Origin of the sequence: Microbispora sp. NPDC049125 (assembly GCF_040802045.1) — a bacterium.
Lineage (GTDB): Bacteria > Actinomycetota > Actinomycetes > Streptosporangiales > Streptosporangiaceae > Microbispora.
Genome location: NZ_JBEZDW010000003.1, coordinates 1 through 114123 on the forward strand (window position 1 = coordinate 1; position 114123 = coordinate 114123).

General features: G+C 71.8%; 96 protein-coding genes, 2 tRNA genes and 2 pseudogenes (1 of these 100 only partly in view). 62 read left to right on the forward strand and 38 right to left on the reverse strand.

Features of this window, described 5'->3' with window-relative positions; translation table 11 throughout:
- Positions 1-315 precede the first annotated feature (315 nt).
- Positions 316-828 carry a hypothetical protein gene (locus tag AB0B72_RS04255; RefSeq protein ID WP_367736852.1) on the forward strand — a complete coding sequence of 171 codons (513 nt, stop codon included), beginning with the start codon at positions 316-318 and terminating at the stop codon, positions 826-828.
- A gap of 125 nt (positions 829-953) precedes the next feature.
- Here AB0B72_RS04255 and AB0B72_RS04260 read toward each other — a convergent pair whose 3' ends face one another.
- Entirely contained in the window at positions 954-1259 is a 306-nt protein-coding gene (locus AB0B72_RS04260) for a YtxH domain-containing protein (protein WP_367736853.1), read from the reverse strand.
- 152 nt (positions 1260-1411) lie between these two features.
- Here AB0B72_RS04260 and AB0B72_RS04265 point away from each other — a divergent pair.
- The 4 genes from AB0B72_RS04265 to AB0B72_RS04280 all read left to right on the forward strand — a co-directional run bounded on the left by AB0B72_RS04265 (position 1412) and on the right by AB0B72_RS04280 (position 4552).
- Positions 1412-1484 (forward strand) — tRNA-Asn (locus AB0B72_RS04265).
- Positions 1485-1696: 212 nt separating this feature from the next.
- Complete coding sequence (locus AB0B72_RS04270; RefSeq protein ID WP_367736854.1) at positions 1697-2140, forward strand: ester cyclase; 444 nt, start codon at positions 1697-1699, stop codon at positions 2138-2140.
- Between the two features lie 468 nt (positions 2141-2608).
- A complete protein-coding gene (locus tag AB0B72_RS04275; protein ID WP_367736855.1) occupies positions 2609-3727 on the forward strand; it encodes a nitric oxide synthase oxygenase in 1119 nt (372 codons plus the stop codon).
- Positions 3728-3754: 27 nt separating this feature from the next.
- The gene (locus AB0B72_RS04280; protein ID WP_367736856.1) at positions 3755-4552 is read left to right on the forward strand and encodes an enoyl-CoA hydratase-related protein; all 798 of its coding nucleotides are present in this window, start codon (positions 3755-3757) and stop codon (positions 4550-4552) included.
- Here AB0B72_RS04280 and galK read toward each other — a convergent pair.
- The 6 genes from galK to AB0B72_RS04310 form a co-directional block, all read right to left on the reverse strand.
- Entirely contained in the window at positions 4545-5666 is a 1122-nt protein-coding gene (gene galK, locus AB0B72_RS04285) for a galactokinase (protein WP_367736857.1), read from the reverse strand. The genes AB0B72_RS04280 and galK overlap by 8 nt on opposite strands.
- A 73-nt stretch (positions 5667-5739) precedes the next feature.
- Entirely contained in the window at positions 5740-6156 is a 417-nt protein-coding gene (locus AB0B72_RS04290; RefSeq protein WP_367736858.1) for a hypothetical protein, read from the reverse strand.
- An 80-nt stretch (positions 6157-6236) separates the two neighbouring features.
- Positions 6237-8060: an alpha/beta hydrolase gene (locus AB0B72_RS04295; protein WP_367736859.1), complete on the reverse strand. Its 1824-nt coding sequence runs from the start codon at positions 8058-8060 to the stop codon at positions 6237-6239.
- Positions 8061-8256: 196 nt separating this feature from the next.
- Entirely contained in the window at positions 8257-9918 is a 1662-nt protein-coding gene (locus AB0B72_RS04300) for a catalase (RefSeq protein ID WP_367736860.1), read from the reverse strand.
- Positions 9919-10105: 187 nt separating this feature from the next.
- The gene (locus tag AB0B72_RS04305; protein WP_367736861.1) at positions 10106-10516 is read right to left on the reverse strand and encodes a VOC family protein; all 411 of its coding nucleotides are present in this window, start codon (positions 10514-10516) and stop codon (positions 10106-10108) included.
- Complete coding sequence (locus AB0B72_RS04310; RefSeq protein WP_367736862.1) at positions 10513-11400, reverse strand: helix-turn-helix domain-containing protein; 888 nt, start codon at positions 11398-11400, stop codon at positions 10513-10515. The genes AB0B72_RS04305 and AB0B72_RS04310 overlap by 4 nt, the downstream gene beginning before the upstream one ends.
- Before the next feature lie 195 nt (positions 11401-11595).
- Here AB0B72_RS04310 and AB0B72_RS04315 point away from each other — a divergent pair, with 195 nt between their 5' ends.
- From AB0B72_RS04315 to AB0B72_RS04335, 5 genes are all read left to right on the forward strand, one after another.
- On the forward strand, positions 11596-13170 hold the full coding sequence (locus tag AB0B72_RS04315) for an FAD-dependent oxidoreductase (protein ID WP_367736863.1): 1575 nt from the start codon (positions 11596-11598) through the stop codon (positions 13168-13170).
- A gap of 156 nt (positions 13171-13326) precedes the next feature.
- Entirely contained in the window at positions 13327-14739 is a 1413-nt protein-coding gene (locus tag AB0B72_RS04320) for a WGR domain-containing protein (protein WP_367736864.1), read from the forward strand.
- Positions 14740-14891: 152 nt separating this feature from the next.
- Positions 14892-16319: a hypothetical protein gene (locus AB0B72_RS04325; protein WP_367736865.1), complete on the forward strand. Its 1428-nt coding sequence runs from the start codon at positions 14892-14894 to the stop codon at positions 16317-16319.
- Positions 16320-16340: 21 nt separating this feature from the next.
- Positions 16341-17138 (forward strand): trans-aconitate 2-methyltransferase, encoded by a 798-nt coding sequence (locus AB0B72_RS04330; RefSeq protein ID WP_367736866.1) that lies wholly within the window; start codon positions 16341-16343, stop codon positions 17136-17138.
- A gap of 203 nt (positions 17139-17341) precedes the next feature.
- Positions 17342-17917: a dihydrofolate reductase family protein gene (locus AB0B72_RS04335; RefSeq protein ID WP_367736867.1), complete on the forward strand. Its 576-nt coding sequence runs from the start codon at positions 17342-17344 to the stop codon at positions 17915-17917.
- A gap of 175 nt (positions 17918-18092) precedes the next feature.
- Here AB0B72_RS04335 and AB0B72_RS04340 read toward each other — a convergent pair whose 3' ends face one another.
- Entirely contained in the window at positions 18093-20807 is a 2715-nt protein-coding gene (locus AB0B72_RS04340) for an RICIN domain-containing protein (RefSeq protein ID WP_367736868.1), read from the reverse strand.
- A gap of 835 nt (positions 20808-21642) precedes the next feature.
- Complete coding sequence (locus tag AB0B72_RS04345) at positions 21643-21978, reverse strand: hypothetical protein (RefSeq protein WP_367736869.1); 336 nt, start codon at positions 21976-21978, stop codon at positions 21643-21645.
- A 146-nt stretch (positions 21979-22124) separates the two neighbouring features.
- Here AB0B72_RS04345 and AB0B72_RS04350 point away from each other — a divergent pair, with 146 nt between their 5' ends.
- Both AB0B72_RS04350 and AB0B72_RS04355 read left to right on the forward strand, forming a co-directional pair.
- The gene (locus tag AB0B72_RS04350) at positions 22125-22727 is read left to right on the forward strand and encodes a UTRA domain-containing protein (RefSeq protein WP_367736870.1); all 603 of its coding nucleotides are present in this window, start codon (positions 22125-22127) and stop codon (positions 22725-22727) included.
- A 20-nt stretch (positions 22728-22747) separates the two neighbouring features.
- Positions 22748-23230 (forward strand): hypothetical protein, encoded by a 483-nt coding sequence (locus tag AB0B72_RS04355; protein ID WP_367736871.1) that lies wholly within the window; start codon positions 22748-22750, stop codon positions 23228-23230.
- 205 nt (positions 23231-23435) lie between these two features.
- Here AB0B72_RS04355 and AB0B72_RS04360 read toward each other — a convergent pair.
- The 3 genes and pseudogenes from AB0B72_RS04360 to AB0B72_RS04370 all read right to left on the reverse strand — a co-directional run.
- A pseudogene (locus tag AB0B72_RS04360) lies at positions 23436-23678 on the reverse strand (leucine zipper domain-containing protein); the annotation flags it as partial.
- Between the two features lie 118 nt (positions 23679-23796).
- Complete coding sequence (locus tag AB0B72_RS04365) at positions 23797-25890, reverse strand: HEAT repeat domain-containing protein (protein WP_367736872.1); 2094 nt, start codon at positions 25888-25890, stop codon at positions 23797-23799.
- A 761-nt stretch (positions 25891-26651) separates the two neighbouring features.
- Positions 26652-26725, reverse strand: a tRNA-Ile gene (locus AB0B72_RS04370).
- 233 nt (positions 26726-26958) lie between these two features.
- On the opposite strand from AB0B72_RS04370, the gene AB0B72_RS04375 reads away from it, so the two are divergent.
- Positions 26959-28254: a substrate-binding domain-containing protein gene (locus AB0B72_RS04375; protein ID WP_367736873.1), complete on the forward strand. Its 1296-nt coding sequence runs from the start codon at positions 26959-26961 to the stop codon at positions 28252-28254.
- A 132-nt stretch (positions 28255-28386) separates the two neighbouring features.
- Here the strand turns inward: AB0B72_RS04375 and AB0B72_RS04380 are convergent, their stop codons facing one another.
- Together AB0B72_RS04380 and AB0B72_RS04385 are read right to left on the reverse strand one after the other, a co-directional pair.
- On the reverse strand, positions 28387-28629 hold the full coding sequence (locus AB0B72_RS04380) for a hypothetical protein (protein WP_367736874.1): 243 nt from the start codon (positions 28627-28629) through the stop codon (positions 28387-28389).
- A 21-nt stretch (positions 28630-28650) separates the two neighbouring features.
- Positions 28651-30324, reverse strand: a complete 1674-nt coding sequence (locus tag AB0B72_RS04385) for a sodium:solute symporter family protein (RefSeq protein WP_367736875.1) — start codon at positions 30322-30324, stop codon at positions 28651-28653.
- Positions 30325-30481: 157 nt separating this feature from the next.
- On the opposite strand from AB0B72_RS04385, the gene AB0B72_RS04390 reads away from it, so the two are divergent.
- Genes AB0B72_RS04390 through AB0B72_RS04420 form a run of 7 tightly spaced genes read left to right on the forward strand, consistent with a single transcriptional unit; the run spans position 30482 to position 37818 of the window.
- Positions 30482-31225, forward strand: coding sequence for a GntR family transcriptional regulator (locus AB0B72_RS04390; RefSeq protein WP_367736876.1), 744 nt, complete (start codon positions 30482-30484; stop codon positions 31223-31225).
- A gap of 7 nt (positions 31226-31232) precedes the next feature.
- Positions 31233-31460: a ferredoxin family protein gene (locus tag AB0B72_RS04395; protein ID WP_367736877.1), complete on the forward strand. Its 228-nt coding sequence runs from the start codon at positions 31233-31235 to the stop codon at positions 31458-31460.
- A 13-nt stretch (positions 31461-31473) separates the two neighbouring features.
- Positions 31474-32910 (forward strand): ABC transporter substrate-binding protein, encoded by a 1437-nt coding sequence (locus AB0B72_RS04400; protein WP_367736878.1) that lies wholly within the window; start codon positions 31474-31476, stop codon positions 32908-32910.
- Entirely contained in the window at positions 32907-33842 is a 936-nt protein-coding gene (locus AB0B72_RS04405) for an ABC transporter permease (RefSeq protein ID WP_367736879.1), read from the forward strand. Before AB0B72_RS04400 ends, AB0B72_RS04405 begins: the two co-directional genes overlap by 4 nt.
- Positions 33839-34843: an ABC transporter ATP-binding protein gene (locus AB0B72_RS04410; RefSeq protein WP_367736880.1), complete on the forward strand. Its 1005-nt coding sequence runs from the start codon at positions 33839-33841 to the stop codon at positions 34841-34843. The genes AB0B72_RS04405 and AB0B72_RS04410 overlap by 4 nt, the downstream gene beginning before the upstream one ends.
- Complete coding sequence (locus AB0B72_RS04415; RefSeq protein ID WP_367736881.1) at positions 34840-37578, forward strand: fumarate reductase/succinate dehydrogenase flavoprotein subunit; 2739 nt, start codon at positions 34840-34842, stop codon at positions 37576-37578. Before AB0B72_RS04410 ends, AB0B72_RS04415 begins: the two co-directional genes overlap by 4 nt.
- Before the next feature lie 42 nt (positions 37579-37620).
- Entirely contained in the window at positions 37621-37818 is a 198-nt protein-coding gene (locus tag AB0B72_RS04420; RefSeq protein WP_367736882.1) for a DUF2795 domain-containing protein, read from the forward strand.
- 184 nt (positions 37819-38002) lie between these two features.
- Here the strand turns inward: AB0B72_RS04420 and AB0B72_RS04425 are convergent, their stop codons facing one another.
- Complete coding sequence (locus AB0B72_RS04425; protein WP_367736883.1) at positions 38003-38827, reverse strand: patatin-like phospholipase family protein; 825 nt, start codon at positions 38825-38827, stop codon at positions 38003-38005.
- A gap of 305 nt (positions 38828-39132) precedes the next feature.
- Here AB0B72_RS04425 and AB0B72_RS04430 point away from each other — a divergent pair, with 305 nt between their 5' ends.
- The 4 genes from AB0B72_RS04430 (at position 39133) to AB0B72_RS04445 (ending at position 45777) form a co-directional block, all read left to right on the forward strand.
- Positions 39133-41901 carry a cellulose binding domain-containing protein gene (locus AB0B72_RS04430; protein WP_367736885.1) on the forward strand — a complete coding sequence of 923 codons (2769 nt, stop codon included), beginning with the start codon at positions 39133-39135 and terminating at the stop codon, positions 41899-41901.
- A gap of 127 nt (positions 41902-42028) precedes the next feature.
- A complete protein-coding gene (gene pta, locus AB0B72_RS04435; protein WP_367736886.1) occupies positions 42029-44086 on the forward strand; it encodes a phosphate acetyltransferase in 2058 nt (685 codons plus the stop codon).
- On the forward strand, positions 44083-45312 hold the full coding sequence (locus AB0B72_RS04440) for an acetate/propionate family kinase (protein WP_367736887.1): 1230 nt from the start codon (positions 44083-44085) through the stop codon (positions 45310-45312). Before pta ends, AB0B72_RS04440 begins: the two co-directional genes overlap by 4 nt.
- Before the next feature lie 48 nt (positions 45313-45360).
- Positions 45361-45777 (forward strand): TIGR02611 family protein, encoded by a 417-nt coding sequence (locus AB0B72_RS04445; protein ID WP_367736888.1) that lies wholly within the window; start codon positions 45361-45363, stop codon positions 45775-45777.
- Between the two features lie 58 nt (positions 45778-45835).
- Here the strand turns inward: AB0B72_RS04445 and AB0B72_RS04450 are convergent, their stop codons facing one another.
- The 3 genes from AB0B72_RS04450 to AB0B72_RS04460 form a co-directional block, all read right to left on the reverse strand.
- Positions 45836-47008 carry a M20 family metallopeptidase gene (locus tag AB0B72_RS04450; protein ID WP_367736889.1) on the reverse strand — a complete coding sequence of 391 codons (1173 nt, stop codon included), beginning with the start codon at positions 47006-47008 and terminating at the stop codon, positions 45836-45838.
- Between the two features lie 106 nt (positions 47009-47114).
- A complete protein-coding gene (locus tag AB0B72_RS04455) occupies positions 47115-47435 on the reverse strand; it encodes a co-chaperone GroES (RefSeq protein WP_367736890.1) in 321 nt (106 codons plus the stop codon).
- A 46-nt stretch (positions 47436-47481) separates the two neighbouring features.
- Positions 47482-48072 carry a hypothetical protein gene (locus tag AB0B72_RS04460; RefSeq protein WP_367736891.1) on the reverse strand — a complete coding sequence of 197 codons (591 nt, stop codon included), beginning with the start codon at positions 48070-48072 and terminating at the stop codon, positions 47482-47484.
- Positions 48073-48474: 402 nt separating this feature from the next.
- On the opposite strand from AB0B72_RS04460, the gene AB0B72_RS04465 reads away from it, so the two are divergent.
- The gene (locus tag AB0B72_RS04465) at positions 48475-49023 is read left to right on the forward strand and encodes a DUF1349 domain-containing protein (RefSeq protein ID WP_367736892.1); all 549 of its coding nucleotides are present in this window, start codon (positions 48475-48477) and stop codon (positions 49021-49023) included.
- 25 nt (positions 49024-49048) lie between these two features.
- On the opposite strand, the gene AB0B72_RS04470 is transcribed toward AB0B72_RS04465, so the two are convergent.
- The gene (locus AB0B72_RS04470) at positions 49049-50077 is read right to left on the reverse strand and encodes an endonuclease/exonuclease/phosphatase family protein (RefSeq protein WP_367736893.1); all 1029 of its coding nucleotides are present in this window, start codon (positions 50075-50077) and stop codon (positions 49049-49051) included.
- A gap of 88 nt (positions 50078-50165) precedes the next feature.
- On the opposite strand from AB0B72_RS04470, the gene AB0B72_RS04475 reads away from it, so the two are divergent.
- Positions 50166-51425: an ArgE/DapE family deacylase gene (locus tag AB0B72_RS04475; RefSeq protein ID WP_367736894.1), complete on the forward strand. Its 1260-nt coding sequence runs from the start codon at positions 50166-50168 to the stop codon at positions 51423-51425.
- 60 nt (positions 51426-51485) lie between these two features.
- Here AB0B72_RS04475 and AB0B72_RS04480 read toward each other — a convergent pair whose 3' ends face one another.
- Both AB0B72_RS04480 and AB0B72_RS04485 read right to left on the reverse strand, forming a co-directional pair.
- A complete protein-coding gene (locus tag AB0B72_RS04480) occupies positions 51486-53864 on the reverse strand; it encodes a helicase-associated domain-containing protein (protein WP_367736895.1) in 2379 nt (792 codons plus the stop codon).
- 336 nt (positions 53865-54200) lie between these two features.
- Positions 54201-54710 (reverse strand): ATP-binding protein, encoded by a 510-nt coding sequence (locus tag AB0B72_RS04485; protein WP_367736896.1) that lies wholly within the window; start codon positions 54708-54710, stop codon positions 54201-54203.
- A 200-nt stretch (positions 54711-54910) separates the two neighbouring features.
- Here AB0B72_RS04485 and AB0B72_RS04490 point away from each other — a divergent pair, with 200 nt between their 5' ends.
- The 3 genes from AB0B72_RS04490 to AB0B72_RS04500 all read left to right on the forward strand — a co-directional run bounded on the left by AB0B72_RS04490 (position 54911) and on the right by AB0B72_RS04500 (position 56344).
- Positions 54911-55732 (forward strand): helix-turn-helix domain-containing protein, encoded by an 822-nt coding sequence (locus AB0B72_RS04490; RefSeq protein ID WP_367736898.1) that lies wholly within the window; start codon positions 54911-54913, stop codon positions 55730-55732.
- Positions 55733-55966: a DUF397 domain-containing protein gene (locus AB0B72_RS04495; RefSeq protein ID WP_367736899.1), complete on the forward strand. Its 234-nt coding sequence runs from the start codon at positions 55733-55735 to the stop codon at positions 55964-55966.
- Between the two features lie 102 nt (positions 55967-56068).
- Complete coding sequence (locus AB0B72_RS04500) at positions 56069-56344, forward strand: hypothetical protein (protein ID WP_367736900.1); 276 nt, start codon at positions 56069-56071, stop codon at positions 56342-56344.
- Positions 56345-56357: 13 nt separating this feature from the next.
- Here the strand turns inward: AB0B72_RS04500 and AB0B72_RS04505 are convergent, their stop codons facing one another.
- Positions 56358-56957: a histidine phosphatase family protein gene (locus AB0B72_RS04505; protein ID WP_367736901.1), complete on the reverse strand. Its 600-nt coding sequence runs from the start codon at positions 56955-56957 to the stop codon at positions 56358-56360.
- A 110-nt stretch (positions 56958-57067) separates the two neighbouring features.
- On the opposite strand from AB0B72_RS04505, the gene AB0B72_RS04510 reads away from it, so the two are divergent.
- The 5 genes from AB0B72_RS04510 to AB0B72_RS04530 all read left to right on the forward strand — a co-directional run bounded on the left by AB0B72_RS04510 (position 57068) and on the right by AB0B72_RS04530 (position 61900).
- Positions 57068-57949 carry a Gfo/Idh/MocA family protein gene (locus AB0B72_RS04510; RefSeq protein WP_367736902.1) on the forward strand — a complete coding sequence of 294 codons (882 nt, stop codon included), beginning with the start codon at positions 57068-57070 and terminating at the stop codon, positions 57947-57949.
- Positions 57950-58271: 322 nt separating this feature from the next.
- The gene (locus AB0B72_RS04515; protein ID WP_367736903.1) at positions 58272-59225 is read left to right on the forward strand and encodes an ABC transporter substrate-binding protein; all 954 of its coding nucleotides are present in this window, start codon (positions 58272-58274) and stop codon (positions 59223-59225) included.
- 199 nt (positions 59226-59424) lie between these two features.
- Positions 59425-60420 (forward strand): FecCD family ABC transporter permease, encoded by a 996-nt coding sequence (locus AB0B72_RS04520; RefSeq protein ID WP_367737170.1) that lies wholly within the window; start codon positions 59425-59427, stop codon positions 60418-60420.
- On the forward strand, positions 60417-61205 hold the full coding sequence (locus AB0B72_RS04525; RefSeq protein WP_367736904.1) for an ABC transporter ATP-binding protein: 789 nt from the start codon (positions 60417-60419) through the stop codon (positions 61203-61205). The genes AB0B72_RS04520 and AB0B72_RS04525 overlap by 4 nt, the downstream gene beginning before the upstream one ends.
- A 59-nt stretch (positions 61206-61264) precedes the next feature.
- Positions 61265-61900 (forward strand): adenosylcobinamide amidohydrolase, encoded by a 636-nt coding sequence (locus tag AB0B72_RS04530; protein ID WP_367737171.1) that lies wholly within the window; start codon positions 61265-61267, stop codon positions 61898-61900.
- 12 nt (positions 61901-61912) lie between these two features.
- On the opposite strand, the gene AB0B72_RS04535 is transcribed toward AB0B72_RS04530, so the two are convergent.
- Positions 61913-63646 carry a protein kinase gene (locus AB0B72_RS04535; RefSeq protein WP_367736905.1) on the reverse strand — a complete coding sequence of 578 codons (1734 nt, stop codon included), beginning with the start codon at positions 63644-63646 and terminating at the stop codon, positions 61913-61915.
- A 58-nt stretch (positions 63647-63704) separates the two neighbouring features.
- Positions 63705-65297, reverse strand: a complete 1593-nt coding sequence (locus AB0B72_RS04540; protein ID WP_367736906.1) for a zinc ribbon domain-containing protein — start codon at positions 65295-65297, stop codon at positions 63705-63707.
- Positions 65298-65627: 330 nt separating this feature from the next.
- Here AB0B72_RS04540 and AB0B72_RS04545 point away from each other — a divergent pair, with 330 nt between their 5' ends.
- Both AB0B72_RS04545 and AB0B72_RS04550 read left to right on the forward strand, forming a co-directional pair.
- Positions 65628-66803: a sensor histidine kinase gene (locus AB0B72_RS04545; protein ID WP_367736907.1), complete on the forward strand. Its 1176-nt coding sequence runs from the start codon at positions 65628-65630 to the stop codon at positions 66801-66803.
- Positions 66800-67462: a response regulator gene (locus tag AB0B72_RS04550; RefSeq protein ID WP_367736908.1), complete on the forward strand. Its 663-nt coding sequence runs from the start codon at positions 66800-66802 to the stop codon at positions 67460-67462. The genes AB0B72_RS04545 and AB0B72_RS04550 overlap by 4 nt, the downstream gene beginning before the upstream one ends.
- Here the strand turns inward: AB0B72_RS04550 and AB0B72_RS04555 are convergent.
- The gene (locus AB0B72_RS04555; RefSeq protein WP_367736909.1) at positions 67402-68112 is read right to left on the reverse strand and encodes a hypothetical protein; all 711 of its coding nucleotides are present in this window, start codon (positions 68110-68112) and stop codon (positions 67402-67404) included. The two genes, AB0B72_RS04550 and AB0B72_RS04555, sit on opposite strands and share 61 nt — an antisense overlap.
- A 174-nt stretch (positions 68113-68286) precedes the next feature.
- Between AB0B72_RS04555 and AB0B72_RS04560 the strand changes: the two genes are divergently transcribed.
- The 3 genes from AB0B72_RS04560 to AB0B72_RS04570 are packed head-to-tail and all read left to right on the forward strand — an operon-like array spanning position 68287 to position 72206.
- Entirely contained in the window at positions 68287-70404 is a 2118-nt protein-coding gene (locus tag AB0B72_RS04560; RefSeq protein ID WP_367736910.1) for a DUF6421 family protein, read from the forward strand.
- Between the two features lie 20 nt (positions 70405-70424).
- Positions 70425-71078: an SDR family NAD(P)-dependent oxidoreductase gene (locus tag AB0B72_RS04565; RefSeq protein ID WP_367736911.1), complete on the forward strand. Its 654-nt coding sequence runs from the start codon at positions 70425-70427 to the stop codon at positions 71076-71078.
- 51 nt (positions 71079-71129) lie between these two features.
- Positions 71130-72206, forward strand: a complete 1077-nt coding sequence (locus AB0B72_RS04570) for a low specificity L-threonine aldolase (protein ID WP_367736912.1) — start codon at positions 71130-71132, stop codon at positions 72204-72206.
- A gap of 24 nt (positions 72207-72230) precedes the next feature.
- Here the strand turns inward: AB0B72_RS04570 and AB0B72_RS04575 are convergent, their stop codons facing one another.
- Positions 72231-72914, reverse strand: coding sequence for a DUF305 domain-containing protein (locus AB0B72_RS04575; protein WP_367736913.1), 684 nt, complete (start codon positions 72912-72914; stop codon positions 72231-72233).
- A gap of 110 nt (positions 72915-73024) precedes the next feature.
- Here AB0B72_RS04575 and AB0B72_RS04580 point away from each other — a divergent pair, with 110 nt between their 5' ends.
- Positions 73025-73714, forward strand: coding sequence for a DUF3105 domain-containing protein (locus tag AB0B72_RS04580; RefSeq protein WP_367736914.1), 690 nt, complete (start codon positions 73025-73027; stop codon positions 73712-73714).
- 9 nt (positions 73715-73723) lie between these two features.
- Here the strand turns inward: AB0B72_RS04580 and ald are convergent, their stop codons facing one another.
- Positions 73724-74860, reverse strand: coding sequence for an alanine dehydrogenase (gene ald / locus AB0B72_RS04585; protein WP_367736915.1), 1137 nt, complete (start codon positions 74858-74860; stop codon positions 73724-73726).
- Between the two features lie 156 nt (positions 74861-75016).
- On the opposite strand from ald, the gene AB0B72_RS04590 reads away from it, so the two are divergent.
- Together AB0B72_RS04590 and AB0B72_RS04595 are read left to right on the forward strand one after the other, a co-directional pair.
- Complete coding sequence (locus AB0B72_RS04590) at positions 75017-76177, forward strand: excalibur calcium-binding domain-containing protein (protein WP_367736916.1); 1161 nt, start codon at positions 75017-75019, stop codon at positions 76175-76177.
- Between the two features lie 68 nt (positions 76178-76245).
- Positions 76246-76887, forward strand: coding sequence for a hypothetical protein (locus tag AB0B72_RS04595; RefSeq protein ID WP_367736917.1), 642 nt, complete (start codon positions 76246-76248; stop codon positions 76885-76887).
- 42 nt (positions 76888-76929) lie between these two features.
- On the opposite strand, the gene AB0B72_RS04600 is transcribed toward AB0B72_RS04595, so the two are convergent.
- A complete protein-coding gene (locus AB0B72_RS04600) occupies positions 76930-79218 on the reverse strand; it encodes a xanthine dehydrogenase family protein molybdopterin-binding subunit (protein ID WP_367736918.1) in 2289 nt (762 codons plus the stop codon).
- Positions 79219-79368: 150 nt separating this feature from the next.
- Between AB0B72_RS04600 and AB0B72_RS04605 the strand changes: the two genes are divergently transcribed.
- The gene (locus tag AB0B72_RS04605) at positions 79369-80886 is read left to right on the forward strand and encodes a PucR family transcriptional regulator (RefSeq protein WP_367736919.1); all 1518 of its coding nucleotides are present in this window, start codon (positions 79369-79371) and stop codon (positions 80884-80886) included.
- Here AB0B72_RS04605 and AB0B72_RS04610 read toward each other — a convergent pair.
- Positions 80836-83880 carry a BTAD domain-containing putative transcriptional regulator gene (locus tag AB0B72_RS04610; protein WP_367736920.1) on the reverse strand — a complete coding sequence of 1015 codons (3045 nt, stop codon included), beginning with the start codon at positions 83878-83880 and terminating at the stop codon, positions 80836-80838. The genes AB0B72_RS04605 and AB0B72_RS04610 overlap by 51 nt on opposite strands.
- Before the next feature lie 24 nt (positions 83881-83904).
- Positions 83905-84117 carry a hypothetical protein gene (locus AB0B72_RS04615; protein WP_367736921.1) on the reverse strand — a complete coding sequence of 71 codons (213 nt, stop codon included), beginning with the start codon at positions 84115-84117 and terminating at the stop codon, positions 83905-83907.
- On the opposite strand from AB0B72_RS04615, the pseudogene AB0B72_RS04620 reads away from it, so the two are divergent.
- Positions 84106-84201 (forward strand): annotated as a pseudogene (locus AB0B72_RS04620) (helix-turn-helix domain-containing protein); the annotation flags it as partial. The gene AB0B72_RS04615 and the pseudogene AB0B72_RS04620 sit on opposite strands and share 12 nt — an antisense overlap.
- Here AB0B72_RS04620 and AB0B72_RS04625 read toward each other — a convergent pair.
- Positions 84160-87156: a BTAD domain-containing putative transcriptional regulator gene (locus tag AB0B72_RS04625; RefSeq protein ID WP_367736922.1), complete on the reverse strand. Its 2997-nt coding sequence runs from the start codon at positions 87154-87156 to the stop codon at positions 84160-84162. The pseudogene AB0B72_RS04620 and the gene AB0B72_RS04625 sit on opposite strands and share 42 nt — an antisense overlap.
- Before the next feature lie 1230 nt (positions 87157-88386).
- Here AB0B72_RS04625 and AB0B72_RS04630 point away from each other — a divergent pair.
- The 4 genes from AB0B72_RS04630 to AB0B72_RS04645 all read left to right on the forward strand — a co-directional run bounded on the left by AB0B72_RS04630 (position 88387) and on the right by AB0B72_RS04645 (position 92959).
- Entirely contained in the window at positions 88387-89685 is a 1299-nt protein-coding gene (locus AB0B72_RS04630; protein ID WP_367736923.1) for a helix-turn-helix domain-containing protein, read from the forward strand.
- 92 nt (positions 89686-89777) lie between these two features.
- Complete coding sequence (locus tag AB0B72_RS04635; protein ID WP_367736924.1) at positions 89778-90332, forward strand: copper resistance protein CopC; 555 nt, start codon at positions 89778-89780, stop codon at positions 90330-90332.
- The gene (locus tag AB0B72_RS04640; RefSeq protein WP_367736925.1) at positions 90329-92323 is read left to right on the forward strand and encodes a cytochrome c oxidase assembly protein; all 1995 of its coding nucleotides are present in this window, start codon (positions 90329-90331) and stop codon (positions 92321-92323) included. Before AB0B72_RS04635 ends, AB0B72_RS04640 begins: the two co-directional genes overlap by 4 nt.
- A gap of 222 nt (positions 92324-92545) precedes the next feature.
- On the forward strand, positions 92546-92959 hold the full coding sequence (locus tag AB0B72_RS04645) for a sensor histidine kinase (protein WP_367736926.1): 414 nt from the start codon (positions 92546-92548) through the stop codon (positions 92957-92959).
- 22 nt (positions 92960-92981) lie between these two features.
- Here the strand turns inward: AB0B72_RS04645 and map are convergent, their stop codons facing one another.
- Positions 92982-93830 carry a type I methionyl aminopeptidase gene (map, locus tag AB0B72_RS04650; protein WP_367736927.1) on the reverse strand — a complete coding sequence of 283 codons (849 nt, stop codon included), beginning with the start codon at positions 93828-93830 and terminating at the stop codon, positions 92982-92984.
- 43 nt (positions 93831-93873) lie between these two features.
- On the opposite strand from map, the gene AB0B72_RS04655 reads away from it, so the two are divergent.
- On the forward strand, positions 93874-94050 hold the full coding sequence (locus AB0B72_RS04655) for a hypothetical protein (RefSeq protein WP_367736928.1): 177 nt from the start codon (positions 93874-93876) through the stop codon (positions 94048-94050).
- Positions 94051-94118: 68 nt separating this feature from the next.
- Here AB0B72_RS04655 and AB0B72_RS04660 read toward each other — a convergent pair whose 3' ends face one another.
- Complete coding sequence (locus AB0B72_RS04660) at positions 94119-94436, reverse strand: hypothetical protein (RefSeq protein WP_367736929.1); 318 nt, start codon at positions 94434-94436, stop codon at positions 94119-94121.
- Positions 94437-94540: 104 nt separating this feature from the next.
- On the opposite strand from AB0B72_RS04660, the gene AB0B72_RS04665 reads away from it, so the two are divergent.
- On the forward strand, positions 94541-95503 hold the full coding sequence (locus AB0B72_RS04665) for a LysR family transcriptional regulator (RefSeq protein WP_367736930.1): 963 nt from the start codon (positions 94541-94543) through the stop codon (positions 95501-95503).
- A 161-nt stretch (positions 95504-95664) separates the two neighbouring features.
- Here the strand turns inward: AB0B72_RS04665 and AB0B72_RS04670 are convergent, their stop codons facing one another.
- Complete coding sequence (locus AB0B72_RS04670; protein WP_367736931.1) at positions 95665-96243, reverse strand: hypothetical protein; 579 nt, start codon at positions 96241-96243, stop codon at positions 95665-95667.
- A 130-nt stretch (positions 96244-96373) separates the two neighbouring features.
- On the opposite strand from AB0B72_RS04670, the gene AB0B72_RS04675 reads away from it, so the two are divergent.
- The 5 genes from AB0B72_RS04675 to AB0B72_RS04695 all read left to right on the forward strand — a co-directional run bounded on the left by AB0B72_RS04675 (position 96374) and on the right by AB0B72_RS04695 (position 102618).
- On the forward strand, positions 96374-97522 hold the full coding sequence (locus AB0B72_RS04675; RefSeq protein ID WP_367736932.1) for a lipase family protein: 1149 nt from the start codon (positions 96374-96376) through the stop codon (positions 97520-97522).
- Positions 97523-97582: 60 nt separating this feature from the next.
- Positions 97583-98254 carry an NADPH-dependent F420 reductase gene (gene npdG / locus AB0B72_RS04680; RefSeq protein WP_367736933.1) on the forward strand — a complete coding sequence of 224 codons (672 nt, stop codon included), beginning with the start codon at positions 97583-97585 and terminating at the stop codon, positions 98252-98254.
- A gap of 123 nt (positions 98255-98377) precedes the next feature.
- Positions 98378-99355, forward strand: coding sequence for a PaaX family transcriptional regulator C-terminal domain-containing protein (locus tag AB0B72_RS04685; RefSeq protein ID WP_367736934.1), 978 nt, complete (start codon positions 98378-98380; stop codon positions 99353-99355).
- 516 nt (positions 99356-99871) lie between these two features.
- The gene (locus AB0B72_RS04690) at positions 99872-101140 is read left to right on the forward strand and encodes a cellulose binding domain-containing protein (protein ID WP_367736935.1); all 1269 of its coding nucleotides are present in this window, start codon (positions 99872-99874) and stop codon (positions 101138-101140) included.
- A gap of 161 nt (positions 101141-101301) precedes the next feature.
- Positions 101302-102618: an esterase-like activity of phytase family protein gene (locus AB0B72_RS04695; RefSeq protein ID WP_367736936.1), complete on the forward strand. Its 1317-nt coding sequence runs from the start codon at positions 101302-101304 to the stop codon at positions 102616-102618.
- Positions 102619-102631: 13 nt separating this feature from the next.
- Here AB0B72_RS04695 and AB0B72_RS04700 read toward each other — a convergent pair whose 3' ends face one another.
- Positions 102632-103312, reverse strand: a complete 681-nt coding sequence (locus AB0B72_RS04700; RefSeq protein ID WP_367736938.1) for an alpha/beta hydrolase — start codon at positions 103310-103312, stop codon at positions 102632-102634.
- 115 nt (positions 103313-103427) lie between these two features.
- Here AB0B72_RS04700 and AB0B72_RS04705 point away from each other — a divergent pair, with 115 nt between their 5' ends.
- The 3 genes from AB0B72_RS04705 (at position 103428) to AB0B72_RS04715 (ending at position 105955) form a co-directional block, all read left to right on the forward strand.
- Positions 103428-104609, forward strand: a complete 1182-nt coding sequence (locus AB0B72_RS04705; protein ID WP_367736939.1) for a PLP-dependent aspartate aminotransferase family protein — start codon at positions 103428-103430, stop codon at positions 104607-104609.
- 57 nt (positions 104610-104666) lie between these two features.
- Entirely contained in the window at positions 104667-104969 is a 303-nt protein-coding gene (locus AB0B72_RS04710) for an ArsR/SmtB family transcription factor (protein ID WP_367736940.1), read from the forward strand.
- A 62-nt stretch (positions 104970-105031) separates the two neighbouring features.
- On the forward strand, positions 105032-105955 hold the full coding sequence (locus AB0B72_RS04715; RefSeq protein WP_367736941.1) for a threonine/serine dehydratase: 924 nt from the start codon (positions 105032-105034) through the stop codon (positions 105953-105955).
- Positions 105956-105968: 13 nt separating this feature from the next.
- On the opposite strand, the gene panB is transcribed toward AB0B72_RS04715, so the two are convergent.
- Entirely contained in the window at positions 105969-106841 is an 873-nt protein-coding gene (gene panB / locus AB0B72_RS04720; RefSeq protein ID WP_367736942.1) for a 3-methyl-2-oxobutanoate hydroxymethyltransferase, read from the reverse strand.
- A gap of 157 nt (positions 106842-106998) precedes the next feature.
- On the opposite strand from panB, the gene AB0B72_RS04725 reads away from it, so the two are divergent.
- The 3 genes from AB0B72_RS04725 to AB0B72_RS04735 all read left to right on the forward strand — a co-directional run bounded on the left by AB0B72_RS04725 (position 106999) and on the right by AB0B72_RS04735 (position 110640).
- Entirely contained in the window at positions 106999-108261 is a 1263-nt protein-coding gene (locus AB0B72_RS04725; RefSeq protein WP_367736943.1) for an MFS transporter, read from the forward strand.
- Between the two features lie 176 nt (positions 108262-108437).
- Positions 108438-110012, forward strand: a complete 1575-nt coding sequence (locus tag AB0B72_RS04730) for an MFS transporter (RefSeq protein ID WP_367736944.1) — start codon at positions 108438-108440, stop codon at positions 110010-110012.
- A 7-nt stretch (positions 110013-110019) separates the two neighbouring features.
- Entirely contained in the window at positions 110020-110640 is a 621-nt protein-coding gene (locus tag AB0B72_RS04735; RefSeq protein ID WP_367736945.1) for a TetR/AcrR family transcriptional regulator, read from the forward strand.
- Between the two features lie 23 nt (positions 110641-110663).
- Here the strand turns inward: AB0B72_RS04735 and AB0B72_RS04740 are convergent, their stop codons facing one another.
- Both AB0B72_RS04740 and AB0B72_RS04745 read right to left on the reverse strand, forming a co-directional pair.
- The gene (locus AB0B72_RS04740; protein ID WP_367736946.1) at positions 110664-112415 is read right to left on the reverse strand and encodes an NAD+ synthase; all 1752 of its coding nucleotides are present in this window, start codon (positions 112413-112415) and stop codon (positions 110664-110666) included.
- Between the two features lie 154 nt (positions 112416-112569).
- Positions 112570-113772: an MDR family MFS transporter gene (locus AB0B72_RS04745; protein ID WP_367736947.1), complete on the reverse strand. Its 1203-nt coding sequence runs from the start codon at positions 113770-113772 to the stop codon at positions 112570-112572.
- Between the two features lie 71 nt (positions 113773-113843).
- Between AB0B72_RS04745 and AB0B72_RS04750 the strand changes: the two genes are divergently transcribed.
- On the forward strand, positions 113844-114123 hold the beginning of the coding sequence (locus AB0B72_RS04750) for a DUF5937 family protein (RefSeq protein ID WP_367736948.1). Its footprint extends 686 nt past the window's final position; the window shows 280 of its 966 coding nt (coding positions 1-280); it begins with the start codon at positions 113844-113846; its stop codon lies beyond the right edge, outside the window.

Sequence of the window (114123 nt, forward strand, 5' to 3'; positions counted from 1 at the left end):
AAAAAAACAAACCCAAACCCATAATTTTATTGGGGGGGGCCGACGGGGGGCCCCGCGGGGGGGGGGCCCCGGGCCCCCGCCCCCGCCCCCCCCGCACGTCTTTCAGCGGTCCCGCCAGTGCCATCCGTTCGGTGCCCTGCGTTTTGAAGGGCATTCGCTTTCCGCGGCCCCGTGTCCGGGAACGTCCGCGAGAGCCTGAGCGACGCCCCGCGCGAGGGTGTGCCGTTCACCGCTCATGCCCGCCGTCCGGCCTCTCCGGCTCGCGGAGTAGCCTGCCGGTTGTCCGCGGTCGTCCGTGCCCACTGGCGGTGCTCATTGGCTGGTTCCAAGCCCTCTCTGTTCGGCCGTTCCCTGTTCGGCTCCCGCCGTCTCCCGGCGGACGTCCGCGGCGCCCTGGCCCTCGCCCCCGGGGAGCGGGTCATCAGCCACGTCCCGGACGGCGCCGGCGGGCACGTCGTCGCCACCACTCAGGCCCTCCACCTGCCCGGCGGCCGCCGTCTGCCGTGGCACCTGATGGACAAGGCCGTGTGGGACGAGGAGGGCGTGACGGTGACCATGACGGACGGCACCGTCGACCGGGCGCCGCTGCCCGAGCCGGGCGCGCTGCCGGAGACCATCCGGGAACGGGTCACCGCGTCGATCGTGGTGAGCCGCCACGTCCGGCTCGACGCGCGCGGGGGAGTGCGTCTGGTGGCCAGGCGCGTCCCCGGATACGAGTCGCCGCGCTGGGAGTTCATCTTCGACCCGGGGCTCGACGCGGCCGACCCCGGCCTGCGGGCCCTGGCGGAGCAGGCCCTCGAAGAGGCCCGGCGCAGCTTCGGCGTATGACGGCGGAGAACGGCCGTCGATATCGTGCGATTCTGGATATTTCGTATTCGGTGGGCGATTCTCGGACATGCAGGCAGCAGAAAGCCCCCAGCGTGAGCCGGGGGCCTGCTGTCCGGGGGATCGGTTCAGGTGATCCGGTCAGCCTCGGAGCTCGGCCAGCCGGTCGAGGCCCCCACGCTGTCGGCCTCCCACGGCTCCTGCCGCCTCAGGAACGGCACCTTGTCGCCCAGCCTGTCGCCCGCGAGGTCCTTGGCCTTGCCCGCCACCTTGGAGGCCTGGGCCCCTACGAGCCCCGCCGCCTCCTGGACGGTGGGACTGTCCGCCACCCGCTGGGTGAAGCGCTTGATCTGCTCGTAGCGCTCGCGACCCGCCCGGGTGCCCAGGACGTAACCGATTGCCAGCCCGGTGGCGAACATCGCCTTGTACCGCATCTTCCACCTCCGCGCTCGTGTTCCCCCGGCCCCTACCCCGAGGGCCTGCAACTATCCAACAGCAATGGACGTGACAGACACCCCCCCGAGTGCGCTAATCTAGTTCCGCGCCGCAAGGAAGGCCGAAGGGCCTGATCAGCAGCGCAGCGCAATCCCGTGTAGCTCAATCGGCAGAGCAGCCGGCTGTTAACCGGCAGGTTATAGGTTCGAGTCCTATCGCGGGAGCTTTGGTAGTACTGAGGAACGCAGAGCTCAGGCCCCCTTCCTGGATCAAGGACAGGGGGCCTGAGTCGTTCCGGGGAGCTGTCGCGACCTTCCAGCGGCTTCCGATGCCGCCTTCCGTGTGATCACGACGCGCAGGCCGGGTCGCACCCCCGCGGTCAAGCGGCTGTGCTCGACGCGAGTAGCGTTGACTGGAGCTGCGGAGGGGGCATCCCATGCGGAACGTGATGGCGGCGAGTGTGGCGGACCGCTTGTTCGCGGCGTTCAATGCCCACGATCCGGAGCTGCTGACGCGGTGTCTCGCCCCGCACGTCGCCGCGGTGGGGCCAGACGGCGAGGCGGAGGGCCGTGAGGAGGTGCTCTCCTATTACACGCTCATCTGGACGGCCGCCCCCGATCTGGGCCTCATGGTCTGGCAGACGATCACGGAGGGCAACGAGGTCGCGGCGACGGCATTGGCCGCCGGCACGCACACCGGCCCGCTCCTGATGCCGGGCGGCGAGTCGGTCGACGGCACCGGCCGGCGGCTCAGCGTCCGATGCTGCTGGTTCCTCACCGTGGAGGAAGGCCTGATCGTCAGCCAGCACGTCTTCTTCGATCAACTGGAGCTGTACGCCCAGCTCGGGCTGTCGCTGCCGGCGTCTGGCACGCCCTCGTGACCCCCGCGCCAAGAAGCGCCAGACCATCAGGTGCCGATATCGCTCTTAATCGGGCGCGTCTGTAGTCCTTCCGGGCGAGGTCGTGGGTCGGTGGCGATGTCGGGCCGTTGCCGTTCGGCGCGGATGGGTGGCGTTCGTGTCCCGTCGAGCCGCTTCGTTGCCGCCGTCCAGCAGGCCCGGTCCCAGTCCCACCCGCCTTCACCGCTCGCGGCGGCGCCTCGGCGAGCCCCCCGAGTTGCCGCCTTCCCAGGCTGTCCCCCACGCCACAGGTGTACTGATTCGGCGGACAAATCACGCGACTTCGCGGAAAATGTGAGCGCCGTGCCCTTCTGTGAAGGTCATGGCGAGCCGCGGACCACAAACAACGCAGTGGGGTGAGGGCCACTGCGGCTAAGGACGTCACCGCCACCCCGGAACCGGCGGCCGATGTCCGCGAGTGCGAAGTGTGTGGCGGTCGTGCTGACGTGGTTGAGATCCAGGAAGACGGCGAGAGCCGTACAGGAGGCAGACCAGCGGGGGGAGATCGACAGAGAGGCGGAGGACTTCATCCGGCTCCATCATGCGGAGAACCCGGCCGCCGGGCCGGTGCGGCCCCGGCTCCGGGAGGTCCTCGCGGAGATCGCGCAGACGGGGACCTACACCCACACGCCGGACGAGCTGACCTTCGGCGCGAGGGTGGCGTGGCGGAACAGCGGCAGGTGCATCGGCCGCCTGTACTGGCGGTCCCTGCGTGTGCGGGACCGCCGGCACGTGGACACGGCGGACGGGGTGGCCGATGAGTGCGTCGAGCACCTCCGGGCGGCCACCAACGGGGGCAGGATCCGTCCCACGATCACCGTCCTCGCGCCTGAGCGGCCCGGCGAGCCGGCGCCGAGGATCTGGAACGGCCAGCTCATCCGGTACGCGGGCTACGTCCTGCCGGAGGGCGGTGTGGCCGGGGACCCGGCGCACACCGAGCTCACGGAGTGGGCACGGCGCCTGGGCTGGCGGGGTGAGGGGACCAGGTTCGACGTCCTCCCGCTGATCATCGAGGTGAAGGGCGGCCTGACCCTGCACGAGGTGCCCCCCGAGGTGATCCTCGAGGTGCCTCTGCGGCATCCCAGGCACGCGTGGTTCGCCGACCTCGGCCTCAAATGGCACGCGGTGCCGGCCATCTCCAACATGTCGCTGGAGATCGGCGGGGTGACCTACCCGTGCGCCCCCTTCAACGGCTGGTACATGGGATCGGAGATCGGCGCCCGCAACCTCGCCGACCTGGACCGCTACAACCAGCTCCCCGTCGTCGCCGAGCGGATGGGGCTCGACACCTCGCACGACCGCACGCTCTGGCGCGACCAGGCGCTGGTGGAGCTCAACATCGCGGTGCTCCACTCCTTCGCGGAGGACGGAGTCACCATGACCGACCACCACACCGAGGCCGGAAGGTTCATGGCCCACCTGGAGCGGGAGGAGCGCAACGGGCGGATCTGCCCCGCCGACTGGTCGTGGATCGTGCCACCCCTGTCCGGCGCCACCACCCCGGTCTTCCACCGCTACTACGACGACGTACGTCTCACCCCCGCCTTCAACCACCGCCCCACCGCGTAGCCCGTCGCCGTCGCTCTGGGGTAGAACATGGTTCGGGTGAAGGAGGAGGCGGCGATGGTGGTGCTGTCCGAGGACGACGGCGGCGTGCGGATCCTGACGTTCAACCGCCCCGAGCGGCTCAACGCCTGGACGGCCGAGATGGGACGGCGCTACTTCGACCTGCTGGAGGAGGCAGACCTCGACCCGTCCGTCAGGGCGGTCGTCGTGACCGGCGCGGGCAGGGGCTTCTGCGCCGGGGCCGACTTCGACGCGCTGTCGGCCATCCGGTCCGGCGGCTACGCCGGGAAGCCGGGCGATCGCCCGTACACGTTCCCGACGACGATGCGCAAGCCCGTCGTCGCGGCCGTGAACGGCGCCTGCGCCGGGCTCGGCGTGGTGCACGCCCTCGTCTGCGACGTCGTCCTCACGGCCGAGGACGCCAAGTGGACGACCGCGTTCTCCCGGCGGGGGCTCATCGCGGAGTACGGCCTGGCATGGATACTGCCGAAGCTGACCGGGCAGGCGCGGGCGATGGACCTGCTCCTGTCCGGCCGGGTCTTCACCGGCGCCGAGGCGTACGGCATGGGCCTGGCCAGCCGTGCCGTACCGGGGGAGCGGCTGCTGGACGAGGCCCTCGCGTACGCGAGAGAGCTGGCCGGGCAGTGCTCCCCGGCCTCGATGGCGGTGATCAAGCGGCAGGTGTGGGGGGCCTGGGAGGAGGGGCTCGACGAGTCCAGGCGGGCCGCCGAACGGCTCATGGCGGAGTCGTTCCAGTGGCCCGACTTCGCCGAGGGCGTGGCGAGCTTCCTGGAGCGCCGCTCGCCGCGCTTCCCTCCGCTCAGCTGATCCGGCGGGCGCCCGGGGCGGCGGTGGCCGGGTAGAACGTCGGCGGGGCCCAGCCCCGCTCCTCGTAGGCCTCCAGGGCCTTGGCCTTGACCCGCTCCACCCTGTCGTCGGCGACCAGCGCGATGGCCGAGCCGCCGAAGCCGCCGCCGGTCATCCGTGCGCCCCGGGCCCCTCCCTTGATCGCCGACTCCACGGCCACGTCGAGCTCGTCGCAGGAGATCTGGAACTGGTCGCGCATGGACAGGTGTGAGGCGTTCAGGACCGCGCCGATCTCGGTGACGGCCCCGGCGCGCAGCAGCCCGACGACGGCCTCGACCCGGTGGTTCTCGGTCACGATGTGCTGGGTGCGGTCCCGCTCCGCGCCGCTGAGCTTCTTCAGTGCCGCGGCGAGGTCGGTGACGTCCCTCAGCGACGGCACGCCCAGGTGCCTGGCCGCGCTCTCGCACTCCTGGCGGCGCTTGGCGTACTGGCCGTCCGCCAGCTCATGGTGGACCCCCGTGTTGATGATGAGGATCTGCAGGCCGTGCGAGGCCAGGTCGAACGGGATCGTCCGGCTGGCCAGGGAGCGGCAGTCGAGGAAGAAGGCGTGGCCCTCCTTGCCGGACGCCGAGGCCGCCTGGTCCATGATGCCGCAGGGCATGCCGACGAAGTCGTTCTCCGCCCTCTGCCCGATCTTGGCGAGCTCCATGCGCTCCAGCCCGAGGTCGTACAGGTCGTTCAGGGCGAGGGCGACGGAGATCTCCAGGGCCGCGCTGGAGGAGAGCCCGGCGCCCTTCGGCACGTCGCCGTCGAGCACGATGTCGGCGCCCCTCACCGGCAGGCCCCGGTCGCGCATCGCCCATACGACTCCGACCGCGTACCGGGCCCATCCCCGGGCCTCGTCGAGGTCCTCGACGACCTGGGTGTCGTCCGGAGCCTGGAGGGAGGCGAGCCGGATCGTGCCGTCCTCGCGCGGGGCCACCGCCGCCGTGACGCCCCACGGCACCGCGAACGGCAGCACGAAGCCGTCGTTGTAGTCCGTGTGCTCGCCGATCAGGTTGACTCTGCCGGGTGCGTGCCAGATCCCGGCGGGTTCGGCGCCGTACATCTCGCGGAAAGCGTCATCGACGCGCATAATCACACACTCCCGAACAGTCGCGGCCTCCCCGTAGGGTAGCGACTCGCTGGTGTTTTCCCCACTCAGCGAGTCAGGGGGACCGGTCACGGTCCGGGCGGACGCAGGGCGAGGTGGCCGCCAGGTAGAGCCGGTCTCCCTCCGCCCACACCAGAGCCAGCACGAACCCATCCGGCCGGGTCTGCCCGGCGAGGTCCGGGTGGCCCGCCGCCAGGTCACCTGTGGCGGTCAGCACATGTCCCTGCCGTTCCCAGGAGGCTCTCACCTGCTGTGCGACGGCCATCATGTGACCCGCGTCGATGCCGTTCAGCCAGTAGGCCCGGGTGACGACCAGCTCGGCGTCGTATCCCGCCGGGTGGTCCGGGCACCGGGAAGGGGTGGCCATGAAGGGGATCAGCTCCAGCGTGGGCACCGGGCGGAGATCGGCCGCCGTGTCCCTGATGAGCTGCTCGACCCGGACGAGGGCTCGGCTCTCGGTGATAGTCGGCATGTGATGTTCCTCGGGGGAGCACGCTGTGGCGAGGAGCGCCGACCACATCGCCAGCCAGGCCACGGCGTGTCGCACGTCCTTCACCGGTCGAGCTCTTCGACGAGGTCGGGTGCGAGCTCCGGCATCAGGAGCTGTGGCCGATCGAGGGGCTTGCGCTGGACCAGCCTGTCGTACTGGCCGTTGACGATGCGGCCGAGATTGCGGAGGGACGCCGACTGCGGGAGCCAGTAGCTGGAATGGGCTTCGGTGATGAGGGCGCGCTGGACGAAGAAGCGGCGGGCGCCGAAGGCGGCGTCGCCGGGGTCGGCGGCGAACCGGCCGAGGTAGGCAACCGGGTCGTTGCCGGCCTCACCCACCCAGACATGCCCGGGGCCGACGCCCAGCTCGCTCGCGTGCTCCACCCCGACGCCGGGGCTGCCCACGAAGACGAGGTCGTCCGCCAGGCGTCCGGGCCGCATGACGGCGGCCTTCCCGGCGACCAGGGAGCCGTAGCTGTGCCCGAGGACGACGCTGCGGGCCGCCCCGGAGGGCTGGTGCGCGGCGCGCAGCCCGTCGGCGAAGGCGGCGAGAGCCCCGGCGCCCGTGGTCGCGGCGGCGTCCATCGCCACCGACGTGCCCGGCGTGACGAGGGCCGAGCCGAGCTGGGGAGCGTCGTAGCCCAGCCAGGCGATGGAGGCGACCCGCCGGCCGGCCGCCGTGGCCGCGCACTGCTGCCACAGCTGCCGGGCCCGCTCGATGTCGCCGTCGAAGCCGGTCAGCCGGCTGCCGAGCCCGGGCACGTACGTCACGGTCGTGTCCGCCGTGTCCGGGTCACCCCAGGAGACGACCAGCCGGCCGGGCCCGGAATGGGCGAATGACAGCAGGTAGACCGGCGGGTGGCCGGCCGTACCGCCCGGAGCGAGCGCCTTCTCCACCATCGCGATCTTCCTCAGCGTCCGGTCGGCCGCGTCGATGGCGAGGGCCGTCTCCGGCCGGCCGGTGCGCCGCAGGCACGCCATGAGCCGGGCGGTCTCGGCGGTGAGACGCGCCTTCTCGGTGGCGAGGAAGAGCCGGTTGGCGTGGTCGCGTACGGCCGCCGGGAGCCCGTCGAGGGAGCCGATCGCCTGCGGCGCGTCCTCGGCCAGCTCCTCCTGGACGGCTGTGGGCAGGCCGCGCCACCACGCGTGGACTCGGGCGGCGAGCGTGGCGTCCCGCCCCTGCTGCTGCAGGACGGCCACGGCCGCGAGCGCCGCCCGGTCGCCGGCGGCGGCCCGCCGGAGCAGCGACCCCGCGCCGGAGTAGTCGGCGGCGAAGGCCTCGAACAGGCCGAACCCGATCAGGGCGGACGGCGTCGTGCCGCCATCGGACGCCGGGAGCCCGGCGACGGTCCGCCGCATCAGCTCCAGGCGGCGGCGCAGGTCGAGGGACTGCTCCCCGGCCCAGGCGGCGACGGCGGAGACCGCGCCGGCGGCGCCGCCGGGCAGGCAGAGGGCCGCCAGCTCGGCGTGGAGCCGGGCGGCGACCGCGGGCAGGTCCTCGGCGGCCCGCCCGAGGGCGTTCACCAGCCCCTCCATCGCCGGGACGGCCACCCCTCGGAACGTCCCGGGCGTCGCGACCATGACCGTCACCGACGTCCGCACGGAGGGCACGGAGGGCACGGAGGGCACGGACGTGACGGAGGTGACGGGGAGCGGCGGGCGGCCCTGCCGTACGGCGAGCCCGTGGATCGCCCCGAGGGCCGCCTCCAGCGCGGACTGCAGCGCCGTACGACGCCGGGCCAGTTCGGCCGCGAACCCGGGAGCGCCGCCGCCGACCCAGGCGTGAGCGGCCATGAGGCGGGCGGCGGGGTCCAGATCGGCGCAGTGGCCCGAGGCGATCAGGGCGACCCGGCGGAACGCCTCCTGCGCGGCGGCCGACTCCGACATGGCGGCCAGCATGCCAGCCGGGGAGGCCCGCTCTCAGAGAATCGGCAGTTCACGGGGGTTCACGCCGATGCTGGGGAAACGCCCCGGTTCGGGGAGACCTTCGCGCCGTACGGGAACGGCGTGACCGCGGACGGGCTTCCACAAGGGAGAAGCGGAGAGCCCGGCCCATGACGGGGCCGGGCTCATCGGCCTCGCGTCACTGGGCGGCGACGGTCGCCCGCTCGTTCGGGACGCAGTGCGTCATCTTGAGGCCCGAGACGTCGCGCGAGCCGTTCTTGCCGAGGTTGGCGAGCCGTGCGCGGTCCTCCTCGGTGAGGTCCTGGCTCGCGAGCGGCTCCAGGTGCTTGACGTCGTCCGGCGTGATGCCCAGGCCGTCGCCGACCCGCAGCCCGAGGTCGTCCTCGACCAGCAGGAGGTGCCAGACCATCCGCTCCTGGATGGGCCGGTCGCAGCCCGACAGCATGGTGACGAAGTTCTCCACCAGGTCGTCGCGCTCCCACTGCTCCATCAGCAGGTACCGCTGGCCCGCCTGCAGGTAGTCGTTGGTCCGCGGGATCCGCTTGCGGGTCACGCGGCCGGAGACGACCGGGCCCTGCTCGTCGTGGGCCGGGTACCGCGCCTCACGCAGCCCTCCGTTGATCGAGGGCTCGTAGTTGATGTGCGGGTTCTCGCCCGCCCCATCGACGAAGTAGGTCATCTGCCCGTCGCGCTGGTTGGTCCGCACGTCGGTGTTCCTGGCCTGGTTGACCGGCAGCTGCAGGTAGTTCGGCCCGACCCGGTAGCGCTGGGTGTCGCTGTAGGAGAACGTGCGCCCCACCAGCATCTTGTCGTCGGAGAAGTCCAGGCCGTCGACGAGCACGCCGGTGCCGAACGAGATCTGCTCGTTCTCCGCGAACTGGTTGCCCACGTTGCGGTCGAGGACCATCCGGCCGACCGGCTTGGCCGGGAATATCTCCTCCGGCCAGACCTTGGTGTCGTCCAGCGGGTCGAAGTCCAGCTCGGGGTGCTCGTCGTCGCTCATCATCTGGACGAGCAGCTCCCACTCCGGGTAGTCGCCCCTGTCGATCGCGTCCCGCAGGTCCTTGGTGGCGTGGCCCAGCTCGTACGCCTGGACGCGGGCGGCGTCCTCGGCCGTCATGCTCCTGACGCCCTGCTTGGGCATCCAGTGGTACTTCACCAGGACGGTGTCGCCCTGCGCGTTCACCCACTTGTAGGTGTTGACGCCGAACCCCTGCATGTGACGGTAGTCCGCCGGGATGCCCCGGGGGCTGAACAGGTTGACCAGCATGTGCATGCTCTCCGGAGTCTGCGACATGAAGTCGAAGATCCGGTTGGGCTCCTGGTGGAACGTCACAGGGTCCGGCTTGAGAGAGTGGATCACGTCGGGGAACTTGATCGCGTCGCGGATGAAGAACACCGCGAGGTTGTTGCCGACCAGGTCCCAGTTGCCGTCCTCGGTGTAGAACTTCACGGCGAAACCGCGCGGGTCGCGGGCCGCCTCCGAGGAGTCCCTGCCGCCGATCACGGTGGAGAACCGGACGGCGACATCGGTCCGTTTCCCCGCCTCCTGGAACAGCTTGGCGCGGGTGAACCGGGCGATCGGCTCGTCCCCCCATGAGCCGTAGGCCTCGAAGAAGCCGTACGACGTTGTGCCGCGGGCGTGGACCACACGTTCCGGAATGCGCTCCCGGTCGAAGTGGCTGATCTTCTCCAGGAACTGGTAGTTCTCCAGAGTGGCGGGACCACGCGCGCCGACAGTGCGTTGGTCCTGGTTGTCGTAGACCGGGTGCCCCTGGCGGTTGGTCAGCACCGGACGCTCGTCCCCGGGCTCCGGCCCCTTGCTCGACACGTCCGTCATCCGGACGGCTCCTCTCGATCTCGTCGGCCGTCTGATAGCCGCGTTGCCGCATCTCAACGGACCCCTATCCGCTTTGGGCCGGGCTATTCATCGGATTGCGACGGGAAAACCGCGGACCGCCGGCGGGCGATCCGGAGGTCAGGGGAGCCGAAAGGAGGCCCGCGGAGCGCGGGCCTCCGGCGCCGGGTCAGCCCTTGCGAGGCTCGCCCCGGTAGGTGCCGAACGACCAGAGGTTGCCCTCCGGGTCCCGCACGGCGAAGTCGCGGGAGCCGTAGTCGGTGTCACGGGGCTCCTGGACGACCTGCGCCCCCGCGGCGGTCGCCCGGGCGTGCAGCGCGTCGGCGTCGTCGGTGACCACGTAGGCGCCGAAGGTGCCCGGGGTCAGGTTCCACTTGTCGTCAGGGACGTCGCGGACGGAGCCCAGCATGATCCCGCCGCCGGGCGGCCAGGAGAGCTGGGCGTGGTCCACGCGGTCGCCTTCGCCGTACACGGCGGTCGCCTCGAAGCCGAACGCCTCGACGAGGAAGGCGATCAGGGCCCGGGCGTCCCGGGCGCGGAGCGTCGGCCAGACCTGGGGTGGTGGTGTGGTGTCCGTCATGGTGGCGAGTCTGCCGGGAGGGCCCCGGCCGCGGCTTGGACGTTTCGGAACGCGACCGGCTCCTCGTTCAGCCACCGGCTCGGAGGGCAGCCGGCCAGGGCGCCGAACTCGCGGGCGAGATGGGCCTGGTCGTAGTACCCGCAGGCCGCGGCGAGCTCGGCCAGTGTGCGGCGGGAGCCCTCGGCTGATTGCAGCACGCGCCTGGCCAGGTCGAACCGCGCCACCCGCGCCGCCTCCTTCGGGCCCAGCCCGATCTCCGCCCGGAATCGCGCGCCCAGATGCCGGGTGCTCCAACCCACCTCGCCGGCCACGTCCGCCACGCTGACGCCGCCCCTGGTGGATGTGATGAGATTCCAGGCGCGCATCACCTCCCGAGACGGCCCCGCGCCGGTCCGCCCGGGCCGTCCGGCGCTCACGCGGCGCAGCAGGACGGCGTCGAGGACGTCGAACCGCTCCGGCCACCCGTCCGCGAGCAGGAGGCGCTCCCGCAGCTCGTGCGCCAGGGGCCCGAGGAGGTCGGCGCCGTCGACGTCGAGGCCGGCCAGCTCCCCGGCGGGCAGGCCGAGCAGGGCCCGGGCGCCGGGCGGCGTGAGGGCGAGCTGCACCCCCGACTGACGGCCGTCGTGGACGATCATCGCCGGCCTGGTGTGCAGCCCGCCCACCAGCGTGTCGTACGCCCCGGGCGGCGTGCGCGGGTCCGGATGGGCCGCGACGACGAGCGGATCGTCGAGTGTGACGATCACCGTGAGGTACGGCGAGGGCAGGCCGCGGTGCCGCGCGGGCGGGACGCCGGCCTCCCGGTAGCCGCTGTAGGCGGCGACCAGCGGCCGCAGCGCGGGCGCCGGGAGCCGCCGCGTGTACTCCTCGATCACCGGCCCGCTCATCTCCGCCACCTCCGGCTTCAGTCTCCCCTTCCCGATGACGTACGGCCAGCGCCCGGCCGCCGGGTCGGCGGGAGAACGTCACGCCGTTGCGGACGATGGGGCGGCGTCGTCTTTTGCCGTTTTGACAACTTTGATTGTTGATTCGCCGGTTGACGCTGCACCGTGGGCGCACACGACGACGGAGGGAAGAACACAGTGGACGCGACGTACGACGTGGTGGTGGTGGGCGGTGGCGCCGCCGGGCTCAGCGGGGCCCTGGCGCTCACGCGGGCGCGGCGATCGGTCCTGGTGGTGGACGCGGGGGAGCCGCGCAACGCGCCGGCCGGGCAGGTGCACAACTACCTGGCCCGGGAAGGCACGCCACCCGCCGAGCTGGTGGCGGCCGGGCGCGACGAGGTGACCCGATACGGCGGTGAGATCGTCGCCGGGCGCGTCGAGGCCGCCGCGCGGGAGGGCGACGGCTTCCTCGTGACGCTGGGCGGAGGGCGGAGCGTGCGGGCGCGGCGGATGCTGGTGACGACCGGCCTCGTCGACGAGTTGCCCGACGTGCCGGGGGTGGCCGAGCGGTGGGGCCGTGACGTGCTGCACTGCCCGTACTGCCACGGATGGGAGGTACGCGACCGCCGGATCGGCGTCCTGGCCGCCGGGCCACTGGCCGTGGAGAAGGCGAACCTGTGGCGGCAGTGGAGCTCCCACGTGGTGCTCCTGACGCACGACACCCCGGCGCCGGACGTCGAGGCGGCCGAGCGGCTCGCGGCGCGCGGGATCACGGTCGTGGAGGGTCCGGTGGCGGGGCTCGAGGTGGACGGCGACGCGCTCACCGGTGCACGGCTGGCCTCGGGCGAGTTCGTCGCGCTCGACGCGGTCGTCGTCGCGCCGCGCTTCACGGCCCGCGCGGACGTGCTGGAGTCGCTCGGGCTGAAGCCGGTCGACGTGGAGATGGGCGGTCACGTCGTCGGCAGCCGGATTCCGGCGGATCCCACAGGGGCCACCACCGTGCCCGGCGTGTGGGTGGCGGGCAACGTGGCCGACGTGCTCGCCCAGGTGATCACGGCCGCCGCGGCGGGCCTGAACGCCGGTGCGGCGATCAACATGGATCTCGTCGCCGAGGACACCCGCGACGCCGTCGACGCCTACCGGCACATGGTGCGCACGATGTTCGAGGAGGCCGCGTGGGAGGAGCGCTACCGTGCCAAGCAGGCGATCTGGAGTGGAGATCCCAACCCCCAGCTCGTCACGGAGGCCGCCGGGCTGCCGCCCGGCCGGGCGCTCGACGTCGGCAGCGGTGAGGGCGCCGACGCCGTCTGGCTGGCCGAGCGCGGCTGGAAGGTGACGGCGGTCGACATCTCCACCACCGCGCTGGAGCGCGCCGCCGCGGCCGCCGGTGCCCAGCTCGCCGGCCGCATCGAGTGGACACACGCCGATCTGCGCGACCGGCCCCCGGCGGAGGGCGCGTACGACCTGGTGTCGTCGCAGTTCATGCACCTGCCGGGGAAGGCGCGGCGGGAGCTGTTCGACCGGCTGGCCGCCGCGGTGGCCCCGGGCGGCACCCTGCTGATCGTCGGGCATCACCCGTCCGACCTGCGGACCACGACCCATCGGATGAACTTCCCGGACATGATGTTCACCGGCGAGGAGGTCGCGTCCTCGCTCGACCCCGCCGCCTGGGAGGTGCTGGCCGCCGAGGCCCGGCCGCGCGACGTCGTGGACCCGGAAGGACGCGACGTCACCGTCCACGACGCCGTCCTGGTCGCACGCCGCCGCGCCTGAGAGGCGTGGCGGTCGCGCACGAGGCCGAGGCGATGGGCGGGCGGAGCGCCGCGTGCCTCATCTCGTGCGAACCGGTCGTTCACCCGTGATTTGTCGGCGCCGTCCTCTAGCCTCCCGATCAACGATCAAGCCGGTCTTATCTTGAGAAGGCGGGACATGACCTACCTTGAGCTGTCTGAGGATGGCGGCGGAGCGCACAAGTTCTACGAGACCGATGTCTCCGGGACGCGGGTGACCATCACGTACGGGCGCATCGGCGAGGCGGGCCAGACCAAGGTCGCCGACTTCCCCACGGAGGAGAAGGCGCGGGCCGCGGCGGCCAAGAAGGTCGGCGAGAAGCTGCGCAAGGGCTACGCCCCGGCGGTCCGCGGCGTGCGCACGCGCAGGCCGGTCACCCGGAGGACCATCGCGAGCACCCGCTCCACGGCCCAGCAGGCGCCGGTCCTGTGGCGCTTCGACAGCGGCGCCTCCGCCTTCGGCGTCTTCGTGGACGAGGAGGGCTGCTGGGTCGGCAACCAGCGCGGCGACGTGTACACCGTCACCCACTCAGGCACCGTGACCGGCCGCTTCCGCCTGCCGGACGGCGTCAAGTGCATCGTGGCCGACGACTTCTGGATCTACGCGGGCTGCGACGACGGCAAGGTGTACGACCTGAGCGGCAAGGTGCCGAGGGCGGCCTACGAGATCGCCTCCGAGGTCGACATCTACTGGCTCGACATCCACGACGGCGTCCTCGGCGTCTCCGACCGCGCCGGGGGGATCACGACGATCGACTACGAGGACGAGTTCCAGTGGGCGCGCAAGGGCCGGGGCGACTTCGCCTGGATGGTCCGGTGCGACGAGGACGCGGTCTACCACGGCCACTGCGGCGGCGTCGCCCGCCACGACGCCTCCGACGGCACCCTCGTCTGGCAGAGCTCGGAGGCCGACCAGGTGCTCTTCGGCTGGCAGGAGGAGGACGCGGTCTACGCCGCGACCGCTCGCCGTACCGTCCACCGCCTGGCCAAGAGCGACGGCCACGTGGAGGCCGTGTACAGATGCGACGGGCCCGTCTACTCCTGCGCGACGTCGCCCGGGGGCCGCTACGTCTTCGCGGGCGACAGCCACTCCTCGGTGTACTGCTTCGCGGCGTCGGGGGAGCGGCTGTGGAAGCTCGGCACCGGCTGCGGGTCGGCCTTCTCCATGCAGTTCCTCGACGACCGTCTCTACATCGTCACCACGGATGGCACTTTGGCCTGCGTCGACGCGAGCGAGACGGCGATCGCCGCCGCGCGTGAGGGCACGGTGCCCGATCCCGTCGACGTCAAAGCCGCCGCGTCGCTGCCGGTGGTGGAGCCGTCGGTCGTGCTGGAGACCGTCAGCCACGCCGGCGACGGCGTGGTGGTGGAGTGCGTACGCCACGGCGAGCGGCTGCGCGTCCGCGTGGTCAGCCCCGGCTACGAGGCGTGGCACGTGCAGTTCCCCAAGGACATCCGCGAGCCCGGTGCCCGCTATCTGGTCGAGGGCCTGCGCCCGTCCGGCCGGGGCGGCTTCTACCGCGCCTACGGCGAGATCAGGCGGCTCCTCTGAGTCCCGCGGGCGAGGGAGTGGCTGTTTCCGGTAGTCGTTGCTTTGTGACTCAAGCGGCGACTGACAGCCGTTCATCACCGTGGGCGGACCGGTTACCTTGACAAGGCGCCGATACGAATGCGGAGCGGATGATCGACGATTCACCTCACCCCATGTCTCCAGGCGGCAGCAGGTCGGCCCTGGCGTGGATCGGTCATCCCCTGACCCTCGCCGCCGTGGTGCTCCTGCTGCTCAACGACCACCTTTTCAAGCCGCTGTGGCCGGGGCCGGTCACCGGAAAGCTCAGCGACGTCGCCGGGTTGATCGTCGCCCCACCACTGCTCAACCTGGTCGTCCGCCGTCCCCGTGTATCCGTCCTGCTCACCGGCGCGGCCTTCACCCTGGTCAAGACCACCACCATCGGCGCCGCCCTGGCCACGGAAGTTTGGACCCTCGTCTGGGGGCCCTCCCGGATCCTGGCCGACCCCACCGATCTCATCGCCCTCCCCGCCCTGTGCGCCGCCTGGTGGGCCTGGGAGCATGCCGGCGCGCGAGCCGTACGGCTGGCACGGGTCGCGATCGTGGTTCCCGCCACCGTGCTGGCCGTGGCGGCGACCGGCCAATCGGAGACCTTCAGGCCGTACAGCGCCTACGCGGTCGACGTGGTCGACAGCGCGATCGTCGTGGCGATCCGCGGGGGCTCGTCGATGAAACCCGCCCCGACCGGCTGGGCCTCCAGCGACGGCGGGAAGTCGTGGGTGACGTGGGTCGTACGAGTGCCGCCCCGTCCGAGGACGTCGGCCTGCGTGCCCGGCCGGCCAGATCGCTGTTACCGGATCGTCCCCACCAGGCTCAAGGTGGAGGAGCTCAGCGATGGCCACTGGGTGACCGCGTGGGAGATCTCTCCCGCAGGGCAGGACCGGCTTGCGAGAGCCCACCGACCTAAGATCGTCGAGGACGCCGAGGTCGTCGAGTCGTTGGGGATCGCGGTCCAGAGGCTTCCCACCGGATACGTGGTGGTCGTGGCCGACGGCGCGGACGGGATCGTCCTGCGGGACGTCTCGGGGGCCTGGCGCCGGCTGGGCTGGGCGGACAGCGGCTTCGACTCCTCCAGCGCGGTGTCACTGACAGCACCGGGGAGATACGACGACTCTGTCCCCATGGTGGCGCTGCTGGCGGGCCTTGCGGCGGGACTGGTAGCGCTCGGATGCGGTGTGCGGAGACTCGGCTTCGCGTTGGGCGCGCCGACTGTGTGGATGGGAGTCTGGTCGTTCTACTCGGGACTGCACACGCCGATCCTGTTCGACCCGCGCACCGTGCTCCTTGGCGTGCTGCTGGTGCCGGCCGGCGCGGCCGCCGTGGTCGTGAGCGCCGTGCGGGGCGGCACGCGGCTGTGGGCCTGGGGGATCGGCACGGTCACCACGGTCGCCACTCATTACGCGGTCATGATGCCGTTCCGCGCGTGGAGCGCGGGGCGGCTGGAGCACTACTCGGAGGCGTCCGGTCTGTCGATCGCCCTGGGGATCGCGGCAGGCGTCGCGGGCGCCCTCGCGGTGATCACACTTGAGATCCGCTCAAGGTCAGTCCTGGGACGCGCGTGATCGGCCTGTCAGGATCGAAGCATGTCCCGCGATTTCCGGTTGCGTGCAACCTTCAACAGAGCGGCCGCCATCTATCAAGACGCGCGTCCCGACTACCCGGCCGAGCTGTATTCCGACCTGCTGGCGATGACGGGGGTCACGCCACCCGCGCACCTGCTCGAAGTCGGATGCGGCCCGGGGAAAGCCACGCTGCCTCTGGCGCGGATGGGTTTCCGGATCACCGCGATCGAACTCGGCGACGCCCTGGCGGCGGAGGCGCGGCGCCGGCTCGCCGGATTCGCCGGCGTCTCCGTGATCACGTCGTCGTTCGAAGACTGGGAGCCGCAGGCGGGGGCCCGCTTCGATCTCGTCTACGCGGCCACGGCATGGAAGTGGGTGGACCCAGAGGTCAAGTACGGGAAAGCAGCCGCCCTCCTCGCCCAGGGCGGTCACCTGGCCGTATGGAACGCCGACCACGCGATGCCGGCGGATTTCGACCCGTTCTTCACCCAGATCCAGAAGGTGTATGAGGAGATCGGTGAGAGGCATGACGGCCCGTGGCCAGGGCCGCCGCCCGAGGAGCGGACCGACCCCATGGCCGCCGAGTTCGATGCCTCAGGACATTTCGCGGTGGTCGGGACGAAGCTCTACGTATGGGCCCTGCGCTACACGGCGGACGAATACATCGCACTTCTCGACACGTTCTCCGGCCACATCGCGATGGAGCCGGCCAAGCGCGAGCACCTTTATCAGGAGATACGCCGCCGCCTCGCCGAACGCCCGGACGGACGCCTCACCCGTCACTGGTGGGCCGTTCTCACCGTCGGCCGGCGCCTGTGACGGTGGGGGAGAGCGGCTGCAGGGGAGTGGATCGGGCGAGGAGAGTTTGGGCCGGTGAACATCACACCACCACACACTCGGATCGGATGAGCCCGGAAAGTTCTGAAAGAAATCCGGGAGGCGTGTCGGATCGGGGCGGTGGTGTTCGTAGCAAGGGTGAGGCCACCGCGAGACGCGCGGCCGACTTCCCCCAAGGAGACACCATGACCGCCACGTACACCTTCGACATCTTCTCCACGCTCGACGGCTTCGCCAACCACAACGGCGACTGGGGCGGCTACTGGGGCAAGCAGGGCCCCGAATTCCTCGCCTATCGCGCCGCCGCCTACCGCGACCCGCTGCGCATGGTGCTCGGGGCCAAGACCTACTCGTCGAACGCGCCGTTCCTTGACGCGGGCTTCGACCGCAGCCTGTTCGACGGGTGGATCACGCGCATGTTCGACTCCCCGGTCACGGTGCTCTCCAGCCGGCTGACCGAGCCGCTCGCGTGGCCGGACACGACCATCGAGACCGGCGATCCTGTCGAGGTGGTCACGCGCCTCAAGGCCGAGTCCGATGTGCCGCTGCGCTCCCACGGCAGCCTGACGCTCAACCGGGCGCTGCTGAACGCCGGCCTGATCGACGTCATCGAGGTGACGGTCTTCCCAGTGATCTCCGGGGCGACCGGCGTGGACCGGATCTTCGACGGTGCGGACGACTTCGACCTTGAGCTGCTCGAGGCCCGGACCTTCGACGGCCACACGCAGGTGCTGACCTATCGGCCGACCCGGCACGGTTGATCGGCGACGGGGCGGCGTTGAGCCATGCCGGGATCGTCATCCTCGCCGCGTGCGTGGTACGTGGCGCAGACCTCGGCTCCGTGAGCTCACGCGTGGCGGCACGCTACCGGCTACCTCATCCGGTACGGCGGCAGGGCACGGCCCGGCCGCTGTGGCCGGGCCGTACCAGGTGGTATCAGGCAGGGATCAACTGCCATTGCTGGTTGACGCCGCCGTTGGCGGCCCACTGTACGACCTGGGCACCGTCGGAGGTCGACGCGCCGTACACGTCCGCCAGCAGCCCGCTGCTGTAGCTGACGATCGTGTAGTAGCCGTCGCCGGTGGACCTCAGGTACCACAGCTGGTTGGTGCCGCCGTTGGCGGTCCACTGCTGCAGTTGCAGCCCCTGGGTCGTACTGCTGCCGTTGACGTCGAGGACCTTGCCGGTGGGGACGTAGCGCAGGGTGTACGCACCGCCCTGACCGCTGGTGACGGTCCACGCGCCGGAACCGGACTGCTGCACGGCCTTGGCGCCGTCGGCGGAAGACCCGCCGGCCACGCCGAGCGGCTTGCCGCTGTTGCGGTTGACGATGCGGTAGGACGCGCCGGACACCGGGCCGCTCGAACCGGACCCGAGATTGAAGTACTCGACCGCGTCACTGAACGTCGTGGCACCCGACTTGGTGGTCGTCAGCACCAGGTACACCCGTGAGCCGCTCGCCGGTGTGGTGAAGGTGACCGGCTGGGTGACCCGCGTGCCGAGCGGGATGTTCAGTGTGGTGTTCCCCGACGCGACAACGGTGCCGTCGGGCCGGTCGAGCCGTGCCGACCAGGAGAATCCGACCGAGGTGCCGCGCAGGTCGTCGTTGAAAACGGTGATGTTGCGCGTCACGGAGGTGTTGGCGGCGTAGGTGGTCACGGCCTGCGGCAGCGGGAAGGTGCCATTGGAGTCGGAGGCCCCGGACGCCGACCAGTAGGGCAGGTCGATCGCCGTGACCGGGTTGAACGCGGCCTGGACACGCTGGACCTGGGGGTTGCTCCAGGGATCGGACAGGTTGTCCGCGCCGTAGAGCGGATGACCGCCCTCCTCCGGGGTGAAGTCCGTGGTGCGCACGCCGGGCACGAAACCGGCCCACGCGGACAGCAGTGTGTACGGGCGCAGGTCGGCCGCGTCCTTGCCACGCTTGGCGGCCGTCGCCGTGGCGAACCACATGAAGCCCTGCTTGGTGTTGCACTTGTTCCAGACGTACTCGCCCTCACCGTCGGGCCGGCCGGTCACGGTGGCCACCCGCTCCCCGTACGTCCCGACGCCGTCGATGTAGTGCGCGAAGACCGCGAAGTTGCCGTACCTCATGTTCGGGTACCGGCTGGGTGCGTCGGCACCGGGCGCCGCGTCGAGGCTGATCGGGCGGGTGCCGTCGTTGCCGTTCATCGCCGCGTAGAGATCCTGCTCGAACTGCTCGGAGTCATTGCCGAAGGTCGGCTCGTTGGCCTGGCTCCAGCGGATGACGGCGGGATGATTGCGGTCCCGCAACGTGAGTGCGCGGGCGTGGTTGACCATGTTGTCGTGCCCGGCGGCGAAGTCCTGCGCGCTGCCGCGGATGCCGGTCTCGTCAATGATCATCATGCCCATCTCGTCGGCCACGTCGAGCATGTACGGGCTGGCCGGCTCCTGGTGGATGCGCACCACGTTGTAGTTGAGCCGCTGGTAGTTGTCCACGGCCTGCGGCCAGCCGCCGTTGCCCGACGAAGGCGGAAGGAAGCCGGGCAGCGTGTCGTAGGCGTCGCCCTTGCCGCCGTTGTTGACCCGGTCGTAGTCGGCACCCTGCAGGTTGTCGCCGCGGAAGTTCACCCGGACGCCGTTGATGGAGTAGTACTCGCCGTTCTGGGTGGTCTCGCGGAACCCGAACCGGTACGTCGCGTCACTGGTGCGGCCGTCGTCGGTCGCCGCGTGAACCTTCAGACGGTGGAGCTGGGCTCGATATCCCGGCTGGTACGGGACGTTCGGCCACCAGTACGAGGTGCTGCCGAGGCTCCACGGGACGGAATCGACCGTGACCTTGGCCGTCGACCGCGCCGCCACGGTCACGGTGCGAGCCGGCGGCGCGGGGTAGGTGAACGTCCCGCCGCCGTCCGATGAAAGCTCGCCGGTCACCGTCACCGATCGAGCGCTGCCCGAGGTGTTGGTCACCCACACGTCGTAGCCGAGGGTCTGGTTCGCCACCGACGTGCGGATGAACGTGTCACTAACGTACACGGCCGGATACACCCGCAGGAACGCGGAGCGGTAGATACCCTGCGGGACCGCCTCGGACCAGTCGGCGGCCACGGGCACGATGTACTTGCCGTTCGCCGAGTTCTTCAGCGCGCCGCGGCCCTTCACGTCGACGCTGATCGTATGAGTGGTGCCCGGGGCGGCGTAGGCGCTGATGTCGAACTTCGAGGGAGTGAAGGCCGTGGTCTGCGTCGCGACCACCCGGCCGTCCACCGACAGGGTCGCCTGGTGGTTCACGGCGCCGAACTCGATCCAGGTCGACTGCGGCTGCCCCGAGTCCGGCACCGTCACCGTACGCGAGTACACGGCCTGGGACACATCGGTGAACCCCTGCTTGTACCAGCCGCCTCCGGGCACCTTTATCGAGGTCGTCGACCGGCCCGCCGGGGTGAAGCTCCACGTCCCGGCGAGATCGACCGAGGCGACCGCGGCATTGCCCGCGGTGAAGCCGTCGATGTCCCCAGCGGCGGCGGCGACCGAGGCGGCGGACTTCGACACGGTGGACTCCGACGATGCGGACCGCTGTGCCGCCACAGCCGGCTGAGCCCCGATCGTCGCGACCAGCAAGGCCGCCACCACAGTCGGCCACTTGCTCATCGGCCGCCGGGCGCGATGAGGAAGATCGCTCCGATTCATGCGTGATCCTTCCGGGTGCATCCCCTGTGCGATGTGTGTCTCATCCGGCCGCCGTCCGCGATGCCATCCAACGGCGGCGCCCCGGCGTCCGTCCGTCACGCCCGCAGTGATCGTGCCGCCCCTCTGCAGACGTCACTGCCCGGCTGTTCAGGCCGTCGCGGTTCCTCCGCGGGAACCGACGGCTTGATGGGGGCACGCTGTCTCCTGGTGATGGGGGTGTCGTATCGGTTCGACGGTATGGCCGGACATCACACATAAGGCCCGGGCTCCCACCTGTCAACGCTCAGGGTTCCCGCAAAGATGGGATCACTTCGGCTCTCCGGTTCCCATCACGTGGATTGACAGCGGGAAATCCTGGGTCTTATGTAACTTTCAGGCGTGCTGGACACATCATCCGTAGGATGTATCGGCGGCTCCGAGATCGAGAGCCGGAAGCGCCTGCTCCGGGACCATCCAGGCCTGTGTCGAACTTCTCGCGGTTGAACGGATCATTCGATGCCGTCGAGCACCTGATAGAGGAGATGGGGCCTGTCCGAGGCCCCGCGCCGGCAACGACGAACGCACCGTGCCCTGCAAGACCCTGTACCGCTAAAACTGGAGCGACAGCGGTTTCCGTCTTCACCGGCGAACTCGGGCGACCGTTGCATCCACCGCCAACCGGTTCGCCTACCAGGCGAGTTCCCGCCGGTCCGCCTGCGCGACCCGCGCCACGGGCCGCCTCGCTCATGCTCGCCGCCGGTGTCGACGTGATGCTCAGGGTCTACGCCAAGTGCATCGAGGGGCAACGCGAGATGGCCAACCGCCGCATCCTGGAAGCGCTCACGGGGTGAGGGCTTCAGTCGCCGTCGAGGTGCAGTTCTGTCGCTGGGTCGGCGGCGCATCTGCGGGCGAGATCTTCGAGTCTTCGGATCGCCTCCACGTCCTGAGCGGCCGATGTGGGGAGGCGGGCAAGCTCGGCGAGGAACTGCGGCATCTCGGCCGGCGAAAGGATCAGGCTGCCATACGGGTCGACGCGTTCCAGCATCGGATGGGTGCCGCGCCCGCGCACCTGGCCGACGAGACGCACGAAGACATCCTTGGGGTCTGGTGCGACGGCGATGGGAGCGAGTTTCCTTCGCTTCGGGCTGGTCCCATGCTGCTCGACCCTCACCAGCACCGCGTCAACGCCCATGATCACACCCTACGAAGGACCCCGGGAGATCCCTCGGGGTCCTTCGCCGTATGGGCCTCGAACCATTCCGCGAGGCGCTGAAACGGCGGGGCTCACCTGGGGAGAGGGGGCGGTGAGCATTCCGCGTATGTTCCGCGACCAGTGGCATGGGGCTGCTTCCGGTGGCTGTCGGCTGCGTTGTGCGGGCGCGTCAGACCCTTGCCATGCAGGGCCGGATCGAGCGCGAACACGGCCGCGGCTCCGTCGTGAAGAGCCGCCCGGAAAGCCCCGCCGAGCGGGTACGGCCCGGCCTGTCGACGGCCGAGCAGCCCGAGAGCGCCGAACACATCGTCAGCGTTGCCCGGGTGCCGGCCCCCCGGCACGTCGCCAAGCTTATGGGTGTCGACGAGCGAACCCCCGTGATCTCCCGTCAACGCGTGACCAGACAGAGCGACCGGGTCTCGGCGGCTGAGACTCTGTGGTTTCCCCTGGAAGTCGCCCTCGGCACCGATCTGGACACGCCCGACCCGCTGCGGCATGGGGTCCGTCAGCACCTCCAGGCGGTCAAGCATCTGCGGTTCGACCACGTCGGCGAACGCCTGACCGCACGGAAGCCGACGAAGGAGGAAGCCGAACTTCTCGGCTCCTCGTCCCCGGTTCTCGGCGTGCCGGCCACTGTGCACGACCCGGGCGGAACGGTGCTCCTCGTGATGAGTGTGGCCTTGCCTCGTGATCTTCACGAGGTGGAAGATGTGTACCCCGTGACCTAACCCGCGCCGGAGCAGGTGCCATGCAGACCAATCCCCTCATCGACCCGCAGGACCTGGTTCGGCGGCCGTCCTTGTTCGGGAAACTGTCCATGGGATGCCTGATCGCGCTGGCAGTACCGATCCTCTGCGTGTTCCTCCTCATCAAGATTCCGATGTGGGTCAATGACGGGAGACTGGACGACTTCGCGGAGCGCTTCTACAACCTTCCACTTCCCCCCTCCACAGAGTTCGCGGACCACGACGCGCAGGGTTCAGTCCAACTCCGATCGAACGGGAACCACTGTGACTACCTGGTCAGGTTCTCACTCAGGACCCGGCTCTCCGACCAGGAGATCACGCGCTACTACGAAAAGCTCAACGTCGCCGGTGTCGATGGCGGCCGCGCCTACGTGACGGTCTACTCTCCGAAGCACTCAAGCCGGTTCGAGGCCGGCCGGCCTGAGCCGTTCATCGTCGAGATCTTCGACAGTACCGATCCCGGATGGGACATCCGTTGCCACTGATCACCACCTAACCGCACGGCAAGCCAAGTCTTACCCCGCTCGTCTCGCTCGGTTACTTGTGGCGCTCGATCCCAAACGCATGGAGTTGTCCTTCGGCCGGGCACTGTCCGGCACCCGCTACGCCGTCACCCCCGCCGAGTGCGCCGACCTGCTTGAGGCCGCCGTCCCAGTGAAAATCAGAGTCTCCACGAGACCCTGCACGGTTCACCTTGATGATGCGGCGTTCGGTACGGGTGGCGGTACGGCGGGGACTGTGGTGCGGGCGGCTGGACCGGTCGGCCATCCCGGCCGGGCCGTGGATGCGGTAGCGCTCGGCCCAGCGGCGGGCGGTGGTCACCGCCACCTGGAAGCGTTCAGCGGCACGACGCAGCGGCCAGCCGTCCTCAACGACACATCGGGCCAGGCGAAGACGTCCCAGTTCGGTCAGCGGCGCATTACGGTGGGGCATGAGGGCCTCTCGGGTCTTGGTGCAGATGTCGCAATCCACACCGAACCCGAAGGCCCTCACCCATTACAAGAACATCTGGTACGTGTCGCCCCGTACTCAACCTCTGTGGTCAGTACAGCTAGCCCACGGCTTCGAGCGCTTCCCGGCAGCGGCGGAGCAGCTTTTCGTCGTCGACGATCTGCGCACTGCCGTATCCGTCGTCGCTGGCATTGTGCCTGCGCACCCGACTCAGCTCGGCTTCCAGGAGCGGCCGGGTGCCCGCGGCGGCCCGCCCGAGCTCCGCGCAGAGCTCGGCCGCCTCCGTCCGGGTGTGCCTGTTGAGCTCCCACACCTGCGGCACCACCGTCAGCGGCACCTCAGGGTCGCCGGTCAGCCGGTACAGGGCGCGGGCGGCCGCCAGCGGGACCCAGCCGTGCGGGTCCTTGCGCCTGACCAGCCGCCGCAGCAGGGTGAGCCTGGCCCGTGCGGCCCGGTCCCGCTCCGTCAGCGCCGGGGCCAGGTCGGCGAGGATGTCCACCGCTGGCCGTAGGGCGTACTTGTCGTCCCCGCCGAGGTAGCGGTCCGCGACGGCGAGGGCTGCACCCACGTCCGCCGTGACCAGCCACAACGCCTTCGCCGCCGGAATGGCCATGGCCCGATCGGGCGAGGCCGCGGCGTCCCGCAGGATCGGGGCGCACGCGGAAGCCTCCGGCCCGATCGCGGCGAACGCCGCCAGCAGGCCCGTGGTGACCGGCTGGTCGAGCAGGTCGGGCAGGGCCTCGGCGGCCCCCGGCCCGATCCTGGACAACGCCCAGGCGATGCTCTCGTGGCGGAGGTCGCGTGGGTCAGCCGTGGGCAGGTCGCGCAGGCGGCGGCGCAGCAGGGGCAGCAGCGGCGCGGCCCGCGGCCCGAACCCGCCCACGAGCTGTGCCACGTCACTCGGCATCCGCTCGCGCTCCAGCGCCCAGGCCAGCATCGGCAGCGCGCGGGCGTCCCGCGTGCCGCTGAACGCCTGCAAGGCCGGGCTCACTGTCGGCTGGTCGCCCGGCCATTCGATCACCCACGGCAGCTCCGTGTCCTCCAGCATCGTGTGGGACGCCGCGCGCCTCTCCGTGGCGGCCAGGACCTCAGCCAGGGCGTCCGCGGCGGGCGCCGCCAGCTCGTCCAGATCCTCCAGTACGCCGGCCGCCCTCGACATCGCGACCGCGCCCGGCCGCCCCCTCCCGCGCCCGTCGCGTACGCAGTCGCCGACCGCGGAGACGAGCCCGGCGTAGTCGCCGCGCCAGTTGGCGAGAAGGACGTGCGCGGGGCCCATGGCGTCCACGCGGCATTCCCCGTCGGGTGAGCGCAGCAGGGCCGTCAGCAGGCGTACCCGGTCGTCCACGCGGTCGCCCAAGCCTTTGGACAGGGTGCGCACGATCTCGCCCGCCTGGGGAGCGCGCCGGCCCACGTCGCTCGCCTCGCGTTCCCGCCGCAGCGCGCCGATCAGGGTGGGGGTCTCAAAGGCCGCGGGCGGGGCGACCGGGGGCGTACCGGTCTCGTAGAGGGTGGTGAGCAGGTCGAGCGCGTCGCCGACCTCGACCGCCGGGCCGTCGCCCAGCGAGGCCAGCTCCGCCAGCGCCACCAGCTTGACCTGCGGCTCCACCTCCATCGCCAGGACGCGACCCAGCCAGTCGCGTGCGTCTTCCGCGCCGCTCTCGCAGCGGGCCAGCGCGCCCACGGTCCGCACGACGGCCTCCCGCACGCTCGGGTCGTCCTCGTTACGCAGGCGACCGGTCAGGGTCGTCGTCACGGCCCGCGCCCGGTCCACGCAGGCGGCCAGGAGCCCGGTCACGGCCTTGCGCAGCTTCGGGTCGGGGTCGTCGAGCAGGCGCTCCCACAGCGGGTACGCGGCGGTCACGGCCCCATTGGCCTTCTTGTACGGCCCGCTCAGCTCGGCGGGGTCCTCGGCTGAGGCGATGCTCGCCAGCAGCTCCACCACCTCCGCTCGGCCGGGCAGGTGCGGGGCGCCGGCGATGCGGAGGAGGAAGGGGATCGCGGCCAGGGTGCACGGGTAGACGTCGCCTTGGTGGTGCACGGCGCCGTACATGCCGTCCAGGGCCGTCTCGCGTACGGCGGGATCGGGGTCGGCGAGGCCGCGCAGCAACTCGGGGACCTCGGTGGCGGCGCCGTAGGCGTGACGCATGCGGCTCCACCGGACGTCGCTCAGCCCGGCGAACGGATCGTTTGCCATGCGGAGATCCTGCCGGACCACACCGACAATTCAGCCAGTGGGTCACCGCACGAGCGCGCCGCCCAACATCCAGAACGTCCGCGCCAAGCTCAAACGCCTGGCCAGCAGTGGCATCCTCGTCGAAACCGAGCCGGGATTGTTCACTCAACCGTGTCCCGCGCCCATAGCCCGAACGGCGAGCCTCCGATCGGCCGACTTATCCCAACCCCACCGACGAAAGGGACATCATCTCGCGGAACGCACTCTGAAGTACCTTGCCCATGTGGCGGCCGGGGGCTGGATCGACGTGGGTGAGCACGTCCAGGCCGAGCACCTCCTCCGACTGGAAGCCGCCGCCTACGACTGGCACCAGGACTACCGATCCGAATGGCTTCCCTGAGCCGTAAGTAACAAGTGGGTCACGCCGCATGCCCGAGGCTCGGATGTCCACCGAAGAGGCACAGGGGCATAAGCGGCCGAGCGGTCGAACCAGCCAGCGGATTGTCTGTCTTCCGGTGCGGTGGAGACGATTTTCGCCGAGCGGGCACAGACAGCTCTTGGTCATGTATATGCCGACGTAAGAAGATCGAGGCCGGATGGGCGCCAGGGATGGTCTTCTCTTGACCGTGTTCTCGGTCTGAGCCAGCGAAGGCCGCCTGAATGATCTATGGGTTGCCCGCCGCGTGCCCAAGAGCAACCGGCGAGCGGCCAACGGCCGTCTGCTGCTCGCCCCGAGATCGCGATTCACCGAGAAATCGCAGCTCAGGGGCTATATTCATGAGTAGGGCGGGTGGGACTTGAACCCACGACCCACGGATTATGAGTCCGATGCTCTGACCGGCTGAGCTACCGCCCCGCAATGCTGGAGTCTCTCACAACTCGCGCCGAGTGGATCGCTCAGGTACGCGACTCGCGCCTTCGCTCGGAGCGAACTCGCGAGGGTCGGGTACCGGTAGCGATGCGGGCGAGGTTCGGGTGATCACCGCCAAGAACGACCCTTCTGATCCCCTCTGCGAAGTATGCCCGCGCGTTGTGTACTAAATGTCCGGGTACGGCTGGGCGGGGTGACAACGCAAAAGGGGGCTGTCTGTGGCGGGACGACGAGGCAGGCGGAAACGGCGGACAGGGCGGGTACGGCCCCCCGGGCGGCTGCCGGCGGCAGGGGCGTGCCTCGTTCTTCTGGGCGCGCTCGCGGGCTGCGGCACAAGCAAGGAGGACGACGGGCTCGGCGCGGTCGGGACCCTCCACGAAGGCTTCCGGATCGGCCTGCTGCTCCCCGGAGACGCGACCGATCGAGACGCGACCGATCGAGACGCGACCGATCGGGGCATGACCCACCGAGACGCGGCCGATCGGGACATGACCAATCGCGACCGTGCCGGCCGCGGATCCCGGACCGGCCAGACGGATGAGAGGGCTGGGGCGGCCCCGGTGGACCGCTATGAGACGTACGACAGGCCCCTCATCACAAGGGCCGTCGCCTCGCTGTGCCCGCGTTGCGAGATCGTCGCCGCCAACGCGCACGGCGACCGCGCCGCTCAGGAGCGGCAGATGCGCGCGATGCTCGACGACGGCGTCCGGGTCGTCATCCTCGACCCCGTCGACCCCCGTACGACGGCCCAGATCGTGGCCAGGGCCAAGCTCATGGGGGCCAAGGTGGTCGCGTACGACCGGATGGCGAACGGCCCGGTGGACGCGTACGCGGGGTTCGACCGCGTCCAGGTCGGCCAGGCGCAGGGCCGGGCGCTGCTTCGCGCGATCGGCGGCCGGCGGGGGCCGGTCCTGCTGCTGAACGGCCCGCCGGGGGACTCGGACGCCGCGGAGCTGAAAAAGGGCCTGCATCAGGCGCTGGACGGACGGGTGACCATCGGCGCCGAGCGCGACATCGCGGGCTGGAGCCCGCGGGGTGCGGCTGACGGGGCCCGGCAGGCGCTCGCGACGCTCGGCACGGTCGCCGGGGTCTGCTGCGCGAGCGACGTCATGGCCGCCGAGGTGGCCGCCGTCATGGCGGTCTCCGGGATCCCGGAGGGGACGCCGCTGGTCGGCCAGGGCCCCGGGCCCGGCGCCACCCGCCGGTTGCTCGACGGCGCTCAGGCGGCGACCGTCTACACGTCCATCGCGGCCGAGGCGGGGAGCGCGGCCCGGCTCGCCGTCGACCTGGCCTGCGGCAGGACCGTGTACGGCACGGCGATGGTGTCCAACGGGACGACGGCGTCGATCCCCGCGGTGATCGTCCCTCCGGTGGTCGTCACCCGAGGTATGGCCGCCGGTGAGCCGTCCGTACGGCGGCGCGGGGAGCACCCCGCACCGGAAGCCGCCAGGGAGAACGCGGCCGGGGAGCGGAGCCCCGTGCCGTCACCGACCCCCGCGCCCCCCGCCGGCTGACCAGAAAAGCCGCCCGCCGACCGACCGCAAAAGCTGCGCTGACCGCAAAAGCTGCGCTGACCGCAAAAGCTGCGCTGACCACGAAAGAAGAGCCCGGCCGGGCGGCATGCCGAGCCGGGCCCCTCAGGGCGGCTACTCGGCGTCGTCGGACGAAGGGGCGGGGGCGTCGAGCGGCCGCAGGCGCTCCCAGAGCAGGAAGACGCCGCCGACCACCAGCATGGCGATCCCGGCCCACAGGTTGATGCGCACGCCCTCCGCCTTCTGGACGGCCTGCGCGCCGTCGAGCAGGCCGACGACGGTGAGGATCACTCCGTACACGAGGAACAGACCGCCGATCACCCGGCGGATGTCGAAGAGCCCTTTCGGGGCGGCCATGGCGAACCTCCTGGGTGACGGCTAGATGAAGGGCAGGTAGAACGCGGCGGCGAGCACGACGGCGCCGACACCGAGGACGACGGGGGAGCGGTACCAGGCGGCGTCCCCGCTCATGGCGTCGTCCTGGATGGAGGCGTCGGTGAGGCCGTAGACCAGCCCGCGCAGTTCGCTTTCCGGCTTCGGCGCCGTGAACCGGGTGACCACGACCGAGACGATCGCGTTGACGACGAAGGCGATGCCCGCGCCCCAGAAGCTCGCGTTCAGCTCGGTGCGGAAGTCGATCACGCCTGCCTTGTAGAGGATGTACGACGCGAACGCGGCGGCCGTGCCGGTCACCAGGCCCCAGAAGCCCGCCCACGCCGTCATCCGGCGCCAGAACAGGCCGATGATGAACGTGGCGAACAGCGGTGCGTTGAAGAAGGAGAACAGCGACTGCAGGTAGTTCATGATGTTGTTGAAACTCGCCGCGATGAAGGCCGTGCCGATGCCCCCGACGACGCCGCCGACGGTCGCGATGCGGCCGAGCCTGACGTACCACTCGTCGGGATGGTCGCCGTTGACGTGGGACTTCCAGATGTCGTACGTGAAGACGGTGTTGAAGCCGCTGATGTTGGCGGCCATGCCCGCCATGAACGACGCGAGCAGGCCGGTCACCGCGATGCCGAGCACGCCGTTCGGCAGGAACTTGTCCATCAGCAGCGGGATGGCCTCGTTGTACACCGGGCCACCCGGCTTGCCGAGGTCGCTGAACAGCACGAGGGCGATGAGGCCGGGGATGACCGTGACGACGGGGATCAGGAGCTTGGGGTAGGCCGCGATGATCGGGGTGAGCCGGGCGGCGTTGGTGTTGCGGGCCGACAGCGCCCGCTGCACCTCGGCGAAGTTGGTCGTCCAGTAGCCGAACGACAGCACGAAGCCGAGACCGAGGACGATGCCGACCCAGTTCGCGCTCAGCGGGTTGTCGGTGCCCGCCGTCTGGGCCCAGGTGTGCATGCCGCCGTCGCCGAGGGCGCTCTGCCGCACCTTCTCGCCGAGCCCGGAGAAGCCGCCGACCCGGATCAGGCCGATCACCACGATCGGGACGAGCCCCGCGATGATCACGAAGAACTGCAAGACCTCGTTGTAGATCGCCGAGGACAGGCCGCCCAGCGTGATGTATCCCAGCACGATCGCGGCCGACACGATGACCGACAACCACAGCGGCCAGCCGAGCAGCGCCTCCATGACCAGGGCCAGGGCGTACAGGTTGATCCCGGCGATCAGGATCTGCGCGACGGCGAACGTCGAGGCGTTGAACAGCTGCGTGGCGCCGTTGAAGCGGCGGCGCATGAACTCGGGGACGCTGTGCACCTTCGAGCGGTAGTAGAACGGCATCATCACGATGCCGAGGAACGCCATCGCGGGGACCGCGCCGATCCAGTAGTAGTGCACGGTCATCAGGCCGTACTGGGCGCCGTTCGCCGCCATCCCCAGGATCTCGATCGCGGCGAGGTTGGCGGAGACGAACGCGAGGCCGGTGATCCAGGCGGGAAGAGCCCGGCCGGAGAGGAAGAAGTCCAGGCTCGTCTTGACGGCCCGCTTGGCGGCGAAGCCGATGCCCAGTACGACGAGGAAGTACAGGGCGAGGATCGCGTAGTCCAGGACGTTGACATCGAGCCGCAGATCCTGTGCGGCCAGCACGTGGGCATGAGGCACGCAGCGCCAGCTACCCTCACAACCCCACGTTGCACGGAACTGGCACTTCTATACGGAATCGTAATAAAAGTGCAGGTGGTGGCCCCGTAAAACCGTCCGGAAGTGGCGCAATCTCCGCGTTATCCAACTTTCCCTACCTGCTAGCTAGGGTAAAGGCATGGAGCTGGCGGACACACGGCGCCCGAGGGCCGACCGCGCCCGGCAGGTGGCGGACCTGCTGCGGCGGGAGATCGTGCACGGGCGGTTCGGCGACGGGAACCTGCCGCTGGAGGCGGCCCTCGCCAGGGAGTTCGGCGCGTCCCGTAACACGATCAGGGCCGCGCTCGACCTGCTGCGCGACGAGGGCCTGATCGAGCGCTGTCCCGGGGTGGGAACGACGGTCGCCGCGGAGAAGTACCCCCACGGCCTGCACCGGCTGCTGGGGCTGGCGGAGACGCTGAGCGAGCACGGCCGGGTCGTCAACCAGGTCCGCGCCATGGGGTTCGTCGAGCCCCCGGCGGCGGTGCTGGACCGGCTCGGCCTGCCGCCGGGGGAGTCCGTCGTCTACGTGGAGCGGCTGCGCCGGCTGAACGGCCTGCCGCTCTCGCTCGACCTCACCTACCTGGTGCGGGACGTGGGCGAGCCGCTCTTCGACGCCGACCTGGTGCACAACGACCTGTTCGTGCTGCTCGAAGGCATCGCGGGCCAGCCGCTCGGCATGGCCGAGCTCACCGTCGAGGCCGTCAACGCCGACGCCCACACCGCCGCCGTCCTGGAGGCGCCCCGGGGAGCCGCGCTGCTCATGGTCGAGCGGCTCGCCCACCTCGCCGACGGCCGGCCCGTCGACCTGGAGTTCATCCGTTTCCGCGGCGACCGCCTGACCATGCGCGGCCACCTCCGCAGAAGCCCCGAAGGAGAGTGAGCCCGCCATGAGCCTGGTCAGCAACCGCGCCGACGTTCCGGTGACGATCGACGAGTCGCTGTGCATCGAGGGGTGCACGCTCTGCGTCGACGTCTGCCCCCTCGACTCGCTGGCCATCAGCGACGAGACCGGCAAGGCGTACATGCACGTGGACGAGTGCTGGTACTGCGGCCCGTGCGCGGACCGCTGCCCCGCCGACGCCGTCACCGTCAACATCCCCTACCTGCTGCGATAGAAGGGCCACCTCGATGCGCAAGACGTTCGCCGCCATCGTGGCGCTCCTCGCCGCCGCGTCGGCCGGGTGCTCGCTCAGCGCCGCCTCGGGCGCCGGAGCGGACGGCTCCGGCGACGGCGCCGTCGTCATCGGCTACCAGTCCAAGACCATCAACACGGTGACCGCCGGCACCCTGCTCCGCTCGCTCGGGTTCTTCGAGAAGCGGCTCGGCGCCGGCCACCGGGTCGAGTGGCAGGACTACGACACCGGCGCGCCGATCACCGCCAAGATGGTCGCCGGGAAGATCGACATCGGGTCGATGGGCGACTACCCCCTGCTGATCAACGCCTCGCGCACCCAGGGGATCGCCGCCGCGCGCACCGAGCTTGTCTCGGTGACCGGCTACAACCTGCGCGGCGGGCTCAACATGGTGGTGGTCCCGCAGTCGTCGCACGCGAAGACGCTCATCGACCTCAAGGGGCGCAAGGTCTCGGCCAGCGCGGGCTCGGCGGGGCACGGAACGCTCGTGCAGGCGCTGGAGCGAGCCGGTCTCGACCCGGCCGCCGACGTGGAGACCGTCAACCAGCTCCCGCCCGTCGGCGCCTCGGCGCTCCAGTCGGGCGCCGTCCAGGGCTACGCGCAGTTCGTCGCCTGGCCCGGGCTGCTCGTGTTCAAGGACCAGGCGCGCCTCCTCTACGACGGCTCCGCGCTCGACGTGCCGACGTTCCACGGCGTCGTCGTACGGCACGACTACGCGGCCAAGCACCCCGACGTGGTCAAGGCGTTCCTCCAGGCGCAGATCGACGCCACGAACTACCTCCACGCGCACCCGGTGGAGGCCGCCGAGTCGGTGGCGAAGGCGACCGGGCTGCCCGCCGAGGTCGTCTACCTCTACAACGGCCGGGGCGGCATCTCGACCTTCGACGTGACCCTCAAGCCGCGGCTCACCGCCGCGCTCGAACACGACGCGCCGTACCTGAAGAAGATCGGCACCGACTTCCAGGACGTGGACGTGAAGCGTTTCGTCAACGACGCCTACCTGAGGACGGCGTACGGACCGGCCTACGACGCCGACACCGCCTCGACCGCCAACGCGGCGGCCGTCACGGGCCGCGACGACACCTGCGGCGTCGCCGTGTCCGGCCCGGGCAAGGCGGGGGAGGTCTGGCTCGCGGGAGAGACCGCCACTCACCCGGCCGCCACGCCGGCCTGCCTCCTGCGGCAGGTCGCCGCCGCCGAGCGGGCGGGCAGGACGGTCCGCGCCGCGTACGTCCCGGACGCGTCGACCGGGACGCACTGGTTCGCCGACAAGGCCGTCTGGGTGAAGGACCCTTCGGCGCCCGAGGACGACAGGTTCCTGCCGTTCACCACCGATGACGGCGCACGCGCCTTCCTCGACGGCCATCCGGACACGGAGCAGGTCACGTACGCCGAGGCGCTCAAGGCCGCCGCCGGGGGTGCCGCCCGATGACCAGCGTCATCCGCGCCACCGGCACGACGTCCGGCGACACCGGAACGACGTCCGGCGCTTCCGGTGATGTGGCGTCCGGCGTCACCGCCGCGGCCCCCATGCGGGCCGCCGCCGACGGCGAGAGGCGTGCGGCCCGTACGACGGGGGGCGGGCCCGGCCGTTCGAGCTGGGTGATCAGGGCGGCGTCGCTGCTGACCGTCCTCGGGGTGTGGCAGGTCCTCACGGCAACCGACGCGAGGATCGGGCTGCGCTTCGACCGGCTGCCCTCGCCCGCCGAGGTGGCCGCCGAGCTCACCCGGCAGCTCGGGACCGGCGTGTACTACCTCGACCTGGCCCAGAGCGTGATCCGCATCCTCTCCGGCTTCGCCCTCGCGGCCCTGCTGGGCGTGGCGTGCGGCGTGCTCGTCGCCCGTTCACGGAGGTTCGCGGACGTGCTGCTCCCGCCCATCGAGGTGGTGCGGCCGATCCCGGCGATCGCCATGGTCCCGATCGCGATCCTGCTGTTCCCCACCGACGAGCAGGGCATCGTCTTCATCACGTTCGCAGCGGCGTTCTTCCCGATCATGGTGAGCACGCGTCACGCCGTGCGGGCCCTTCCCACCTTGTGGGAGGACGCCGTGCGCACCCTCGGCGGCAGACGGCGGCACGTGCTGGCGAACGTGGTCCTGCCCGGCGCGCTGCCCGGGATCTTCGGCGGGCTGTCGGTCGGCATGGGCGTCGCCTGGATCTGCGTCATCTCCGCCGAGATGATCTCCGGCGAGCTGGGAGTGGGCTACCGCACCTGGCGGGCGTACACGGTCGTCGACTACCCCGGCGTGATCGTCGGGATGGCGACCATAGGCGTGCTCGGCTGGCTCACCTCCGCGGCGGTCGAGCGGCTGGGACGGCGGCTCACCCGCTGGCTGCCCCGGGCAGAAGGGAGCGGAGCATGACGACGCTCGGCACCGGAGACGTCGGCACACCCGGCGTCGGCACCGGCCGTGTCCGCGACGACGGCCACCACGGCATCGGCCACCACGGCGCCGGCGACCCCGTCACAGGGCCCGCCGCCCCGGCTGACACCCTTTCCGGCACGCGAATCGACGCCCGGACCGGCGCCCCGGCCGACTCCCCGGCCGCTACGGCGGACGCTCGTACCGGCGGGCGGACCGGCGGGCGGACCGGCGGGCGGACCGGCATGGCGTTCACGCTCGACCGGCTCGCCCTGGGCTACGGCCGCGAACCGGTGCTGCGCGACATCGGGCTCGATGTCGCCCCGGGCGAGGTTCTCGTCGTCGTGGGCTCGTCCGGGTCGGGCAAGTCGACCCTGCTGCGCGGGCTGGCGGGCCTGCTGCCGCCGCACGCCGGGCGGATCGTGGCCGACGGCGCCGAGGTGGCCGGGCCGTCCGCGGACCGGGCCATGGTGTTCCAGGACGACGGCCTGCTGCCGTGGCGCACGGTGCGCGGCAACGTGGAGTTGCCGCTCGCCGTACGCGGGGTGCCCAGGCGGGAGCGCGCGGCCGCCGCCGGGGAGTGGATCGAGCGCGTCGGGCTGGCGGGCTTCGAACGGCGGCTCCCCCGGGAGCTGTCCGGCGGGATGCGCCAGCGGGTGCAGCTCGCCCGTGCCCTCGTGGGCGCTCCCCGGGCCGTGCTGATGGACGAGCCGTTCGGCGCGCTCGACGCGCAGACACGAGCCGGCATGCAACGGCTGCTCGTGGGGGTCCTGCGCGACACTCCCGCCACCGTCGTCTTCGTCACCCACGACGTGGACGAGGCGCTGCTGCTCGGCGACCGCGTCGTCGTCCTGGGCCGCACAGGAGTCAGGGCCGTACTGGACGTGCCCGCGCCGAGAGGAGACGGCGTGAAGACCGGCCCGAAGACCGGCCCGAAGACCGGCGCTGATCTGGCTGCTGATCGGGCCGCGCTGCGTGCCCGGATTCTGGAGGAGCTGTGACCCCGCAGACGACGATGGACATCCCGTCCCTCGCCGACCGTCTCCACCTGGAGTGCGAGGTGCTCGTCGTGGGCGGCGGCACGGCCGGCACGATGGCGGCGATCACCGCGGCCGAGCACGGGGCCGACGTGATCCTGCTGGAGAAGGCACACGTACGGCACAGCGGGGCCCTCGCCATGGGCATGGACGGCGTGAACAACGCGGTCATCCCCGGCAAGGCCACCCCGGAGGACTACGTCGCCGAGATCACCCGCGCCAACGACGGCGTGGTGGACCAGCGCACCGTCCACCAGACGGCCACCCGCGGTTACGACATGGTCAGGCGGCTGGAGCGCTACGGCGTGAAGTTCGAGAAGGACGAGTACGGCGAGTACAACGTCCGCCGGGTCCACCGCTCCGGGAGCTACGTCCTGCCGATGCCGGAGGGCAAGGACGTCAAGAAGGTGCTCTACCGGGTGCTGCGCCGCCGGGACATCCGGGAGCGGGTGCGGATCGAGAACCGGGTCATGCCGGTCCGCGTGCTGACCCGGGACGGCCGGGCCGTCGGTGTCGCCGGGTTCGACACCCGGTCCGGCCGGTTCGTCACCGTCTCCGCCCGCGCGGTGATCCTCGCCACCGGCGCCTGCGGCCGGCTCGGGCTGCCCGCGAGCGGCTATCTCTACGGCACCTACGAGAACCCGACCAACGCCGGGGACGGCTACGCCATGGCCTACCACGCGGGGGCGGAGCTGAGCGGGATCGAGTGCTTCCAGATCAACCCGCTGATCAAGGACTACAACGGCCCCGCCTGCGCGTACGTGGCCAATCCCTTCGGCGGCTACCAGGTCAACAGCCAGGGGGAGCGGTTCGTCGACTGCGACTACTGGTCGGGCCAGATGATGGCGGAGGTGGCCAGGGAGATCGCCTCCGCCCGGGGGCCGATCTACCTGAAGCTCTCCCACCTGCCGGACGAGACGCTGACCGCTCTTGAGGGCATCCTCCACACCACCGAACGGCCCACCCGGGGCACCTTCCACGCCGGGCGCGGCCACGACTACCGCACCCACGACGTCGAGATGCACATCTCGGAGATCGGGCTCTGCGGCGGCCACTCCGCCTCCGGGGTCTGGGTGGACGAGAACGCCGCCACCACCGTCCCCGGCCTGTACGCCGCCGGAGACCTGGCCTGCGTCCCGCACAACTACATGATCGGCGCGTTCGTCTTCGGCGACCTGGCCGGCGCGCACGCCACCGGCTACGCCGCCGGGCTCGCCGGTGACACGGCGCGGGCCGCCCTGCCGGAGGACCAGATCGCCGAGGCGCACGAGCTGGTCTACCGGCCGCTGCGCAACCCGGACGGGCCACCCCAGCCGCAGGTCGAGTACAAGCTGCGGCGCTTCGTCAACGACTACGTCGCGCCGCCGAAGACCGGCGCGAAGCTGGAGATCGCGCTGGAGACCTTCGAGCGGATGCGCGAGGAGATCGCCGGCATGGGCGCGCGCACACCCCACGAGCTGATGCGCTGCGCCGAGGTGACGTTCATCCGCGACTGCGCTGAGATGGCCGCCCGATCCTCGCTGGTGCGCACCGAGAGCCGGTGGGGCCTCTACCACGACCGCGCCGACCTGCCGCGGCGCGACGACGACGAGTGGCTCTTCCACCTCAACCTCCGCAGGAACGCCGACGGCGCGATGGAGTTCGTCAAGCGGCCCGTCGCGCCGTACCTGGTGCCCGTGGAGGGCTTCGTCCCCCGCCCGGCCGAGCCGGTCGTCCTCGGGGCGTACGGCGCGCCGGTCACGGAGCGGCGCGGGCCGGGCGGCCGGCTCGCCGTGAAGGCCGTCGGCCGGTCCCCGCGGATCCTGGAGCTGCTGCGCCTGGCCGACGACCAGCCCACGCTCGGCCAGATCACGCCCTACTTGGCCGACCCCGACCCGAAGGTGCGGCGGGCCGCGATCGCCACGCTGACCGAGACCGCCCCCGCGGGGGTGGGCGAGGTGCTTGCGGAGGCGCTCGACGACCCCCACGGCACCGTACGGCGGGCCGCGGTCACCGGGCTGCGTGAGCTGGTGGAGGTGCTGCCCGCCACCCCGCGGCTCGGCGCCCTCCTGCGCGGCGCCGTACGCCAGGGCTCCGATAGACACGGCGAGCGGCAGGGGGACCCCGCCGTGCGGGCGGCGGCGCTGGACACGTTGCGCGCCCTGCGCCTCGGCGACGCCGAGGTGTTCGAGCGCGCGCTGGCCGACGAGGACGCCCGGGTCAGGATCGAGGCCGTGCGCGGGCTCGTCTCGCTCGACGACGACGCCCGGGTGGCGCTCGCCGCCGCCGACGCGAGCCGCGAGGTGCGGGTGTGGGTCGCCAGGGGCCTGGGGACGATCGGCAAGCCGTCGGGCACGCTGGTGCGGCTCGCCGGCGACCCCGACCCGCTGGTCCGCGCCGCCGCGCTTGAGGCGGCGGGGGAGGCGGGACAGGCGCTCGACGCGGGAGCCGTCCGGGCGCTGGCCGACCCGGCGTGGCAGGTACGGGTGGGCGCGGCGCGGGGCCTGGCCGCCGCGGAGCCCTCGGTGGCCGCCGGGCCGCTCGCCGCCGCGCTCGGCGACCCCCACCTCGACGTACGCAAGGCGGCGGTGCTGTCCCTTTCCGGATGGGCGCGGCGGCCCGAGGTGGCCGACGCCCTCGCGGGGGCGCTGCGCGACTCCGACGCCGACGTGCGAGCATACGCGCGCCGTGCCCTGAGTGGCGTGGGAGCTGAGGGGTAATCGGGAAGTAGGAGCACTACCGTCGATAACGGGAGGAATGTCATGGCCGACGTCCCGAATCCGATCCAGCTGCAGAAGCACCTCAAGGGCGTGGACTACCCGGCGGGCAAGAGCGACCTGATCGAGACGGCCCGCGACCAGGGCGCGGACGACACCGTGCTCGACGCCCTGCGGAAGATCCCGGACAGGGAGTACGACGGCCCCAACGCCGTCAGCAAGGCGGTGGCCGACGCGGGCTGATCCGCTCGGTTCACTCTGGCGCACCGCTCCGCCCTGGCACACCGCTCCACACAGGGCCCGCCGCTCCACGCGTCCGCGCCACCGCTCAACTGTGCCGCTTAAATGTGGCGCTCAACTGTGCGTTTCACCGGGCCCGCCGCGGCCGGAGACCCGCCGGTCCCGGCCGCGGCGGCGCGTCCGGGGGTCAGCTCCAGACCTGGCTGAGCGGCCCGGCCAGGGCGGCGGCCTGCGCTACACCGGCCTGGAAGGCGGGTCCCCACAGTGCCGGATCGAGGACGTTGCCGCCGAACGCCGCGACCGACGCCTGATCGGGGTGGATGACGTGGGTCCGCGCCGCACGCGCCTTCAGAAGCTCCGCCTCCAGGATCGCGCGGGGCGTCACCTCGCCCATCGGCTCCAGGACCACGACGGTGTCCGCCCCCGCGGCGAGGTCGGCGTTGGTGCCCGAGCGGACCCCGCCGTCCACGTAGCGCCTGCCGCCGATCTCCACGGGCGGGAACACCATGGGCACCGCGCAGCTCGACGCGACCGCGAGCACCAGCGGCACGCCGGCGGCCCTGTCCCAGACGACGAACTCGCCCGTCATCGCGTCCACGGCGGTGATCAGCAGCTCCCGGTCCGGCCACTCCTTGATCGGGAGCCGTTCGCCGATGGTGAGGAGGCGCCGTTCGGCGTGGTCGATCCTGGCCTCCAGGGCCATCCGGCCGACCCTGCGCCGCGCCTCCTGACGTTCGAGGGCCGGGTCGGCCAGGATGGCGAACACCTGCGTCAGCGCTTCGGCGTCGAACGCCGGGGCGGGGTCCCTGTCGACGGCCACCTGATGGGCGACGGCCTTGTCCAGATCGGCGCCGGTGGCGATCAGCGTGCCGGTGACCGACCCGGCCGAGGTTCCGATGATCTTGTCGGCCGTCCCGAGGTCGAGGCCCCGGTCGCGCAGGCCCACGATGATCCCGGCCTCCCACGCGATCCCCGCCACGCCGCCGCCGCCGAGCACCAGAGCAGTAGTCATGGCCAGAATTATGTTCGATGGAACCTCCGGACGCACGCCCCCGGATCTCTCCGGCGGCGGTCCCGGGGGCGTGCGCGGCCGGCCCTGCGAGGCGTCTGGGTTTGTCTCGACACGCCATGCCGCCCGGCCGGTCCACGCTCTACCAGGCGTCATGGAGGCCGCTATTAGTTCACGTTCCAAACTATTGACGCCGGTTCCGTGGATGTGTGAATCTTCGATCAGTCCCATGCACGTCGGCGGTCGACGGTCAGGGTCCCTCCCTGTCGTGCGTGGGCGGTTATCCATGCTCGAAAGGGAAACCGTCCATGCGAAGAAGACTCGTCAGCATGCTCGTGATCGCGGCCGTGGCGCTGCTCACGGCCGTGGTCAGAATGGCGCCGGTCGCGGCCGTGGCCTCCGATCCGTACACGTTCAAGAACGTGCAGATCGCCGGGGGAGGGTTCGTCCCGGGGATCGTCTACAGCCAGGCGCAGAAGGACCTGATCTACGCCCGCACCGACATCGGCGGTGCGTACCGGTGGAACCAGGCCACCCAGAGCTGGGTCCCGCTGCTCGACTGGGTGGGCCAGTCCAACTGGGGCTACAACGGCGTGGCCAGCATCGCGGCCGACCCGGTGGACGCCAACCGCGTCTACGCGGCCGTCGGCATGTACACCAACAGCTGGGACCCGAACAACGGCGCGATCCTGCGCTCGTCGAACAAGGGCGACACCTGGCAGGTGTCCCCCCTGCCGTTCAAGCTGGGCGGGAACATGCCCGGCCGCGGCATGGGCGAGCGCCTCGCGGTCGACCCGAACAAGAACAGCGTGCTGTACTTCGGCGCGCCGAGCGGGCAGGGGCTGTGGCGGAGCACCGACTCCGGCGCGACCTGGGCGAAGGTGACGAACTTCCCCAACGCGGGCAACTACCGGGCCGGCACCGACGAATACTCCGGTGACATCCAGGGCGTCGTCTGGGTGACGTTCGACAAGCGGACCGGCACCTCCGGCAACGCCACCCAGACGATCTACGTAGGCGTGGCCGACAAGCAGAACACGGTCTACCGCACCACCAACGGCGGCACCTCCTGGGAGCGCGTCGCCGGGCAGCCGACCGGCTACATCGCCCACAAGGGCGTGCTCGACACGGTCAACGGCTACCTTTACATCGCCACCAGCGACACCGGCGGCCCGTACGACGGCGGCAAGGGCGACGTGTGGCGGTACGCCACCGCCACCGGCGCCTGGACCCAGGTCAGCCCGATCCCGTCCAGCAGCGGCGACGACTACTTCGGCTACAGCGGCCTGACCGTCGACCGCCAGCACCCGGGCACGCTGATGGTCGCCACCCAGGTCTCCTGGTGGCCCGATGTGATCTTCTTCCGCAGCACCGACAGCGGCGCGACGTGGACGAGAGTCTGGGACTTCACCTCCTACCCCAACCGCAGCTTCCGCTACAAGATGGACATCTCGGCGGCCCCCTGGCTGACCTTCGGCACCAATCCGCAGCCCCCCGAGATCACGCCCAAGCTGGGCTGGATGACCGAGTCCATGGAGATCGACCCGTTCGACTCCGACCGCATGATGTACGGCACCGGCGCCACGATCTACGGCACCACCGACCTCACCAAGTGGGACACCGCCGGCGGCCAGTTCACGCTCAAGCCGATGGTGAAGGGCCTTGAGGAGACCGCCGTGATGGACCTGATCAGCCCGCCGTCCGGCGCCCCGCTGATCAGCGGCCTGGGGGACATCGGCGGCTTCCGCCACACCAACCTCGACGCCGTGCCGTCCATGATGTTCACCCAGCCCGTCTTCACCTCGACGACCTCGCTCGACTACGCGGAGACCAACCCGAGCGTGCTCGTGCGGGCGGGCAGCTTCACCGACTCCGACCGGCCCAACGACAGCCACGTCGCCTTCTCCACCGACGGAGGGGCCACCTGGTTCCAGGGCACCGAGCCCGGCGGCGTCAACACCGGCGGCACGGTCGCCGCCTCGGCCGACGGCAGCCGGTTCGTCTGGGCGCCGGGCGACCCCGGCATCCAGGTCGTCTACTCGGTCGGCTTCGGCAACACCTGGAGCGCCTCCAGCGGCGTCCCGTCCGGCGCGGCCGTCGAGTCCGACCGCGTCAACTCGCAGAAGTTCTACGCGTTCTCGGCCGGCAAGTTCTACGTCAGCACCAACGGCGGCGCGAGCTTCACGGCCACCGCGGCGACCGGGTTGCCGACCACCGGGCGGTTCAAGGCCGTACCGGGGCACGAGGGCGACATATGGCTCGCCGGCGGCACCGGAGGCCTGTGGCACTCCACCAACTCGGGCGCGTCCTTCACCAAGGTCGCGAGCGTCACCGCGGCGATCAGCATCGGCTTCGGCAAGGCGGCCCCCGGCAAGTCGTACCAGGCGCTCTACATGGTCGGGACCGTCGACGGGGTCGACGGCGCCTTCCGCTCCGACGACTCGGGCGCGAGCTGGGTCCGGATCAACGACGACCAGCACCAGTACGGCAACTGGGGCGAGGCGATCACCGGAGACCCCCGGACCTACGGCCGGGTCTACATCGGCACCAACGGCCGGGGTGTCATCTACGGCGACCGGAACGGCGGGACTCCGTCCCCTTCGCCGTCTCCCTCCCCGTCGCCGAGCCCGTCCCCGTCCCCGTCCCCGTCCCCGTCGCCGTCGCCTTCTCCGAGTCCCTCGCCGAGCCCGTCGCCCAGTCCTTCCCCCAGCCCGTCACCCAGTCCTTCCCCGAGCCCGTCGCCCAGCCCGTCGCCCAGCCCCTCACCGGGCGGCAAGACGTGCACGGCGACCTACACGGTGGCCAACCAGTGGCCGACCGGCTTCCAGGCTTCGATCACGGTGAAGGCCGGAAGCACGGCGATCAACGGCTGGACCGTCAAGTGGACGTTCCCCAACGGCCAGACGATCAGCCAGCTCTGGAGCGGCGTCCACACCCAGACAGGGGCGGCCGTCACGGTTACCAACGTCAACTACAACGGAGCCCTCGCCGCGGGCGCGAGCACCGTGTTCGGGTTCAACGCGAGCTGGAACGGCACGAACGGCGTGCCGTCACCGGTGAGCTGCACCGCCTCCTGACGGAGCCGGACCGGCTCGGGGCACCCTCCCCGCCTCGGGCCGGTCCTCCCGGCGCTCCAGCCCGGGCTTTCGCGTAGCCTGGCTCCCGGCGGCCGCCCGGCCGTACGGAACGTGAGGTGACAGCGCGATGGCGACCGGGGTGTACGTCGCGGCCGGCGACGCCAGGAGCAACAAGGGCACGATCGCCCTCGGCATGATCGAGGTGCTCACCAGGCAGGTCGGGACCGTGGGGGTGTTCCGCCCCGTCGTCCGGTCCGGCCGGGAGGACAACCTGATCAACACGGCGCGCAGCCGGTTCCGCATCGGCGTGCCGTACGAGATGTGCGCGGGTGTGACCTACGAGGACCTGCACGCCGACGAGGAGCGGGCGATCGGCGAGATCGTCGCCCGCTACCGGGCGCTCGCCGCGCAGTCGGACGCGGTCGTCGTGATCGGCACCGACTACACCGACGTGGGGGCGCCGACCGAGTTCGCCTTCAACGCCGGTCTCGCCGCCGACCTCGGCACTCCGGTGATCGGGGTGGTGACGGGGCTCGGGCGGACGCCCGAGGAGATCGCGGCGGCCGTCGAGGTGAGCCGCAAGGAGCTGGCCGAGCGCCACGCGACCGAGCTGGCCACCGTCGTCACCCGGGTCGCCCCCGGGCTGGTGGACGAGGTCGCCTCCCGGGTCCCCGCGTACGTCCTGCCGGAGGTGCCGCGGCTGTCGGCGCCGACCGTGAGCGACCTGATGGCGGCGTGCGGCGGCACGCTGTACCGCGGCGACCCGGGTCAGCTGGGCCGGGAGGCCGGCGCGCTGATGGTCGGGGCGATGTCCCTGCCGAACATCCTCGAACGGCTCAGCGAGGGCGTCGCCGTCGTCGTCCCCGCCGACCGCGCCGCCGCGCTGGTGCCTGGCCTGCTCGCCGCGCACCGCGCCCCCACGTTCCCCGCCCTGTCGGCGATCATCCTGAACGGCGGCATGGAGCTTCCCGAGCCCGTCGAACGGCTGCTGGACGGCATGGACATCCAGCTCCCGATGATCACCACCGAGGGTGACACCTTCCCCACGGCGACCAGGCTCTCGGCGGCCGAGGGCCAGTTCAGCCCCGAGGCGAAAGGCAAGATCGACACTGCGCTGGGGCTGTTCGCCGAGCACGTCGACACCGCCGCGCTGGTCCGGAGCCTGCGGATCACCAGGGCCGCCGCCACGACGCCGCTGATGTTCGAAAACGACCTGCTGGAGCGGGCCAGGGCCGGCCGCCGCCACATCGTCCTGCCCGAGGGGGCCGAGCCGCGGATCCTGCGCGCGGCCGACAGCCTCCTGCGGCGGGGCGTCGCCGACCTGACCCTGCTCGGCGACGAACGGGAGATCCGCCTGGCCGCCGCCGAGATGGGCCTGGCCATCGACGAGGCCCGCGTGGTGAGCCCGTTCGACGAGGAGCTGCGCGAGAGGTTCGCCCAGGAGTACGCCCGGCTGCGGGCGCACAAGGGCGTCACGGTCGAGCCGGCCCGCGACATCGTCACCGACGTCTCCTACTTCGGCACGATGATGGTCCACCTCGGGCTGGCCGATGGCATGGTCTCCGGCTCCACCCACACGACGGCGCACACCATCCGGCCCGCCTTCGAGATCATCAAGACGTCGCCCGGGGTCGGGATCGTGTCCAGCGTCTTCTTCATGTGCCTGGCCGACCGCGTCCTCGTCTACGGGGACTGCGCCATCGTCCCCGAGCCCACGGCCGGGCAGCTCGCCGACATCGCCGTCTCCTCGGCCGTCACCGCGGCGCGCTTCGGCGTGGAGCCGCGCGTCGCCATGCTGTCGTACTCCACCGGGGAGTCGGGCTCCGGCCCGGAGGTGGAGAAGGTCCGCGAGGCCACCGCCCGCGTCCGGGCCCTGCGGCCGGACCTGCCGGTGGAGGGGCCGATCCAGTACGACGCGGCGGCCGAGCCCAGCGTGGCCAGGACGAAGATGCCCGGCAGCCCGGTCGCGGGCCGGGCCACCGTGTTCGTCGTGCCCGACCTCAACACCGGCAACAACCTCTACAAGGCCGTGCAGCGCAGCGCGGGGGCCGTCGCCGTCGGGCCGGTCCTCCAGGGGCTGCGCAAACCGGTGAACGACCTCTCCCGCGGAGCGACGGTCCACGACATCGTCAACACCGTGGCGATCACGGCCATCCAGGCGCAGTCGCCCGAGGTGACCCCGTGATCGGCCCTGGGATCGGCCCTGGGATCGGCTCTGGGATCGGCTCTGAGATCGGACAGGTCCTCGTGCTCAACACGGGGTCGTCGTCCATCAAGTACCGGCTCATCGACATGGCCTCGCGGCGCGGCGTGGCCGGGGGGCTCGTCGAGCGGATCGGCGAGGACCACGGCGTGATCACCCACGACGGCGTGCGGGCCGAACGCCGGTTCGCCGGCCACGAGGAGGGGCTCGCCGCCGTGCTGGCCGCCTTCGCCGAGCACGGCCCGTCCCTCGACGGGGTCGCCGCCGTGGGCCACCGCGTGGTGCACGGCGGCAGCCGGTTCGTCACGCCGGTGGTCATCGACGACGCCGTCGAGCGGGCCATCGAGGAGCTGGCGCCGCTCGCCCCGCTGCACAACCCCGCCAACCTGGAGGGCCTGAGGGTGGCGAGGCGGGCGTTCCCCGGGCTGCCCCACGTCGCCGTCTTCGACACCGCCTTCCACGGCACCATCCCGCCGGAGGCGCACACCTACGCCGTGCCCCGCGACTGGACCCGCAAGCTCGGCGTCCGCCGCTACGGCTTCCACGGCACCTCGGCCGCGTACGTCTCCCGCCGCGCCGCCGAGCTGCTCGGCCGGCCGTACGGCGAGGTGAACACGATCGTGCTGCACCTCGGCAACGGCGCCAGCGCGACGGCTGTCCGGGGCGGGCGCAGCGTGGACACGTCCATGGGCATCACCCCTCTCGCCGGCCTGGTCATGGGCACCCGCTCAGGCGACGTCGACCCGGCGCTGCCCGCCTACCTCAACAGGGTCGCCGGGATGGACCTGCCCGGCATCGACGCGGCCCTGAACAGGGAGAGCGGCCTGCTCGGCATGTGCGGCGCCCGCGACATGCGAGAGGTCTGGAAACTGGTCGACGGCGGCGACGCCGACGCGCGGCTCGCCGTGGACGTGTACGGCTACCGCGTGCGCGGCTACATCGGGGCCTACTACGCGGCCCTCGGGCACGTGGACGCGATCGCCTTCACCGCCGGGGTGGGGGAGAACGATCCCCGCACCCGCGCGCTCGCGGTCACCGGCCTGACCCGGCTGGGCGTCGAGGTCGACCCGGTGCGCAACGCGTCCGCCTCAAGGGAGCCGAGGGTGATCTCGCCCGAAGGGGCGGAGGTCGCCGTGCTCGTCGTCCCCACCGACGAGGAGCTGGAGATCGCCGACCAGGCCGCCGGGTGCCTCACCCGCCAGACGTGATCGCGGCCGGTCAGTGGCTATCCTGACAGTCAACGGGGGGTGATCGTCATGGCGACGGCCGGGGACAGCCGGACCGGCAGCGAGTCCGCTGAGGAGCCGGGGTGGCGCGACCGCATCCGGGCCCGTCCGGGCGGCCGGCTCACGCTGCGCGTCGTCGTCGGCGTGCTCGGCGGAGCGATGATCATCGGCGGCCTCATCCTGGTGCCGTTCCCCGGGCCGGGGTGGCTCATCGTGTTCGCCGGCCTCGCCGTGCTGGCCACCGAGTTCACCTGGGCCTCCCGGCTGCTGGACTTCGCCAAGCGGCGTGTCAGGGCGGCCACCGACTGGCTGCAGCGGCAGAACTGGTTCGTCCGGGTCGTCGCGGGCCTGCTGACCCTGGCCTGCGCGGCCGTCATCGTGTGGCTGGCGCTCAAGCTGACCACGGGGTTCGACCTGCTGGCGCAGGCCCGCGACCTGCTCGGCTGAGCCGCACGGCGCCCTCCGGTCAGATCGCCCGGTCAGGTCGCCCGGTCAGGTCGCCCGGTCAGGTCGCGGCCAGCCGGCGCACCGCCAGCTCGGCGAACAGCGTCGCTCCGTCGGAGAGGATCGCGTCGTCGAACTCCGCCTCCGCGGAGTGGTTCGCGGCGGCGGAGGCGGGGTCGCGGTCCGGCGGGCAGGCGCCGACGACGAGGAACGCGCCGGGCACCTGCTCCAGCACGTAGGAGAAGTCCTCCGAGCCGGTCACCGGGTTGGGCAGCGGGAAGAACCGGTCGTCCCCCAGGGTCTCCCGCACGGTCGCGGCGGCGAAGTCGGCCTCGGTGCCGTCGTTCACCGTCACCGGGTAGCCGATGCCGAACTCGCAGTCCACCGACAGCCCGTGAGCCTCCCCGATGCCGCGCGCCAGCCGTACGAGGCCGTCCCTGACCTTGGCGCGGGACGTGCCGGAGAAGGTGCGGATGGTCGTCTCGAAACGGGCCTGGTCCGGGATCACGTTGTCGGCCGTCCCGGCGTGGAAGCTCCCCACGGTGACGACCACCGGGTCGAACACGTCGAAGGTCCGCGTGACGTGCGTCTGCATGGCGGTGACGATCTCGCACGCCGCCGGGATCGGGTCGAGCGCGCGGTGCGGGGACGACCCGTGGCCGCCCCGCCCCCGGACGGTCACCAGCAGGGTGTCGGCCGCCGCCAGCACCGGCCCGCCCCGGGTCAGGAACAGCCCGCGGGGGATCGTCGTGGAGAACACGTGCATGCCGTACGCCGCGACGGGGCGGGAGCCCGACGCGTCGAGCACACCCTCCTCGATCATGATTTTGGCGCCCTCGTCGCCCTCCTCGCCGGGCTGGAACATGAAGACCACGTCGCCGGCCAGCTCCTCGCGCCGCCCGGCGAGCAGGCGCGCGGCACCGGCGAGCATCGCCGTGTGCAGGTCGTGACCGCAGGCGTGCATCCGGCCGTCCACCTTCGAGCGGTACGGCACGCCGGTCTTCTCGTGGACCGGCAGGGCGTCCATGTCGGCACGCAGGAGCACGGCCGGGCCGGGACGGGAGCCGCGCAGGACGGCGGTTACCGACGACAGCCGGTCACCTGTGGTGATCTCCAGGGGGAGCCCGTCGAGTGCCGCCAGCACCTTCTCCTGCGTCAGCGGGAGATGCAGGCCCACCTCGGGCTCGCGGTGCAGGGAACGCCGGAGCTCCACCAACTCGTCGTGAAAAGTCATGTCTTTCCCATCCAGGCGGGGCGGTGATGAGTCGCCACCCTAGCCGGGGGTGCTCCGGCCGTCCCTGCCGGTGGCGTGCCGGGAACCGGACCGGACGCGGCGGGCCTCAGAGGTAGAGACCGGTGCCGTGGTCGGTCTGCTGGGTGGCCACGGCGTGCAGGTCGCGCTCGCGCATCACGAGGTAGATCTGGCCGTGGACCTCCACCTCGTACTGGTCCTCGGCGTTGAACAGCACCTTGTCGCCGGTCTTGACCGTCCTGACGTTGGAGCCGGCACCGCACACCTCGCCCCACACGAGCCGGTTGGCCATCTTGACGGTGGCAGGGATGACGATGCCCGCGCTGCTGCGCCGCTCCTCGGCGTCTGCCTCCACCTTGACCATCACGCGGTCGTGGAGCATCTGGATCTCGAACTTGGGGTCCGTCACGCCCGCAGTTTACGCGGTGGCCCCGCGCCGTCATCGCGGACGGAGGTCAGCCGCGGCCCATCGCGAGGCCGTAGCCCGTGCCCGAGTGGCGGTACACCGGGCCCGAGCCCCATTTGATCACCTGGAACCTGACGTGGACGGTGTTGGAGCGCACGCCGCTGAGGTCGGCCATCATCTCCTCGCTCAGGTCGACGATCGCGGGGATGTCGTGCTGGGCGACGGCCCATTCGGCGGGGCCGAAGTCCTGCACGACGCCGTTCGCGCTCTTCCCCCGATAGGTGATCTTGACCTTGGTGCCCAGGGGCCAGTAGGGGCTGGCGATCGTCGCGTAGCTCATCGCGTGGCCGGACGCGGTCTGGGCGTCCCAGAAGGAGGTGGCGGTGGCCGTGCCTGAGGGCAGGGAGGGGGTCTTGGGGGCGGGGGCTTCGGGGGCGGGGGTCTTCTCGCTGGGCGCGGGCGCCGGCGTCGCGTCCGGGGGCAGCCCGATGACCTGCCGGCCGGGGGACGCCGGGAGCCGGGCGGAGAGCTCCGCCAGGGACTGGCCGAGCGGGGTGGCCTGCGCCGGGGCCGGCACGCCGGCGACGAGTGCCGCGCCGGTCAGGGTGGTGGCGATCACCAGATGGGCTCGTGGGTGCATGGACGTCCTTTCGTGTCGATCGCCGCAAGGGCCCCCAAGGGAGGCGTGGGCCCGCCGTCGTCATGTGGGGGCGCCCGGCCGGATGCGGGGCGCCGCCGCGTCCGGGGCACGTCCGGTAGGCCCGCCTGCGGCATGGCTGGGCCTGACGTGGCACGAGGACTGAGGCGTCCCGCGGGGGGCGGGAGGAGACGACGGCTTTGCGATTGAGGGGGATTTCTACCGAAAAGGGTTATGTGAGGCACGAGTATAAGGAAAGAGTGAGTAAAGAGGACAAATCGGTACAAAGCGAAAGTAGATCGTCCTTTACCGTGGAGCGCCACTCGGCGAGCCGGTCGTGGGTCGCCGCCGGCTATGGGCGAGAGAGCGCTCTCATGGCATGATCGGCCGGAAAGGAGGGCGCGTATGGCATTCGAGGGCTGGGCCTGGACCAACGAGCCGGCCGACTGGTCGGAGGCGGGAGAGGGCCTGCGGGCCGTCGCGGGCGCCGAGACCGATCTGTGGCAGAAGACCCACTACGGGTACTCGTTCGACACCGCCCACATGTTCGGCCGGACGGTCGAGGGCGACACCCGGGTGACGGTGACCTTCGACGGCGACTACGCCGAGCAGTACGACCAGGCCGGAGGCGTGCTCCGGATCGACGAGGAGAACTGGATCAAGGCGGGGACCGAGTTCGTCGACGGCGCCCTGCAGCTCAGCGTCGTGGTGACCCGCGGCTTCTCCGACTGGTCGGTCGTCCCCGCTCCCGGCTCCCCGGCGTCGGTCACCATCGACCTGGAGCGGACCGGGGACACGGTGATCGTGCGTTACGGCCTGGACGGCGCGGAGCCGGTCCACATGCTGCGGCTCGCCTACTTCCCGCCGGCGACCCCCGCGTTGGCCGGCGCCATGTGCGCCGCGCCCGCGGGAAAGGGCTTCGAGACCCGCTTCCGCCGGATCACCGTGACCTGAGGCGCACTCCCCGGGTCAGCCCCGGTCAGCCCCGGGGCAGGGTCAGCTCGGCGCTGATCGCCCGGTGGTCGGTCAGGGGGAGCGGGTGCACCTCGTACGAGCGGACGGCCACCCGGGGGTCCGCCATGATGTGGTCGATCGTCACCGGTGGCACGGCGAGGCCGTCGAACCGCCATGGACGGTACGGCCAGGTCCCGGCGAGCCCCTCGCCCGCCGCGTCGGCCGCGTCGCGATAGCCGCCCCCGAGCAGGCGGCGGATCCGGGCGTGGTCGAGGGTGGCGTTGAAGTCCCCGGCGAGGATCCGCACGTCTCCGCCGGGCAGCGGCAGCGCCGCCAGGCCGTCGGCCCAGCACCCGAGCCTGGCCTGGTAGCGCGGGGCGCAGGGATGCACGGACATCACGCGGATCGTCCCGGCCCCGGGCACCGCCATCGTGGCAGCGATCTGCCGGAAGCCGCCGAACTCGATGGCCTTGTCTGCTTCGAGCGGGTATCTGGCGTACAGGGCCGACCCTCCCACCCCCTTCATCGCCCGTTCCATCGCGTACGGCAGGAGCGCGGGCAGCCCGGCCTCGCGGAGGCTCTTCACCGCCGCCGGAGTCACCTCCTGCAGAGCCAGCACATCCGGGTGGACCTTCCGGACGAGCTCGGCGAGGGCGTCCCCCGGCACCGAGCCCATCAGCAGGTTGGCCGACAGCACCCGCAGCGCCGGGCCCCCGGCCTCCGGGCCGCTCTCCGGCAGCACCCGGGGCGCGACGCACGTGGCGAGCGTCGCGGTGACGGCGAGGCCGGCGGCCAGCGCCACCCGCCGCCGGGCGGCCAGTGCGACCAGCGGCGCGACGGCCGAGGCGAGGGCCACGTACGGCGTGAAGGCGATGAGCTGCACCCACCGGAGGTGCACGTCGGCCGGCAGCAGCCGCAGCAGCGTCCACAGCGCGAACGGCGTCACGGCCGTCCAGGCGAGCACGCCCGCCAGGCGGCGCCGGCGCCCGGCTCCCCGCGTCGTGTCTTCCGCGGTCCCGGCGGTGTCCGCCGCCCTCGCCGAGCCGGTTGTCACGGCGTCGCCCTCCTCGTGGATGCCGGGTGATCGTACTGTTTCCGGACCGTGCTCGGGGGGCAATACAGGCAAGCCGTACAGTCTCGGCATGAATGTGGAAGCGAGAGTCCTGGACGCGCTTGACGAGGCGGAGACCGTGCGCCTGCTGGCCGAGCTGGTCAGGGTGCCGAGCGTCACCGGCAGCGACGCCGAGTCGGACCTGCAAGATCGGTGCGCCCGGATGCTGGCGGAGTGGGATCTCGACGTCGACGTGTGGAAGCTCGACCTCGACGACCTGCGCTCTCGTGAGGACTTCCCGGGCTCCGAGGCCGAGCGGGCGGAGGGCTACGGCGTCGTCGGCACCACCGAGGGCGAGGGGCCGCCCGCGCTGATCCTCCAGGGGCACGTCGACGTGGTGCCGACCGGCGACCTCGCCAAGTGGGAGGGGCAGGACCCGTTCGGCGCCCGCCTCACGGCCACCACGCTGCACGGCAGGGGAGCGTGCGACATGAAGGCGGGGCTCGCCGCGAACCTCGCCGTCGTGCGGGCGCTTCGCCTGGCCGGCGTGCGGCTCGCGCGCCCGCTGGCCGTCCACTGCGTGGTCAGCGAGGAGGACGGCGGCCTCGGCGCCTTCGGCACGCTGGCCCGCGGGCACACCGGCGAAGCGGCCGTGATCACCGAGCCGACCAGCGGAAAGATCATCACGGCCAACGCCGGCGCGCTCACCTTCCGCCTGGAGGTCGCGGGCCGGGCGGCCCATGGAGCCACGCGCTACGAAGGGGTCAACGCCGTCGAGGCGTTCTGGCCCGTGTTCCAGGCCGTACGGCGGCTTGAGGGGGAGCGCAACCGCGACCCGGGGGCGTTGTTCGCGGGCAACCCTCTGCCGTACCCCATCGAGATCGGCACGGTCCGCGCCGGTGACTGGGCGAGCAGCGTCCCCGACCTGCTGGTCGCGGAGGGGCGGCTCGGCGTGCGGCTGGACGAGGACCCGGCGGCGGCCAGGGCCGCCTTCGAGGAGGCGCTGGCCGGGATCGACGACCCCTGGCTGCGCGACCATCCGGTCGCCGTCACCTGGCCCGGCGGGCAGTTCGCCGGCGGACGGCTGCCGGAGGGCCATCCACTGCTCGCCGAGACCTTCCGGGCGGTCGCCGACGTGACCGGGGCGGAGCCGGGCACCACGGCCGCGCCGTACGGGAGCGACCTGCGTCTGTACGCCGCCGCCGGAGTGCCCACGCTGCACTTCGGACCGGGGGACGTCCGCTTCGCGCACGCGCCACGCGAGCAGGTCGACCTGCGGGAGCTGCGCGACGTCACTCGTGCCCTCGCGCTCCTCGTCCTGCGCCGCTGCGGGGTGGGCGGGAGCCGCTGAGCGGGGAGCCGCCGGTGGATGGCTGACAGGCGCCGCGGGCCACGGGTGCGTGGGAAGCGCTCAGTGGGTGCTGGTGACGGACGCGATCTCGTTCAGGGGGAACTCCAGGTAGTCCCCGGCCTCCTCGCACCAGGCGTCGAGCACGCCGCTGCGCAGCTCGCCGTGGCTGATCGTCGCGGTCACCCCGTCCGCGAGGGTGATGTGCGCGCGGACGTCGCGGTCGACGACGAAGCCGAGCAGCGACTGCTGGGCGGCCGGAAGCCGGGAGGCCATCCGGCCGATCACGGCCCATGTCTGGCCGCCGGGCCCGGACCGCCCGGCGCTGACGAGCAGCCTCCTGGCGTGCTCGCGCGGATCGGGCGGCGGCTCCAGCAGCGTGGCCGGGGGGTCGAGCTCGGCGACCCGTCCACCGGGGAGGACGATGAGCCGCCCCCCCGCGGGCTCGCGGCGGACGGTGATCTCGCCCGTGTCGTCCACCGGCACGGGCGCGTACCCGGCCTCGCGGAGCGCGGCCAGCGTCGGCGCGGCGGGCGCGGTCCCGGCCAGCACGGTCGGGGCCAGCAGGCGCAGCCCCAGCCTGGCGAGCTTGCGATGCGCGGCGATCTCGGCGAGCAGCGCCGGATCCGAGCCCTGGATGATGCACCCCACGGACGAGACCGTCACCTCGCCGTGCCTGCGTGCGACGTCCCGGATCAGGTACGCCAGGGGCTGGGGGATGGTCCCGACCTCGGCGAGCTCGCCGAGCAGCGACTCGGCGCCGTCCCCTGCGTCCAGGGCACGCCGTACGCTGCCGGGGCTGAACCGCCAGACGGAGGCCGAGCCCTGCGTCTCCCGGTCGGCGGCCCGGTCGAGGAGCGAGGCCAGCTCGACCGACGGGGGGCCCGTGACCACGGCCGTGAGGTCGGCGCCGAACAGCGCCGTGCGCTGCGCGCTCGCCAGCGCGTGGGTCGAGCATTTCGCCAGCGCCGGGTCGTGCTCCACCTCGGGCACCGAGTCGTGGCTCTCGTCCCCGGCCACCGAGGCCAGCGCGGCCAGGGCCCGCCCGAGGTCGGTGAGCGCGTCGCAGGCGGCGAGACCCAGCAGGCGGGCCTCCTCCAGGACCGCCGGAGCGCAGTCCGCCGCGAGCTCCTTGTCGAGCAGCGGCGCCCGCCAGTGGACTCGCTGCACCAGCTCCTGAAGGGTGGCGAAGCCCCTGCCCTCGGGGATCTCGGCGAGCGCGGCGAACACGGCCCACCTGATCCGCGCGACGGTCTCCCCGGCGGGGTCGTCGCCCAGCAGGGTCGGGTAGCGTCCCTCGTTCCGGCGCAGCGACGAGCGCTCCATCCGCCACCAGGCGGCGAGCAGGATCCGCAGCCGGGCCGGGGTCTCCTCCAGCCGCCAGGCGTCGAACCTGTCGGTCGCGGCCAGGCCGCCCGCCTCGTCGTCCAGCGCGATCAGCCGGGCGACCGCGGCCACCTCCAGCAGCAGCCGGGTCTCCTCCTCCGAGGAGCCGGTCTCCTTGGCGACCCGCTTGATCTCGCGTACGCCGACCCCGCCGCTCTTCAGCAGCGGCAGCGGTGTCTTGTCCACGTTCTCCAGCAGCGCCGTGGCGCGGTCGAGCACGTGCGGGGCGGCCAGGCACATCTCGAACTCCACCGTGGCAGGGTCGGCCGGTGTCGTCGCGAGATCGGGAGGGTAGGGCGTGAACGGGCCGTGATAGTCGGGGCCGCGCAGCGCCAGCGCGACCTCCCGGGGCATCTCCGCCAGGTCCCACTGGGTGTGGAAGACGAGCCCCCGGTCGAGCGCCCACTTCTCCGGCGTGCCGGGGGTGACGAAACGGTCGCCGTGCACACTGCGTACGGGGCCGTCCCAGGCGAAGTCGTCGAGCATCTCCATCGTGCCGTCGGGGGCCTCGTCGAGCAGCGGGCCCAGCCGTTCGGCATCGCTGAGCAGGCCGGTGATCCGGGCGACGAGCTGGCGCCTGCCGCCGGGCGTGGCCACCCCGATGGCGCGGCACATGCGGCGCAGCGCCTCGGTGCCGAGCTTCCAGGAGTCGAGGTACGCGCCGAGCGGCTCGCCCAGGCCGCAGGGGGCCGTCCACCAGCGGGCGACGGCCCCGGCCAGCGTTATCCGGCCGTCGCGGCCCGGCCAGGCGAGCGCGTGGTCGTAGAGGCGGTCGAGCCAGGGGATCACCTCGGAGGTGCTCACGCCGAGGAAGCGGGCGAGCTCGTCCTCCGTGGGACGGCCGCCGATGACCAGGCAGGCCTGGAGGAGCTCGAGCGGGGGGAGGGGCAGGCCGCGCATGACCTCCATGACGGCGAAGTTGTCCGTCAGCCGCTGCGCGAGGGCGTCCAGCCTGCGAGGCCAGGGCGCGGCGATGGCGTCCGGGCGGTTGGCCAGGAGCCGGGCGAGCCTGTCTTCGTCGAGAGTGGCCAGCCAGCCGGTCAGGTGATCGTCCATCGTAGATCTCTCGGGAGTCCCAGGAAGCCACCGCAGTGCTGATCGCACTCTTGACGAGGTACGCGAGCCAGGATATAGCGCGCCGTCACGAAACCCGAGATCACGATATGTCTCCGCCGATCGCTACGAAAACGGGCATGCCGTTCGGCCGTTACGGTCCGATCTCAGCACATCATCGCCCGTCGCGCCCTCGGTTCGCGCGATGTCGGGCGATACGGGCCGCCGACCGGAGGGCGCTCCCGTGCATTCCGGGCTGCACGGGAGCGCTCTTCGGCGGGCGGACCGAGGTTCTTGTGAGAAAGATCTAACGGTTGGGTTAGGTTCGGCGACGTGATCTCAGGCGGACAGGACCGCCCAGACCGCCTTGCCGTGCGGGACGAGCGGGCACCAGCCCCAGCGCAGGCTCAGCGACTCCACGATGTGCAGCCCGAGGCCGCCGGGCTCGAACGGCGAGGGGTCGCGCAGCACCGGCGCGGCGGATCCCGGGTCGGTGAGCGCGCAGGCCACCAGTGCCCCGCGGCGGATCAGGCAGAGCCGGATCACCTGCCGGGGCCGGCCGGGGGTGAGCGTCAGCCCGTGACGCAGGGCGTTGGTGGCCAGCTCCGAGACCACCAGCTCCATGCCGTCGAGCAGCTCGGCCATCCGCCATCCCATGAGCGTGCCGGCGGCGAAGCTGCGGGCCGAGTGCACCGACTCCGCCTGGGGAAGCAGGACGAAGGTGGCGCTGGCGGTGGACGTCCCGGGCTGGACGAGGTCGCGTGCCGGCTCCGGCCACCATCCGGCCGGCGGCCACAGGTCGAGCGCGGACCACTGGTTCCGGCCACGAGTCAGGTTCGTGGACTGCACGAGATCATGATGAGGGACACTCCTGTGCATGTGCAAGGGCGAATGCACGTGCACCGGTGTCAGACAGGCGCTACCGTTACCACAAGGCAACTGTGGGACGAAGGGGGCGATCTTTGACAGACTGTGAACCAGTCCACAAAGCGGAGGAATAGCACGTGTCCCTAGATCCGCCCGGATCCGGTTCCACCGTTCGGCGAATCATGCTCGGAGCGAGCCTTCGCCGGCTGCGCGAGGAACGCGGGCTCACCCGAGAGGTCGCCGGATTCCACATCCGCGCGTCCGAGTCCAAAATCAGCCGGATGGAGCTCGGCAGGGTCGGGTTCAAGACACGTGACGTCGAAGACCTGCTCACGCTGTACGGCGTCCACGACGACGCCGAGCGGCGTGGCCTGCTGGAGATGGTCCGCGAGGCGAACACGCCGGGATGGTGGCACAAGTACGGCGAGGTCCTGCCGAACTGGTTCATCACCTACGTCGGGCTGGAGGAGGCCGCCAGCGTGATCCGCACCTACGAGGTGCAGTTCGTGCCCGGCCTGCTGCAGACCGCGCGGTACGCGCGCTCGGTCATCCGGCTCGGATTTCCGGACGCACCGGACGAGGAGCTGGACAAGCGGGTCCATCTGCGCATGCAGCGGCAGGACAGGCTGACGCACAAGGACGGTCCCAGACTGTGGGCCGTCATCGACGAGGCCGCGCTCAAGCGGCCCATCGGAGGGGGAACGATCATGCGAGAGCAGCTCCAGCATCTGCTGGAGGTGTCCACGCTGCCCAACATCACCCTTCAGGTGATGCCCTTCCGCTTCGGGATGCACGCGGCCGAGGGGGGCGCGTTCACCATTCTGCGCTTCCCGGAGTCCGACCTTTCGGACGTGGTCTACGTCGAGCAGCTCTGGGGTGCCCTTTACCTCGACAAGCGTGAGGACATCGATCCCTACCTCACGGCCATGGAGCAGTTGTGCGTGGAGAGCACCACCCCCGGGGGCACCGCCGAGATTCTCGGCGATCTTCTCAGAGAGATATGAATGCAGACATATAACGGGATGCCCGCAACTGACCTTGCCGGGGTCACCTGGCGGAAGAGCGCCCACAGCAACTCGACCGGCAACTGCGTGGAGCTCGCCGAGCTTCCCGACGGCGGCGTGGCCGTACGCAACTCCCGGTATCCCGAGGGCCCGGCCCTCATCTACACCCGCGACGAGATCCGAGCCCTCGTGCTCGGGGTCAAGGACGGCGAGTTCGACGGCCTTCTGGTGTAACGCCGTGTTTACCGCCCACGCACGCGCGTAACAGGATGACGCAGGCGGTGTAACAACGATCCGGCACATTGGTCCCAGGAAGACGCAAGAGGGGGACCTGCCGTGCTGGACCAGATGACTCTTTACCCGGTGGCCGACGACGTGCTGTTCGCGCCCGGAGGCCGCGTGGTGATCCGCACCTACGGCGTCGCTTCGGCGGCGGACCCGCAGGACGGGCGGCCCAGGCCGGTGGCGTACCGGACATGGGTGACCGGGGTCCGCGAGCAGCCCAGGTACTGGCGGTGGGGGCACTTCGAGGACGCCCGCCATGGCCACCGCAAGGTCCTGGAGTGGCTGACCGGCCGCGGCCCGCAGCCCCAGCCCGTCGGCGGGAACTGACCGCGGCCGAGGATCATCCAGCCGGGGCGTCGCAGTCGAGAGGGGCGTTCCAGCGCAGCAGCACCGGCTCCTCGTGCTCGTGCCCGAGCACGGAATAGGTGCCGGTGTCCAGCCGGAAGTATCTGCCGTCGTCCGGGGGCAGGCCCAGCCACCGGGCGGCGAGCACACGCAGGATGTGACCGTGGGCGACCACGAGCACGTCGCCGCCGGCGGAGCGCAGCCTGGCGACGACCTTGTCCGCCCGCGCGCCGACCTGCTCGACGCTCTCGCCGGGATGGCCGGCGTCCCCGGGGACGACGCCGTCCCGCCACAGGTACCAGCCGGGGCGGGACTCGCGGATCTCGGGGGTGGTGACGCCCTCGTAGCCGCCGTAGTCCCACTCCCACAGGTCCGGCTCCACCTCGTAGGACGTGATGCCGGCGAGCTCCGCCGTACGGCGGGCGCGCAGCGCGGGGCCGACCAGGATCAGCGAGAACGACCGGCCCGTGAGCACACGGGCCAGGGCGCGGGCCTGCTCCTCCCCGCGCGCGGTCAGCGGCAGGTCGGTGCGGCCGGTGTGCCGTCCCGCCCTGCTCCATTCGGTCTCGCCGTGTCTCAGCAGCATGACGTCCATGACTGGACAATTTTGCCAGTACGACCCGGGCTAACCGTTTCCGGGGCGGAAACCGGGGCTTGACCAGGCTCCGGAGGGTGGGAGTAAGGTCCCCGCGGAGGGGGGCGCTGATGGCGACGCCGTTGGAACCGCTGCGCGTGGGACTGGTGGGCGCCGGCCCGTGGGCGGAGATGGTGCATGCGCCGATCCTCGCCGCCGGCCCGGACACGCTGCTCGCGGGGGTGTGGGCCCGCAGGCCCGAGGCCGCGCGGGCCCTGGCGCACCCTCACGGCGCGCCGTCGTTCGAACGGCTGGAGGAGCTGTTCGACGTCTGCGACGCGGTGGCCTTCTGTGTGCCGCCCGCCGTGCAGGCGGAGCTGGGCGTCCTCGCCGCGAAGGCGGGCAAGGCGCTGCTGCTGGAGAAGCCGCTGGCGGCCGACCTCGACGGCGCGCGGCGGCTCGCCGGGGCGATCGGCGAGGCCGGGGTCGCCTCCCAGATGGTCTTCACCTTCCGCTACTCTCCCGCGACCACGGCCTTCCTCGACAGGGCCAGGGAGCTGCGCCCGTTCGGCGGGTACGCCGCGAACATCTCGGGCGGCCTGCTCGGCGGGCCGTTCTCCACCCCCTGGCGGCTGGAGCGCGGCGCGCTGCTCGACGTGGGGCCGCACATGATCGACCTGCTCGACGCCGCCCTCGGGCCGGTGACCGGCGTCCGGGCACACGGCGACCCGCTCGGCTGGGTCGGACTGCTGCTGGAACACGAGGGCGGCGCGGTCAGCGAGGCGTCGCTCAGCATGGCGGCGGGCGGCGAGCCCTCGCCCTCCCGGGTCGAGGTGTACGGGGCGGGGGGAAGCGCCACGCTGCTCGGCTCCGATCTCGGCGACGACGTCTTCCCCGAGGTGGCCAGGCAGTTCGCCGCGACCGTGCGGCAGGGCGGCGGCCATCCGCTCGACGCCCGTCACGGCCTGCGCCTGCAGGAGATCATCGAAGAGGCGGAGCGCCAGCTCGGCTGAGCCTCCCGCCGGCGGCGGAGGCCGGCGACCCGGCTGATCCACGCTCGCCGGCCGGCAGGGCGCGCGGCCGCCGACCGGCCCCACCTCGGGTCTCCGCGAGAGCGCGAGCCGGTGGTTGGTACCGTTCTGTCCGACGCGCGTCGTGCAGCGAAGTCCGGTGAGAACCCGGCGCTGTCCCGCAACTGTGGTTCCCCCGGGCCTCCGGGGGCCGAGCCAGGTCGCCTGCACTGCGCGCCGACGCCGTCAACCCTCGAGGAAAAGGGTGATCCGTCGCTTCCCGCGGGTCGTCCTCCTCTCCCCGCTTCCCCCTTGGAGGACATTCGTGAGGCGTGTACGCACGGCCATCGCGGGCATGGTGCTCGGCACGCTCGGACTGGCCGGCTGCGGCCAGTCGTCCGGCTCCGGCTCCGGCACCAGCGCCACTCCCGTCGCCTCCGGCTCCGCCCCGGCGGTGGGCGCCTTTCCCGTCACCGTCCAGGCTGGGAACGGCTCGGTGACCCTCACGAGCAGGCCCGGGCGCATCGTGTCCCTGTCCCCGACGGCCACCGAGATCCTGTACGCCATCGGCGCGGGCGGCCAGGTGGCCGCCGTCGACGACCAGTCGGACTATCCCGCCGAGGCGCCGAAGACCTCGTTGTCGGGCTTCAAGCCCAACGTGGAGGCCATCGTCGCGGCCAAGCCCGACCTCGTCGTCCTCGCCAACGACCTGGAAGGGGTCGTCAAGGGGCTGGGCAAGGTCGGGGTGCCGGTGCTCGTGGAGCCCGCCGCCACCAAGCTCGACGAGACCTACGACCAGATCAGGGACCTCGGCGCCGCCACGGGCAACGCGGACAAGGCCGGTCAGGTCGCCGACGGCATCAAGGGGGAGCTCGACCGGCTCGCCGCCGCCGCGCCCAAGGGCAAGGAGCTGACGTATTACCACGAGCTCGACACCACGCCGTACGCGGCCACGTCGGGCACCTTCATCGGCCAGATCTACGGCCTGTTCGGCCTGAAGAACATCGCCGACGCCGCGCCCGGAGCCGCGGGCGGCTACCCGAAGCTGTCGGCCGAGTTCATCGTGAAGGCCGACCCGGATCTGATCTTCCTGGCGGACACCAAGTGCTGCGGGCAGAACGCCGCCGCGCTCGCCGGGCGTCCGGGGTGGTCGGGACTGTCCGCGATCAAGGACGGCCACGTGGTCGAGCTGGACGACGACGTCGCCTCCCGATGGGGCCCGCGCGTCGTCGACCTGGCCGAGGCCGTGAGCGCCGCCGTCCAGAAGGCCGCGGGCTGAGGCGCGCCGTGACATCCGCGGGCGGAGTGCCGTGACGCCGCCGCCACCCGAGCGCCCCGCCACCCCGGACGGCCCGGACACTCTGGACGGCCCGGAGTCTTTGGACGGCCCGGCCACCCCGGGGGGCCCGGACGCCGCCGACACCCCGGTCGCCTCCCGCACCGCCGCACCTGTGCGGTCGCGCGGCCGGTCGCTCGCCGTGGCGGTGGCCGTGCTGGCGATCAGCCTCACCCTCGGCGTGATGGCCGGGGCGGCGGGCCTGTCGCCGCGCGCCGTCGCGCTGGCGCTGGCAGACAGGCTGCCGTTCGTGTCGGCGGACTCGGGGCTGTCGCCGCCCGACCTGGCGCTGATCTTCCAGCTGAGGGTGCCGCGGGTGCTGCTGGCGGCCCTCGTCGGCGGCCTGCTCGCCATCGCCGGAGCCGGCTACCAGGGGGTCTTCCGCAACCCGCTGGCCGATCCGTACCTGCTGGGGGCGGCGGCGGGCGCGGGCCTGACCGTGACGCTGGTCGTGGTGTTCCTCGGCGGGAACGCGGGGGTCGCCGCCGTCCCGGTCGCCGCCTTCGCCGGCGCCGTCGGCGGGGTGTTCCTCGCGTACGCCCTGGGCAACACGGCGGGGCGCGGCGGCGGCACCGCCACCCTCGTGCTCGCCGGCGTGGCGGTCACGTCGTTCCTCACCGCCATCCAGACCTTCGTGCAGCAGCTCAAGGTGGAGGAGCTCCAGCGGATCTACTCCTGGATCCTGGGAGACGTCGGCGGGGGCGGCTGGGAGGGGCTCGCCATGATCGCGCCGTACGCCGCGGTCTCCACGGTCGTGATGCTCCTGCACGGGCGGCTGCTGGACGTGCTGTCGGTGGGCGACGAGGAGGCGGTCAGCCTCGGCCTGCGGGCCGCGCGCGTGCGCTTCACCGTGCTGCTCGCCGCGTCGCTCGCCACCGCGTCGGCCGTCGCCGTCAGCGGGCTGATCGCCTTCGTCGGCATCGTGGTCCCGCACGTGGTGCGGCGGCTGGCCGGCTGGTCGTACCGCGTCGTGCTGCCACTGTCGTTCCTCGGCGGAGCGGCCTTCCTCGTGCTGGCCGACCTGGTCGCCCGGCTGGTGCTCGCCCCGGCGGAGCTGCCCATCGGGGTGGTCACCGCGTTCGTCGGGGCGCCGTTCTTCGTCGCGGTCCTGCGCATGACGAAGCGGGTGGAGACGTGAGTGCGGCGGCGGTCGAGGCGCGCGGCCTCGGCGTGACGCTCGGCGGGCGGCCGGTCCTCACCGGCGTCCACCTGTCGGCCGGCGCCGGCGAGTGGATCGCGGTCATCGGGCCGAACGGCGCGGGCAAGTCGACGCTGCTGCGGGCGCTGGCCGGGCTGGTCGAGCGGGAGGGCGAAGTGCTCGTCGGCGGCGTCCGCGTGCGTGAGCTGCGGCCCCGCCAGCGGGCCAGGCTGATGGCGTACGCGCCGCAGAGCCCCGCGCTGCCGGGGGACATGACGGTGTACGACTACGCGCTGCTGGGCCGCACGCCGTACATCGCCTATCTGGGCCGGGAGAACGCACGGGACCGCGAGGTCACCAGGTCGGTGCTGGAGCGGCTCGACCTGGCGGGCCTGGCGTCGCGGCCGCTCGGCCACCTGTCGGGAGGGGAGCGCCAGCGGGTGGTGCTGGCCCGCGCGCTGGCGCAGCAGGCCAGGGTGCTGCTGCTCGACGAGCCCACCACGGCGCTGGACCTCGGTCACCAGCAGCAGGTGCTGGAGCTGCTCGACCGCCTGCGTATCGCCGACGGGCTCACGGTCGTGACGACGCTGCACGACCTCAGCCTGGCCGGGCAGTACGCCGACTCGCTGGTGCTGCTGTCAGCGGGGCGGGCGGTGGCGGCCGGGCCGCCGGCGGAGGTGCTGACCGAGCCGCTGGTAGGCGGCCACTTCGGCGCACGGGTGCGGGTGGAGCCGGGCGCGGACGGCCGGCCGTTGGTGCGCCTGGTCCGCCCGGGGGAGCGGTGACGGCCTCCGCGGGCCTCCCGGCGCCCTCGCTCGTCCACCGGGTGGAGGACGGCGCGCGGATGGCGACGCTGCTGTGGCGGTTCGGCCCCGGCTGGCGGATGATCTCCTCCGCCGTCCTCGGCGGCGGGATCGGGCCCCGCGAGTGGGTGCTGAACGCCCAGGTCGGCAGCGGCTACGCCCGGATGGACCCGGTGGACCACCTGCTGTCGATGGGGCCGCCCGGTCCGGGGGTGGGCATGCTGACGGCCGCGCTGGTGGAGCGGCGTGTCACCGCGGCGGACGGGGGAGTGGAGGCCGTGGCCACGGTCGGCCTGGGGGTGCCCACCTGGGCCGCGTCCCCCGAGGGCGTCCCCGACACGGCCCCGCCGCTCGCCGGTGCGAGCCATCCCGGCGTCATGAAGCCTGGCACGATCAACATCGTGGTGGCCGTGCCCGTGGCGTTCTGCGACGCCGCGATGGTCAACGCGGTGATGACGGTGACCGAGGCGAAGGCCCAGGCGCTGGCGGAGGCGGGCTTCCCCTGCACCGGCACCGCGTCGGACGCCGTCTGCGTCGCCGTACGGGAGGAGGGGCCGCGCGAGCTGTTCGGCGGCCCGCGCTCTCCCTGGGGTGCGCGGATCGCGCGGGCCGCGCACCGCGCCGTCCTGGACGGCGCCCTCGACTGGCGGCGCCACACGACAGGCCGGCCCGGCTGATCAGCCGGGTGATCAGGACGTGAACGTGATGGAGTCCACCATGTGCTGGATGTTCTCCGTGTCGCACTTCGCCGGCGGGCAGAAGAACGTGATCAGCACGGTGGAGCCGGCGGCCTCCTGGCGCACGAGGTACGTGGTGAACTTGAGGCTGGTGGTCTGCTGGGGATCGGTGAGCACACCACTGATCTTGAACCCCGGTCGCGCGCCGATCGTCGCGGCCAGCGGGGCGCCGCCGTAACCCACGTTCCCCGGCAGTGAGGACTGCAGGCTCTGCTGGATGTCCACCGGCGAGTCCGACGTGCTCAGCGTGTTGCTGACCTGGGCGAACACCCCGGTGGCCCGCTCCGGGTGGCCGCTGATGATCGGATCGACCTTCGACCAGTCGGTGTTGCCCGGCACCGCGAACAGCGCCTCGAAGTCGTCGCGCGCCGGCGAGGCGATCATCCACTGGTCGCTGTTGGTCTTCGCGTCGCCCCAGGCCGCCAGGTAGTTCATCTTGAACGGCGCCGCCGTCGTCCCCGGATAGGTCTTCCAGGTGGCGGCCGTGTCGCCGCCCCTGGTGAGCAGGAGGGTGGCCGCGACCGCCACCGACACCAGCACCGCCAGGCCTCCGATCACCGGCCCGTAGGGGAACCGGCGCCTCGTCCCCGCGCCCGGGGCGGTGTGCGGCCCACCGGCGACGGAAGCCCCGGAGGTCTCGGTGGACGTACCGGCCCCCGGGGGGTAGGACGTGTGATGGTAGGACCCGTGGGAGTAGCCGGCGTCCGTCTGGGACGGATGGGACAGCGGCGGCTGCGACACCGGCGGCCGGGAGACCTGCGGCCGCGACACCGGCGGGTACGACTGCGGCGCGGGGGATCGGAAGGTGTACTCCTGCGGGTATCCCGAGGGGTCGTCCACGACGCCGCTGATCGCGTCGCGCAGGGCCGAGACGAACGCCTGGCAGGTCATGAACCGGTCGACCGGCGTCTTGGCCAGGGCCCGTGCCATCACCGCGTTGACCGCGTGCGGCAGGTCCGGCCGGTACGGCGTGAGCGGCGGCGGGTCGTGGGAGACGTGCGCGTAGAGCAGGGCGAGCTCGGTGTCGCGCTGGAACGGCGGCTGCCCGGCCAGCGCCTCGTAGACGACGCAGGCGAACGCGTACAGATCGCTGCGCCCGTCCACCTGCAGCCCGCGGATCTGCTCGGGGGCCACGTAGCGCGGGGTGCCCATGAAGTGCCCGTGGCTGGTCAGCCCGGCCTCGGCCGACGAGCTCTTGGTCAGCCCGAAGTCGGTCAGGTAGACGTGGTCCGCCTCGGTCACCAGGATGTTGGCCGGCTTGACGTCGCGGTGCACCAGCCCGTTGGCGTGGGCGGCGTCGAGCGCGGACGCGATCTGCGCGAACAGCGGGTTGGCCCGTCCGACCGGCATCGGCCCGGCGGACTGGATGAGCTTGCGCATGTCGCTGCCCTCGACGTAGCGCATGGCGATGAACAGCAGCTCGTCGCGTTCACCGGCCTCGTAGATCGGGATGATGTTCGGGTGGTCGATGCTCGCGACGAGCCGCGACTCACGGACGAACCTGTCCCTGAAGCGGTCGTCGTGGGCGAGCTGCGGGGCGAGGACCTTCAGCGCCACCGCCCGGCCCAGCCGCTGGTCGCGTGCCCGGTACACGGTGGCCATGCCGCCCCGCCCGACCACCGCCTCGATCGTGTAGTCGCCGAGCCGCCGCCCGAGCAGCGGCGGCATCGCCGGTCCCTCCGTCATGTCGTCTCCCCCTCCGGCGTCGCCCCGCCGGCTGGAAGGGGAAGGGCGCGCCGGTTCGTCACGAGTCCGCCGGGTTGCCGCAGAAGCCGCAGAAGCGGTGCCCCTGGCCCAGCCGCATGCCGCATTGCGTGCAGAACTTCACCTGTGCCTGCCCCCGCGGCGGCGAAGAATCGGCCGGGAACGGCCGGCCCCCGGGCGGTGAGGGGTCGGCCGGGAAGGACCGGCCTCCGGGCGGTGACAGGTCGGCCGGGAAGGACCGGCCTCCGGGCGGTGAGGGGTCGGCGACCCGGCCGCCCGCGGAGGGGTGCGAGCTGTCGGACGTCTCCCCGCCCGCCGGGAAGACCTGGGTGGAGGCGTGCGGCGGCCAGGACGCCACCGGCACCGGCTCCCGGTCAGGGACGCCGCCTCCCGGCTCGCCCGGGGCTCCGCCGGCCGCCTGGGCGCGCCTGCGGCGCAGGAGCAGCGGAACGGTCACCGCGGCCACCAGCGCCAGCACGACGAGCCCGCCCGTCGTCCACAGGACCGGTGACATCGCCGACGCCTTCTTGACGGGCGCGGCGCTCGGCCTGGGCCGGGAGCCCGCGTCCTCGGCGGTGCCCGCCTTGGCCCGGGCGACGCGCAGGTGGTCGAGCGCCACCGCGTGGTCCGGGCGCAAGTTGAGCACCTGCTGGAGCACCGGCACCGCGGTGGTGTAGAGCTTGTTGTGGTAGGACGCCAGCGCGTTCTCGTACACGACGTCCACGGGGCCCCGCCTCGCGGTCACCCCCGCCGCGACCAGCGCGGTGCGGATGTCGTCCGCCGGCGTGATCGTCGCCGGCGCGCCGCCGCCCCCGGCGAGCAGCCCGACGACCTCGCTCCTGCCGTCGTCGATGAGGGCGGCGCCCGGCCCGCCGTTCTTGAGGGCCGTGGCGATCTTCTCGTCCTCCGTGGACTTGAACGTCCGGCTTCCCGGCGGGTCGAGGTGGGCCGTGTCCAGCTTGGGGGGCAGCTTGGCCGACGGCCGTCCGGGCAGCGACATCACGTCGAGCGACTGGACGGAGCTGCCGATGCCGGTCCCGAGCGGCACGGTGGGCAGCGTCTGCTTCTCGCCGCCCTTGGTGACCTTCAGCACCGCGGGCGCCGCGGGGGACGTCCCCGTGGTGAGGATCTGCGCGGGCAGCCCCTCGGCCGGCGGCGGGTCGAGGTAGGGGAAGACGGTCACCTTCGTGGTGACGCTGGCGATGCAGGTGGAGTCGGACTGCTGGGGCGGGTAACACGCCTTGAGCCGGCGGTCGAGGTCGGCGCTCTTGAGCGAGTGCCGCTCGAAGTCGGCCGGGATCTTGACCTTGAAGTACTCGGCGAAGATGCGGTTGGCCGCGTAGATGCGGGGGTCCTCGCCGGCCTGGACGACCTGGGTCGCGGTGACGACCACCCCGTCGGGGGTGACCGTGAAGCCGCTGCCCTCGGCCAGGTCGGTGTCGTACTCGCGGACCACCTGCTGGATCACGCTCCGGTCGTCGAGGAGCGTGATGGAGACGTGCGACGAGGACTCCACGCGGACGGCGCCGGGGGTGACGCGGTCGGTGGACCCGCTCGGATGGGGATGGAGCATGGGCACAGCCAGCACGCCAAGGGCGCCCAGCCCCGCGAATAAGGAGTGCAGGCGGGGCATCTCTACTCCTATTTTCCTGATCGGAACAGTCCAAGGGTGGCAGCGCCGGCAGTGCCGTACAAGGTCTGGCGGTGTGACCGACACCCACTTGATACAGGCCATTGATCTTGCGGGCGCTTGACAACCGCTTGCAACCCGATTGCGAGACCCGGCTTGCCCTTCTCCCCGGCGGCGAGTTCCGCCACGGCCGCGATTCCGGCACCACCCGTCCCGCGCCCGCGCGACCCTCGGCGCGCCGGTGAAGGCGCCGCGGCGCCCGAGCCGTAAACACCCGGCTCGGCTCCTGCCCTCTGATGCGCCTTATGGCGGGATCGGGTTACTCTGCGCGTCATGCGCTTGTCCCCCCTCCGCGCGGTCCCACGCGTGGACCTCCTGATCGGTCTCGCGATCATCGGGCTGGGCACCCTCGAGGCGTTCACCGTGGCCCCGGCCTACGGCGAGCCCGGGCCCGAGCTGTGGTGGGTGGCGCAGGCGCTGGTCACCGGAGCTCTGGTCTGGTACCGCCGCACGGCCCCGGTGGCGGTGTTCATCCTCATGATCCTCGCCCAGTACGCGTGGCACCGGCAGGGCAACCCGGGCTGCCCGGTGTGGCAGCTCGCCGCGCTGCTCATCGTCTTCCACACCATCGGCGCCCACCTGCCGGTGAAGCCGGGCGGGGCCTGGGCGCTGGTGGGCATCCTCGTCTTCGACTCCGGGGCCGTCGACCACCGCTTCCTGCCGTTCGACGAGGTCATCTTCCTCACCGTGATTTTCGGCTCCGCGTACGTCACGGGCCTGGCCCTGCGCGTTTACCTGCTGCGGGTCCACCGGATGGCCGAACGGGCGGCGCGGCTGGAGATGGAGCGGGAGCGCCGGGCCGCCGAGGCCATCGCCGCCGAGCGCAACCGGATCGCCAGGGAGCTGCACGACGTGGTGGCCCACAGCGTGAGCATGATGGTCATGCAGGCCGGGCTGCTGCGCCGTAAGACGGGGGCGCTGGGCGGCCCCTCCCAGGAGGCCGAAATCCTCGCCGGGATCGAGCGGGCGGGCCGCGACGCGGTCGAGGAGCTGCGGATCATGCTGGGCGCGCTGCGGATGCCCCAGGACGAGGCGCTGCCCCAGCCCCGTCTCGACATGGTGCCCAACCTCATCTCCACCGTCGGGGCCTCGGGGCTGCGCGTGACGCTGGAGACGGAGGGCGAGCCCGTGCATCTCGCGCCCGGTCTCGACGTGTCGGCGTACCGCATCGTGCAGGAGGCCCTCACCAACGCGGTCAAGTACGCCGGGGAGGCCGACGTCCGCATCCGGATCGCCTACCGCCGTGACCACCTGGAACTGGAGATCGCCGACAATGGCGGGGGCGCCGGGCCGGCGCTGTCCACCGGCAACGGGCTGAACGGCATGCGGGAGCGGGCCGCGCTGTTCGGCGGTTCCCTGGAGTCCGGGCCGCTGCCGGAGGGCGGCTTCCGCGTCCGCGCGACGCTGCCGATCTCCCAGGGAGTGCCGATGAGCGAGGCCACGAGTTGACGACCCGCATCGTCCTCGCCGACGACCAGGCGATGATCCGGGCCGGCCTGCGCATGGTGGTCGAGAGCGAGCCCGGGATGGAGGTCGTGGGCGAGGCCGCCGACGGCCTGGAGGCGGTCGCCCTGGCCCGCCGGGTCCAGCCGGACATCGTGCTGATGGACATCTCGATGCCGCGCATGGACGGGCTGACCGCGGCCCGGCAGCTCCTCGACGCGCCGCACCCGCCGAAGATCATCATGCTGACCACGTTCGACACCGACGAGAACCTGTACGCCGCGCTGCGGGCGGGGACCAGCGGCTTCCTGCTGAAGGTGTCGCCGCCCGAGCAGCTCGTGGAGGCCATCCGGGTGGTCGCCGCCGGCGACGGCCTGCTCGACCCCGCCGTCACCACCCGGGTGATCGCCTCCTTCGCGGGCCGGCACGAGCCGGTCCGGCCGCCGCAGCTCGCCGAGCTCACCCCGCGCGAGCTGGAGGTGCTGCGGATGCTCGCTCGCGGCCTCACCAACGCCGAGATCGCCAAGGAGCTCTTCGTCGGCGAGGCCACGGTCAAGACCCACGTCGCCCGCGTCCTCATGAAGCTGAACCTGCGCGACCGCGCTCAGGCGGTCGTGTTCGCGTACGAGTCGGGCGTGGTCCGGCCGGGGTCGGCGCTCGGGTAGTACGACGCCCACTGGACGTCCGTCATCCGCAGCACCTTGAGGCCGAGGTAGCCCATGGCGATGACGGGGGCGCCCCAGAACGGGATCGTCAGCGGGCTGTACGGCACCGGGATCGCGCCCAGGTAGCCCACCGCGACGACGGCCGGCACCCACCAGTGGACGATGCCGGTGCGCGACACGGCCAGCAGGAGCAGTGGCAGCCCGATCATGCCGAAGTAGATCCACGGCAGGGTGAACCCGAAGATGACGCCGGGCAGGTTGAACACCTCGTCGAACATCTTCTGGCCCTGCTCGACCGGGTAGTGCTGCCCGAACCACCACTCCACGGGGTCCATGAGCAGCAGCGCCGAGACGCTGATGTAGCCGATGATCGTCATGCCCCCGGCGATGTGCCCGAGGATGACGGCCTTCTTGCGGACCAGGTGCAGCAGGCCGACGGCCGCGACCGGGACGAGTATCCAGCTCCAGTGGTAGAGCGCCGACTCCAGCTGGGCCAGGGCCGGGTTGTCGCCGTAGCTGAGGATCTCACGGTCGTCGCCCCAGGTGCCGGGGTCGACGAGGAGCGCGACGAACTGCAGCAGCGGCGCGAGGAACAGCAGGACTCCGGTGACGGTGCGCCGGAAGGCCACCGAGTCGGACAGCTTGAACATCGATCTTTCCCCTTCAGGGTCTGTCTCCTACAGCCGGGGACCGTAGGTGACGGACATCCGGGGGCTCGTCCGCCGCTGAGGTGATGTCGTCTCACCCGCTGGGGCTACTTATCGTGAAAGCGTCTAGGTCCTGTATATTTTCCGTCAGAAAGCATATAGAACGGGAGATCTTACATGGCAGCCTTCCCGTCGGTTCTGTTCGACGAGGCGCACAGCGAGGCGTGGACCATCCGGCGCGACGTCGCCGAGACCATCAACCCCGCACACCCCGACGACAGCAGCTACGCGGAGGCGGCCGGTGTCCTTCGTCGTCTCGGTCACACGGTGTCCGCGCACACCGAGGGGCCCATCACTCCCGGCCTGCTCGACGCCCGCGACGTCCTCGTGATCGCGCACCCGTCGGCCGCGCGCTGGGAGCGCACCACCGGCGTCGGCAGCCCTCTGTTCACCCCTGAGGAGCTCGACACCGTCGAGGCGTACGTCGCCGAAGGCGGCGGGCTGGTCGTGCTCGCCGAGTGCGAGCAGGACAAGTACGGCAGCAACCTCGGCGACCTGCTCGCCAGGTTCGGCGTGGCCGTCGAGCACGTCACCGTGCAGGACCCGGCGAACTGCCACAACAAGGTGGCCACCTGGGTCCTCGCCGGCCCGTCGTCGGCACCGTCGTCGGCACCGTCGTCCGCGCAGGTCGCCGACGCCTCCTCGGGTGTGCTGCAGGACCTGCTCGCCGAGGTGCGGCAGGCCTGCTTCTACCGGGCGGGCACGCTCACGGTGCCGCCGGACGCCACGGTGCTGCTGGAGACCTCGGCGACGGCCGACCCCGCCGGTCGCCCGCTCGCCGCGGCCGTGCGGCACGGCCGCGGCCGCGTCGTGGTCCTGGCCGACTCCGACCTCTTCGGCGACGACTCGATCGGCGACTACGACCACGCCCGGCTGTGGGCCGGGCTCGTCACATGGGCCGCCCGGGTGCCCGAGGGCCGATCCCGCGCCGCCTCGCCGCGGCCCGAGGTCGCGGCCGGGTTCGCCGCCCTCAAGGAGGCCGTCGAGGGGCTGCGGACGCTGCAGGCCGCCGACGGATCCATCTCCGGCGACCGCGACCGTGCCGTGGCGCTGATCTCCGACGTCGTCTGCCAGGTGGCGCGGCTGGCGCCGCACTTCCCCCACGACCGGGCCTACCTCGACGCCGTCGTGGCCGACCTCCGCGCGTGGGTGGCGGACGGGCTGGGCGTGCCCGACTTCCTCGGCTCGCTGAACGCCTTCCACCCCGACGCCCAGCGGGTGGACGGGCTGGAGCACCTCGTCGTCTTCCCGATGTACACCCAGAACGGCAACCGCGACCGCAACATCGAGGCCGTGTGGATCCGGGTGGTGTGGCCCGACTGGGTCGCCGAGCTGGAGCGCGGCGGCTACGACAACCCGATGTTCGTGCCGATCGCCTTCGAGGACTTCACCTCCGGCTACGACACGAACTCGGCCGTGCTGTTCCCCGAGACCGTGGCCGTACGGCAGGCGCCGCCGAAGTTCACCTGGGGCGGCATCTTCTGCGACCGGGAGGCCGCCCGGTTCCGCGCGGTCAGCGAGGCCGCCGCCGCCACGCTCAAGCTGGCCCTCCCGCCGGACGCGGCCCGGCTGCTCGCGTCGCAGGAGCTGGCCCAGGACACCTTCGTCCTGTGGGACCTCGTCCACGACCGGACCCACAGCCACGGCGACCTGCCGTTCGACCCCTTCATGATCAAGCAGCGCATGCCGTACTGGCTCTACAGCCTGGAGGAGCTGCGCTGCGACCTGACCGCTTTCGGCGAGGCCGTGAAGCTGGAGGTGGCCGGCGTCCCGCACGCGCGGTACGTGCAGTACGCGATCCTGTTCGACCGGCTGTTCCGCTTCCCGATCACCGGGGAGCGCGTGCGCAACTACGACGGGCTCGGCGGCCAGCTGCTGTTCGCCTACCTGCACCGCAAGGGCCTCGTGCGGTGGACCGACAACAGGCTCACGATCGACTGGGCGGGGGTCGCCGACGGCGTCGGCGCGCTGCGCGAGGAGGTCGAGCGGCTCTACCGCGACGGGATCGACCGGTCGAAGATCGCCCACTGGCTCGCCGCCCACCGCCTGGTGGCGGCCTACGTCGAGCCGCACCCGGCGTCGGTGTGGGCGCGGGGCGTGGAGGCGCTGCCCTCCGAGCAGAAGGCCATGGTGGACGCCGTCCTGCCCGACGAGTTCCCCCTGAGCATGTTCTACGAGGCGCTGCGCCGTAAGCTCGCCGACGTGGTGGAGTCGACCAAGGGCATCCGGGCCTGAACCTCGAGGAGAGTCGCGCGATGAGCAGAGTGATCCTGGTCACCGGGGCGGGCGGCCCGGCCGGCCGTGCCGTCGTACGGCGGTTCGCCGAGCTCGGCGACACCGTCATCGGCGTGGACAGGTCCGGCGCCGAGGGGTGTCTGAGCGTCGACCTGCTCGACGCGGACGCCGTACGGGACCTGGCCGGGCGGATCGAGGCCGAGCACGGGCGGGTCGACGGCGTCGTCCACCTGGTCGGCGGCTGGCGCGGGTCCAAGACGTTCGCCGAGACCTCACTGGAGGACTGGGACGTCCTGCACGACCTGCTGATCCGCACCCTGCAGAACGTGTCGCTGGCGTTCGAGCCGCTGCTGCGGGCCAGTGAGGGCGGCCGCTTCGTGATCGTCTCGGCGAAGGCGGCTCAGGCGCCGACCCAGGGCAACGCGGCGTACGCCGCCGCCAAGGCCGCCGCCGAGGCGTGGACGCTGTCGCTCGCCGACGCCCTGAAGGGAACGGCGTCCGCCGCGGTGGTCCTGGTGGTCACCGCGCTGGTGCACGATGGGATGCGGGCCGCGAATCCGGACAAGCCGTACAGGACCTTCACCGATGTGAAGGATCTGGCGGCGGCGGTCGCGGATCTGTGGAACGAGGAGCCGGGGGCCGTCAACGGGCGGCGGATCGACCTCACGCCCTGAAAGGGCCCACCCGGCCGTACGGGCCCCATCGGACATAGGGAGAGACATTTCGTGGCAACGGACGCAGTGCGGCGGCACGACCCGGAGACCAAGACGTTCGCCAGCGACAACTACGCGGGGATCCACCCGGAGGTGCTGGAGGCGATCGCGCTCGCCAACGGCGGCCACCAGGTCTCCTACGGCGACGACGTCTACACCGAGGCGCTGCAGGGGATCTTCCGGCGGCACTTCGGCGACCAGGCCGAGACGATCCCCGTGTTCAACGGCACGGCCGCCAACGTGGTGTCGCTGCGCTCGATGTGCGCCCCCTGGGAGGCGGTGGTCTGCCCGGCGACCGCGCACATCAACACCGACGAGGGCGGCGCCCCCGAGGTGACGGGCGGCCTGAAGCTGCTGCCGGTGCCCGCCCCGGACGGCAAGCTCACCCCCGACCTGGTCGACCGGCAGGCGTGGGGCTTCGGCGACGTCCACCGGGCCCAGCCGCGGGTGGTGTCGATCTCCAACGCGACCGAGCTCGGCACGCTCTACACCCCGGCCGAGATCAAGGCCGTCTGCGACCACGCCCACGGCCTGGGAATGCTCGTGCACCTCGACGGCTCCCGGATCACGAACGCGGCCGCCGCCCTTGACGTGCCCCTGCGCGCGCTCACGACGGACGCGGGGGTGGACGTCCTGTCGTTCGGCGGCACGAAGATCGGGCTCATGCTGGGGGAGGCCGTCGTCGTGCTGAACCCCGATGCCTCGCGCGGCCTGCCGTACCTGCGCAAGACGAGCATGCAACTCGCCTCGAAGATGCGGTTCGTGTCGGTGCAGTTCGAGGCGCTGCTCGGCGGTGACCTGTGGCTGCGCAACGCCCGCCGGGCCAACGCGATGGCCAGGCGCCTCGCCGACGCCGTGCGGGACGTGCCCGGCGTGACCCTGCCCCGCGCCGTGGAGGCGAACGCGGTCTTCGCCGTCCTGCCGGCCGACGCCGCCGACCGGCTGCGCAAGCGGTTCCGCTTCTACAACTGGGACGAGCAGGTGGGCGGCGGCCGGGTCGAGGTGCGGTGGATGTGCGCCTTCGACACGACCGAGGAGGACGTGGACGCCTTCGCCCGCGCCCTCGCCGAGGAGATGCGCGCCACCTGATCCGTCTCCGTCCGCCCCCGCCGGTCAGCCGGTGGGGGCGGCGAGGATCGAGGGGAGGGGCTGCGCGCCCCGGTCCGTCAGCAGGCCCTTCATCAGGCGGATCTCCGCCGTCTGGCCGTCCACGATGTGCTGGGCCATCTCGCGCACCTCCTGCCGGTCCGAGAGGTTCAGCAGGCCCCGCGCCATCTCCACGCCGCCCTCGTGATGGCGGATCATGAGCTGCAGGAAGAGGATCTCCGCGTCCCGGCCCCTGGCGGCCTTGAGCCGGGCCATCTCCTCCTCGGAGGCCATGCCCGGCATCGGCCCCGCGGGGGCGGCGGCCGACGGCATCCCGCCGTGGCCGTGGCCCGACATCCATGCCATCGGCGGCTGGCTCGACGCCTGGTCGAGGCCCCACTCCTGCAGCCAGCCCATGAAAATTCCACGCTGCGTGCCCTGCGTCGTGATGATGTCGTAGGCCAGGGTGCGGATCGGCCCGTCCGCGCTGCCGTCGCGCACGAAGAACGACATCTCGACGGCCTGGGCGTGGTGCACGGCCATGTCCCGGGCGAAGCCCGCCTCCGGCGAGGTGTCGCCCGGGGTTCCTGACCTGCCGAAGAACAGCAGCACCACGGCCACCGCGACCGCGACGGCGACCAGCCCCAGGACGGGCAGAGCCCTCCGGGGACGCGCCGGGATGTCGGTGGGGAGGCCGGTGTCGGTCGTCATCGCACCACAGGCTACCCCTCCGCCGTCACAAGGCTGCGCCAAAGCGGCATCTACACGCACTATCCTCCATACCGCAGCGGGGGTGTCAGTGAGCGGCCGATGGAGGATGGATGACGAAGGAGAAGGCGCAGGCGAGGCGTGAGCACCTCGCCCGCATGCGTGCCGAGCAGAAGCGCAAGGAGCGGCGCACCGCGCTCCTGATGTGGGGGATCGGCGGCCTCGTCATCGTCGTGCTCGCCGGGCTCGCGATCGTCTACGTCGTGAAGGATCGGTCCACCAAGTCGCTGGACGCCGTCAAGTCCTACACGTACAAGGGCTCCGACCACAGCTGGGACCCGATCACCTACAAGGAGACCCCGCCCGTGGGCGGCCAGCACAACTTCTACTGGCAGAACTGCGGCATCTACGACAAGCCCATCCACAACGAGCACGGCGTCCACTCGCTGGAGCACGGCGCGGTGTGGATCACCTACCGCCCCGACCTGCCCAAGGCCGACGTCGACAAGCTCAAGACCCTCGCCTCCGCCGAGTACATGCTGCTCAGCCCGTACCCGAACCTGCCCGCGAAGGTCGTGGCCAGCTCCTGGGACCATCAGCTGACGCTCGACGGCGCCGACGACCCCCGTCTGCCCGCCTTCATCAAGAAGTACAAGCAGAACGCGACGTACACCCCCGAGCTCGGCGCGTCCTGCAGCGGCGGCGTCGGCACCACCGCCGACCAGAAGCCCCTGCCGCCGCCCGAGGGGCAGGGGACGCCGAGCCCCGAGGCCATGCCGAGCGCCTCACCCGCCGCCTCCTGAGCCTCCCGGTCACCCGGCCGGGCCGCTCAGGGGGACCAGGATCCGGTCGACCGGCACCGCCTCCAGGCCGTGCGCCTCGGCCACCGGGCGGCTGGTCAGGTGGCCCTCGTGGGTGCTGAGCCCACGGGCGAGCGCGGGGTCCGCTGTGAGGGCCTCGCGCCAGCCCAGGCCGGCGATCGCCAGCGCGTACGGCAAGGTCACGTTGGTCAGCGCGTACGTCGAGGTGTGGGGCACCGCGCCCGGCATGTTGGCGACGCAGTAGAAGACCGAGCCGTGCACCCGGTAGACGGGGTCGGCGTGGGTGGTCGGCCGGGAGTCCTCGAAGCAGCCGCCTTGGTCGATCGAGATGTCGACGAGCACCGAGCCCGTCTTCATCCGGGCGACCAGCGCGTTGCTCACCAGCGTGGGGGCCTTGGCGCCGGGCACCAGCACCGCGCCGATCACCAGGTCGGCGTCGAGCACGGCCCGCTCGATCTCGTACGCGTTGGACGCCACTGTCTGGCACCGCCCCTGGTAGAGCAGGTCGGCCTGGCGGAGGCGGTCGACGTCGCGATCCAGCAGCAGCACCTGCGCCTGCATGCCCACGGCGATCGAGGCGGCATTCATGCCGGACACGCCCGCGCCGACGACCACCACCTTCGCCGGGTAGACGCCGGGAACGCCGCCCATCAGGACCCCGCGCCCCCCGCCCTGCCGCATCAGGTGGTAGGCCCCCACCTGGGGGGCGAGCCGGCCCGCCACCTCGGACATGGGCGCCAGCAGCGGCAGCGTCCGATCCGCCTTCTGCACGGTCTCGTACGCGATGCCCGTCACACCCGAGTCGAGCATGGCCCGGGTGCACGCCTCGGACGCCGCCAGGTGGAGGTAGGTGAACAGCACCTGGCCCTTGCGCATCCGGGGGTACTCGGCGGCGACCGGCTCCTTGACCTTCAGCAGCAGGTCGCCCTCAGCCCACACCTCCTCCGCGGAGCCGAGGACGACGGCCCCGGCGGCGGCGAAGTCATCGTCCGGGATGGAGGAGCCGACCCCCGCCCCCTTCTCGACGAAGACCTTGTGGCCCTTCCGCACGAACTCGTTGACCCCGGCCGGCGTGATCGCGACACGGTACTCGTGAGTCTTGATCTCTCGGGGAACTCCGACCTTCATTCCTTCACTCTCCGCGCCCCGGCCGCCTCCCGCCATCGAGCAACGGCCAAGCATTTGGCTGTCATACGTGACAAATTGACAAGGCCGCGGAGTGGCGGCCGTCACATGGCGTGCTGATTACCCCCGGCTGGCGTAGCTCGCTAGGCTCACTGATCGATGGCAGGGATCGAGGTGGACATGCTGGACGGGCCCGTGCCGGGGGACCGGGAGCCCGGCGCATCGCTCCACGAGGCAGGACGCCCGGAGGCGGCCGGAGCCGGCGCGCCGCCGGTGGACCCGGCGAGCCCTGACGGGCCGGACGGGACCCCCGCAGACCCCGCGGGGGCGCCCGGGGCGCCGCAGGCCGCGCGCGGGACGACGATCGCGCTGGTCGCCGCCCTGGCCCTGGTCGTGGTGATGTCCGGCGTCCTCGGCGCCGTGGCGGTTCTCATGACCCGCAATCCCGACGCGCCGCCGTTGTCGCGCACGTCGGTGCGCCCGTTGTTGACGCCGATCCACTTCGCCCCGGTGACGGGGATCCGGCCCGCGCCCTGTGACGGCACCGACGCGGTTCCGGACGACAAGGGGACGAGCTGCTACCAGCTCGACCCCGGTGTCACCGTGAAGACGGTGCAGAAGCTGGAGGAGCTGCCGGAGAGCGGCGGGGACTACTCGCTCCGCGTCGTGCTGTCCCCCTCGGACCGGGACGAGATCGCGCAGCTCACCCGCGAGACCGTCAAGCAGCAGCTCGCCCTCGTGGTGGGGGAGAAGGTGGTGGCCGCGCCCCGCGTGGCCCAGGAGATCACCCAGGACAGTCTCAGCATCGCCGGGTTCACCAAGGCGCAGGCAGACTCCCTGATGACGCTGCTGATCGGCTCCGCCTCCCCGCCGCCCGCCACACCCCCCGTCCCGTCCGGCGGCCCCTCCGGCTCGGGCGCGAGTCAGCCGGGAGCCACCCAGCCCGGAGCCACGCAGCCTGGAGCCACCCAGCCCGGAGCCACGCAGCCTGGAGCCACGCAGCCCGGTGCGCCTCAGCCGGGAGCGACTCAGCCCGGGGCCACCCAGCCCGGTGGGACGAAGCCGGGCGCGACCCAGCCGGGGGCGACGCCGCCCGGAGTCACGCAGCCGGGTGCCTTGAGCGCCACCGGAGGCCGGCAGGGAGCCACCCACCCCGCCGGGTCCACCGGCTGGCTGGAGGGCGGGACGCGGCGGTTCGCCACGTGCAAGGACGCCACGGACAACGGCTACGGTCCGTACACGAAGGGCCGGCACAAGGAGTACGCCTGGTATCAGGACAAGGACCACGACGGCGTCGCCTGCGACCCCGACGACCTCTAATGATCGGCGCTGGCGGGTGCAAGCGCGGGTCAATCGCCCCGCAAGCGGCGGCGGTTACCGTCCGGATCGTGTTCAGCTCACTGTTGCGAGGCACGGCCGCCACGGCCGCGGCCGCCGCGTTCCTGATCCCCTCGGCCCCGGCGTCCGCCCAGACAGCGCAGGCCGCGCGGTCCGTCAAGCCCGCCAAGGTGGCCAAGCAGCTGTTCGGCGCGTGGTTGCGCGGCGACCGTCACGCGGCGGCGCAGGTGGCCACGCCGGCCGCCGTCGGCACCCTGTTCTCCTACGCCTACCGGGCGCCGGACGAGTTCGCCGGCTGCGCCGCGAACGTGTGCCGGTTCGTCCACACCAGCGTGTCCGTCCCCGGCGGGCTCGACGGCATCGTGATGATCGTGTCCGGGCCGAAGGTCGTGAAGGTCTACGAGTCGCGCCACATCACCAAGCCCGCCACAGCGGCCAAGCACCTGTTCGACGCCTGGAAGCGGCACGACCGCTACCGCGGCCTGGAGGTCGCGACGGCCTCCGTCGTCAAGTCCCTGTTCCACACGAGGTTCGACCCCGCCGGCGTGACGTACTTCTTCCAGGGCTGCGGCCCCGAGCCCAAGGGCACCTCCTGCGCCTACTCCTACGAGGGCGGCGCGATGCTGATGCACCTGCGCGGCTCGAAGGTCCGGGGCTACGAGGTGAGGTCGATCAGCTACATCGCCGACTGAGGCGGCCCGGCCCGTGCGCGGCGGCTCTGCCTGAGGCGGCGGTCAGACCCGTTCAGGTGTGAGGGCGATGTCCTCCGGCCGGATCGGCACGCGGGGAAGCGCCAGGCCGGTCGCGGCGCGCACCGCCGCCGCAACGGCCGGGGTGGACGACAGGGTGGGAGGCTCGCCCGCGCCGCGCAGGCCGTACGGCGCGTGCGGGTCGGGGTTCTCCAGGATCGACAGCCGCATCGGGGGCATGTCCAAGATCGTGGGGATGAGATAGTCGGTGAACGAGGGGTTGAGCACCCGCCCCTCCCTCACCTGGATCTCCTCCATCAGGGCCAGGCCGAGCCCCTGCGCGGTGCCGCCGTGGATCTGGCCCTCCAGCGCGAGAGGGTTGAGGACCTTCCCCACGTCCTGGACGGCGGCGAGCTCCACGACCCGCACCAGGCCCAGCTCGACGTCCACGTCGACCACGGCCCGGTGGACGCACAGCGCGAGCTGGGTGTGCGAGTCGCCCTGGCCCGTCAGCGGGTCGAGGGGGAACGTCGGCCGGTGGCGGAACTCCCGGGTCTCCTCGACCGGCCCGAACCGCTCCAGCAGGACCTCCACAGGCGTCCCAGGATGCGCGGCCCGCAGGCCGTCCAGGCGCTCGCGCACCGCCTCGCAGGCGGTCTTCACCGCGCCGCCCGTGACGTACGACTGGCGGGACGCCGAGGAGGACCCGGCCGACCCGACCGACGTGTCGGCCGGCGCCACCGTGACCCGCTCGATGCCCAGCTCGGTCCTGGCGATCTGCGCCTGGACCGTCACCAGGCCCTGGCCGACCTCGGCCGCCGCGGTGTGGACGAGCACGTGGGGCTCCCCGCCGAGCAGCTCGACCCGCACGCGGGCCGTGGAGTAGTCGTCGAAGCCCTCGGAGAAGCAGATGTTCTTGAGGCCGACGCCGTAGCCGACCCCCCGCCGCACACCCTCGCCGCGCGTCGCCTGGGCCACGCCTCCGGGCAGCGCCCGCAGATCCGGCTCGGCCGGCCGGTCGCCGGGCAGCGGCATCGCGGCCAGCTCGGCGAGCATCCCCGCGAGGGGCGCCGGACTGTCGATCACCTGGCCGGTCGCCAGCCGCGACCCCTGGGAGACGGCGTTGCGGATCCGGATCTCGACGGGGGAAAGGCCGCACGCCTCCGCCAGCCGGTCCATCTGCGACTCGTACGCGTAGCAGGCCTGGACCGCGCCGAACCCGCGCATCGCTCCGCAGGGCGGGTTGTTCGTGTACACGCCGTACGCGTCGATCCGGACGTTGGGCACCTCGTACGGCCCGACGCCCAGGGACGCGGCGTTGCCGACCACGGCCATGGTCGTCGAGCAGTACGCCCCGCCGTCGAGCAGCAACTCGGCGGTGACGTAGACGAGCCGCCCGCCAGCCGTGGCGCCGTGCTCGTAGCGCATCCGGGCCGGATGCCGGTGGACGTGGCCGAAGAACGACTCCTCCCGGCCGTACACCATCTTGACCGGCCTGCCGGTCCGCAGCGCCAGCATCGCGGCGTGGACCTGCATCGACAGGTCCTCGCGGGCGCCGAAGGCGCCGCCGACGCCGGCGAGCGACAACCGCACCTTGCCGGCGGGCAGGCCGAGGCACGGCGCGACCTGGCCCTGGTCGACGTGGAGCCACTGGGTGGCGACGTAGAGGTCCACCCCGCCGTCCTCGGCCGGCACGGCGAGGCCCGACTCGGGGCCCAGGAAGGCCTGGTCCTGCATGCCGACCTCGTACTCGCCGGTGACCACGACCTCGGCCTCGAAGGCGGATCCCACCCGGATCGGCTGGTGCCGCACCACGTTGCCCCCGGGGTGGACGGACGGGCACGACGGGTCGAACGCCGCGCGCCTGGGGTCGACGACGGCCTCGCGGACCTCGTAGTCGACGACGATCGCGGCGGCGGCCCGCCGGGCGGTCTCCGGATGGTCGGCGGCCACCAAGGCGACCGGCTCCCCCTGGTAGCGGACCTGGTCGACGGCGAGCACCGGTTGGTCCCTGCGCTCCAGGCCGTAGAACTTCTCACCGGGCACGTCCTCGTGGGTCAGCACGGCGAAGACGCCCGGCACGGCGAGGGCCGGGCCGACGTCCACCGACCGGATCCACGCGGAGGGGTGCGGGCTGCGCAGGGTCGCCCCCCACAGCATGCCCTCCAGCCACAGGTCGGAGGAGTAGGCGAACTCGCCGGTCACCTTCAGCGTGCCGTCGGGCCGTGGCGCGCTGTCGCCGACGCCGTCGCCCGTCCCCGGCCGGACACCCGTCTCCGTGCCCGTCCGCGTGCCCGTTTGTGTGCCCGTTTGGGTGCCGGTCTCCGTGCTCATCCGCCGCTCCGCCGCCAGTCGTGCCTTCCCACCGGGGTGGCCTGAGGGAAGTACATCAATCAGGGACGGGCCGGGCCTATCGGCGGGGGTATGAAACCCGGTGGCGGCCGGTGTCCGCGCTTGTAGATATCTCCAAATACGCTGTCCGGTGTGCTGCTGAGGGATCTGCTCGCCGTCGGGGAGCTGCGGCTCGCGCTCCTGGAGGGCGGCGAGCGGCTGGACCGCGAGATCCGCGGCGTCCTCATCACCGACCTGCCGGACCCCCGGCGGTACCTGTCGGGCGGCGAGGTGGTGCTCACCGGCCTCATGTGGCGCCAGGGGCCCGCAGACTCGGAGCGGTTCGTGGCCGCCCTCGCCGACGCGGGCGTGGCGGCACTCGGGGCGGGCGACGCGAGGCTCGGCATGATCCCGGACGACCTCGTCTCGGCCTGCCGGGACCGGGGCCTGCCGCTGTTCGAGGTGCCCATCGAGGTCTCCTTCGGGGCGGTCAGCGACCTCGTCGGCAGGCGCCTCGCCGGAGCCCAGGCCGGTGACCTGCGTAGCGCGCTCGGCCGCCACCGCAGGATCGTCGCCGCCGTGGCAGAGGGCGCCGGGCTCCCCGAGTTGTTCGGGCTCATCGAGGCGGAGCTGGAGGTGACTGCGGCGGTGATCTCCGCCTCCGGCTCGGTCATCGCGGGGGAGCTGCCCGGCGAGCAGGCCGTACGGCTGGCCCGCCGCTACCTGTCGGCCGTACGGCTGCCCCTGGTGGACCGGCGGGAGCCCGGCGGGCCGTTCACGTTGTTCGCCGTCGACCGCTCACACAGGGCCGCCGGATGGGCGCTGGTGTGCCGGGGCGAGATCGAGGCCGAGATCGGCTTCGAGCTCGCGTCGTGCGTGGCCATGCAGCGGGCCCGTACGGAGGAGGGCCGCCGCGTGGAGCGGCGGCTGGCCGAGCAGCTCATCGCGCTGGCCTGCTCGGGCGGCGACCCGGCCGAGCTGGCGGCCCGGCTGCGGACCTGCGGCGTCGACGCGGCCGAGCCGTACGCGATGGTCACCGCGACCGTCACCAGGCCGGGCGCGACGGAGGGGCCGGACCCGGCGCTGCTCGGCGGTCAGGTGGTGGAGGAACTGCTGGACCGGCGGGTGGTGGCCGCGGCCGGGGCGGACGGCTCGGTGGCGCTGGTGCCCCTCGGGGACGGTGAGGCGGGCGACCTTGCGGCCCGGCTGCGGGACCGCGCGGCCCCGCTGACCGCCGGGCTGCCGGGGACCAGGGTCTCCATCGGTGTGAGCGGCGCCCTGACCGGCCCGGCGGCCATCCGCGGCGGCGTCGAGGAGGCCGGCCACGCCCGGCGGATGGCCGAGGCGCGCGGCGGGGGAGTGGCCACCAGCGACGAGATCTACACGCACGCGCTGCTGCTGGCCACCGTGCCCGGCGACATCCGGGGGTCGTTCGCCGCGCGGCTGCTCGGGCCGCTGTTCGACTACGACCGGCGGCACGGCGCGGAGCTGGTACGGACCCTCGGCGCGTTCCTCGACTGCGCCGGATCCTGGAACGGCTGCGCGGAGCGCCTGCACGTCCACGTCAACACGGTCCGCTACCGCATCCGGCGGGTCGAGGAGCTCACCGGCAAGGACCTGTCATCGATGTCCGACCGCGTCGACCTGTTCCTCGCCCTCCGCGCCGGCTGACTCCCCCCTTCCCCGGCTCTCCTGGCCGGTCGGCGGCTCGCCTGATGGGCTTTCTGATCCGAGGGCGGCGAGCCCCTTCTCGGCGTCCGCCAACCTGCGGCGGTCCCCGGAGTCGCGCGCCAGCGCCAGCATCTCCCCGAAGCTGGCCCGGGCCTCGTCGAGCCGGCCGAGACGTCGCTGGGCCTCACCTAGGTGGCCGAGACATTTCGGCAGCGTAGTACGATGTCTGCTCTCGCGGACGAGGGCGAGGGCCTTCCCGAACAGAATGACCGCCGACCAGGGGTCGTCCTCCTTGAGCCGGACCTGGCCCATCAGGAGTAGCGCATCACACTCGTGCATCAGGTCCCCCGCCTTTCGCGCCATGGCATGCGCTTCACGTCCTGTCCTCATGGCGGCGGTCATCTTCCCCTGGCCCAAGAGCGCGCCGACCACGGACATGAGGGCGTGCCGCTCTCCCACCTCCGACGCGATCTCCCGCGTGATGTCCAGCTGGGCCCGTGCGTAGGCGAGAGCCTCCTCATACCGCTCCATGAGGAGGTAGACGACGGCCAGGTTGCCGAGGGCCCTCATCTCGGAGAACCGGTCCCCGCGGCCGCGTTGGAGCTCGAGCTCGGTGCGCAGGTGGGGGATCGCCTCCTCGGTCCGCCAGAGGTGATCCAGCCCGATCGCCACGTATCCGTGGGCGAGAGCGAGGACGTCGCGGTCGCCCATCCGCTCTCCGGCGTTCAGGGCATGCCGGCTGCTGCTCAGAATGTCGTCGGGCTGCCCCAGATAGGTGAGCGGCCAGTGCAACGAGAAGGCGAGGTGCGCGCCGGCGCGGGCCACGGACTCGTGCGGCGACGCCGTCGCCTGCGCCACGGCGGCGAGGACGTTCGCGCGCTCCGCCTCGAGCCACGCGAGGGCGTCGGATGCCTCGCTGAGGGCGATCGGCTCCCGCACGCGGAAGCTGTACGGAGGATGCACACGCTGGTGATCCAGCAGCTTCATGGCGAGGCGGGCGGTCTCACCGTAGAGACCGACGGCCCGCTCCAGCGCGTCCCGCCGTGTGCCTTCGTCCAGGTGCCGCTCCGCCAACTCCATCGCGAAGAGGCGGACCAGGTCGTGCAAGAGGACCCGGCCGTGCTCGTCCGTCTCGGCCAGGTGGGCGCGGACGAGGCGGTCGACACACCGTTCTGCTTCGGCGGAGGAGGCGTCGAGGAGGGCGGCGAGGACGTCGGGGGCGATGCTCGGAACATGAAGGACGCCAAGGTGGCACAGGGCCCGCGCGGCCGCCTGGTCGACGGGACGGGGGCTCCGTGACAGCAGGTCGTAGCTCAGTTCGAGGCTCGCACGGACCGTGACATCCCCGGTCTCCAGCTCGTGAAGTATCCGCCGCCGGTCGCGGAGCCGCTCGACCAGGTCCCCCAGTGCCGCGTGGGGCCGGTCCATCAGCCGGGCCGCGGCCAGGCGTAGAGCCAGGGGCAGGCGGCCGCACAGGCTTGTCAGCTCGTCCGCGGCGGAGGGATCGGCCGCGACACGCCGCTCGCCGACCAGCGCGCTGAGCATGCCGACGGCCTCGGCCGACGGCAGGGTGGCCAAGCGCAGGGAAACGCAGTCGTCGGCGATCGCGAACGACTCGCGGCTGGTGATCAGGACGGCGGTGCCCGGCGGCATCCGCAGCAGGGGGCGGACCTGGTGGGGGCCGGAGGCGTCGTCGAGCACGATGAGCACGCGGAGTCCCTGGAGCCGGTCCCTGAGCATCGACGCCGCCTCTTCCGGCTCGGTCGGGACCGCTTCGGGTCGCACTCCCATGCCGCGCAGCAGCCTGCCCAGCATGTCGACCGGCTTCAGCTGTTCGACGCCTGGGGTCGCCCCGAGCAGATTCACGTACACCTGCCCGTCCCGGAAGGCATCGCGGACGGCGTGGGCGGCATGGATCGCCAGCGCGGACTTGCCGGCCCCGGCGGTTCCCGTGATGGCGACGACCGCCTGGGAAGGGTCTCCGTTGCCCGGGGCGAGCAGCGACCGGAGGCGTCTCAGCTCCGCCGTCCGCCCCACGAAGACCCCGAGGTCCCGGGGGAGTTGGCGTGGCGTATGGGGAGTCCCTTCCCGCGAGTGGGCCGCCTCGGGTCCGGGGAGGCGGATCTCACCCGAGGCAGGCGGATCGAGGCGGGGGTCGTTGCGCAAGATGAGCTCGTGACAGGTTCGCAGGCCCTCGCCGGGGTCTACGCCGAGCCGCTCGGCCAGTAGGTCCCGGATCTCCACAAAGACGTTCAGCGCCTCCGCCTGCCTGCCGCACCGGTACAGGGCGAGCATCAGCAGTTCCCAGGCCCGCTCCCGCAGCGGGTCCTTGCCGACGAGATGCTTGAGGTCCTCGACGGCCTTTTGATGCTGCCCAAGCTCCAGCAGGAGGTCGGCGCGCTCCTCGCCGGCCGTTACGCGCGACCCCTCCAGCCGGGCGCGTTCGGTCTCGGCGAACGGCCCGGGGATGCCGCACAGCGCCGGGCCGGCCCACAGCTCCAGCGCCTTGTCGAACGCGCGCAACGCACCTGGACCGTCGCCCTTTTCGCGGTGGCGTCGAGCCTGGATCAAACGCCGTTCGAACTCCTCGGCGTCGACGTGGACCTCGTCGCGCCGCAGCAGGTATCCCCCGGCCGCGCTGACCAGCAGGGCGTAGGGCCCGCGCCGTCCGCGGCCCGGTTCCAGCGCTCGCCTCAGCCCGCCGACGTAGGTGTAGATGCTCTGTCCCGCCGTGTCCGGGGCGCCGCCGCCCCACAGCCCGCCGATGAGCTGTTCCTTGCTCACGACCTGCCCCGGCTCGGCGGCGAGCAGACAAAGCGCCGCACGTTGCAACGGCGGGCCGAGGTCGATCTCCCGCCCCTTGCGCCATGCCGCGACCGGGCCCAGCAGCCGGAGGCGTACGACGGCGGATGGGAATTCGGGGGGATCGCCTGCCGTGTCCATGCGGCTTCTGGCCTCCGGTGACAACTGGGGGTGCACGATGTCGATACGCATGCCGGCTCTGGTGACGACCTGCCGTCAGATCAGCTGTGCGCCGCCGGCAGGCTGCGATGACGGAGCGAGAGGACCGGGGAAGGCGATCTGGATGATGAACGGCGCCTCGGACGCGGCGCCGGTCCACCGTTCGTTCCCCGCTTCGCGCGCGATCGTCATCGCCTCCTGAGCGTACGCCAGGGCGCGCGCGGGCTGCCGCAGCAGGCGTCGCGCGAGGCGGAGCGCCTGCACGTCCACGTCAACACGGTCCGCTACCGCATCCGGCGGGTCGAGGACCTGTCATCGGTGTCCGATCGCGTCGACCTGTTCCTCGCCCTTCGGGCCGGCTGAGTCGAGGTGATCCGAGCCGTCGAGCAGCGCGAGCTCCTTGGCCGCCGCCGCCTCCCAGCTCTCGTCACCGAGCTCGCGTCCCACTGTCAGCGCCTCGCGAAAACAGGCCAGTGCCACCTCTATGTGGCCGAGCAGCCGCCTGCTCCGGCCGAGGTGGGTGAGGATCCTCGGCACCGCGTCGCGATATCCCACCTCACGGCTGAGCAGGAGAGCCTGCTCGAACAGATCACAGGCCGGTCCCGGGGCGTCCTCCTCGAACCGGACGCGCGCCATGCTGCACAGCGCCTCTGCCTCGTGCATGCGGTCGCCCGCCTCCCGCGCCAGTGTGTGCAGGTCACACGCCGCGGCCATGGACGCCGGCAGGTCGCCCAGGCCGAACTGCGCCCAGCCGATGCCGAGCAGGGAGTGCCGGGCCCCCACCTCGGACCCGATCTCCCTGGCGATCTCCTGCTGGGCCTGGGAGCAGGAGAGGGCTTCTTCGTACCGCTCCATGAGCGAATAGGTGACGGACATGTTGCCGAGCGCCTTCATCTCCGCGAACCGGTCACGCTGGGAGCGCTGCAGCGCCAGTTCTGTCCGGAGATGTGCGAGCGCCTCTTCCTCACGTCCCATGAAGTGCAGGCTGGTGCCGAGGTAGCCGTGTGCCAGAGCGAGCACGTTCTGATCGCCTGTCCGTTCCCCCACCCGCAGGGCTTGCTGGTGCATGACCCGGACGTCGTTGCGGTGGCCCGTGTAGGCCAGAGGCCAGTGGCACGAGAAGGCGAGATGCGCGCCGGTACGGGCGACTGAGTGGTCCGGAGACGACATCGCCTGCGCGGCGGCGGCAAGGATGTTCGCGCTCTCTCTCCCCAGCCAGGCATGAGCGTCCTGCAGCCCGGCGAGGGGGACGGGCTCCCGCTCAGCGAAGGTGTAGGCAGGATGCACGCGCTGCGGATCCATCAGCTTCATGGCGAGGCGGGCGGTCACTCCGTAGAGGCCGAGCGCCCGCTCCAGCGCGTCCCGCCGCGTGCCATCGTTCAAGTGCCGCTCCGCCATCTCCATCGCGAAGAGGCGGACCAGGTCGTGCAGGAGCACCCGGCCGTGCTCGTCCGTCTCGGCCAGGTGGGCGCGGACGAGACGGTCGACACACCGTTCTGCTTCGGCGGAGGAGGCGTCGAGTAGGGCGGCGAGGATGTCGGGGGCGATGCTGGGGATGTGGAGGACGCCAAGGTGGCACAGGGCCCGCGCGGCCGCCTGGTCGATGGGGCGAGGGCTCCGTGACAGCAGGTCGTAGCTCAGTTCGAGGCTCGCGCGAATCGTGATCTCGCCGGCCTCCAGCTCGTGGAGGATCCGCCGCCGGTCGCGGAGCCGCCGGACAAGGTCCCCCAGGGGCGCGTGCGGCCGGTCCGTCAGCCGGGCCGCGGCCAGGCGCAGAGCCAGGGGCAGTCCACCGCACACACGCACCAGCTCGGCGGCGTCGGAGGAGTCGATCGCGACGCGCGAGGCGCCCAGCAGCGCGCTCAGCATGGCGAGAGCCTCGTCTGGCGGCATGGTGGCCAGACGCAAAGGCACGCAGTCGTCCGCGATGGAGAACGACTCCCTGCTCGTGATCAGGACGGCGGTCCCCAACGGCATCCGCAACAGCGGGCGGACCTGATCGGGGCCGGAGGCGTCGTCGAGCACGATCAGCACCCGGCGCTTCTGCAGCCGGTCCCTGAGCATTGTCGCCGCTTCGTCCGGCTCGGAGGGGACGGCCTCGGGGCGCGTCCCCAAGGCGCGCAGGAGTCTGCCGAGCACATCGAGCGGCCCTAGTTGCTCGACCCCAGGGGTCGCTCCGAGGAGGTTGGCGTACACCTGCCCGTCCGGGAAGGCGTCGCGGACGGCGTGGGCGGCGTGGATCGCCAGCGCCGACTTGCCGGCCCCGGCGGTCCCCGTGATGGCGACGACCGCCTGGGAAGGGTCTCCGTTGCCCGGGGCGAGCAGCGACCGGAGGCGTCTGAGCTCCTCCGTCCGCCCCACGAACAGCCCTATGTCTCGGGGAAGCTGGCGCGGTGTGTGAGGGTCTTTCTCCGGTGAGGAGGCTGTCGAGGGGCCGGACAGATGGATCTCACCCGATCCCGGCGGGTCGATGCGGGGGTCGTTGCGCAAGATGAGCTCGTGGCAGGTTCGCAGCCGTTCGCCGGGGTCCACGCCCAGCTGGTCGGCCAGCAGAGTCCGGATCTCCACGTAGGAGTTCAACGCCTCCGCCTGCCTGCCGCACCGGTAGAGGGCGATCATGAGGAGTTCCCGCGCCCGCTCGCGGACTGGAGCGTTGCTCACGAGGTCGGTGAGGCCCTCCGCCGCCTCCTGGTGGCGCCCCAGGTGGAGCAGCACGTCGGCACGGTCCTCGCCGGCCGCCAGGCGCAGTTCCTCCAACCGGATACGCTCCGCGTCGGCGAACGGGCCGGGGACTCCGCACAGGGCGGGACCCGACCATAATTCCCACGCCGCGTCGAACGCCTTGAGCGACCCCTCGTAGTCGTCGGCCGCCCTGAGCCGTCGCGCGTCCTGGAGACCGCGCTGGAAGTCCTCCGCGTCGATCCGCAACGACTCGCGCAGCAGCACGTAGCCCATGGACCTGTTCAGCAGCGCTGAGAAAGGGCCGCGCGGTCCCTTTCCGGGTTCCAGCACGCGCCGCAGGCCGGCGATGTAGGTGTAGATGCTCTGGGCGGCGGTCTTGGGAGGGGGCCCGTCCCACAGGCCGCCGATCAGCTTCGCCTTGGTGACCACTTGTCCCGGCTGAGAGGCGAGCAGACACAGGGTCGCGCGTTGCAACGGCGGCCCCAGTGGGACGCCCTGGCCCTCACGCCATGCCGCCACCGGACCCAGCAGCCGGAGGCGCAAAAGCGCGGGCCGGAAGCCTGCACTGTCATCCGCCGTCACCGCGCTCTCGGTCGAGAGCTGCTCTGACGGCCGCGTCGCGTCCACGTGTCAGCTGTCCGCGAGAGGGCTCAGCACCCGCAGGCGGAAGGAGGAGTGCTGGAACATTGCGCGTTTGCCCGCGATATCCATACGTCTATCAAACTCCACATGAATACGGCTAGATGATTCGAGGCGCTCCGGTGATGTGTGGCCAGCACCTTGACCTAGCGTCCAGTCGCCGTCGCGACACTGGTCGGCTCTTCGCAACCGAGCTCTCCTGGGGCTTGAAAAGCCATTGCATCGCCACAGGAGAGTCATGTCGTGAGATCCAATATGCCACTATCCGTCTACATTCCGTCTAGATGCCGCCCAGCGACTTCCTCTCGGCGCAACAGGTGATCAACCCCGACGCGGAGCGACCGCAACCGTGGTCTCCTCGCCCCGATTACTCCTGTGTGGCGGATGGCTCTCCGTAGTCCTCGGCGGGGACCCGTGGGCGCTCTGAGGCGTTAAGTGCGCTGTCCGCGTGGCAACCAAGGGGGCGGCGCCCGCTTGGTGATCTCGGCTCTTGATGGCGGTGGGAACCATGCCCGCCCAAGCCGACCGCGTGATAGTGCCGGAAGTCCAGTTGAACGGACAATCAGGTGCCTTTTCTGGCCAGCGCTTTCCTTTGATGGAATTCCAAAGGAAATCATGTCCGCCTGACGCCTGGTCGAATCCGCGATGATCATAATTATCTGCCCGACTGGCCCGTTATCGAGGGCCTATTCCTGGCGCGGGCGAGAGGGTGAAGGCAGGTCCATTCGATGCGGGGTGACGAGCTATACAGGAAAGGCTCCAGGGACCGGAATGCGGGCCATGGAGAGCCTCCTGGGTGAGACGCCGAGTCGTCGGCCGCAGATACACACCGACTTCGAGTCGTGCTGCTCTGTGGCTGGCGGGGAGGACGCGTCACCCAGGCGCTCGGCAGGGTGTCACTGGTGCCGTGTGATGCGCTCCAGCCCGTGTGTCGTGGATCTATCGATCATGTCGCAGTCATGTCACAGCCTGGTCTCGGATCGCCATCTGCGACCCTCCCGGGTGCGCCGGACCATGTAACGGGTCAGCAGCAGAGTTCCATGGATGCCATGCGGGACAGCGTGGGTGCTGACGCGGAGGCGTTCGCGGCCGTAGCATTGCTGACAGCGACGATGGAGACTGACACGAAGGCAGTCAGGGTGAGCATCACGAGGCGGCGCATGAAAGCCTCTTTCGTTGAGCTTGGTAGTCGGGCTTACATTGTGTGTAGGGGTGCGTATGGTCAGTCAAGGTTTGGTCGGAGAGCGGATCAAGATGATTCGCAGGCAGCGCGGCTTTTCTCAGGCCCAACTCGCCCATCCCGAGCTTTCTGATAGCTATGTTTCCCTCATCGAGAGCGGGAAACGCACCCCGACCCCCGCGGTTCTGGAGCTGTTGGCCCAGAAGCTTGACTGCTCACTCACCTACCTCATGAACGGCGTCACCGCCGAGCAGATGGAGGAGCTGGAGCTGGGCCTGGGGTTCGCTCGCATGGCTCTGGACAACGGTGACATCGCCGAAGCGCGGCGCCGCTACGCCGAGCTCCTCGAGGACAGCAACCTGGCCGGTCTCGCGTCCATGCGAGAGGACGCGCAGTACGGGTACGCCCTGGCGGCCGAGGCCTGTGGTGACCTGCTGGAGGCGATCGCGGTTCTGAAGGTGCTGTACGAGCAGAGCACGGAAGGGCGTACCGCGGCCCGCCGCGTGGCCATAGCCATCGCGCTGTGCCGTTGTTACCGCGAATACGGTGACTTGCAGACTGCGGTGAAGGTCGGCGAGGAGGCCCTTGGGATCGCATCTTCCTCGCCGGCCTGGGACGACGACCTGGTAGAGCTCGGCTCAACGCTTCTGTCCGTCTACATCGTGCGCGCCGACTTCCTCTGCGCGCGACAGTTCTCCAAGGAACTGCTGGCGGCCGCCGATGCGCTTGGCACCCCTCGGTCCATCGTCGCCGCTTCCTGGAACGCGGCGGTAGCCGCACACGAGGTCGGCTTCGATGAGGAGGCGACGTCACTGCTGGAGCGGGCATTGGCCCTTCACTCGGAGAACGGTGAGCCGCGAAATCTGGCCCGCCTTCGCTCCGCCCACGCCAAGCTCCTGCTGCGCGTTGCTCCGGGCGAGGTGGACACCGCCAGGAATCTGGCGGTACGTGCGTTGCGGGAGCTGAAGGAGTCGTCCGCCGGAACCTCGGCCATCGCGCGCTGCCATTTGACCATCGCGCGTGCCGAGCTTCTCCTCGATCACCCTGCTGAGGCGTTGGAACACGCGCTGATGGCTCGGGAGATCGCCATCGCCGGGACCAACAGGACAGTGATCGCGGACGCTCACCTGGTGCTCGGCCAGGCGTACTGGCTGCTGCGCAGAGACGAGGAGGCACTCGCCGCGCTCGGCGAGGCCACGCGGTCGCTGGAACTACTTCCCTCCACCCAAGCCACGGCGGAGATCTGGCAGACCGCCGCCGAGGTACTGGGCAGATTGGGCGGGCACGAGGCCAGCACTGCCGCGTACCACCAGGCTCTCGCCTGCGTCGGCCTCTGACTCACGGGCTCATCGGTCCGGAAGGCGGCCGTCCACAGGTTCGCCGGGCGGGGGTACGGACCGGGCCGTCGCGTCGATAGCCTGAGGGGGCCATGAAGAAGACCTCCCTCGCCGCCGTCGTCGCGGTGGTCGTGACGTTCCTGCTGAGCGTTGCCTCGCCCCTTCCGGTGCAGGCGCACACCTCGCTCAAGAGCAGCGATCCACAGAAGTACGCCCAGGTCCAGAGCCTTCGCAAGGTGACCCTGGAGTTCGCCGAGTCCGTGCGGTTCCCTGTCGTGGTCGTACGCGGCGAGGACGGCAAGCGGTACGAGAGCGGCGCCCCCCTGGTCGACGGGCCACGGGTCACCGAGGCCGTCGTGGACTCCGTGCCTCCCGGCCGGTACACGATCGCCTGGAGGGTCGTCTCCCAGGACGGGCATCCGGTCGAGGGGGAGATCCCCTTCACCGTGGCGGGCTCCTCCGGCGCGTCACCGGGGGCTTCGCAGGGCGCCGCGCCGGCGCAGAGCGCACAGGCGTCCGCCGGTGGTGACACCCAGGCCTCCCAGGACGAGCAGCCGGCGAGGATTCCCGGCTGGATCTGGGCCGTGATCTTCGGCCTCGCCGGCATCGGCATCGGGATGTTCCTCAGCCTGCGGAAGAAGCCGTGAGCAAGGCCGCACGCCTGGTGGCCGCCGTCCTGTGCGCGGCGGCCGGCGCGATGGTGATCACGATGGTCGCCGGCGGCGCGGTGACTCCGCGCATCATCCCCGGCCTGCCCGACGAGGGCATGCTGACCCGGTGGATGCTCCCGGTCTCGAAGCTGGCCATGGACGCGTCGGGCCTGCTGACCGTGGGGCTGCTCGCCCTGGCGGCGTTCTTCCTGCCGGCGGACAAGGGCCTGCTCGGCCCCAGCGCGCAGGGCTACGTCAAGGCGGCCTCGTGGACGGCGCTGATCTGGGCGGTCGCCTCCGCCGCCGCGCTGGTGTTCAGCCTGTCGGAGACCCTCGGCGAGCCTGTCTCCGTCATCCTCGACGGCAACCAGCTGACCAGCTTCGCCGGCCAGGTCCCGCAAGGCATCGGGCTCACGCTCGTCGTGCTGTTCGCCGTCGCCATCGCCCTGTTCGCCAGGGGGGCGATCACCGCCGGCGCCGCGGCGGGGCTGCTGGTCTTCGCCCTGGTGACGCTTCTGCCGCCCGCCCTGACCGGCCACTCGTCCTCCGCGCCCAACCACGGTCTCGCCACCACCTCCGTCGCCTTCCACCTGCTCTTCCTGGCGCCCTGGGTGGGAGGGCTCGCCGCGCTGTGCGTCCACGCGCTGCGCGGGCAGGACCGGCTCGACGTGGCGGCGGCCAGGTTCTCCCAGATGGCCCTGTGGTGCTTCATCGGGGTCGGGGTCTCGGGCGTGGCCAGCGCGCTCGCCAGGGTCACCTCCGTCGAAGCGCTGTTCACCTCGGCGTACGGCCTGATCCTGCTGGCCAAGACGGCGGCCTTCGTCGTCCTCGGGCTGCTCGGACGGCGGCACCGCGGCCACACGCTGCCGAAGCTCGCGTCAGGGGAGCCCCACGCCTTCCTGCGCCTCGCCCTCGGCGAGATCCTGGTCATGGGCGCCACCGTGGGGCTGGCCGTCGCGCTGTCCCGCACCGCGCCGCCGCCCGCCGCCTACGCGCCGCCCGACCGTGCCTTCGAGCTCCTCGGCTACCCGGTGCCCCCGCCGATCTCACTCGTCAATCTGCTGACTCTGTGGTGGTTCGACCTGTTCTTCGCCGTGCTCGCCGCGGTGCTGGCGGGCCTGTACGGCGCCGGGCTCGTCCGGCTCAGCCGCCGCGGGGACCGGTGGCCGTGGGGACGCACGGCCGTCTGGTACATCGGCGTCGTCCTGCTGGTCCTCGCGACCCAGAGCGGCGTCGCCCGCTACGCGCCCGTGCTGTTCAGCGTGCACATGACCGAGCACATGGTCCTGGCCATGCTGGTGCCGATCTTCCTGGTGCTGGGCGCCCCGGTCACGCTCGCCCTGCGGGCGCTCCGGCCCGCGGCGCGGCGCGGCGACCGGGGCCCGCGCGAGTGGCTCATGGTGATCCTGCACAGCCGGGTCGCCGCGTTCGTCACCCATCCGGCGATCGCGACCGCGATCTTCATCACCTCGACGTACGCGCTGTACTTCACCCCGCTGTTCGCCTCGGCGATGGAGGAGCATCTCGGGCACATCGCGATGACGCTGCACTTCCTGCTCAGCGGCACCCTGTTCTTCTGGGTGATCATCGGGGTGGATCCGGCGCCGCACAGGCTTCCCCACGTCGCGCGGCTCGTCCTGCTCCTGGTCACCATGCCGTTCCACGCCTTCTTCGGGCTCGCCCTGATGAGCATGGGCACGGTGATCGCCGCCAACTGGTACGACCAGCTCGGCCGCACCTGGGGCGTCTCGGCGCTGTCCGACCAGCAGACCGGCGGCGGCATCGCCTGGGCCTTCGGCGAGATCCCCACGCTCATCGTGCTGCTGGCGCTGGCCATGCAGTGGTGGCGCGACGACAACCGCACGGCCCGCCACGCCGACCGGAGGGCCGACGCCGCCGCCGCCCGTCACGGCGGCACCGGCGACGCCGCGCTCGACGCCTACAACGACTACCTCGGGAAGCTCAGCAAGAGGGACGCCGCCGACTAGCCCCGCCTCCTCGCCGGTACCTCCACGAGCCGACCAGGGGCCGTCCATGACGCTTCCATCCGGCTTCCCGGACGCCTTGTTGGCGTGCGACCAGGAGAAATGGGCATCACTACGACGAGAGGCGGCAAACCTGGAGACAATCGACGGGTTTGTCCCAGCTTGGGGCGATAGCGTGGTGAGCCATCCCGGTGAGGCTCACGATGGCTGTCAGGGAGGGTCGAGTTGTCCGAGGAAGTTCGCATCCGCGAAGGGGAGGGCCTCAGCAGGGCCCTGCAGGACTACCTCTCTGACTGGTCCGATCGGTCCGGAATCGCCGTCGAGATCTGGGCGCTGCCGTCGGCGCAGGTGCCGGGCGCCGTCGCCAAGGCCGTGTACGCCACCGTCGTCGAGGCGCTGGCCAACGTGGAGCGGCACAGCCGCGCCCGCCATGTCGCCGTCGCGGTCACGGTCGGCGCGAGCGGCCTGCGGATGACGGTCAGCGACGACGGCGCCGGGTTCGCCCAGGAGCGGCAGGGACGGATCGCCGGCCGGGGTCTGGCCGCCATGCGCGCCCACTTCGCCGAGGTCGGCGGCACGCTGACGATCAACAGCGTGCCCGGCGGCGGCACCACGATCACCGGGGCCGTCCGCCTCTGAAATCCCCGGCCGGCGCGGGACCTCAGGGGAGGGTCAGGATCTCGCTGCCGCTGTCCGTCACCAGGATCGTGTGCTCGAACTGGGCCGTCCGCTTGCGGTCCTTGGTGACCGCCGTCCAGCGATCCGGCCAGATCTCGTAGTCGATGCCGCCGAGCGTGAGCATCGGCTCGATCGTGAACGTCATCCCGGGCACCAGCGTCACCGAAAGCGACGGGTCGTCGTAGTGGGGCACGATCAGGCCGGAGTGGAACGACGCCCCGATGCCGTGGCCGGTGAAGTCGCGGACCACGCCGTAGCCGAACCGCCGAGCGTACGCCTCGATGACCCTGCCGACGATGTTGAGCTGCCGGCCGGGCGCGACCGCCTTGATGGCGCGCATCGTCGCCTCCCTGGTGCGCTCCACCAGCAGCCGCGACTCCTCGCCCACCTCGCCGACGAGGTACGTGGCGTCGGTGTCCCCGTGCACGCCGCCGATGTAGGCGGTGATGTCCACGTTCACGATGTCGCCGTCGTTCAGGACCGTGTCGTCGGGGATGCCGTGGCAGATCACCTCGTTGATCGAGGTGCACAGCGACTTCGGGTAGCCGCGGTAGCCGAGCGTCGAGGGGTAGGCGCCGTGGTCGCAGAGGAACTCGTGGCCGATCCGGTCGAGCTCGTCGGTCGTCACGCCGGGCGCGACGTGCCTGCCGACCTCCTCCAGCGCCTGCGCGGCGATCCGGCCGGCGATCCGCATCTTCTCGATGGTCTCGGGGGTCTGGACGTCGCTGTCGCCCTTCTTGGGCTCGGCCTTCCCGACGTACTCGGGACGGGCGATGGTGGCGGGAACCTTGCGGGTGGGCGAGATTCGCCCGGGGCGGAGCAGCGTCGTCATGCCACCAAGTCTAGTTGCGCTTCCAGGGGGCACCATTGGAGGCGTGAGCGATCAATGGTGGTTCTGTCTGACGCACAAGCGGGTCGAGCCGGAGAAGGGCTGCCCCAACAAGGACAGGCTCGGCCCGTACGAGTCCGAGGAGGCCGCCTCGCGCGCCCTCCAGACGGCGGCCGAGCGGAACAAGAGCTGGGCCGAGCAGGACAAGGACTGGGACGACTGACCCGGCGCCGGTCCGCCCGCCGCGCCGTTGTACGCGGAGCCCGCGGAGCCGGCCCTCCCCGGCCGTCCCTACGCGACGGCGGCGGGCTCGGGCTCGGTCGCGCGGTCCGCCACGGGCCGCGCGTCCGCGCGGGAGCGCCGGGCGGCGCGGGCGGCCACGAGCCGGCCCAGCGTGACGAGGCCGACGCCGCTCCACACGAGGTTGAGGAGGGCGGACGGCCACGCCGAGTGGTGGGCGCTGTTCACCATGAGCGTGGCGGCCCCGCCGAAGTTGAGGATCTGGTAGGGCAGCCCGCTCCCGGACATCCTCCCGGCCGACACCATCGCGTAGCCGTACAGCATGGCGGCCGCCCCGACGGTGCCGATGATCGTGATGAATGCGGACATGCGAGTGCTCCCCCGTGGGCCGTGCTGTGGATGGTCCGATGATCCCGACAGTGAGGTCTGAAGTGCAAGTGAAGGTTTCTTAAGCGGCCCGTAAGCTCTGCTGCATGGAGATCGATCCCCGGCGGCTGCGCGTCCTGCACGAGGTGGCCCGCAGGGGCGGCGTCATGAAGGCGGCCGACGCGCTGCACCTGACCCCATCCGCGGTGTCTCAGCAGCTCGCGCAGCTCGAACGCGAAGTGGGGCTCGCCCTGATCGATCGCTCGCAGCGCAGGGTCGCGCTCACCCCGGCCGGCCGGGTGCTCGCGGCGTACGCCGAGCGGATCGAGGAGCAGATCACCGAGGCGAGGCACGAGCTCAACCGCTTCTCCGAGCGACTGTCCGGGCCGGTCACGATCGCCGCGTTCCCCACCGTCATCCGGCACCTGCTCATCCCCGCCCTGCGTGAGCTCTCCGTACGGCATCCGCGGATCGTCCCTGTGATCCACGAGCTCTTCGGGCCCTCGGCCGTGCAGGAGCTCCGCCTCGGTGGCGTGGACCTGGTGGTGACGGAGCGGGACATGAGCCAGCCCGCCCCGTCCCTGCCGTCGATGTCGCGGCACCGTCTCTACGACGACGAGTACCGCATCGTCGCCCCGCCCTCATGGCCGGACGTCCCGGCGGTGGTCGACGACCTGTTCGGCCTGCCGTGGGTGGCGGGGGTCCCCGACCAGGCGTGCGGGCAGGCCCTGGAGCGGCTGGCGCAGCTCCACGGGTTCACGCCCCGCCGGATGCACGTGATCGCCGAGTTCCCGCCGGTGCTCGGGCTCGTGTCGGCCGGGCACGGAGTGGCGATCGTGCCGGCGCTGGCCCTGCTCGACGTCCCGCCGGGGGAGGTGGCGGTCACCCGCATCCACGGCGCGGGCTCCCGCAGGATCGAGGCGCTGACGCGGGTGAGCCGCACCTCGTCGGGTGAGCCGGATCCCGTGCAGGCCGCGGTGATCGAGGTGCTGCGCGAGGCGGCGGAGGAGGTGGCCCAGCGAGTCGGCGAGCTCAGCCGCTCCCCACGCGCGTCCCAAGGCCCGGCCTGACGGCGGCCAGGACCGAGGAGGCCGGCCGGACCGCCGAGCGTTCCCGCCACCGAGCCCCGAGCCGCCGAGCCCCGAGCCGCGGAGCCCGAGCCGCGGAGCCCGAGCCGCGGAGCCCGAGCCGCCGAGCGGCGAGTTGCCGAGCCCCGAGCGGCGGTTCCTTGTCAGTCGGGGATCCGGGGGCCGGTGATGCGCTCGGCGAGCCGGGCGAGCCGCTCCCGCATGCCGGGCCGCCGTACCTGCCCTGCTGCGCTGCTCACCAGATGCTGCGCGCCGTCGAAGCTCAGCACCGCCCCCTCACGCGGCACGGCTATCGCGTCGTGGGCGAGCGACTCCAGTTCCGGGTCGCCGCCGTCGATGGCGAGGATGGTGGCCCCGGTGCGGCGGGCGTCGTCCACCCGTTCCAGCAGGGGGACGGGCGCCCGCTCCTCAGCGACCACGAAGAGCGTCTCGCCGCGGCCTGTGCTCCGCAGCCGCTCCAGGCCGATCCTCAGGTGGGGAGGCGCGCCCGGGGGCGGCTCCCAGCGCACCAGTGTGGGGGAGAGCTGGGCGAGCCCCGAAAGCCGCGCCTCGTCGGCCAGGTGGGCGGTCACGTGCCACGGCTCGTCTTCGGGCGTGCCGACCACGAGGAGGCCGCCCGCCGAGCGGGTGGCGCGCAGGGCCAGGCCGAGCTCACGGGTGCGCTCCAGCCAGCCCGTCGAGGCGAGCACCTCGCGGAGCAGGCTCACCGATTCGGCGTCCATGCCGCCATGGTGCCTGACACGCGGGGGTGAAGTCCCGCCGATTCGGTTCTTGACACAACGTCACCGCGAGGTAACGATCAGCCCACAGCGCCGACGTTGGAAAGTGATCCAATAGCCGGAAGGCGGCTCCATGAACCTGCGCGTTCGCGCCACCATGTCGATGATCGGAGCGCTCCTGCTGCTGCCCGCGCTGGGCGGCACCGCCCAGGCGACCTCCGCCGGCGACGTCGTCGAGGCCGGGCCGACCACGGTCTACCTCGTCCCGGGCAAGTTGCTCGAGGTCCCGGTGAACGCCTGGCACCTGCGCTACCGGTCCACCTCGGCCACCGGCGAGCCCGACGTCGTGTCGGGCACGCTGCTCGTCCCGAAGACCTCCTACCCGCTCGGACGGCGGCCGATCGCGGGCTACGCGGTGGGCACCCACGGCCTGGGCGACCGGTGCGCCCCCTCCGCCTCCATGGCGCAGGGCACCGAGGCCGAGCTCGCCCTGGTCAGCCTGATGCTGCTCAAGGGCTGGGCGGTCGCCGTCACCGACTACGAGGGCCTCGGCACGCCCGGCGACCATACGTACATGGCGGGCATCTCCCAGGGCCACGCCGTGCTCGACTCCGTCCGGGCGGCCGCGCGCGTGCCCGGCGCCGGGCTGTCGCCGGACGCCCCCGTCGTCGTGATGGGCTACTCGCAGGGCGGCTCGTCGGCGGCGTGGGCGGCCCAGCTCCAGCCGTCGTACGCCCCCGAGCTGCGGCTCAGGGGCGTGGCGGCGGGAGGCGTCCCGGCGGACCTGCAGGCCGTCGCCGACAACCTGGAGGGCACCGGTGACTTCGGGCTCGCGGCGGCGGCCGGGATCGGCCTCGACGCCGCCTATCCGGAGCTGAGCCTGGAGAGCTACCTCACCCCGGAGGGCGCCGCGCTGTTCGACGCCGCGCGCGGCGACTGCGTGGCCGATCTGCGCGCCCGCTTCGCCGGCCACCGCCTGTCGGACTTCACCACGGCCGACGTCATGCACCGGCCCGACTGGCAGGCGCGCCTGGAGGAGAACCGGCTCGGAGGCTCGGCGCCGCGCGTGCCCCTCTTCCTCTACCACGCCACGGGCGACGAGATCATCCCGTACGGCGTGGGCCGCACGCTGCGCGACGCGTACTGCGCGCGGGGCGTGAAGGTGCTGTGGACCGGGGTGCCCGCGGGGAGCCACGTGCTCGGCGCGGTCGAGGGCGGCCCGCTCGCGGTCGCCTGGCTGGCGAGCCGGGTCCTCGGTCTGCCGGCGATCCCGAACTGCTGACCCGGGCCCGGGGTCGCCCCGCGCGGCCGCCCCCGGGCGCCGGCTGGCATGATCTGTCCCATGGCTGAGCACATCACGGACCTGCCCGACGTCGCCGGGCTGTCCATCGGGATCCTTGGCGGGACCGGAGACCAGGGCAAGGGCCTCGCCCGGCGCTTCTCGCTGGCCGGCCACCAGGTGCTGATCGGTTCACGCAGCGCGGAGCGGGCCCGGGAGGCGGCTGAGAGCATCGGCGACGTCCGCGGCACCGACAACGCCGCGGTGGCGGCCGAGGCCGACGTCGTGATCGTCGCGGTGCCCTGGGACGGGCATCGGGCGCTGCTGGAGTCGCTGCGCGAGCCGCTCGACGGCAAGATCGTGGTGGACTGCGTGAACCCGCTCGGCTTCGACAAGCAGGGTGCCTACGCGCTGCCCGTCGAGGAGGGGAGCGCCGCCCAGCAGGCGGCGGCGGTGCTGCCCGGCAGCCGGGTCGTCGCGGCGTTCCACCACGTGTCGGCGGTGCTGCTGCTCGACCCGTCGGTCGAGGAGATCGAACTCGACGTGCTCGTGCTCGGGGACGACCGCGAGGCGACCGACGTCGTACGCGCGCTCGCCTCGCGGATCCCCGGGGCGAGGGGCGTCTACGCGGGCCGGTTGCGCAACGCCCACCAGATCGAGGCGCTCACCGCCAACCTGATCTCGATCAACCGGCGCTACAAGGCCCACGCCGGTCTCCGGGTCACCGACGTCTGACCGAGCCCGCCCGTACCGCCGCCGGCGACCAGGGCCCTTGAGTTCGCCGGGGAGAACTCAAGGGCGGCGCCGCAGGCCCGAAGCCGTTTCGGCAAGGGCATCGCCGTGAGGCAAGCTGATGACGTGAGTGTCCATGTGCGTTCGGACGATGTCGGAGCCCCACGGGCGCAGGCCGGCCCCAACCCGCAGCACCTGCTCGCGACCTTGCTCGGTGAGTACCTCGACTCCGCGGATGCCGACCTTCCGTCGGTGGCCGTGGTCGCGATGCTCAGGGAGTTCGGCATCACCGAGGCCAGCGCGCGCGCCGCGTTGTCCCGGCTGACCAAGCGTGGCCTGATCGCCGTACGGGGATCTGGACGGCCGCCCGTGTATCACCTCACGCCTCAGGCGATCGCCAGGCATCGCCGGCGGATGGATCACTTCCTGAGCTTCGGCGCCCGCCCGCCGCTGTGGACCGGCGACTGGGTGACCGTCTCCTTCTCCATCCCCCAGTCCGCGATCTCACAGTCCGCGATCTCACAAGCCGGCCAGGGCCCACGGCACGCGGTCCGCAAGATGCTCGGGTCGCTGGGTTTCGCGCGGCTGTACGACAGCGTGTGGATCCGGCCCGGATCCGACTCCGGTCCGGTGACCAAGGCGCTGCACGAGATCCTGGACGACGTCGACGGTGGCCGATGGTCGGTGATGCACACCCGGTTCGAGGAGGAGGCCGGCCCGCACGGCCCGGCGGCGGCCTACGACCTGGCCGGCCTCGCCTCGGCCTACGAGGCTTTCGTCGCGCGGTACTCCGACCTGCGGGTGGCCGTCCGCAACGGGGAGATCGACGCGACCCGGGCACTGGTGGCCCGCACCTCTGTCATGGATTCCTGGAGGAAGTTCCCGGACATCGACCCGAACCTCCCCGAGCACCTCCTGCCGGCGCCGTGGCCCCGCCAGGCCGCCAGGGAGCTCATGCTGGAGATCCATTCGGCTCTCGGCTCACTCGCCGAGGCGCGGCTCATCCAGGTCGCGACACCGTACTGGCCGGACGCCGCGTCCTGGATCACCCACTTCCACGTATCGGAAGACTCCGTTTCCGCGCCGGCCGGCAGGGCCGGCTGAAAGAAACTTTCACTCACTCGTACGACTGCCGGCCGCGGAGGCGCGTTTCGTGGCCGCCGGAGCGCGTCAGCTCGCCGGCCGGCCGCCGCCCGCCGAGATCCCACCGGAGCGTCGGGCAGGTCAGGGATTGTGACCTGCGCCGGAGCCGTCCGCACCGGTTCGTCCTCCCGGCGCCGTGCAGGGGACCGGGGGTGCCGTCCCCGAAGGTTCACGTGATCGAGCCGGCGCCTGCCCCGATCCGATCGCTTCAGGGGCGTTCCGGGGCTGCGCGCGCACCGCTTGCCTGACGGAGTGCCGGTCCTTGACACTTCGTATCACCGCAGTGCCAGTAACTGCACATTGCTCTCATCGGCTCGTTCCGCCTGACGCGAGCGCAACGCGCAGTCGATGGTCCGTCCTGTCGATCGCCGTTTTCGACGGGCGCCACCAGCCTGGCCGCGGCGGGAGTGGTTGTGCGGTTGCCGCGCACGCCGCATCCGGCATTGAGCGCCGTCGTGACACCTTCGGAGGGTATGGATGAGAAGACGCTCGATCATCAGCGCGATACCGGCGGCCGCGGTCGCCCTGGTCTGCGCCGGGATGGTGGCGCTCACCACGACGCCGAGCGCCGCGGCGGTTGGCGGCTCGGGCCCCTACCCGGCTGATTACGAGACCTCCACCGGCCTGCCCAATCACACCATCTACCGGCCCGGAACCCTCCCGTCCGAAAAGATGCCGATTTTCGTATGGGGCAACGGAGGCTGCTCCGCCAATGGGACGGGGCAGTTGCCCTTCCTCCGCGAGATCGCCTCGTACGGGTTCCTGGTCATCGCCAGCGGTGCCCCGAACGGCTCCGGCTCGACGACGTCCCAGATGCTCACCCAGTCCATCGACTGGGCGGTCGCGGAGAACAGCCGCCAGGGGAGCAAATACAACGGCAGGCTCGACACCGGGAAGATCGCTGTAGGGGGATGGTCCTGCGGAGGGCTGGAGGCCTACGCCGTCTCCAACGACTCACGTGTCACCACGACCACCATCTTCAGCAGCGGGTTGCTGAACGACTCCGACGACTACCAGCTCCGCCGGCTGACGAAGCCGATCGCCTACTTCATCGGCGGGCCGAGTGACATCGCCTACCCGAACGCCATCGACGACTGGGGCAAGTTGCCGGCGGGACTGCCCGCGTTCATGGGCAATCTGAACGTCGGACACGGCGGCACCTACACCCAGACCAACGGCGGCGAGTTCGGCCGCGTGGCGGTGCTGTACCTCAAGTGGCGGCTGAAGGGCGACACGACGGCCGGCGCCAACTTCGTCGGCCCCAACTGCGGCCTGTGCAACACCCAGTGGCAGGTCCAGCAGAAGAACCTCACGCTCGGCGACGTCACGCCCTCCCCGTCGCCCAGCCCGAGCCCGTCCCCTTCACCCTCACCCAGCCCGTCACCCAGCCCCAGTCCGTCCCCCTCACCGTCACCCAGCCCGTCACCCAGCCCCTCACCCAGCGGCGGGACCGGGGGCTGCTCGGCGGCCTACTCGGTGCAGGACCAATGGGCCGGCGGGTTCGTGGCCGCCATAAACGTCACCGCGGGCGGCTCCGCGATCAACGGCTGGAGACTCACCCTCACCCTCCCGGCCAGAGCCACGATCACCTCCATGTGGAACGGCGTCAACTCCGGCACCAGCGGCACCGTGACCATCACCAACCAGAGCTACAACGGGCGGCTGCCGGCCGGTCAAAGCACCAGCCTCGGGTTCCAGGGCAACGGAGCGGGCGCCGGAGCCACCATCACCTGTACCGCCGGCTGATCCTCACCCCGCCGTAGCGGCGGGCCGGGACGTCGGTCCCGGTCCGCCGCCCACGGTTTCGGCGCAGGACACTGGGCACTCGCGCTTCATCTGATCGTCACCGTCCGGACGTGCGCGTTCACTATTTTTCAGGCGCTGTCACCCAGTCTGAAAGGCCTCCAGTGCTACGTCACGCCTCCGCCGGGCTCGCGCTCGCCGCGGCGCTCGCCCTGTCCGTCCCCGGTACGGCTCACGCCGCGCCCTCGCCCAAGCCGGTGCCCAAGCCGGTGCCGAAGCCGGTCGTCGTCACCGACGTGACGCTTCCCGCCCCGGCGCTCAAGGCGGTGCAGCCGTCGATCGCCGACGACCGCGGCGTCAAGCTCGGCGGCGTGGGCAGCGGCCTCTACCCGGCCGGTCCGGGCATGTACTGGATGGTCACCGACCGCGGACCGAACGGCCAGCCCACGGTCGACGGGGAGAAGCGCCGCACGTTCCCGGTGCCCGAGTTCGCCCCGGCGATCGTGAAGGTCTCCGTCACCCACGGCGGCGCGAAGATCAAGCAGTACCTCCCCATCGTGGGGGCCTCCGGCAAGAGCGTCACCGGCCTTTCCAACCAGGCGGGCCACGACGAGACGCCGTACACCTGGGACGGCCGCACGACCCTGCCGTACAACCCGAGCGGGCTGGACGTCGAGGACCTGGTGCGCACCCGCACGGGCGACTTCTGGCTGGTCGACGAGTACAGCCCGTCGCTGCTGCGGGTGTCCTCCAGAGGCCGGGTGCTGGAGCGCCACGTGCCCGCCGGGCTCAACCTGACCGGCGCCGACTACCGCGTCGAGGAGACCCTGCCGGCGATCCTGGCGAGCCGCCAGCAGAACCGCGGGTTCGAGGGGCTGGCCCTGTCGTCCGACCAGCGCACGCTTTTCCTGGCCGTGCAGAGCCCGCTGGCCAACCCGGACAAGAAGACCGCCAAGGCCTCACGCCTCGGCCGGATCCTCACGTTCGACCTGCGCAAGGGCAAGGTCACCGGCGAGTACGCGTACAAGTTCGAGGACGTGACCGCCTTCGACCCCAAGGTCAACGGCGACCAGAGCGAGATGAAGATCTCCGGCCTGGCCTACGCCGGCCGGGGCCGCCTCCTGGTGGACGAGCGCACCGACAACGTGGCCAGGATCTACCAGATCGACCTGGCCAGGGCCACGAACCTGCTCGGCGGCGCCTACGACGACCCGGCGACGACCCCGTCGCTCGAGGCCCTGACCGACCTGTCGAAGATCACGCTGCCGGGCAAGTCGCTGGTCCTTGAGCCGAACGCGCTGGTGCCGTCGTTCCCGGGCAAGATCGAGGGCGTGGCCCTGCTCGACCGGCGCACGATCGCGCTCGCCAACGACAACGACTTCGGCCTGGGCGACTTCGACGCCGACGGCCGGCTCGTCGACAGCGGGGTGCCGAACCGCCTGCTGGTCGTCCGGCTCGCCAAGCCGCTCGGCACGGGCTGACCGAGCCCGAAGGTCAGGTGGCGGTGGCGACGAGCCAGTCCGCCACCTGCCCCGGCGCGACGAGCTGGTGGAGATGCTCGCCGGGGATGCGGTCGACGGGCCAGCCCCGCTCGGCCGCCTCCTTGGCGAGCGTGGCGTACCCCTCGCCGAACCACAGGTAGGCGCTGCGCACGTGATCCCAGCGGGACGGCACCGGGATCTCCTCCAGGTAGTAGGCGAGGGGGAGCCGGGGCTGCTCGGCCACGACCACCTCCCGCGTCCGGCGGTCGGGCAGCAGGGCCGCCACGTCCTCCTCCGGCCACCAGTCCGTCCATCGGGGCAGCAGCCCCGACTCGTCGGCCATGGACCGCAGGAAGGGAACGAACTCCGGCTCGGCCGCCTGGACCGACCCCGTGCGGGGCGGCAGGGCGGCGTCGACGAACAGGCACGCGGAGATCTGCCCGGTCAGCGCCTCCGCGATCAGGGGGACGAACAGGCCCGCGTTGCTGTGGGCCACGATCGCCAGCGGCCCGCGCGGCGCTCCGGTGACCACGTCGCCCACCACGCGCGGCCAGTACGGCGGGGGCCCGGCGGTCACGTCGACCAGCGGAGGCACCACGGCCGTGTGGCCGCGCGCCCTGAGCGCCTCGGCGACCGGGCGCCACGTCGAGGGCCCGACGGACGGGCTGTGCACGAGGAGGAAGCTGACGTCCATCCCCCCATCCTGGACATGGCCGCCGGGGCGTGGAGGGGTCTCCGCTGGACGCGTAATCCCAGGGGACGGCCTGCCGATCTGACAAACGGGCCTTTCTTGGTCCATTCTGGACAGCATGAGCTCGCTGCGTCCGGAAACCCGCGCCGTCCATCTACCCCAGCCGGAGCCGAACGGCAGCAGGCCGATCTCAGTGCCGATCTACCAGACATCGGGGTTCGTCTTCGACGACCCGGCGGTCTTCGCGGACGGGATGGGCCGGCACGACGGGGCGTACGTCTACGGGAGGCTCTCCAACCCCACCGTCCGCTCGCTGGAGGAGGCCGTCGCCGGCCTGGAGGGCGGCGTGGCGGCCGTCGCGACGGGCTCGGGGATGGGCGCGATCAACTCCGTGCTGCTCGCGCTGCTCCAGCCGGGCGATCACGTGATCGCGCAGGCGCCGCTGTACGGCGGCACCGCCCACATGCTGGCCGACCTGACGGCCCGCTTCGGCGTCGAGGTGGACTACGTGCCCGAGGCCGATCCGGCCGCGGCGCGCGCCGCGCTCCGGCCCTCGACGAAGCTGCTCTACCTTGAGACGATCGCCAACCCGATGACCCAGGTCGCCGACCTGCCCGGGATGTGCGCGGTCGCCCGGGAGGCCGGGATCGTCACCGTGGTCGACAACACCTTCGCCTCGCCGGTCCTGTGCCGTCCCATCGAGCACGGCGCGGACATCGTGGTGCACTCCGCCACCAAATACATGTCCGGGCACACCGACGTCATCGGCGGCATCGCCGTCTTCGCGTCGGCCGAGCTGCACCGCCGCGTCTGGGCGTACGCCACGGACCTCGGGGCCACGGCCGACCCGTTCGCCGCGTGGCTGACCCTGCGCGGCCTCCAGACGCTGCCGCTGCGGATGGAGCGCCACTGCTCCAACACGCGGCAGCTCGCCACGCGGCTGGCCGGTCATCCCGCGGTGGCGGCCGTCCACTGGCCCGGCCTGCCGTCCCACCCGTCGTACGAGCTGGCCGCCAAGCTGATGCCCGACTTCGGCGGCGTCTTCTCCTTCGACGTGGCCGGCGGCCGCGCGGCGGGTGAGGCCTTCATGCGGCGCGTACGGCTGGCGCTGCTCGCGCCGTCGCTGGGCGGGGTCGAGACGCTCATCCTGCACCCGGCCACGACCTCCCACCGGTCGGTGAGCGCCGCCGGCCTGGCGGCCGCCGGGATCGGCGAGGGCACGATCCGGGTGTCGGTCGGCATCGAGCACGCCGAGGACCTGTGGGCCGACTTCGAGCAGGCCCTCGGCCACACTGCCTGACCCGCCCCCTCAGGCGCAGGTCTTGACTGCCGAATAGGAACTTAGGAAACTACCTAAGTGATACCGGTGGACGTCATGCGGGCCCTCGCGAACGAGCGGCGGCTGCTGATCCTGGACTGGCTCAAGGACCCGGTCGCGCATTTCCCGCCGCAGGCGGACGGCGACCTGGTCGAGGACGGTGTGTGCTCGGTCTTCATCGCCAACCGCCTGGGGATGACCCAGCCCAGCGCCACCGGGCATCTCAAGATCCTGGAGCGCGCGGGGCTCATCCATGGCAAGCGGATGCGGCAGTGGGTGTTCTACCGGCGCGACGAGGCCCGGATCGAGGAGGTCAAGCGCCTGCTGGGCGGCGGATGGTGAGCGCGCCGGACGTACGCATGACACCGGATCGGCGGACGGACGACAGCAGTGAAGGGATGACGATGCGGCTCGCACATGAGGACGTCCAGAGGGCGGCGGCGCGGATCGGCGGCCACGTCCGGCGCACGCCGGTCGCCGAGGTGGGCCCCGGCCTGCTGCTGAAGCTGGAGGGCATGCAGCACTCGGGGTCGTTCAAGGTGCGTGGCGCCTTCAACCGGATCCTCGCCGCCGTGGAGGCGGGGCCGTTTCCCGAGGGCGGCGTCATCGCGGCGAGCGGCGGCAACCACGGCCTCGCCGTCGCGTACGCGGCCCGGGCGCTGGGCGTCCGGGCGGAGATCTTCGTCCCCGAGGTGTGCGCGCCGGTGAAGGTCGAGGGCCTGCGGCGCCTCGGCGCCGAGGTCACCCAGACGGGCGCCATCTACGCGGACGCCTACGAGGCGTCGCAGAAGCGGGCCGCCGACACCGGCGCGCTGGAGATCCACGCGTACGACCAGTACGACGTGGCCGCCGGGCAGGGGACGCTGGCGGTGGAGCTGCTGGAGCAGGTGCCGGACGGCGTCGACACCGTGCTGGTGGCGGTCGGCGGCGGCGGGCTGGTCGCGGGGATCGTCGCGGGCCTGGACGGGCGCGCCTCGGTCGTCGCGGTGGAGCCCGAGCTCATCCCCACGCTGCACCGGGCGCTGGATGCCGGAGAGCCCGTCCACGTGGAGGTCACCGGGGTGGGCGCCGACGCCCTCGGCGCCAGCCGGATCGGGCGGATCGGCCTGCAGACCACCACCGGGCGCGTGTCCTCGGTGCTGGTGAGCGACGACGCCATCGTGGAGGCGCGCCGGGCCCTGTGGCGGGACTTCCACGTGGCGGCCGAGCACGCGGGCGCCGCCGCGCTCGCCGCCCTGCGGTCAGGCGTCTACGTCCCGGAGGACGGCGAGCGGGTGGCCGTGATCGTGTGCGGGGCCAACACCGACCCCGCCACGCTGACCGGCTGAAACCGGGGAGGCCTCAGCGGTAGGCGTGCTCGACCGTGGGGAAGGCGCCGGAGACGACCTCGTCGGCGAAGGCGCGCACCGCGCGGTCCATCTCGCCGGCCAGGTCGAAGTACTTCTTCACGAACTTCGCCGGGCTGGGCGTCAGGCCCATCAGGTCCTGCCAGACCAGCACCTGCGCGTCGGTCTCCGGGCCCGCTCCGATGCCGATCGTCGGGATGCTCAGCGACGCGGTCACCCGGTGGGCCAGGTCGCTCGGCACGCATTCGAGCACGACGGCGAACGCGCCCGCGTGCTCAAGGGCCTTGGCGTCGGCCATCAGCTCCTCGCCCGCCTGGCCGCGGCCCTGCACGCGGTAGCCGCCGAGGACGTTCACCGACTGCGGGGTCAGGCCGAGGTGGGCCATGACCGGGATGCCGGCCGACACCAGCATCTCGACCTGCGGGAGGACCCGGTGGCCGCCCTCCAGCTTCACGGCGTGGGCCCCGGCCTCCTTCATGAAGCGGGCGGCGGTCTCCAGGGCCTGCTGGGGTGAGGCCTGGTAGGAGCCGAACGGCAGGTCGGCCACGACCATCGCCCGGGAGGACCCCCGCACGACGGCGGCCGTGAGCGGGATGAGGTCGTCGACGGTGACGGGCAGCGTCGAGTCGTAGCCGTAGACGACCATGGCGGCCGAGTCGCCGACGAGCATCACCGGGATGCCGGCCTCGTCGAACACCTTCGCGGTCATGGCGTCGTACGCGGTGACCATCGGCCACTTCTCGTGCCGCTCCTTGGCGGCCGCGACGTCGCGGACGGTGACCCTGCGCCCGGCCTTCCCGCCGTACAGGGCGGCGGGTCCCCGACCGGCGGGGCCGGTCGTGCTGGGTGCAACAGAAACAGAGGACATGGCTACCTCCAGGCCTCGTGGCGCCCCTATGGCGTCCCCGGACAGTCCGATCATCGCATGCCGCATCGGGCTGCAACACCCCGGACGGCCCCGGTAATCCGGTGGCGGAAATGTCAGGGGTGCAGGGCACAATGCCATGCGGAGGTAAGTGACGACGATGGCCATCGAACCTTACCGGCGAGTGCTGGCGCTGCCGGGCGTGCGCGCGTTGCTGCTGGTCGGCCTGCTCGCCAGGATCCCGATCACCGGCATGGGGATCACGCTGACCCTGCACGTGGTCAACGGCATGGGGCTGGGGTTCCTGCAGGCGGGGCTGGTGGGCGCGGCCGGCATGGCCGGCACCGCGGCCGGCTCGCCGCTGGCCGGCCGCTTCGTCGACAGGCGGGGCCTGCGCCCGGTGATGGCGGTGACCACCGTCGCGCAGCTCTGCTTCTGGTGCGCCGCGCCGAGCCTGCCGTACGCGGCGCTGCTCGTGGGCGCGGCGGTGGCCGGGGTGTTCAGCCAGCCGGTGTTCGGGGCGATCAGGCAGTGCGTCGCCGCGATGGTGCCGTCCGAGAGCCACCAGACCGGCTTCGCCCTCGACTCGATGGCCGTCGAGCTGTCGTGCATGGCCGGGCCCGCGCTCGCCGTCGCCTCCGTGACCGCGTTCGGCGGCGCCGCCACGATGTACGGCGTGGCCGTGGGCATGGTCGGCTCCGGGGCGGCGCTCTACCTGCTCGACCCGCCGACCCGGTCGGCCGCGGAGGCCGCCGCCCCGGAGGCGGCGACGCCCCGGAGAAAGTGGCTCCGGCCGGGCCTGCTCGTCCTCCTCGGCCTCACCTCGGCGCTGACGTTCACGCTGACGACGACCGAGCTGTCGGTGGTCGCCATGATGAAGTCCGGCGGCGCGACCGAGTGGACGGGCCTCGTCATCGCCGTGTGGTGTGGTTACTCCCTGCTCGGCGGCTTCGTCTACGGCGGGCTGCCGAGAGGGGTCCCGCCCTTGGTGTTGATCGGCGGTCTGTGCGCGCTGACGGCCCCGCTCGGGCTGATCGGCGGCGGATGGTGGTGGCTCTGCCTGGCCATTGCGCCGGCCGGGCTGCTGTGCGCGCCGGCGCTGTCGTCCACCGTCGACGCGGTGAACCGCCGCGTCCCGGCCGGCGCGCGAGGTGAGGCGATGGGCCTGCACGGGATGTCGCTCACGATCGGTGTGGCCGTCGCCGGCCCGGTCGCGGGCGGGATCGTCGACGCGTACGGCCCGGCCTGGGCCCTCGCGGCGGCGGGCGCCGTGGGGCTGGCGCTGGTCCTGGTGGCGGCGCCGTTCGTCGGCGGACTCTCCGGCAGGGGCCCTGTGAGCGAGGCCGCCGCCGGGTCCGCGGACAGGTCCGCGGACAGGCCCATCGAGGGGCCGGCGGAGGAAGCGGGAGTCGAGGCCGCCTGACGCGGTGCCCGCCCGCCGCCGGAGCTCGCGGGGCGAGCTCGCGGCCTGAACCGCTGGTCGGTGGGGGTGCGCGCGGAGCGCCGCCCACATTAGGAAACGATGCCGTTGCGTATCGAAATAAACAGCGCTACGCTCTCGTTGCGAAACTCTATCGTATCGAAACTTCTGGGGGACTCGTGGAAGCGCATACCGGTCACCCACGCCGATGGCAGGTCCTCGGCGTGATGGTGTTCAGCCTTCTGGCCGTCGTGCTGGACAACACCATTCTCAACGTCGCGATCAAGACGATCGCCGACCCGGTTCACGGTCTGGGCGCGACCCAGAGTGAGCTGGAGTGGGCGATGAACTCCTACACCCTGGTCTTCGCCGGCCTGCTGTTCACCTTCGGGGTGCTCGGCGACCGGTTCGGCCGCAAGCGGATGCTGCTCGCCGGCATGGTCCTGTTCGGCGTGGCCTCCCTGGCCAGTGCGTACTCGCAGGACCCGATGCAGCTCATCGCCGCGCGGGCGCTGATGGGCTTCGGCGGCGCCGCGATCATGCCGGCGACCCTGGCGATCATCTCCAACGTCTTCCCCGTCCACGAGCGCGGCAAGGCGATCGGGATCTGGGCGGGCGGCGTCGGCATCGCCGTCGCCATCGGCCCGATCACCGGCGGCGTGCTGCTGGAGCACTTCTGGTGGGGCTCGGTCTTCCTGGTCAACGTCCCCATCGTGTTGATCAGCCTCGTCCTCATCGGCACCCTCGTGCCCGACTCCAAGGACCCGAACAAGACGAAGCTCGACCCCGTCGGCGTCCTGCTGTCCATCGCCGGGCTCATCAGCCTCGTCTACGGCATCGTCAAGATCAGCGACCTCGGCACGGTCGCCGACGCCTCGGTCATCGTGCCGTCGCTGGTGGGCGTGGCGGTCCTCGCCGCCTTCATCTGGTACGAGCGCCGGGTCGAGCACCCCGCCTTCGACGTCCGCAACTTCCGCAACGCCGCGTTCTCGACCGCCATCGCCAGCGTCGGCCTGGTGTTCTTCTCGGCCATGGGCGTGATGTTCTTCCTGGCCTTCTACTGGCAGATCGTCCGTGGCTACTCCCCGCTCCAGTCGGGCGCGCTGGTCCTGCCGTTCGCGGCCGCCCAGCTGATCTTCGCCCCGCAGAGCGCGCGGATGGTGCAGAAGTACGGCGCCAAGGCCGTCGGCACGGTCGCGATGCTGGTCATCACGGCGGCCCTCGCGTCCTACGCCCTGATCGGCGTGGACACCCCGATCTGGATCCTGCTGGTGCTCACCTTCGTCCAGGGCGTCGCGATGGCCAACATCATGCCGCCGGCGACCACCGCCATCATGAACGCGCTGCCCAGGGAGAAGGCCGGTGTCGGCTCCTCGATGAGCAACGTCGTCCGGCAGGTCGGCGGCACGCTGGGCATCGCCATCCTCGGCGCCGTCCTGTCGGCCAGCTACCGCAACGGCATGGAGGGCAAGGTCAGCGGCGTGCCGGAGCAGGTCCGCCACGTGGTGACCGAGTCGATCTCCGGGGCGGCCGGCGTGGCCGCGAACCTCGGCCCGCGGGGCGACGGCCTGATGCGCGTGGCCGGCGAGGCGTTCGTCGGCGGAATCCGCTGGGCGGCCCTCGGGTCGGCGCTCGTCGCCCTCGCGGGCGCGGCCGTGGTGGCGCGGTGGATGCCGGGCCGCGCAGTCGCGCAGACTCCGGGCGGGGCTCCCGCTCCGAAGATCGAACAGGAGAAGGAAACGGCGGTAGTGTGAACTCGCGATGAAGACGCAGCAGACAGCTGAAGGGGTGGCCCGCCCGGCGGGCCGCCCGCGCAGCGAGAAGGCGGAGAAGGCCATCGTCGAGGCCACCCTCGACCTGCTCGGCGACGGCATCGGCGTGTCCGAGCTGTCGATCGAGGCGATCGCGGCCCGGGCGGGCGTCGGGAAGACAACCATCTACCGCCGCTGGACCAACAAAGAGGACCTCGTGGTGGACGCCCTGGCGTCCCTCAAGCCGCCCATCCCGCTGTCGCGCGGCGGCTCCGTCCGCGACGACCTGGTCACCTACCTCAGGGTCATCCGTGAGGAGTCGCGCCACCAGCGCACCCGCTGCATCATGAACATCGCGATGACGGACACCGAGCGTCACCCCCGCCTGGCGGAGAGGTTCCGCGAGATCGCCATCAAGCCCCGCCGTGAGGTGGTGCTGGCGGTCCTGCGGCGCGGCATCGACAGCGGCGAGCTGCGGGCCGACCTGGACGTCGAGGTGGCCATGGGGATGCTCAGCGGGGCGATCATCTGGCACGTGAAGTGGTCGGACCCCGACGAGGAGATCTCGGAGGACCTTCCCGAGCGCATCGTCGACGAGGCGCTGAAGGGCTTCCGCCCCCGGGAGGCCTGACCTCCCGGGGGCGCCGCCCCCGGTCAGGTCAGGGTCTCCCGCCACCGGTTGGTGATGGGCAGCCGGCGGTCGCGGCCGAAGTTCTTCGGCGTGATCTTCGGGCCTGGCGGGTACTGCCGCCGCTTGTACTCCGCCAGGTCCACCAGCCGGATGACCTTCGTCACCAGCTCGGGGTCGTGGCCCGCGGCGATCAGCTCGTCGCGGCCCATGTCCCGCTCCACGTAGTCGCTCAGCAGCGGGTCGAGCACGTCGTACGGCGGGAGCGAGTCGGTGTCGCGCTGGTCGGGCCGCAGCTCGGCGCTCGGCTCCTTGGTGATCGAGTTCTCCGGGATCGGCGGCGGCCCCGGCTGCGCGTTGCGCCACTGCGACAGCTTCCACACCACACTCTTCAGCACGTCCTTGATCGGCGCGTAGCCGCCGGCGGAGTCGCCGTACAGGGTGGAGTAGCCGACCGCCAGCTCGCTCTTGTTGCCGGTCGTGAGCACGAGGTGGCCGTGCTCGTTCGACAGGCTCATCAGCAGCATGCCGCGCACGCGGGCCTGGAGGTTCTCCGCGGCCAGGCCGGTCAGGGCGACCTCCTTCTCGAAGGCCGAGACGATGTCCGCGATCGGCGCGACCTGGGCGTTGAGGCCCTGGCGGCGCACCAGCTCCTCGGCGTCGGTGATCGAGTGGTCGGAGGAGTAGCGCGACGGCATGAGCACCACGTGCACCCGCTCCGGCCCGATGGCGTCGGCCGCGATGGTGGCGGTCAGCGCCGAGTCGATGCCGCCGGACAGGCCGAGGATCACCGAGCGGAAGCCGTTCTTGGTGACGTAGTCGCGCACGCCGAGGACCAGCGCCCGGTAGACCTCGGCCAGGTCGTCGAGCCGCTCCGCGACCACCGGCGGCTCCGGCTCGTACGGCTCGACCGGCCGGGCCGACAGCTCCAGCCGCTCGACCGTGATGACGGTGCCGTCGCGGGCGTCGATCCGGGTCTCCCCGGGCTCCCCGGCGGCCTCCGGCAGCTCCAGGTCGGTCACCAGCAGCGCCTCCTCGAACTGGGGCGCGCGGGCGACGAGCTCCCCGGAGGCGTCGACGATGAGGGAGTCTCCGTCGAAGACCAGCTCGTCCTGGCCGCCGACCATGTTCACGTACGCGAGCGCGCAGCCGGCCTCCCGGGCCCTGCGGGCGCACAGCTCCAGCCGCACGTCGTCCTTGTCCGCCTCGTACGGCGAGCCGTTGGGCACCACGAGCAGCCCGGCGCCGGCCTCGGCCACGACGGAGACGGGCCCGCCCTCCTGCCAGAGGTCCTCGCAGATGGCGACGGCCACGTCCACGCCGTGCAGCCGCAGGATCGGCAGCCGGTCGCCGCGCACGAAGTAGCGGTACTCGTCGAAAACGCCGTAGTTGGGCAGGTGGTGCTTGGCCGACCTGGCCACCACCTCGCCCTGGTAGAGGACGGCTGCGGCGTCGAGCGGCGCCCCCTTGGGCTGGCCCACGCGCGGCGCGAGGTCGGCCCGGTCGAGGTAGCCGACCACGACGGGCAGCCCGCCGAGCCCGTCGGCGGCCAGCCGCGCCGCCGCCGCCGACAGCGTCGACAGCGACGCCTCCACGAACGACGCGCGGAGCACCAGGTCCTCGGCCGGGTAGCCGGTCAGGAAGAGCTCGGGGAAGACGACGATGTGGGCGCCGCGCGCCGCGGCCCGGTGCGTCCACTGGACGAGCATCTCCGCGTTGCCGGCGATGTCACCGACGACCGGGTTGGTCTGGGCGAGGGCGATACGCAGTTGAGGCACCCCACCACCCTAAGCGGTGCCGTCTGTTGTCGTCAAAGCGACGATAAGGGTCGGGTTCCCGGCGAGCCGGGACTGGCCGGCCCTGTCTCGCGCGCGAGACGAACGCGCGCGAGACGAAGACGCGGGTGGAGCACGACCGGCGGGTGGGGTGCGTTCAGGGATTGACGGAGCGGCGCCGTACGGCGGGGGCGAGGACGAGCTGCCCGGCCGCGGCGACGACCGCCAGGCCGCCGATCAGGAGCCACGCCAGTGACGGGCTCGCGGCGACCAGCCGGGTGCCGGCCAGTGGCGCGAGCAGGCCCCCGGCCGACCACGACAGACCGTACAGCCCGGAGTAGCGGCCGCGCAGGTGGGCGGGCGCGAGCGCGGCGACGATGGCCCCCGAGACCCCCGCCGTCAGCACCTCGCCGAGCGTCCAGACCGCGACGCTCAGGGCGAGCCACGCCGCCGACGACACCAGCGCGGTCAGCGCGAACCCGGCCCCGACGACGGCGAGCCCGGCGGCCAGCACCACGGACGGGTCGTGCCGTGACAGCCACGCGTTGGTGAGGGGCTGCACGACCACGATGAGCAGCCCGTTCACCGCCATCGCGACGCCGTACGCGCTGGTCGGCAGGCCCTTGGCGGACATGGCCAGCGGCAGCGTGGTGTAGGCCTGCAGGTAGACCATCGTGTACGCCAGGTTGATCAGCACGAACGCGACCATCAGCCGGTCGCGCAGGACGTCGCGGAAGCCGCCCGTCCCCTTCTCCGCGCGGGCGGGGCGGGTCTCCGGCACGGCCCGCCACACCAGGGCGCCGAAGATGAGGCACGTGACGGCGTCGGCCCAGAACAGCACGGTGAAGCCCGACTGGGCGAGCCACCCGCCCGCCACCATCGCGATCGAGAACCCCAGATTGACCGCCCAGAACAGCAGCCCGAACGCTCTGGGCCGGTCGGCGGGAGGCACGAGGTCGGCCACGAGCGCCTGGGAGGCCGGACGGTAGGCGTCCACCACCACGCCGAGCACGAACATGGCCGCGACGATCCCCGGCACGCTGGTGACGTACCCGAGGGTGAGCATGGTGGCGGCGGTCGCCACCATCCCGCCGGACAGCGTGATCCGGCGGCCGAGGCGGTCGGCCAGCCAGCCCGCGAACGGCTGCGACAGCAGCGACCCGGCCCCGAACGCCGCCATCACCATGCCCGCCGCCGTCAGCGACATCCCGCGCGCCTGCGTCAGGTAGATGCCCATGAACGGCTCGACCATGGTGCCGACGCGGTTGATCAGCGTCCCGGCGAAAAGCACCCAGAACGGTCGTGGAAAGCCGCCGAGCCTCGACTGGAAGAAACCCGGCCTGTTGGTCACTGAGGTCACGGCGTTACATTTCGACATCCGCCGGGCCGCGTGCCAATCTTTTAGGCACAGCTAAAGGAACGGGGGCGACGATGGCGGTGGTGTGGCGTTTCACGCCCGACGACCTGGCCCGGCTGAGGTTCGCGTTCTCGCCGCTGTGGGAGCTGGTGACCAGCCTGCGGGTGCTGCGGACACCCGCCCGCCACTCCCTGCACCTGCCCTGGCTGCGGGCCGTGCGCCCCCGCCTGCGCGAAGTGGACCTGACGGAGCTGCTCGCGCTCATCCCGCCGGACGGCTACATCCCCGACTTCCTCACCCCGCCGCCGGACACCCCGCTGCCCGACTTCGCCGCCGAGATCGAGCGCGTACGGC

Excerpts from the sequence above, each read along its gene's own strand:
- AB0B72_RS04635 (WP_367736924.1), top strand. The coding sequence starts at position 89,778 with ATGAAGAAGACCTCCCTCGCCGCCGTCGTCGCGGTGGTCGTGACGTTC.
- AB0B72_RS04705 (WP_367736939.1), top strand. The coding sequence starts at position 103,428 with ATGAGCTCGCTGCGTCCGGAAACCCGCGCCGTCCATCTACCCCAGCCG.
- AB0B72_RS04630 (WP_367736923.1), top strand. The coding sequence starts at position 88,387 with ATGGTCAGTCAAGGTTTGGTCGGAGAGCGGATCAAGATGATTCGCAGG.
- AB0B72_RS04345 (WP_367736869.1), bottom strand. The coding sequence starts at position 21,978 with ATGGGCGTTGACGCGGTGCTGGTGAGGGTCGAGCAGCATGGGACCAGC.
- AB0B72_RS04495 (WP_367736899.1), top strand. The coding sequence starts at position 55,733 with ATGCAGACATATAACGGGATGCCCGCAACTGACCTTGCCGGGGTCACC.
- AB0B72_RS04540 (WP_367736906.1), bottom strand. The coding sequence starts at position 65,297 with ATGCCCCGCCTGCACTCCTTATTCGCGGGGCTGGGCGCCCTTGGCGTG.
- AB0B72_RS04510 (WP_367736902.1), top strand. The coding sequence starts at position 57,068 with ATGGCGACGCCGTTGGAACCGCTGCGCGTGGGACTGGTGGGCGCCGGC.
- AB0B72_RS04590 (WP_367736916.1), top strand. The coding sequence starts at position 75,017 with ATGGCAGGGATCGAGGTGGACATGCTGGACGGGCCCGTGCCGGGGGAC.
- AB0B72_RS04335 (WP_367736867.1), top strand. The coding sequence starts at position 17,342 with ATGACCGCCACGTACACCTTCGACATCTTCTCCACGCTCGACGGCTTC.
- AB0B72_RS04260 (WP_367736853.1), bottom strand. The coding sequence starts at position 1,259 with ATGCGGTACAAGGCGATGTTCGCCACCGGGCTGGCAATCGGTTACGTC.
- AB0B72_RS04425 (WP_367736883.1), bottom strand. The coding sequence starts at position 38,827 with ATGACTACTGCTCTGGTGCTCGGCGGCGGCGGCGTGGCGGGGATCGCG.
- AB0B72_RS04395 (WP_367736877.1), top strand. The coding sequence starts at position 31,233 with ATGAGCCTGGTCAGCAACCGCGCCGACGTTCCGGTGACGATCGACGAG.
- AB0B72_RS04390 (WP_367736876.1), top strand. The coding sequence starts at position 30,482 with ATGGAGCTGGCGGACACACGGCGCCCGAGGGCCGACCGCGCCCGGCAG.
- galK (WP_367736857.1), bottom strand. The coding sequence starts at position 5,666 with ATGCGCGTCGATGACGCTTTCCGCGAGATGTACGGCGCCGAACCCGCC.
- AB0B72_RS04670 (WP_367736931.1), bottom strand. The coding sequence starts at position 96,243 with ATGGACGCCGAATCGGTGAGCCTGCTCCGCGAGGTGCTCGCCTCGACG.
- AB0B72_RS04290 (WP_367736858.1), bottom strand. The coding sequence starts at position 6,156 with ATGCCGACTATCACCGAGAGCCGAGCCCTCGTCCGGGTCGAGCAGCTC.
- AB0B72_RS04420 (WP_367736882.1), top strand. The coding sequence starts at position 37,621 with ATGGCCGACGTCCCGAATCCGATCCAGCTGCAGAAGCACCTCAAGGGC.
- AB0B72_RS04555 (WP_367736909.1), bottom strand. The coding sequence starts at position 68,112 with ATGTTCAAGCTGTCCGACTCGGTGGCCTTCCGGCGCACCGTCACCGGA.
- AB0B72_RS04560 (WP_367736910.1), top strand. The coding sequence starts at position 68,287 with ATGGCAGCCTTCCCGTCGGTTCTGTTCGACGAGGCGCACAGCGAGGCG.
- AB0B72_RS04450 (WP_367736889.1), bottom strand. The coding sequence starts at position 47,008 with ATGACTTTTCACGACGAGTTGGTGGAGCTCCGGCGTTCCCTGCACCGC.
- AB0B72_RS04480 (WP_367736895.1), bottom strand. The coding sequence starts at position 53,864 with ATGGACGATCACCTGACCGGCTGGCTGGCCACTCTCGACGAAGACAGG.
- AB0B72_RS04475 (WP_367736894.1), top strand. The coding sequence starts at position 50,166 with ATGAATGTGGAAGCGAGAGTCCTGGACGCGCTTGACGAGGCGGAGACC.
- AB0B72_RS04325 (WP_367736865.1), top strand. The coding sequence starts at position 14,892 with ATGTCTCCAGGCGGCAGCAGGTCGGCCCTGGCGTGGATCGGTCATCCC.
- AB0B72_RS04735 (WP_367736945.1), top strand. The coding sequence starts at position 110,020 with ATGAAGACGCAGCAGACAGCTGAAGGGGTGGCCCGCCCGGCGGGCCGC.
- AB0B72_RS04535 (WP_367736905.1), bottom strand. The coding sequence starts at position 63,646 with ATGACGGAGGGACCGGCGATGCCGCCGCTGCTCGGGCGGCGGCTCGGC.
- AB0B72_RS04580 (WP_367736914.1), top strand. The coding sequence starts at position 73,025 with ATGACGAAGGAGAAGGCGCAGGCGAGGCGTGAGCACCTCGCCCGCATG.
- AB0B72_RS04565 (WP_367736911.1), top strand. The coding sequence starts at position 70,425 with ATGAGCAGAGTGATCCTGGTCACCGGGGCGGGCGGCCCGGCCGGCCGT.
- AB0B72_RS04330 (WP_367736866.1), top strand. The coding sequence starts at position 16,341 with ATGTCCCGCGATTTCCGGTTGCGTGCAACCTTCAACAGAGCGGCCGCC.
- AB0B72_RS04355 (WP_367736871.1), top strand. The coding sequence starts at position 22,748 with ATGCAGACCAATCCCCTCATCGACCCGCAGGACCTGGTTCGGCGGCCG.
- AB0B72_RS04380 (WP_367736874.1), bottom strand. The coding sequence starts at position 28,629 with ATGGCCGCCCCGAAAGGGCTCTTCGACATCCGCCGGGTGATCGGCGGT.
- AB0B72_RS04545 (WP_367736907.1), top strand. The coding sequence starts at position 65,628 with ATGCGCTTGTCCCCCCTCCGCGCGGTCCCACGCGTGGACCTCCTGATC.
- AB0B72_RS04675 (WP_367736932.1), top strand. The coding sequence starts at position 96,374 with ATGAACCTGCGCGTTCGCGCCACCATGTCGATGATCGGAGCGCTCCTG.
- AB0B72_RS04400 (WP_367736878.1), top strand. The coding sequence starts at position 31,474 with ATGCGCAAGACGTTCGCCGCCATCGTGGCGCTCCTCGCCGCCGCGTCG.
- AB0B72_RS04310 (WP_367736862.1), bottom strand. The coding sequence starts at position 11,400 with ATGAGCGGGCCGGTGATCGAGGAGTACACGCGGCGGCTCCCGGCGCCC.
- AB0B72_RS04460 (WP_367736891.1), bottom strand. The coding sequence starts at position 48,072 with ATGCACCCACGAGCCCATCTGGTGATCGCCACCACCCTGACCGGCGCG.
- AB0B72_RS04465 (WP_367736892.1), top strand. The coding sequence starts at position 48,475 with ATGGCATTCGAGGGCTGGGCCTGGACCAACGAGCCGGCCGACTGGTCG.
- AB0B72_RS04430 (WP_367736885.1), top strand. The coding sequence starts at position 39,133 with ATGCGAAGAAGACTCGTCAGCATGCTCGTGATCGCGGCCGTGGCGCTG.
- AB0B72_RS04410 (WP_367736880.1), top strand. The coding sequence starts at position 33,839 with ATGACGACGCTCGGCACCGGAGACGTCGGCACACCCGGCGTCGGCACC.
- AB0B72_RS04305 (WP_367736861.1), bottom strand. The coding sequence starts at position 10,516 with ATGACGGACACCACACCACCACCCCAGGTCTGGCCGACGCTCCGCGCC.
- AB0B72_RS04600 (WP_367736918.1), bottom strand. The coding sequence starts at position 79,218 with ATGAGCACGGAGACCGGCACCCAAACGGGCACACAAACGGGCACGCGG.
- pta (WP_367736886.1), top strand. The coding sequence starts at position 42,029 with ATGGCGACCGGGGTGTACGTCGCGGCCGGCGACGCCAGGAGCAACAAG.
- AB0B72_RS04665 (WP_367736930.1), top strand. The coding sequence starts at position 94,541 with ATGGAGATCGATCCCCGGCGGCTGCGCGTCCTGCACGAGGTGGCCCGC.
- AB0B72_RS04405 (WP_367736879.1), top strand. The coding sequence starts at position 32,907 with ATGACCAGCGTCATCCGCGCCACCGGCACGACGTCCGGCGACACCGGA.
- AB0B72_RS04445 (WP_367736888.1), top strand. The coding sequence starts at position 45,361 with ATGGCGACGGCCGGGGACAGCCGGACCGGCAGCGAGTCCGCTGAGGAG.
- AB0B72_RS04490 (WP_367736898.1), top strand. The coding sequence starts at position 54,911 with ATGCTCGGAGCGAGCCTTCGCCGGCTGCGCGAGGAACGCGGGCTCACC.
- AB0B72_RS04530 (WP_367737171.1), top strand. The coding sequence starts at position 61,265 with ATGGCGACGCTGCTGTGGCGGTTCGGCCCCGGCTGGCGGATGATCTCC.
- AB0B72_RS04505 (WP_367736901.1), bottom strand. The coding sequence starts at position 56,957 with ATGGACGTCATGCTGCTGAGACACGGCGAGACCGAATGGAGCAGGGCG.
- npdG (WP_367736933.1), top strand. The coding sequence starts at position 97,583 with ATGGCTGAGCACATCACGGACCTGCCCGACGTCGCCGGGCTGTCCATC.
- panB (WP_367736942.1), bottom strand. The coding sequence starts at position 106,841 with ATGTCCTCTGTTTCTGTTGCACCCAGCACGACCGGCCCCGCCGGTCGG.
- AB0B72_RS04725 (WP_367736943.1), top strand. The coding sequence starts at position 106,999 with ATGGCCATCGAACCTTACCGGCGAGTGCTGGCGCTGCCGGGCGTGCGC.
- AB0B72_RS04320 (WP_367736864.1), top strand. The coding sequence starts at position 13,327 with ATGACCTACCTTGAGCTGTCTGAGGATGGCGGCGGAGCGCACAAGTTC.
- AB0B72_RS04715 (WP_367736941.1), top strand. The coding sequence starts at position 105,032 with ATGCGGCTCGCACATGAGGACGTCCAGAGGGCGGCGGCGCGGATCGGC.
- AB0B72_RS04575 (WP_367736913.1), bottom strand. The coding sequence starts at position 72,914 with ATGACGACCGACACCGGCCTCCCCACCGACATCCCGGCGCGTCCCCGG.
- AB0B72_RS04270 (WP_367736854.1), top strand. The coding sequence starts at position 1,697 with ATGCGGAACGTGATGGCGGCGAGTGTGGCGGACCGCTTGTTCGCGGCG.
- AB0B72_RS04295 (WP_367736859.1), bottom strand. The coding sequence starts at position 8,060 with ATGTCGGAGTCGGCCGCCGCGCAGGAGGCGTTCCGCCGGGTCGCCCTG.
- ald (WP_367736915.1), bottom strand. The coding sequence starts at position 74,860 with ATGAAGGTCGGAGTTCCCCGAGAGATCAAGACTCACGAGTACCGTGTC.
- AB0B72_RS04350 (WP_367736870.1), top strand. The coding sequence starts at position 22,125 with ATGGGGCTGCTTCCGGTGGCTGTCGGCTGCGTTGTGCGGGCGCGTCAG.
- map (WP_367736927.1), bottom strand. The coding sequence starts at position 93,830 with ATGACGACGCTGCTCCGCCCCGGGCGAATCTCGCCCACCCGCAAGGTT.
- AB0B72_RS04690 (WP_367736935.1), top strand. The coding sequence starts at position 99,872 with ATGAGAAGACGCTCGATCATCAGCGCGATACCGGCGGCCGCGGTCGCC.
- AB0B72_RS04660 (WP_367736929.1), bottom strand. The coding sequence starts at position 94,436 with ATGTCCGCATTCATCACGATCATCGGCACCGTCGGGGCGGCCGCCATG.
- AB0B72_RS04610 (WP_367736920.1), bottom strand. The coding sequence starts at position 83,880 with ATGCGTATCGACATCGTGCACCCCCAGTTGTCACCGGAGGCCAGAAGC.
- AB0B72_RS04340 (WP_367736868.1), bottom strand. The coding sequence starts at position 20,807 with ATGAATCGGAGCGATCTTCCTCATCGCGCCCGGCGGCCGATGAGCAAG.
- AB0B72_RS04700 (WP_367736938.1), bottom strand. The coding sequence starts at position 103,312 with ATGGACGTCAGCTTCCTCCTCGTGCACAGCCCGTCCGTCGGGCCCTCG.
- AB0B72_RS04300 (WP_367736860.1), bottom strand. The coding sequence starts at position 9,918 with ATGACGGACGTGTCGAGCAAGGGGCCGGAGCCCGGGGACGAGCGTCCG.
- AB0B72_RS04365 (WP_367736872.1), bottom strand. The coding sequence starts at position 25,890 with ATGGCAAACGATCCGTTCGCCGGGCTGAGCGACGTCCGGTGGAGCCGC.
- AB0B72_RS04280 (WP_367736856.1), top strand. The coding sequence starts at position 3,755 with ATGGTTCGGGTGAAGGAGGAGGCGGCGATGGTGGTGCTGTCCGAGGAC.